Source organism: Streptomyces spongiicola (genome assembly GCF_003122365.1).
Taxonomy (GTDB): domain Bacteria; phylum Actinomycetota; class Actinomycetes; order Streptomycetales; family Streptomycetaceae; genus Streptomyces; species Streptomyces spongiicola.
The window spans coordinates 6,441,211-6,556,553 of the sequence record NZ_CP029254.1; the positions used below are offsets into that span (position 1 = coordinate 6,441,211).

Below are 115,343 nucleotides of genomic sequence, written 5' to 3' on the forward strand. Positions count from 1 at the left end.
CCACCCCTTCGGCGGGCGCGACCAGGCGGTACACCCCGTCCCCGAGGGGCATGGCGCCGAACCGCTTGTGGGTCCGGCGGACTTCGGCCACCACGGTGTTCAGCGTGTCCGGCGGCGCGGTCACCTCCACCTCGCCCAGCAGCGTCTCGACCCTGGAGGGCTCGCCGGGGAAGCCGACGCCGAGCAGCCCGCGCACGGTGCTGCGGCCGCCGTCGCACCCCACGAGGTAGCGCGAGCGCAGCCGCGTGCCGTCGGCGAGTTCGGCGGTCACCCCGTGTGCGTCCTGGCTCAGCCCGACGAGTTCGCAGCCGCGCCTGATCTCTGCACCGAGTTCGGTGGCGCGCTCGGCAAGCAGGCGATCGGTGGTGGTCTGCGGGATGCCCAGGGTGTACGGATGCGCGGTGTCCAGCCGCTCCGGCGCCGGCTTGTCGATGGCGGCGAAGAAACCACCGACCGGGTACCGGGTGCCAAGCGCGAGGAACCGCTCCAGCAGACCGCGCTGGTCCATCACCTCGACGCTGCGCGCGTGCAGGCCGAGCGAGCGGACGATCCTGGTCGGTTCCGCGTCCTTCTCCAGCACGAGCGTGTGCACGCCGTGCAGCCGCAACTCGCCGGCGAGCATCAGACCGGTCGGTCCGCCGCCGGCAACGATCACATCAATCATGGAACCCCTCTTCAGCAGGACTGCGTCGCGGCCGGCTCTTCTCGCGGTTCGGCGGCGCGCACACCCGGACTTCCGCTCCGCATGCCCGCAACCCTGCCGCGGGTCCCGCCGGTTTCACGTCCCGCGGAACCCACCGCCGACACAGGGGCACGTATGCCGCGAATCCCTGATCTCCCCATGTCCCGGCCTCGGCCGACGATTCTGCGCCACGACCCGGGCCTTGCCGCAAGGCCCCGTCTCCGCTATAAGTTGAGAGTGGCAAGGAGCGGGCAACCTCCTTGCCTTTGCTTTTTTGCCGTCCGCTGTGGAAGGACGGGACCTTCCCGCATCGGGCTCGTGACGCCGCGACGCACTCGTGACGCCGCGCCGTGCTCGTGTCGTCGCATCGGGCTCGTGTCGTCGCGACGCGAGGGCGGTGATCGCGGTCGTGGTGCCGGCGGCGGGTCGGCTGGTGGTTCGCCGGCGGCCGGAGGAGGAGCACCGCCCGCGCCGGGACCCGCGGACCCCGTGCGGGCGGTGCCCCGCGCAGTCAGGCTCCCGGCGGCACGTGTGCCGGGCGGCCGTCGCCGCGGGTGAGGCGGTAGCCCCAGATTCCGGCCAGCGCGGCGAGTACGGCTCCGCCCGCGGTCCAGAGGATTCGGGAGGACCACCAGCCCGATGCCCAGCCGCCGTCCGGCTCCACCTCCCGGCCGGAGGCGGGGACCAGCGGGGCGGCGAGCCGGCCGTCCACCGCCATGGCGCCGCCGGAGTCCGCAGTGGCGACCTCCAGCGTGGCACCGGCCGGCTCGCCCAGGTCCTCGGCGGGCGCGGCGGCGACGGTCAGCCGTACGTAGTAGGCCCCGGGCAGCGGGTCGTTGGCCCAGGGTTCGGACCATGCCCGGACCGTCCGCAGCGCGCAGCTCAGCTCGACCGACGACGCGCCCGCACGGACCGTACCGGTGTCGCTGCCGTAGCGGCAGGCCTGGCGGCGGCGCAGTCCGTCGTAGACGTCGAGCCGCCAAGTCTGGTTGCCGCGCCGCGCCTTGGAGCGGGGCAGTTCCACCGTGGCCCGTACGGTGGCCCGCTGTCCGGCGTCGGCCGGGAACTGCCAGTACAGGTAGTCACCGGTCGACGCCTGCGCGGTGGCCCGCTGGCCGGGGTGCACCACGGCGGCCGTGCGGAACGACGTGCCGGCCTCGGTCGGCGCGGCGGCCTCGTCACCCGTGCTCGCGACCGGCGACGGCGAGTCGGCGGCGGCGCCCGGGAACGGCAGTGCGAACAGCGCGGCCGCGGTGAGCAGACCAGCCGTGAGAACGCGTACGTTACGCATCAGTTGCTCCTCCAGACGGCGATGCGCCAGCGAGAGATCCAGCCCCACAGAGCCCCGGCGGCGAAGCCGGCGAGCGTCAGCAGCCCTAGCAGCCACCAGCCGTGCCCGAGACCGAGGAACGCGGCGTCCCCGGCGTCACGGGGACCGCCCGTGATGTCGATGGTCAGCTCCAGGGGCAGGCCGGGGGATGTGCTGACCGACGCGGGGGCGGAGAAGGAGTTGCTCACCCGCAGACAGACGGTCTCGGCGGCGGGTCTGCCGCTGCCGGCCCCCGAGACGCCGGAGTCGGTGTCGTCGGTGTCGCCGTCGGTGTCGGCCTTGGGGTAGCGAAGCCCCGTGGAGACGACGTCGGTGCGCCCGTCGCCCGCGGACTCCCCGCGCACGATCTCGCGGCCCGCCAGGGTCGAAGCGCGCAGCAGCACACCGTGGTCGCGGTTCACGGGGCGGTCGGCGGCGATGCTGACCGAGGCGCGCAGCTCCTGACCGGGCAGCAGATCCACCCGGTACCAGCGGTGCTGGCCGAAGGTCTCGCGGTCGGCGTACAGACCGGCCTTCAGCCGGGGTGCGTCCTCGCAGCGTTCGCCGCCCTCGGTGGCCACCGGGGTGACGACCGGCTCGGCGGCGCGGTCCACCAGCTGACCCACCCGCTCGGACAGCTCCTCCTTGTGCTGTACCGAGGAGTAGGTGCCGCCGGTGGCCTCGGCGATGCACATCAGCTGGGCGCGCATCTTGGCGTTGGGGACGAGGCCGAGGGTGTCGATGGTGATGCCGACGCCCTTGGCCGCGATCTCGCGTGCCACCTCGCACGGGTCGAGCGGGGCGCAGGTGTCCTCGCCGTCCGTGATGAGCACGATCCGCCGGGTCGCGTCGCCGCCCTCCAGATCGTCGGCGGCGCCGAGCAGGGCGGGGCCGATCGGCGTCCAGCCGGTGGGGACGAGCGTCGCCACCGCCGTCTTCGCCTCGGTCCGGTCCAACTCGCCCACGGGGTAGAGCTGCCGGGTGTCCTTGCAGCCCTCCTTGCGGTCCTTGCCGGGGTAGTCGGCGCCGAGGGTGCGGATGCCGAGCCGTACGTCCTCCGGCACCGCGTCCAGCACCTCGTTGAACGCCTGTTTGGCCGCGGACATGCGGGACTGCCCGTCGATGTCGCGGGCCCGCATGGAACCGCTGACGTCGAGGACGAGTTCGACCTTGGGAGGTTCCTTCGCGGCGGCCTGTCCGGCAGCGCCGCCGGAGACGGCGAAGGCGGTGGAGGGGAGGGTCCCGCCGGTGACGGTGACCAGCAGCGCGCCGCAGAGGGCGGCCGCCAATCGCTTTCGTATGCTCATCGGCGGATCATAGTGAGCGGGGCCGGTGCGGCCCAATTCGGCTCCGGGTCCGGGTCGACCAACTGCCCCGATGCGTACAGGGGTTGGCGGATGGCGCGGTTCCCGGTCCCGGTGCTCCCGTTCCGGTCGTTCCGTTCCGGGTGGTCCCGTTCCGGGGTCCCCGCTCTGACGGTCCCCGGACGTGGGGCCCCGACGTGCCGTGCTCGTCCGCGGCCCCGCCCTGCTGCGGCCCGGCCCGCTCAACGGCCCCGCTGCCGCCGGGTCGTCCCGGGATCACGGCCTTGGTACTGGTGGGCTCGCGTATTCAACTGTCGCCGGTTCTCGGTTCCGTCTTGGTGTTGGTGACGGTGTGTGGTCGTCATCGGCGGCTACTGGGTGCGGCCTCGACGCCGTGAGCGGTGTTGCTTAGGGTCATGAGCAGGGCATCGCGTGTCGGTCACCGGCTGGGTGAGGCATGGAGGTGCCCGTGAGATTGCCTTGTGGAGGCATCCCACACATGTCAGTCGAGTTGAATCACACCATCATCCATGCCCGGGACAACCGGGAGTCGGCCGAGTTCCTGGCACACATCCTGGGGCTTGAGGTCGGGACCGAGTCGGGTCCGTTCATTCCAGTGGCCACCAGCAACGGGGTCGCCTTGGACTTCGCCGCCATCCCGGCGGAATCGATCGTCATGCAGCACTACGCGTTCCTCGTCTCCGAGGAGGGGTTCGACGCGGCCTTCGCACGTATCCGGCAGGCCGGGATCACGTACTACGCCGATCCGCATCTGAAGCAGCCGGGAGAGATCAACCACCACTATGGTGGGCGCGGCCTGCACTTCATGGATCCGGCCGGGCACGGCATGGAGATCATCACGCGGCCCTATGAGAGCCACGAGCAGACGCCCACAACTTCGTGAGGCAGTGGTAGGCCGGGGAGTACACCGCGTCCATTGACACTGGCCTACCATTTCGTGACGCGGTTCAACTGCCTTGAGTTTCCTGGCAAGTCCAGCCAGCTGGGGACCGTTTGTGGTCTCCGGCGGCGTATCGGCTCCACGTTCCGCCGGTCTCGTTGAGCAGGCGGGCAGTGGTCTTGTCGTGGTAGCCGAGGGCGTCGGCGACGACGGTGATCCCGGGACGACCTGATCCCGGGACGACCCTGCGGGGGCGGGGAAGCCCCCACCCCTAGGATGTGCAGATGACAAGCGTGAGGCAATTGCAGGTCACCTTCGACTGCGCCGATCCCGAGCGCGTGGCCCGCTTCTGGTGCGAGGTGCTGGGGTATGTCGTGCCGCCACCCCCGAAGGGGTTCGCCGACTGGGCCGAGTTCGACAGCGCGCTGCCGCCCGAGTACCGGGGTTCACGGTTCGCATGCGTCGATCCCGCAGGAGTGGGCCCGCGACTGTTCTTCCAGCGCGTTCCGGAAGGCAAAGCCGTGAAGAACCGGCTGCACCTGGATGTGCGGGTCGGTACCGGGCTGGTGGGTGAGGAGCGGCTGGCCGCACTTGAGGCCGAATGTGCACGGCTGGTCCCACTCGGTGCGGTACGTGTGCGACTGCTGAGTGCCGATGGCGTCAACGAGTCGTGTCTGGTGATGCAGGACGTCGAGGGCAACGAGTTCTGCCTGGATTGAGCGATCGGGCGGTCGAGGGGGTGGAGTTCATGTGGGCGGCCCCTCCGCTCGGTCGCCGGTTGGCGGCCGGCGGTTCGGCGCGCCCGCGGGGCCGGACGCCGAAGCGCGGGCCGGTCCGGCGGGCGCGCCGTCACACAGGTTGCCGCCGCAGCGGCTCGTGCAGCCGGCCGCCACCGCGCCTGCGGAGGGCCCTCGCGGAGCGCTCGACTACGGCCCCGCACGGATCACGGGCTGACGACGCCTGAAGCCGACGTTGCAGCCGCCGGTGCCGCCGGTGCCGCCGGTGGAAGAGGTGCGAACGGGGTGCGAACGGGGTGAGCGGTCCGTGGGCCGTCCTCGGGGACGGCCCACGCGGTCGTCAGCGGGCGGTTCCGAACGCCTGCGTCCACCACGGCCCGCCGGAGGCGTCGTGGATGCCGACGCCCAGCTCCTTGAACGAGCAGTTGAGGATGTTGGCCCGGTGGCCCGGGCTGTTCATCCACGAGGTCATCACCGACGACGGGCTCTGCTGGCCCCGCGCGATGTTCTCCCCGTAGGTGCTCCACTGGTAGCCGGCGGCCGTGATGCGGTCGCCCGGGTCGGTACCGTCCGGGCTGGTGTGGTCGAAGTAGCCGCGGGCCGCCATGTCCTCGGAGTGCCGCCGTGCGGCGGTCTCGAGCAGGCTGTTGCTGCGTACCGGCCCGCATCCCGCCTTGGCGCGCTCGGTGTTGACCAGGGCGACGACCTGCTCGGCGTCGCCGCTCGGTAGCGGGGGCTGGGGGGCGGGCGCCTCGGGGGTGGGCGTCGGCCGGGGCTTCGCCGTGCTCGGCGCGGGCTTCGGCTTCGCCGTGGTGCCGGACTCGGCGCTCACGCTCGGGCTGGCCGAGGCCGAGGCCGAGGCGGAGGCGGAGGCGGAAGCGGAGGCAGAGGCGGAGGGTGACGGGGACGGTGAGGTGGTGGCGGAGGCGGACGGCGAGGGGGACGGCGAGGTGGCGGCCGGGGCGGCCACGGTGGAGGCCGGCTCTTCGGGCTCGTCGGGGCCGAACAGGAGCTGGGCCGTGCCGCCCGCGGTGACCAGAGCGGCGACCGCGGCGGCCACGGCGGCGGTGCGGCGCCGGCGCCGCGCGCGGTGCAGGCGGGCCTGGGTACGGGACGCCCCGGAGCCCGCCGCGTCGCCTGATCCGAGCGGGTCCCCCGACGGGCCGCCGGCCCCGGTGTCCCCCGAGCCGGGGGCGTGGGCGGCGTACGGGGCGTCGTGGGCGTCCTGGGCGTGACCACCGGCCCGGTCGCCGCCCGGGTGTGCGACGCTGCCGAACGACGCCGTGGCCGCCAGGTCCGGCGCCTGCGGGGCGAAGGCCGCCAGTGACGCGGCCACCGGCACCAGCGCGAGGCCCACGAGCAGCCCCTCGGCGGGCACCAGTCCCGACCAGTGCCCCGCACAGACCGTGCAGCCCCGGGCGTGACGGGCGATCCGCTTGCGCCACAGAGCGGAGGGCAGCCCGTCCCAGCTCGCGACGATCGGTTCCAGCAGTACGCACCGGGGCTCGGCCGACAGCGCGCGGACCACCACGCGGGCCGTCTCCAGCTGGGCCTTCATCCGCTGCACCCGCACCGCGGTGTGCTGCGGGGACAGCTCCAGCGCGGCGGTGACCTCCTCGCGGGACAGCTCCCCGGCGGCCTCCAGCCACCACAGCGAGAGCAGGGCGCGGTCGTCCTCGTCCAGCCAGCGCGTCGCCTCGGCGGTCTCCCTCCGCTGGCCGGAGAGGCCGAGGCGGGTGATGGTCAGGTCCACGAAGTCGGCGCCGGGGTCGACGACGTCGTACGCGTCCTCCAGTCCGCCGGCGCCGCGTATCGCGCCCGCGCTGCGCTCGCGCCAGTGGCCGCGGATCTGGTTCATGGCGATGGCGACCAGCCAGCTGCGGAAGCTCTCCGGGCTCCGCAACCCGTCCAGGCCGCCGAGGACGCGCAGCATGGTCTCCTGCACCACGTCGTCCACGTCCGTGTGGCCGTTCATGGCGCGACCGACGATGTTGTAGACGAGCGGAAGGTACTCGGCGACGAGCCGGTCCTGCGCGTGCTGGTCACCGGCCTGCGCCGCCATGATCACCGCGGCTTCGCGTTCGCTGCTCACGCTGTGTCCACTCTCTTCCTTGGCTGTTGCGTGTCTCCCCCGACGGTTGGGAGACGTGCTGCCTCCGCCCCGATAACGGAAATCGCATAGGAGTACGCAGAAACGGCCGGGAGTGTTAGATCCGCCCGCCACGCGCGCAGGACCGCGGCGGAGGGTTCGAACAGTTCGCCCGGAATGCGGGCCGGCTCGTGCCACTCCCAGCGCACGATCTTGTCCGGCTCGGTGACCTCGGGCTCGCCCTCCACATCCGTCACGAGTGCAGCGGCCGAGACCCGGGTCAGGCCGCGGGCGCCGTCCATGACCACGGCGACGACGGCCACGTCCTCCTCGCGGACCCGCAGCCCCGTCTCCTCGGCCAGCTCCCTGGCGCCCGCCTGCTCGAAGCTCTCGCCGGGGTCGACCTTGCCGCCGGGCAGCTCCCAGCGTCCGCAGCGGTCCAGGCCGAGCAGGACGCGTCCGCCGGGCTCGACGACGATCATGCCGACGCCGGTCAGGCCGTTGGGTGCGGGGAAGGCGCGCGCCGGCCGCTCGCCGGGGGCGGGGGAGTGGGTAACCATGCGGGGGATCGTACGAGATTTCGAATCCCGCTCGCGGTGGGCGCCGGCCCGGTGCGGTGTGCCGGGCTCGAGGAAGACCATGCGGCACCGGTCGGGCCGTGTGGTGCGGAGCGGTCCGGTCCGCGACGTCCGGTCCGCGACGTCCGGCGCGGTGCGGCCCGGTGCGCCCAGGGCCGCCCGGTGGGCCGAGGGCGGCCCGGCGGCCCGGTGGGCCGGGCCCGGTGCCGTGCGCCGTGCGCTCCGTGCGGGTGGTCAGGTGCAGGTGCGGCGCGGTGCGGCGTGCCCGCGCCGGGCCGTGCCCGGGTGCGGCCCGGCGGCGCCGGCACCGCTCCTCGGGAACGAGGGAACGAGGGAACGCGGGAACGGGCCGCGGCAGTGGGCCGCGGCGAGCGGTCGTGGGCGTGGTGCCCCCGTCGCAGCGCCCGGGTGCGTTCAGACGCCCTGGGCGCTCCTGGTCCCGACGCGTGCCCACGCGGGCGCCACGCCGGTGATCTGGCAGACCGTGAGGTACAGCGGGATGGGCGGTGTGTACGGGCTGGAGTCCTCGGGCCAGTGGATCAACCGGGCGCCCGCGGCCGGTACATACGCCCCGCGCGAGTAGTACGCGGGCAGCGGCCATTCCAGGTCCTGGTCGGAGCCCGCCGGGACGATCCACCACATCCACTCCGTGTCCGCGTAGACACAGCCCGTGTGGGGCAGGCGGGACAGCAGTCGCCGGCCGTGCCGCGCGGGCAGGCCGACGGCGTCGTGGCCGAGTACGGCCGGCAGCCCGGGCGGGACGTCGAGACGCTGCTGGCCGGGGGGCTCGTCGGGCACTCGCGAGAGCAGGTCGCCCATCGACCTCAGCACTGCGGCCCCAGCGCCAGTTCGGCCCAGACGACGCGGCCGGGACCGGGCCGTGCGTCGTGCGCTCCCCAGGCGCTGCTGACCGCGTCCACCAGCAGCAGCCCGCGTCCGCCCTCCTCGGCCGAGATCCGGCGCAGTCGCGGCTCGCCCGGCGGGCAGCCCTCGTCCTGCACCGCTATGCGCAACTGGCCCGGTACGTCGTGCAGTTCGCATAGAACGCGCTGGCTGGCGGTGTGCATCACGGCGTTGGTGAACAGTTCCGATGCGACGAGCGCCGCCGTGTCGAAGAGGCTCTCGTCGACGCCCCAGCGCGTCATGCGGTCCTGGATCAGGTGCCGGGCGCGCCCGACCGAGTCGGCCCGACCGGGGAGCTCGAACCCGAAGCGACGGATCGCCGGCGCCGGGGAATCCGGCCGGCACGGCACCGCGAGTGCGGGCCTGAGCGTGTTGCCAGGAGCCACGACCAATCCTTAACGGTGGGGAAGCAGTGCCGCACATGCCTCTTCCCGGGCACGGCGCAGCAGCCTCGTGAACTGGTTCACCGAGCCACTCTCCTCTTGAACACGACACTTGGCAAGGGGCACTCTGGAGATTGCAGAGTGTCGGGTTCTGGGAGACAGTGGCATGGCACACTCGGCGTGGCGCCGGACCACGGCGTCGAGCGGGCAGACACGGAAACAGGGCGCTGGGGAGGTCGGTAGTGAGCGAGCCGCGGTCCGCCCCCACGGTGGGGCAGGTCGTACTGGGCAGGCGACTGCAGGATCTGCGGGAGCGGGCCGGCCTACGGCGCGAGGAGGCCGCCAAGGTGCTTCACGTGGCACCCGCGACCGTCCGCCGGATGGAGACGGCGGAGGTCGCCCTCAAGATCCCCTACGTTCAGCTGCTCCTGAGGGCCTACGGCGTCCCCGAGGAGGAGGCGGCGGGCTTCGCCCGGCTCGCCGAGGACGCCAACAGGCCCGGCTGGTGGCAGCGCTTCCACGACGTCCTCCCCGGCTGGTTCAGCATGTACGTCAGCCTGGAGGGGGCGGCCGCCCTCATCCGCGCGTACGAACCGCACTTCGTGCCCGGCCTCCTCCAGACCGGCGACTACGCCCGCGCCGTCATGCACAGCGGGGCCCTCGGCGCCACCAGCGCCGAGGACATCGAGCGGCACGTGGCCCTGCGCATGGAACGCCAGGCGCTGCTCAGCCGGCCCGACGCACCCAGATTCTGGGTGATCATGGATGAGACGGTAATCCGCCGCCCGGTGGGCGGCACGAAGGTGATGCGGGCCCAGGTCGAGCGACTGCTCGAGGCCGCGGAACGGCCCAACATCACCCTCCAGGTGGCCGAGTTCGCGAACGGACCGCACGCCGGCACCTACGGCCCGTTCGTCCTCTTCCGCTTCGCCGTGCCCGAACTGCCGGACATGGTCTACAGCGAGTACCTCACCGGCGCGGTCTACCTCGACGACCGCCCCGAGGTCGCCTCGCATCTGGAGGTCATGGACCGCATGGCGGCCCATGCCGCCACCGCACAACGCACGAAGGACCTCCTCCGGAGCGTCCGCAAGGAGCTGTGAATGGACCGCATCTACAACGGCATGCCCGCCCGGGAGCTCGGCTCGGAGGGCTGGCACAAGCCGTGGAGCGGTGGCAACGGCGGCAACTGCATCGAGGCCATGAAGCTGGCCGACGGCAGGGTCGCCGTGCGCCAGTCCGCCGACCCCGACGGCCCCGCGCTCATCTACACGCACGGCGAGATCGCCGCCTTCATCCAGGGCGCCAAGGCCGGTCAGGCAGACTTCCTCCTGATGTGAACGACCGCCGGGCCCCGGGCCCGGCCCGAACGGGTCGGACCCCGGCCGGCGACCGTCGTACGACGTGCGGTTCCGCCGCACACCGCACACACCGCCCACCCCCGACCACAGGAGGCGCCAGATGACCGGGCAGGACCCCGCCGCCGTACGCATCGACACCGGCAAGCCGCACCCGGCCCGGATGTACGACTGGTTCCTCGGCGGCAAGGACAACTACCCGGTCGACGAGGAGATGGCCCGGCAACTCCTCGAACTCGACGCCCGCGGCCGCGACATGGCCCGGGTCAACCGGGCCTTCATGCACCGCGCCACCCGCTGGCTCGGCGGCAACGGCATCCGCCAGTACCTCGACGTCGGCACCGGCATCCCCACCGAGCCCAACCTCCACCAGATAGCCCAGCAGGTCGCGCCCGACTCCCGTGTCGTCTACTGCGACAACGACCCGATCGTCCTCGCCCACGCGGAAGCCCTGCTGCGCAGCACCCCCGAGGGCGCCACCCGGTACATCCAGGCCGACGCGCGCCGTCCCGGCGCCATCATCGAGGCGGCCGGCGAGGTCCTCGACTTCGACCGGCCCGTCGCCCTGTCGCTGCTCGCGCTGCTGCACTTCGTGGACGACGAGGACGGCGCCTACGAACTGGTGAACCGGCTCGTCGGGCGGCTCGCTCCCGGCAGCTACCTGGTGCTGTCCCACACCACCGGCGACTTCGACCCCGAGAAGGCCGCCGTGGCCCGGGCGATGTACAAGGAGCGGGGCCTCACCCTGCGCCCCCGGTCCCGGGACGAGTTCACCCGGTTCTTCGACGGCCTCGACCTCGTCGCGCCCGGGGTGTCGCTGACCGCCGAGTGGCACCCCGGGCTCGGTGAGGCCGTCGCCGTCACGGGTGACGAGCCGATCCCCGGCTACGCGGCCCTCGCGCGCGTCCGCTGAGGGAGTCCGGCCGGCCCCCGCGCGCGTCAGCGCCCGGCGTCGGGCACCGGGCTCCCCCCGGGCCCGGTGTCCGGGTCCTCGCCCACCGCATCCGCACGGCCGTCCCCACCCGCTCTGCCGCCCCCTCGACGCCCCGTCCGGCGCCGGGGTGGTCCCGGCCGCCGGTCTTCCCCGGTGCCCGCGCGCTCGAATCCGGTACCCGCGCGGTGGCGGGCCCAGTACCCGTGCGGTGGCGGGCCCAGCGGCTACCCGGGGCAAGCGGGGCCGGCACGTACCGCCGGCGCGGTGAGTGATCGCCGCGTTCCCGGCACGGCATCCCGGCCTGCCCGTACCGGCCGCTTGCGATCTCCGGTCGGCGGGCGTTACCTGGCAGTAGACCGGGCTGGAGGGTCCCTTGAGCCGGGGTCGCGCGGTCGCGTCCCGGCCGGTGCCCCGCCTGCGGGCCCTCGCTCGACACCACGCTGATCCGTACGGGGCGGACAGCGGCTCGGCGGGCCGCCACCCGGCGCCGGGCCCGCCGCCGGACCGGGGAAGACCCGGGGACGGGAGGTCGCAGGGTGCCTGGTTCCGCGGCCGGGGGCAGCGAGCCCACCGTGGCGTCTCACGGTGCCGGTGGGCGGGCGGTGCGTGATCGGCGCACCGACGAGGACCGGCGGGCCGACGAGCGCAGGGCCGCCGACGCCGGGCTGGACGCAGCGCAGGCCGCCGCACGGCGGCAGCGCTACGGGCCCAACGTCCTGGAAGAGGAGCGACGCAGCGTCCTGCTGGAGTTCCTGTCGCATTTCTGGGGCCCGATCCCGTGGATGATCGAGGCCGCCCTGGTGCTGACGGCGGTGACGCGGCGGTGGCTGGATTTCGCGATCATCCTGGCCCTGCTGCTTCTCAACGGGCTCGTGGGCTTCTGGGAGGAACACCAGGCGCGGGGCGCGATCGCCGCGCTCAGGAAGCGCCTGGCGAAAGTGGCGCAGGTCAAGCGGGACGGACAGTGGACGACGCTTCCGGCCTCCGAACTGGTTCCGGGAGACCTCGTCCGTGTCGTCCGAGGGCAGGTGGTGCCGGCGGACGGGACGGTGGTCGAGGGGGAGGGCGAGGTGGACGAGTCGGCGCTGACCGGGGAGTCCCTGCCGGTGGCCAAGAACCCCGGTGACGGCATGTACTCCGGATCGGCGGTGTCGCGCGGCGGGCCGGTGGTGCGCGTACTGGCCACGGGCGCGGACACGGAGTTCGGCCGTACCGCTCAGCTGACGGGGCGGGCGGCGCCGGTGAGCCACTTCCAGCGCGCGGTCGTCAACATCGGGAAGTACCTGAGTCTGCTCGCGCTCGCGCTGGTCGCCGTGATCGTCGTGCTCTCCCTGCTGCGTGGCAGCGGGGTGACCCGCACGATGGAGTTCGCACTGGTGGTGGTCATCGCCTCGATCCCGGTCGCGCTGCCGGCGGTGCTGTCGGTGACCATGGCCGTCGGAGCCCGGTACCTGGCCGGACGGGAGGCCGTCGTCAGCCATCTGCCGGCGGTGGAGGAGATGGCCGGGGTGGACGTGCTGTGTGCCGACAAGACCGGCACGATCACCCGCAACGAGCTGGCCGTCGCCGACGTCGTCGTACTCCGGGAGGGGACGGACGAGGGGCGGGTGCTGCTGCAGGCCGCCCTCACCGCGGAGCCGGGCGGCGGCGACCCGGTCGACGAGGCCGTCCTGGAGGCGTGCGGTGCCGAGCGGCTGGAGGGCTGGGAGGTCACCGACTTCACACCGTTCGACTCGGCCCGCAAGTTCGCCCGGGCCGAGGTGCGGGGCCCCGGAGCGGAACGCGCCGTGGCGAAGGGGGCGGTGCAGGCCGTCCTCGGCCTCGCCGAGGCCGACGCCTCGGTCGCGCAGCGCGTGGAGGAGGTGACACGGGGCTTCGCGGGCCGGGGTTTCCGCGCCATGGCCGTCGCCTGCGCCGACGGCGGCGAGTGGCGGGTGACCGGGATGCTGGGACTGCAGGACCCGCCCCGGGAGGACTCCCGTGCGACGCTGGAGGAAGCCGGGCGGCTGGGCGTGCAGGTCAGGATGGTCACCGGCGACCGGGTGGAGATCGCCCGGGAGATCTGCGGCCGGGTGGGCATGGGAACCGACGTGCTGGACGCCGGACGGATCGAGCACCTTCAGGGCGACGACCTCGCTCGCGCGGTCGAGCGGGCCGACGGGTTCGCGCAGGTGGTACCCGAGGACAAGTACCGCATCGTGAAGGCGCTCCAGGAACACGGCCACATCGTCGGCATGACCGGTGACGGAGTGAACGACGCCCCCGCCCTGCAGCGCGCGGACGCGGGGATCGCGGTCTTCGGCGCCACCGACGCGGCCCGCGCCGCCTCCGACATCGTCTTCCTGTCCCCGGGACTGTCGACGATCATCGAGGCCGTCCACCGGTCCCGTGAGGTGTTCCGGCGGATGAAGAACTACGCGATCTACCGGATCACCGAGACCATCCGGGTGGTGCTGTTCGTCACCGCCACCATCGTGGTGTTCGCGTTCTTCCCGGTCACACCGATCCAGGTGGTCCTCCTGGCCATCCTCAACGACGCGGCCATCCTGTCCATCGCCTACGACCGGGTACGGCCCTCCTCACGGCCGGAGCGCTGGGACCTGACCGAGGTGATGGCCGTCGCCGCCGTCCTTGGCCTGTTCGGCCTGGTCTCGACGTTCGTCCTGGTGTGGGTGACACATCTGCCGCTCGGACTCGCCGATGCCGACGTGCGGACCCTGATCTACCTCAAGCTGTCCGTCAGCGGGCACCTCACGGTCTTCCTGGCCCGCACCCGCGGCCCGTTCTGGTCCTACCGGCCGTCCTGGATTCTGCTCACGGCCGTGATCGGCACCCAGATCCTCGCCACCGCGATCGCCCTGACCGGATTCCTGATGCATCCCATCGGCTGGAGCCTGGTCGGACTGGTATGGGGTTGGGCCTTCGCCGAGTTCCTGCTGCTGGACCCGGTCAAGCTGATGGCCTACCGCGTCCTGGAGCGCCACGGCAAGGCGGCGAAAGCCGTCAGCTCCTGATACCCCTGCCTGATACCCCCGCTTGATCCCACTGCTTGGTCTCCCTGCCTGATCCCCTGCTTGGTCTCCCCGCCTGGTCCCCCTGCCGGGTCCTCTTGCCTGGTCCCCCCTGCCGGGTCCCCCCCGTCCGCGGCGCCTGGCCCGTGCCGGTTCCCGCGGCGACCTCGAAGCACATCAGGCGTCCCACGGGTTCGCCCCGGCGCCTCATCGTCTCCGTCCGGACCACCCGCTCCGGGGCCTCGCGGGCCGCCCGAACTGCGAGGCCCCACGCCGAACTCAGACGGCCATCGCCTCCTGGATCCAGCGCTTCACCCGGTACGGCAGCCACCAGGCCAGGTCGCCGACGCGCAGCACGAGATGCTCCTCGGTGAAGTCGGCCAGGGCGTCCGGTGCCACGTCCGCCGCCGGGGCGCCGGGGTCCAGCCGGGCGATGGCCTCGTGGTAGTGCGGCTCGTCGCAGGTGAAGCGGCGCAGGTCGCCCCAGCGGCGGTCGCGGATCTGGAGAAACCCCGGACCCTGCCGCCACAGGCACTTGCACAGGTAGTGGGTGCCGCGCCACGCGATCAGCTGCTCCTGGGCGCCCTTCGCACCCTCCAGCCGCTGCGGTGGCTGGAGATGGCTCAGCAGCTTCCATGTCTCGTCGTCGCCGGGGCCGACCCGCAGCCGCCATTCGACGAGCACGGCACGGGCGGTGAGGTCCCTGACCAGGCACAGTGACCGGACCGTGCGGCGGGCCGCGGCAGGGGCGGTGTTGGCGGCGGGCGTCAGGTCGACGGTGCGGGACAGCGTGACCCGCCGGGCGCCGAGGCCCCACAGCCGCTCGGTCTCCTCGCCCATCGGACCCGTCAGCCGGTGGCTGCCGAGCGCCATGCCCGGCAGGGCGCAGGCGTCCGGGTCGTAGTCGCGCCAGGCGGTGACCGTCAGCGGGATGCCGCCGGCGGCCGTGTTCGGGGGGTGGACTGCGCTGGTCATGGTGGTCTCCTGGAGGGTGCGGTTACCGGGGCTGCGGTGTCGGACCGTCACGGGGCCCGACGGTCACCGGTGTCGGACCGTCACGGGGCCTGACGGTCACGGGTGTCGGACCGTCACGGGTGTCAGACCGTCACGGGCGGCTGGGCGGGGCCGCGGTCCCGGTCCGCCGGGGTCCGGGCGGCGGCGCCGCTCCCGCCGCCGCCCGCCTCCCGCGGCGCTCCGGCACCGGCGGTGTGCAGATGCCGCATGAAGTCCAGCCGCAGCAGGTCCTCGTTCACCGCGGCCGGGGCGACGTGCACGTACTGTCCCCCGTCGGTGAAGACGATGCCCCGTGCCACCCACTCGTCGAGGACGCGCTCCACCTCCTCCCGGCCGCGCGGGTCGCCGGGTACGCGGGCCGCGGCCTTGCGGGCGAGCGCGGCCGGCGCGTGCGGCTGGTCCAGCAGCCGGAACAGCGCGATCTCGAACGGCTCGGTCAGCTCCATGGCACGCCACGGGAACGCGCGGCGCCGGCTGACGAGCACGATCCGGTCACCGAGGTCGGTGTGCGTCAGCCGGGCGTCGGCGTGGTGCCTCTTCCATCCGGCCAGCGCGTCGTTGAGGGCGGTCACGGTCGGTTCGCCGATGCCGCGCTCCGGGGCCTCGAAGACATAGGCGAGGTCGTACAGCTCCTCCTCGGGCAGGTCGTAGGTGAAGCGGTAGTGCGCCTCGGGCCGCAGCCCCGTGAAGCCCAGCTCGGGGCGGTTGAAGTACGGGCTGAACCGTTCGATGGCGATGCGGGCGGACAGGTCGACGGGCGGGTCGAGATGCTCCAGTGCCGGGATCTGCGCGATGACCGGCTCGTAGTCGTCCGCGGTCTCACCGGGGAAGCCGTGCAGGTAGTTCCAGGACACCGACAGGCCCGTCTCCGCCCCGTCGCGCAGCATCCGCACGTTCTGGCATCCGCTGACGCCCTTGTCCATCAGGTCCAGCACCCGGTTGTTGAGGCTCTCGATACCGGGCTGCACGTAGATGAGCCCCGCCTCGGACAGGGTGCGCAGCTGGGACCGCCGCATGTTCGCCTTGATCTCTATGTGCAGCCGCAGGTCGAAGCCGCTCTCGATGATCCTGGGCAGCACGGTGCCCAGGTAGCCCATGTCGAGGATGTTGTCGACGACGTACATGTCCAGGACCCGATGGCGCCGGGCCAGGTCCATGATCTCCTCGTAGAAGACTTCCGGGCTCTTGCTGCGGAACTGCATGAACGAACCGTTGAGGCCGCAGAACGTGCAGTGGTGCTTCTCCCCCCACCAGCAGCCGCGGGCCCCTTCGACGACGAGCTTCGGCTCCACCCAGTTGCGGGCCACCGACCCGGCCAGGCGCTCGAAGTAGCCGCTGTAGTCGGGCGGGAGGATGTGGGCGGGCGGCAGCGGCGCCGTGGCCATCGGGTTGACGGTGCTCGTGCCGTCCGGCGCCCGGTGGCACAGGCCCGGGACGGCGTCGAGACCGGTCCGCCCCCCGGCCAGGGCCCGTACCAGTTCCGGGAACGCGGTCTCCCCCTCGCCGCGCACCACGTAGTCCACGAACGGGAAGTTGCGGTGGACCGCCGCGCCCTGCTCGGCATCGCAGTTGGCCCCGCCCACGACCGTCGCGATGTGCGGCGCGAGCCGCTTGACGTGGCGGGCGGCCGCGAGCGCGGCGGTGTTCTGCTGGAAGGTGGAGGTGAAGCCGACGACGTCCGGGGCGAGCCCGACGATGCGCCGGGCGATCTCCTCCACGAACTGCGGCACCTCGCGGTGCAGTTCGCGCGTCATCCGCATCCGTGATCCGCGCAGCTTGCCCTTCATCACCGACGCGAACTCCTCCTCCCGCCAGGAGGGGTCGTCGTAGAGCGCGGAGGAGAACACCCAGTCGCCGCACCCCATGAAGTAGGAGGACAGGGAGTAGTACTGGTAGTCGTCCGCGGTGAACCCTCGGCGCGCCGTGATCCAGTCGGTGAACTCCAGGTTGGCATGCAGCACCTCGGCCGCGGCTCCCGGGACGCGCTCGTCGACACTGCGCTTGAGGATGCCGAGGGCGAGGGAGGGCAGGTCGATGGGGGACCAGGGCATGTTGACCAGCAGTACGCGCACATCGGCTCCTTGACGGTCCTCGAGCGGTGGGTCGGCGGGGCCCCGACGGGTCTCGCCGGCCCCGTGGGGGCTCTTCGCGGTGGTGTGTCGGGTGCGGTGGTGTGTCGGGTGCCGGGGGTGGGACGGCCGGCCGGGCGGACCCCTCGGGCCGGTCCGCCCGGTGGCGGCCGGCCGCGCCGGGCGCGCCGGGTGGGCGCCGGCAAGAGCCGACTCGTCCTCCGGCCCCTGCGCGCCGCGCCGGGGGCGCCGGGCGGGCGCCGGGCTCGGGGGTACCGGCCGGCCCGGGTGTGCGCCGGGCCGGCCGGGCCGGATCAGTCCTCCTCGGAGTCCTCGGCGTTGCGGAACGGGATCGTGATGGTGATCCCGATGCCCGGCTTGCGGTTCTCCTCGTCACCCGCCAGCGGGTCGTTGTTGACGACGTCCTTCTGCACGATGTCCTCCTCTCCGGTGTGCTGGGGTGGTGCCCGTCCCGGTGGCCGCGTCCGGCGGCGGTCCGGGATCCCGCTCCGGCCGGAGCGGGACGTCTGGGGTCGGCCGGCGCGCCGCCCGGGAGTCCGGGCGGCCGGAGCCGCACAGCTCGCGGCCCAGGAAACCGATGGCGCGCCGCAGCACGGCGACGTGGTGGCGGCCGTCGTAGCCGTCGTGCCCCGTGTCGAGCCACATGGCCTCGTGCCGGACGCCTGCCAGTGCGAGCGCCCGGAGGTAGTCGCGCACCTGCTCCGGCGGGCACTTGTCGTCGCGTTCGGCCGCGACGACCAGCAGCGGGGCCCTCACCCGGGGCACGTAGCGGACCGGGGAGCTGCGGGCGTACGCCTCGGGCACCGTGTCGGGCGTGCCGCCGAACAGCCGTTCGTCGAGGGCGCGCAGCGCCGGGGTGGCGGTGCGGTGCGCGGCCGCGCAGTCGGCCACCGGTTTCACGGCGACGGCGGCGTGCCAGAGGGCGGGGTCGACACCCGCGGCGAGCAGCGCCAGATAGCCGCCCCACGAGGTGCCCCACAGCGCGGTGGCGTCGGCCCGCACCAGACCGCGGCGGACCAGGTCGGCCCGTACGGCGGCGAGATCCTGCACCTGGGTCAGGCCGACGCCCGCGGGGTAGGCGCGGCGCCAGCGCGGCCCGTAGCCGGTGGAGCCCCGGTAGTTGGCGCGCACGACCGCGAAACCGGAGGCCACCAGGGAGTGCACGACACCGTCGTAGGCGTCGCGGTCGTGATCCGCGGGTCCGCCGTGCACCAGGAACACCGCCGGAGCCGGCGCCGCCCCCTCCGGCAGGGCGAGCAGGCTGTGCACCGGACCGTCCGGGCCCGGGGTCCATGTCTCGCGGTGGTCGCCGGGTACGGAGCCGTCGACGGTGCCGAGCGGCGGCAGCGGGGTGCCCGCGGTCGACAGCATCCGCGGCGGTTGCGAGGCCGACGTCCACAGGCAGTGCACGTCCCCGCCGGGGCGCGCGGCCGCGGCCAGCAGGGTGCCGGGCGGCGCCGGCACGGCGGAGACCGAGCGCGTGCGCGGGTCGGCGCGGTGGAGCAGGCTGCGGCCGTGGCGGTCCTGCCGGACCAGCACGGCGCCGCCGTCGGGGTACCAGGAGGCGGTGATCTCCGTGTCGAACGCGCACCACTCCCAGGTGACCGGTCCCGCTCCGGGGCGCCAGACGGCGAGGACATAGCGGTCCCGGTGCTGCCGGACGAGGAGCAGTTCGGTGCCGTCGCCGCCGTCCCCGGTGCCGTCGCCGGTCCGGGTGGCGTCGCCGTCCCCGGTGGCGTCGCCGGTCCGGGTGCCGTCGTCGCCGGTCGACGGCCGGAAGCCGAGAGCCCACAGTTCCCCGCCGTGCGGGCCGCCGCCCAGTACCGCGCGTACGGTGCCGTCGGGGGACAGCACGGTCACCGCGCGGTCGGAGCCCGCCGGTCCGCCGACGGCCAGATGCCGCCCGTCGGGTGAGATCCCCGCGAGCACGGCGTGACCCTCGACGCGGGTCACGGTCCTGGCCCGGCCGCCGCGCGGGCCGATGTGGACGGTGGTGCCGCCGTCGGCGGCCGTGGCGACGGCGACCGTGCCGTCGGGGGTCAGACCGAGGCCCCGGGGGGAGCCGTCCGCGACCCCCTCCAGGCCGCGCCGGTCCCCGCCGCCGCCGAAGGACCGGAACCGCCAGTGGCCGCGGCCGTCGGCGTCCTCGGCGAACCACCACACCCGGGCGCCGTGGTCGATCGCGCAGCGCAGCGTGCCGCCCGGACGGTCCGTCACCTGCTCGGCCCGGCCGGTCGTCGCGTCCCAGGTGAACACCTGGCAGCGTCCGTCGGCGTCGGCGGTGAACACCATCCGCGCCGGGTCGGCGGCGCAGACGTCCGGCAGTTCGGCGCGGTAGGTCCGGAAGCGGGGACCGGGGGCCTCGCCGCCGCCGCCGTCGGCGGCGGCCCGGGGGGCCGCGGACGCCGGGGCGCGGACGGGGCGGTGCGGGCCGTTCCCGGTGGGCGGGCGGGTCACGGCCGGCCTCCGGAGCGCAGACGGTCGGCCCGGAGGCCGGTGAACAGGGCGAGGACGGCGAGGGCCAGGGCGCAGACCGCCGGGGTCGCCGCGGGGCCGGCGTAGGTCGCGAGCATCCCGGCGACCACCGGCGAACCGGCCCCGGCCCCCACGACCGCCATGGCCATCAGCGCGCCGGTCCTCGCCTGGAGGTGGTGCGGGGTGTCGGCGACGACGGTGGACTGGACGACCACCGTGGCCGGTGCGAGCAGCAGGCAGAACGCCCCGAAGCAGGCCCCGAGGCCCCAGGGCGACCTTGCCACGGTGAGGCCGGCGGCGGGGAGCACCGTCAGCCAGGTCACGGCCACCAGCGTCCGGGCGCCGCCCACCCGCCGTACGACGGCGGGCGCGGCGAGGGCGCCGGCCAGCCCGGCGCCGCCGGACGCCGCCAGCACCAGCCCCATCGCGACCGGGCCGCCGCGGTCCTGGAGCGCGAAGATCGCGGCGAAGTAGAGGGCGGCGAGTGCCGCGTTGACCGTGGTGGTCCAGACCAGGATGAGACGCAGGCGGGGCGCGCAACGGAGCAGTACGAGGCCGGCGAGGGCATCGCGGGCGTGCGAGGCCGGCGCGCTCAGCGGAGTGGGCGTCCGCTCGGGGGGTCCGGCGTCCGGGACGTCCGCCGCACCGCCGGGCACGGGGGCGCCGGGCGTCGCGGGAGCGGGGGCCGGGGTGCCGGGCGGGTGCGGCGGTGCCGGCCGCCGCGGGGATTCGCCGGGCGGGCCCGCCGGATCCGGTGCGGGCAGGGGCGCGGCCCCCGGCGTGTCGTCCGGTGAGGGGGCGGCCGCGGCCGAGCCGGCCCGGAGGTCGGAGCGCATGGACCGGACGCACAGGGATGTCACCACGTACGACAGCGCGTCGGCCGCGAAGGGCAGGGGCCGGGCGAGCTGGTACAGCACCCCGCCGAGGAGCGGACCGGCCAGGAGCGCGGCGCGGTCGCCGGCCTCCAGCCCGGCCACGACGCGGGGCACCTCCCGGGGCGCGGCGACGAGCGCGACGGTGCCGCGGGCGGCGGCCTCGAAGCACGCGGTGGCCGTGCGTTCGACGAGCAGCGCACCGAGGAGCAGCGCGAGCGGGGGACGGCCGCCCGCCACCGACAGGGCCACCGCGCCCATGGCCGCCGCGGCCACGACGGCGGAGCCGGCCATCACGGGTTTGCGTAGTCCCCGGTCCGCCGCCACCGCCGCGACCGGCCCGCACACCAGGGTGACGAGCACGCCCGCGCCGGCGAGGAGCCCGACGGTCGCCGGCGGGTGGCCGAGTCCGAGGAGGAGCAGCGGGAAGGCGACGCCGGACATCTGGGTGCCGAGGGCGTCGGCGGTGTTGGCGCCCCACAGCAGTCCGATGTCACGCGGGGTCCCGCGGCGGCGGGCACCGCGGTCGGGGCCGTCGGGTGTGCCGTCCGGGGCCGGGCGGGGGTGTCCGCCCGGCGCGCCCCGTAAGCCGAGGCCGTCGGCGCCGCCGGAAGACGAAGCACGTGCCATGCCCTGCCTCCCCCGGGCCGCGGTGGCACCTCCCGCCGTCACGTCACCGGTACCTCCGTTCTCGCGGAGAGCACGCAGATGTGCGGGAAATGTGCGGGAAGTGAAATCGAGCGGAGCCTAGCCACGGCGATTCGGGCACCGCAAGCAGTCGGACGTCGACCGAATCTGACGCAAATCGATCGTCGGCCATCGCTGTACGAGGGCGGGCGGCATCATCGCGCCTTACCTGTCCGGTTCTGGCCCGCGACCGGCCGCGGAACGCACCGCGCCCCCCGGAACCGCGGCTTCCGCGCCTCCGCTTCGCATCGGCGCACCTCTCTTCCCCTCCTGCCCCTGAACGGGTGGAACCTGCCGCCTCCGGTGCACCTGTGCGCGTTCCGCTCCGTGCGCGGTGGGCCGGGGCCCAGTCGTCACGCTGGGGGTGTTTGTCCGCGCAAAGCGCTCCGGGCGTGCGCTCCGAACGGTGCTCCGCGTGGCCGGTGTGACGGATGAGTCACATCGGTCTCGGCTCGCGCGCCGCCGGGCGGCGCACCGGCCGCGCTCTCCGAATGGCGCGAAAGCGCCCCTCCCGTCGGCGCCGGGAGCCCGGCGCGGAACGCGTTCACCCCGTCCGGCGGGATACCGGCGTGCGGGCCGCACCCAGGGGGAAGCCGCGCACGAAACCGGTCGCCCCGCGCCGGTCGCCCCACGCCGGTCCGCCGCCGGCGGCCGGGTCCGTCCACGCCTCTGCGCCTCCCCGGTACCCTGCCGGCGTCTCCCCGGCATCTTGCCGGTGCCTTCGAAGTGCCCCGGTGCCTTCGCGGTGCCCCCGGTGCCTTGCCGGCGCTTTCCCGGTACCTCCCCGGTACCTCCCCGGTACCTTCGCGGACGAGCGGCGTCGGTCCGCCGGGAACTGCCCTCGGCCCGCTTCGGCCGCGCGCCGCTTCGGCCGCCGCCGCGCCGCCTCCGTGCCCGGCCGCGGCGTCAGCCGCCTCCCCGCCGCAGACGTACCGTCACGATCTGGAACGGCCGCAGGGCCAGCGGTACTCCGCCGTCCTCCATCACCGGAGGCGGACCCTTCAGGGGGCGTTCCAGCAGATCCGCCAGGACCGCGCCGGCCGCCGGGAAGCCGGGACGCAGCACCGTCGCCGCGCGCCCGCCGAGCGACTCGTAGAGCCGGACGACGACGTCGCCCGAACCGTCGTCGGCGAGCTTCACGGCCTCCACCACGGCAGCGGAGCCGTCCGTGGCCACCACCGGCGGCACCCCCGCGCCGCCCGGGCCGATCCGCAGCGGCAGGTTCAGCGCGTATCCCTCCGCGACGGCGTCCTCCACCGTCGCGCCGGGCAGCAGCGCGTAGGTGAGGCGGTGCGGGCCCTGGTCCGCCCGGGGGCCGGGGGCGCGGGGGCCGCCGGGGGCGCCGGGGGCGCGGACCAGGCTCAGCCGGACGGTCGTCGTCGTGCCGCCGTCCTCGCGCGTCGTACGGGCCACGTCGTACCAGCACGTCGAGTCGCCGAGGACCGCGACGCCGTAGCCGTTCTCGCCGATGTGCACCCAGCGGTGGCCGTGGACCTCGAAGCGGGCGGCCTCCCAGCCGGTGCCGGTCCGGGTGGGCCGGTGGACGTGGCCGAACGGGACCTCGGCGGTGGAGCGCTCGGCACGCACGTCGACCGGGAACGCGGCCTCGAGGGTCTTCTCCGCCTCGTGCCAGTCGATCTCGGTGGCGAAGTCGACGCGGCGGCTGCCGGACCGCACGGCGACGGTCTGCACGATCCGCGACCCCCTGCCGAAGGTCCGCTCCACCCGCAGCGCGCCGAGCAGCGGGTTGTCGTCGGCGATCCGGATGGTCGCACCCTCCAGCAGGTCGGTGTACCGGTGCGGACGGGGCCCGTCGAGGTCGCGGGCGTCGCCGTGGCTCGGCAGGCCGCCGTGCAGCCGCAGCAGATCGCCCCTGCCGCCGGGGGCCAGCACCTCGCGGCCGGCGACCAGGTCCCGTACCGAGCCGAGGGTGCCGTCGTCGGCCATTTCGACCCGCACGAGCCCGTTGTCCAGCGCACGGTTGGTCACCCTGACCGGGGGCCGGCCCGTGGCGTGCGGGACGACCCGCGCCGATCCGCAGGCCGGGACCTCCACGGCGACGGGGGCCGAGCCGTCGGAGAGCCTCGGCAGCCCCGGGTCGAGGACGTCGGCCAGCAGCGGCGGCACCCGCACCACCTCGGCCCGGTCCCGGGGTCCCGCGTTGTAGGCCCACGGTTCGACCCGGCCCGCACCGCTGACCGCCTCCAGGGCCTGCGCCGTCAGCGCCTCCAGTTCCTTCGCGGCCCGGGCGTACTCCGCCCCGGCCTCCCCGTGGGCCCGGCCGATCGGCGAACCCGGCAAGGTGTCGTGGAACCGTTGCGGCAGCACCGTCTTCCACAGCCGGTCCAGCCCCGAGTGCGGGTAGGCGTACCCGGGCACGTGCAGCGCCGCCGCCGTCGCCCACAACTCGGCCTCCCGCAGGGCGTGTTCGCCCCGCCGGTTGTCCTGCCCGGCGCGGGCCCGCCTTTCGTGGGCACGCGAGGTGCGGGCCCGCCTTTCGTGGGCACGCGAGGTGCGGGCGGCGCGGTGCGGCTCCGGGTACGGCTCGCCCGACCACACCGGGGCGTCCGCGCGGCCCGCGTACTCCTCCCGCACCGCCTCGGAGCAGGCGTCCGGGTGCTGGACGGCCACCTTCGCCGAGCCCTCCGGATCGGCCGGCCGGCGGGCCCGCTCCGGCATCCCCCGGGCGGGCCCGCCGCCGCCCCCGAGCAGCGCAGGCGACCGGGTGCCGAGCCCCTCGTCCGGATGGCAGCCGCGCACCGCGCGGGCCACCTCGCGCCCGGACAGGACGGCGCCGCGGGTGTGGCCGGGAGGGAAGCGGGTGAGGATCCGCGAACCGTCGACGCCCTCCCACCAGAACGTGCGGTGGGGCGGACTGCTGGTCCGGTTCCATGACGGCTTCCGGTTCCATGACGGCTTCCGGGCCAGGAGCCGGCTCGTCCCGGCGAGCCTGGCGATCTGCGGGTAGGCCGCCGTGCAACCGGAGGAGTCCGGAAGCCACACCCCGCGCGTCTCGACGCCGAACTCGTCGAGGAAGAAGCGCCTTCCGCGCACCGGTTGACGGGCCAGCGCCCCGCCGCCGGGGGGACCGCCGTCCACCTCCGCCCACACGGCCCCGACGGGAGCCCACTGCCCGCTCGCCACCGCCTCCGTGATCCCGGCCCACAGCCGCGGGCGGCTGTCCCGCACCCAGGCGTACGACCGGGCCGGCGAGCAGGCGAAGACGAACTCGGGGTACTCCCGGGCGAGCGAGAGCACACGGGCGAACGCCCGGGCCGCCTTGCGCTCGGCCTCCCGGATCGGCCACACCCGGACGGTGCCGAGACGGGCGTGCCCGACCGCGGACAGGGTGTGCGCCCCGGCGTGGGCCGGCCGGGCGAGGGCCTCGGCGAGGACACCCCGGGCACCGGCCGCCGTCCCGGCCACATCGCCGAGGTCGAGCATGTGCGGCGCCTGTTCCAGGGTGCGCGGGATCTCGTGCCGGCGCGGATCGTGCTCGCCGAGTTCCTCCGCCGGCTCGCGCAGCACCTCCAGGTCGAGCGACAGGTGCCAGACGTCCTCGTCGGGCACCGCGAGATCGGCCAACGCGAAGGTGCGGAGCGGTGCACCGCCCGCGGTTCGCCGGTCACCCGTCCGCGTCCGCGTCCGCGCCGGCGTCGGCGTCGGCGAGCGGAACCGGTCCGTGCGGACGTCGGGGGCGAAGGCGGCCTCGATCAGGAAGGCCATCCGCTCGCCGCCCGCCGCCCGCGAGGCGACCGGCACATACCGGTTCCGCGGGTCGGCGGCCGTCACGGGGGTGCCGTCGGGCAGATGGACGAGCGCCTCGGCCCGGTTCCCCGGCCGGCCGCCGGTGAACCCCGGGTCGAACCACGCCTCCACCCGCCTGCCCGCCCAGGCCGGGGGCACCTCGCCGGCCGCCCGGAACCAGGTGGTCCCCCCTGGCGGACCCCACGCGGTGCCCATGGCGAACGGCTCGTACACGGCCTCCCGCGCCTCCTCGAACGGAACCGGCTCGCCGGGCACCTGCCACGCCGCCACGGCCACCAGCGCCACGGCCACCAGCGGCACGGCCACCAGCGGCACGGCCACCAGCGGAATGGCCACCAGCGGCACGGACTCCGGGTGGATCGCGGGCCGCACGCGCTGCTCCAGCACCCGTGCGACGCGCTGTTCGATTTTGTGCCGTTCGTCGCGCATCCCACGGCACCTACTTCCGGTTGAGGTGGGCGAGACCGGGGTGTACGGCGGTGTAGCCGTCCAGCAGGCGGCGGGCCACGGTGACGGAGTCGACCAGCGGGTGCAGGGCGAAGGCCCGCACCGCGGCGGCGCGCGAGCCGCTCTCCGCGGCCGCCATGACCTCCCGTTCGACGGCCTTCACCGCGGTGACCAGACCGGTGGCGTGGCCCGGCAGCGGATCGACCGCGCAGGGGTGGGCGCCGCCCGCGTCCACCAGGCACGGCACCTCGACCACGGCGTCGGCGTCGAGCGGGGGGAGCGCCGTGCCGTTGCGGACGTTGAGGATCAGCGTGGTGCGCTCGTCGCGGGCGACGGCGCGCATCAGGGCCAGCGCCACCTTCTCGTACCCGCCCGACTCCAGGTCCGCGCCGGACCGTTCGCCCGCGCCGGACGCCTCCCGGCTGCCTGCCATGTAGGTGGCCTCGCGCTCCGCGAGCGCGGACCGCCAGCGCCGCAGGGAGGGCTGCGCGTAGAAGCCGGCCTGCTGGTCGCGGAGGAACGACCCGCGGGTGCGCTCCGCCCGCCGGTACGCCCGCACCGTCTCCCGGTGGAAGTAGTAGTAGTGCAGGTACTCGTTGGGGATCGCGCCGAGCGAGCGAAGCCAGTCCGCGCCGAAGAGCCTGCCCTCCTCCAGGGAGCCGAGCGCTTCCGGGTCGGCGAGGAGACGGGGCAGCTCGTCCCGGCCGGCCACCCGCACGCCCCGGAGCCAGCCCAGGTGGTTGAGGCCGGCGTAGTCCATCCACACCCGCGCGGGATCGGCGCCGAGTGCCCGCGCCACCCGCCGCCCGAGCCCGACCGGTGAGTCGCAGATCCCGATGACCCGGTCGCCGAGCACCCGGGACATGGCCTCGGTGACGAGCCCCGCGGGGTTGGTGAAGTTGACGACCCACGCGTCGGGCGCGAGCGCGGCGACCCTCCGGGCGATGTCCGTCGCGACCGGCACGGTCCGCAGGCCGTACGCGATACCGCCGGCGCCCACCGTCTCCTGGCCCAGCACGCCCTCGGCGAGCGCGACCCGCTCGTCGGCGGCACGCCCCTCCAGCCCCCCGACCCGGATCGCGGAGAACACGAAGTCGGCCCCGCGCAGAGCCTCGTCGAGATCGGTCGTGGCCTCGACGACGGGCGCGTCCGGCACCCCGGCGGCCTGCTCGGCGAGGACGGTGGCGACGGCGCGGAGCCGGGAGCCGTCGATGTCGTGGAGGGTGACCCGGGTGACCCGGCCCTCCCCGCGGTCGCCGAGGAGCGCGCCGTACACCAGGGGTACGCGGAAGCCTCCGCCGCCCAGAATCGCCAGCCTCATGCCGCACCCTCCTCGCCCGCCCTGTGCGTCTGCCAGCCAGCCAGCCTGCCCGGGCGCCTGCGCGGCGCCGTCGCCCCCCGGCGTCCCTCGGCGCCCGCCGTCACCCCCCGCCGTCGGCCCCCCCGGCGTCCCCCGCCGTCCGCCGTCGGCCTTCCCGGCGCGTCCCGCCTGGTTCCGTCCTGCCACAACGCTGTCACCTCGGCGGCGTTCGCGCGAGCACGACATGGTGTTCCGGCGGGAACCGGCCCCGATCCACCCTGTCGGATTCTGTGCGAAACCGTGGGTTTCTGTCGGGCGTTGGGTGTCGGGCGTTGGGTGTCGGGTGTCGGGTGGGTGCCTCGTGGAGAGCCCCGGGAGAGGGTCCCCCGTCGGTCGGTCGTGATCTCCGGATCGGGGCCCGGCCTGCCCGCGGCGGACTCCCCGAAGCGGTACCGGTGAGCAGGCCGGAGAACCGCCCGGCAGCGCGGAGGGACTCCGTCGTCCCGCCGGCCCGTTCGTCGTCCGCGGGTGCCCTCAACGGCGGGTGCGGCGGCGGACTGTCGTTCCCGGGGTGGCGTGGGCGTCGAATAATGCGTTGACGCATCCGGAAGGCATCCTGTTGGCTTCAAGGGTCGTTCTGATCGTTCTGGGCCCCTGTGCCCTGGAAAGGGTGTTCTATGTCCCGGTCCGCGCCGAGTGCGCCTCGCCGCACCGCGTAACCGTCCGCTGCTTTTCGCTGCCCGCTCGTCCGGGCGGCTGCCGGACGCGTCCTCCGGTGCTCTGCCCCGCCCGTCCGCCGCTCCGCGGTGTTCTCGGGCCTCTGACGAGGCCGCTCGGCCTGCTCTTGCTGTCATGACCGACTTCCAGCAAGGAGCACCCGGGTGTCCAGCCACACCAACAACACCGCCCACACCCTCAGCCTCGGCACCTTCACCTGCGCCCGGTGCGGGCTGACCGTGTCCGCGTACGGCGCCGACGGCGCGCCACGCAACCACTGCCCGTCCTGCCTGCACTCCCGGCATGTTCTCGACCACGTCGAGGGCGGTCCGAGCGACTGCGAGGGCCGGATGTCCCCGATCGCCATCGCCGTGCTCCGCACCGGCGAGTGGATGGTGATCCACCGGTGCGTGCGCTGCGACGAACTCACCTCGAGCCCGATCTGCGCCGACGACAACCAGCTCATCCTGATGCGCATGGCGGTCCGCCCGCTGGCCCAACCGCCCTTCCCGCTCGAAGCGTTCGGAACCCTCTGAGCGCCCGGCAGGGAAGGAGCATCGCCATGTCACGCAGCAACCGCAGCAACCGCGGCAACCGCGGCAACCGCACCAACCGCGGGCGGCGCCGTCCACAGCGGCACAAGGACGTCCTGCACACCCGGGGCGGGCACCGGGCGAACGACTTCCGGTGCGCGTCCTGCCGGCTCGACGTGTCCGTGGACGCACCCGGCACCGCGCACCGGAACCACTGCCCCCACTGCCTGGCCAGCCTGCACATCGACCGGAAGATCCCGGGCGACCGCGACGCTGACTGCCGCGGCCGGATGGAGGCACTGGGCATGTCCGTCCGCCCCGACGGCGAGTGGATGATCATCCACCAGTGCGCCTCCTGCGGCGAACTCAGCGCCAACCGCATCGCAGGCGACGACAACCCCTACGCCCTGGTCCGGCTCGCCCTCAGACCCCTCGCCGACCCCGGGTACGCCGGCCGCGCCCTGTTCGCCCTGTGACCCGGCCGCGGCGGACCCCGGCGGTCCGGGCCCGCAGCCGTCCCCGCCCGCGGCCCCCGCCCGCGATCCCCGACCACGAACGGCACCACCACGGAAGAGGAACACCCCGGCAGGGGAGATCAGAACCGAGGCCCCGCGCGGCACCGACCGTGTACGCGGGGTGATCACTCCGCCCTCGGTCCGCCGGGGCGGCGATCTCGCGGGTGCCCCGCGGGCTGACACAGACCGGAACCCCGAACTCGCCTTCGCCCTCGCCCTCGTGCTCGTAGTCGTCACGGGGGCGGGGGCGGGGGCGGGGGCGGGAGTGGGAGTGGGGAGGGGATCGCCATCGCGCACATCCCGTCCGCCGGCGCCTGCACCGGTGGCGCGCCCGCACCCTGGGCGAACACGCCGTCGCCGCTGCCGTCGCCGAGGCGGGCAAGGGGCGCGGAGGGGGCGGGACGCGGGGTGCGCCGGGCCGGCACCGGAGGGCTGCCCGGGGTGGGTGCGTCACGGGGAACGCCGCCGGGCGGCGGCAGGAGCAGTCTGAAGCCGGTCGCGCACCCCGGAGGTGCCGCGCGCACCGCGCCTGGTGCGGCACCCGGCGCGACACAATGGGCTCATGGCCCGACGCACCCCCCGCCCTCCCAGCCGTCCCCGCCCCTCCGTCACCGAGGGATCGCCATGTCCCTGCGGACTGCCCGCCGCCTACGGAGCATGCTGCGGCAGGTTCCACACCGGACAGTCCGCCGCACCCACGGCCGAACTGCTGATGCGGTCCCGCTACAGCGCCTTCGTCGTGCGCGACGAGGGCTATCTGCTGCGCACCTGGCACCCCGACCACCGGCCGAGCGGTGTGGACTTCGATCCCGCGATGCACTGGACTGGCCTGGAGATCCGGGACACGGCCGAGGGCACTGTGTTCCACAGCACCGGTACGGTCACCTTCGTCGCCCGCTACACCCTCGGCGGGGAGCCAGGACAGCTGCACGAGCGCAGCCACTTCGAGCGGCACGGCGGCGTCTGGGTGTACGTGAACGGCACTTTCACCGAATGACGGCCCCCGCCGGGTTGCCCCGCCGAGGTGTGCCGCCGGGACACGCGACGAGGGACGTCTTCAGGGTTCCCGGTCGCTGCCTGTGCCGTCGCCTGTGCCGTCGCCTGCGGCGTGGCCCGTGCCGTCGCCCGTGCCGCCGTCCGGACCCCGTTCGGCCGTGTCCGGCCGGTGGCCGGGCAGCGACGAGCCGGCGGTGGCCTCGTGGTGCAGACGCAGGAACTCGAAGTGCCTCTCGTACTGGTCGAGCACGTCGGCGATGAGCTGCTCCTCGGCGTACCCCATCACGTCGTAGCCCTGGTTGCCCTCGGCGAGCCGCACCTCGAACCTCAGATAGGTGTCGTGCGCCGAGACCGAGCGCGTCGCGAACTGGGGGGTCGGCGCCTCCACGGGCTCCAGCCCGTAGACGAACCGCTCCCCGTCGCCGATCCCGACCTCCAGCGCCAGGCGGGGGACACCCGTCGCCTCGTCGGTCTCCTCGGTGACGGATGTCCGCGCACCCTGGGCGCGGAGTTCCCCGGCCACCTTCCCCAGCGCCGGCCGGCACACCTCGTCCACGAACCGGCCGGCGGCCCGCGGGCTGGGGAACGCCATCGCCCTCGCGATCCGCCGCCGCCAGGTCCGCTCCGCGACCGGCCCGCGGACCGTGCGACCCGACAGCGACCCGGGCAGGGCGGCGATCAGCGCGTCCTCCCGCATCCGTTCCAGGCGGAGGGCCTTGTACAGGCCGGCGATGATGAGGAACATCACGAACGAGAACGGCAGCCCCATCACGATCGTCGCGCTGGTGAGCGCGTCCACGCCGCCGACGAGGAGCATGGCCAGGGTCAGCAGCCCCGTGGCGGCGGCCCAGAAGACCCGAAGCCAGGGAGCGGAGTCGCTGACGGGGGTCGGCAGGTGCGAGCAGAGGTTGCCCATCACCAGTGCCCCGGAGTCCGCCGAGGTGACATAGAGCAGCAGGCCGACGACCGTGGCGAGCCCGGCGCTGAACGCCGCCCCCGGGTACTGCGCGAGCAGCCCGTAGAAGCCCTGCTCGGGGAACTCCATGGCCGTCTCGCCGAACCGGATGTCGCCGCCGCGGATCACCTGAAGCGCGCTGTTGCCGAAGACGGAGAGGAAGATCAGTGTGAACACGAACGGGATGACGAGGGTCGCCAGGACGAACTGCCGGAGCGAGCGGCCGCGGGAGATCCTCGCCAGGAACAGCCCGACGAACGGTGCCCACGCCACCCACCAGGCCCAGAAGAACAGCGTCCAGGCGTTGAGCCAGTCCGCCGGCGGGGCGTAGCCGAAGGTGTTCAGCGTCATCGAGGGGAAGCGGCTGACGTAGTCGCCGATGTTGAGGATGAGCTGGTTGAGCAGCGCGACGGGGCCGCTGACGACCAGCATGTAGAGCAGCAGCACGAGGGCCAGTACGACGTTGAGTTCGGAGAGCCTGCGGATGCCGCGGTCGACACCGGCCGCCGCGGACACCGTGGCCATGAGCACCGCGACGACGATCAGACCGATCTGCGCGGCCACGCCCTCGGGTACGCCGAACAGGAAGCCGAGGCCGAAGTTGAGCTGTACCACACCGATACCGAGCGACACCGAGATACCGAACACCGTGCCGAGGATGGCCGCGAGGTCCACGGCGTCGCCGACCCGGCCGTGGATGCGGCGGCCGATGATGGGGTAGAGCGCCGAGCGGATGGCGAGGGGCAGGCGGTAGCGGAAGGCGAAGTAGCCGAGCGCCATGCCCATCAGCGCGTACATCGCCCATCCGGTGATGCCGTAGTGGAACAGTGTCCACACGACGGCCTGACGGGCCGCCTCCACCGTCTGCGCCGGGCCCTCGGGGGGCATGAGGTAGTGGCTGACGGGCCCTGAGACGGCGAAGAACATCAGGTCGATCCCGATGCCCGCGGCGAACAGCATCGCGCCCCAGGCGAACAGGCCGAAGTCGGGCGTGGAGTGCCTCGGTCCCAGCTTGAGGTTGCCGTAGCGGGAGGCGCCGATGAACACCACGAAGGCCAGGTACAGGGTGGCGGCGAGGAAGTAGTACCAGCCGAGACCGGTGGAGATCCAGCCGACCACCACACCGATGACGTCCTGGGCGCCGCTCGGGGTGATGATCGCCCAGATCGAGATCGCGAGGACCAGCCCGGCGGAGCCGAAGAAGACGAGCGGCTTGATCCGGATGTCCTCGGGCGCGACGGGCTGCCCCGTCCCGCCGTCCCCTTCGGTCTCGGCGCTGCCGCCGCCCTTTCCCTTGGCCGCCACGGTCCGGTCCTCCATGCTCTACCGGCCGACGGCTCCGCGGAGTCCGGCGGCTGTACGGATGCGACAGGTCAACCCTGAGGTCCAGGCTCCCGCTCCCGACCCCACGCGCCCGGCATCGACACGGCCTCCGAGGGGCGTCGGCTGCTCCGGTCCCGGGCTTCGGGCGCGGATCGCGTCCGCCCGGCGGTGGTGGTCGGTGGTCGGTGGTCGGCGGAGCGGCGGAGGAAGGGGACCGGGCGGGGGAGGGGCCGGGCGGCGGTTTGCCGGGTCCCCGAATTCGGGCGGGGTGGAGGTGCCCGCGGGCTCGGCCGGTGACTGACACCCCCGGGTCGTCTTCGGGAGGACGCACACCCCGTCCCGGGCGGTGGCCCCGCGGCGCCGGCAACGGGATCGGCGCCCTGGCCCCCGCCCCCGCGGGACCGGCTGGGGCGCCGGGGCGGGCACCGGGCCTGGTACCGGACCGGCTGGGGCGCGGGGGCCGGCACCGGGCTTGGCACCGGACCGGCTGGGGCGCCGGGGCCGGCACCGGGCTTCAGGGGCGGGTGCGCTTGGGAGGGGGCACATCGCCTACTCGCTGGTCCTCCGACGAGCGCTTGGCGAGGGACGGCCGGTGTTCGCCCTGGTGGACCTCGTAGTGGCCGCCGTTCAGGGAGAGGTCGATGACGAGAAGGCCGGCGGCGTCGGTCGCGCCGAGCGGAAGGAGCTCGTGGACCCGGCCGCCGGCCTGGTGGATCCTGATCACGACGTCGAGCGCGGAGGCCACCAGGCGCGGTGCGAGGTCACCCGCTCCCTCGTTCCAGTTTCCGCTCACGGCGAGGACGTTGACGACGTCGTCGAAGTCCTCGCCGTGCTCGTCGGCGTACTGCACGGCGGTTCCCAGGTTCTCCGGCGCCAGGGCCCAGCGGACCACGGAGGCGCGCAGTTCCAGGGCCGCTTCGCTCGACGGCGCGAGTCCCGACAGTGCCCGGTTGACCGCGTGGTAGAGGCAGTCGCCGTCAGCGGGGATCTCCTGACCGGAGGGTCCGCTCCCGGCGCGGGCGGCGAAGACGTCCCGGCCGCTCACGACCAGGCGTCCGTTCGCGCCGTCGTCCGGACCGTTCCCGCCCCCCGTCCCGAACAGCAGGTCCGCCAGGCGCCGGCCGGCCCGCAGAGTGGGAGTGGAAAGGGCCAACTCCTGTGCCGCATAGACCTTGTGCGCGTCCGACACGCCGGCCTTGAGCCCCGTGAAGGAGCCGGTCATCGGGGCCGAGATGGCATCCGCCATCACGTTCCTCTTCGCGTGGCCCAGATTGTCCCGGCTCTTCTTGGGCAGTTCCTTGCTCCCGGTCGGGACTCCGGGGATCTCCGCGCGCCGGGGCTCATGGCTCCAGTAGGTCGCCGAGTTGTGGAAGGCGTAGTTCGAACGGTGCTTGGCCAGGCTGATTCCCTTCTTGGCCCCCCTGGTGCTGCCGCCGTTGTCGTTGCTGAAGAACCGGTTGGTGACGGTGCCGAGGTCCGCATGCGACTGGAGCAGCTTCTTCCCCCCGGACTCCAGGAACTCGTACGCGATCCGCGAGAGATCGGTGACCACCGCGCCGGACTCGAAGTCCGTGACATAGGCCGGCCCGCGGAACGGCAGCCGGTTGTTCTCGGCGTCGGCCCGGACCCGTTCGAGCACTTCGTCCGCACCCATCGGCAGGGTCGTGTGCGTGTCCTCGGCCGTCTTCGAGGGGGGCACCTCGAAACTCCGCCCGTCCGGCTCGGCCAGTTCGGTTTCGTACCGCCTGGCCAGTTCCCATGCGTTGTACCGGTTCAGCTGCCGTGCCAGTCCGGTGAGTTCTGCACCCTTGTCGGAGAACCGGACGTCCGGCCGGTCGCCGCCGCCCTCCTCGGGACGCGGCAGGACGGCGGCGCCGTCCACGAACAGGTTGGGCTCCGGCGCGTACGGCAGCAGCGGGTGGATTGCGGCCTGCCAGCGCCGTTCCCGCATGTCGTCGGCGACGGCCCGCCGGAAACGTTCGAGGAAGGCACGCTGCTCCACGGGCTCGGTCAGCTCCGCGGGCACGGCGCCGTTCCTCTTCTCGTAGCGTCTGATCGTGTCCTCGACGAGCCGCTTCTGCTGCTCCGCCTCCTCGGGGCCGGGCACCCGGTAGCCACCGGTCATCAGCAGCGGCCTGCTCGGCGGGAGCGCTTCGTCGGGGTCGGACGACCTCAGCCCGGGCGGGTCGAGAAGCTGCTCGAAGTGTGTGAACACATGCCGGCCCGACGGCACCGTCCGAGAGCCGTCGTCGAAGTCCTGCACCGCGATGTAGGGGTGCAGGCCAAGGCCCATCAGCGACTGGACCGCCGCGATGTTCTCGGGGCTGTGCAAAACCGAGTTGCGCATCGCGCCGTAGGGGAACGGCCCGGTGAAGGTCGACGGGACGACGGCCACCGGCACGTCCAGCCTCGCGATCTGCCGCTCCACCGACGCGACGGCGGCGGCCAGGGCATCTCTCCCTCCCTCGTCGGCATTGACTCCGATCACGATCGCCAGGCGGCCGTCGTAGCCCTCCAGACCGGACAGCAGGCTCTCGATCACCTCTGTGGCGCGGTGCGCGTCTGTGTGACCGGTCATGGTGTTGACGACGAACGCCAGGGGGCGGGCCTGCTCCACACTCTCCCGGACGTAGTCGAGGTAGTCGCCGTCGCTCTGGTGCCCCGCGGTCCGGCGGACGTAGTACCGGTGGTCCTCGTCGGTCGCGAAGTCCGCCCGAGTACGCGACGTCAGGCGCCGGTAGGCGTCGTTGACGCGCCTGTCGTCGAGGGTGAGGTCGGCGAACCGCTGCCGCGTCGAACCGGGGACGTCCGCGTCCGTGGGCGTCTGGTGCGCGTCCTGGACGTCTTCCATCTCGACGTCCGAGGACATGCCGAACCGGGCCTCGGGGTGCTCGCCGTCGGGACGCAGCAGATAGGGGTCGTCCGTGCCGGCGCCGACGAGCCGGCCCTCGTCCCGGTCCGCGGCACTCGCCCAGATCCGGACGTGCGGTGGAAGCTGGGCCGGCGGGCGGCCCGGCTCGGCCGGGTGCACGGTCCCGCCGTGGACGTCGACCCAGAGCAACGCCCCGTCGCCGGTGTGCACCAGGGCCCAGTCGTGGCCCACCCTGCCGTGGTCGCCGGCCAGCACGGTCGCGAAGCTCCCCGGTCCGCCCCTGGTGACGAGTTCCAGCACGGCGTCGAACCCGGCAGGCCCCTGACCGTAACTCAGCGGCATGTCATGGCGCTTGTACACCGTCCAGGCGAAGCCCCGCTCGGGGCCCGTGCGGTCGGCCCCGGTGGCCAGGAAGCCGGCCGCCCGCGGGCGGCCGTACCAGGTGTCCCGGTACGCCTCCACCGTCTCACCGCAGTTGGGACCGGCGAAGCCGCGGGTGATGGCTGACAGCAGCGGCTGGTCCGGAGCCGCGAAGACGCCCAGCTCGGCCGCCCGCTCGCGTACCCGCTGGTGCTCCTCGGGACGCGGCGGGACGAGGCCGCGCTCGCGCAGTACCGCGTCGGTGTTCTCGTGGCGCGGGATGCGGGGGCGCTGGGCGGGCGCGTCGGGCCCGGCGGGCTCTTCGGCGCGCCGTTTGCGGGTGGGGGGTGGTGCCGCGGGGGTGTCGTTGGTTGCGGTGGGTGTGGGTGTGGGTGTGGGTGTGGGTGTGGGTGTGGGGTTGGGGTCGGGGTTGGGTGTGGGTTCGGGAGCGTTGTCGGGGGTTGCAGGGCCGGGGCCGGGGTTCGGGTCGGGGTGTGGGGGTGTGGTGGTGTCCGGGGTCGTGGGGCGGGCCTGGTCGCTCTTCCGGGGTTCGGTAGGGGTGGGCTCGGATGGAGTGGGTTCGGTAGGGGTGGGTTCGGTAGGGGTGGGTTCGGATGGTCGGGTCGTGTTGTGCTCGTCCTCTGCTTCGGTGGCGCGTGGTGTTGCGGGGGTGCCGTCGGTCGCCGTGGGCATGGGTGTGGGGGGCGGTGAGGGTGTGGGGGTCGGCGTGGTCGTGGAGGAGGCGGAAGAGGGGGTAGGGGTGGGTTCGGTAGGGGTGGGCTCGGATGGTCGGGTCGTGTTGTGCTCGTCCTCTGCTTCGTTGGCGCGTGGTGTTGCGGGGGTGCCGTCGGTCGCCGTGGGCATGGGTGTGGGGGTCGGCGTGGTCGTGGAGGAGGGGGAGGAGGGCGAGGAGGCGGAAGAGGGCGAGGAGACGGAGGAGGGGGAGGCGGAAGAGGGCGAGGAGGCGGAAGAGGGCGAGGAGACGGAGGAGGGGGAGGCGGAAGAGGGCGAGGAGGAACGTGCTTCGGAAGCCCCGTCGGTGGAGGTGGTCGTCCCGGCGGTCGCCTCGTCGGTGGTCCTGGCCACCCAGTAGTAGACGTGCCCGTCGGTCTCAGCCGTGTTCCCGTACGTGCCGTTCTCGTCGAAGTTCTGCGTGGTGAGCCGGACCGGCTGCCGCATCAGCACCTGAGCGCCCTTGAGCGTGGCCTTGCCGGGCTCGCCGGCCGACTTGCCGTGCGGCACGGTCGGCGGGGTGAGGGTCCGGGAGGGAACCCCGGGGGCGAGTGTCACGGGCTCCTTCCTCTCGAACGTCCTGCCGTACTCCACCTTCGCGATGTCGCTGAGGGAGGGGACAACCACGGTCGACCTGTTCTCGTCCGTCGTCCCTTCCGTGAGGAACACATGCCCCGTCAGGGGTTTCAGGGCTGCGGTCACACCGGTGGTGGACTTGGTGGACGACTCGGGTTCCGTCGAGACGCTGATCTCGTCGCTTCCCTCGGCGCGAGCGGACAGTTCCTGCGCCTCCCCGGTGGGGCGCAGGCGCAGCTCCAGCCCCGTACGGCCATCGCTGCCGAGCGGAATCGTGCGGTACCCGGTGACGGGGTCCTTGAGCTGGTGGAAGACCGAGGTCAGGGTCTGCTGAGAGAGCGCCTGACGCAGCGCGGCCTGCCGTTCCGGCGTCAAGCGCCGCTCACGCGGCGGAAGGTTCGTACCGCCCTCCGGATGGTGGCCCGAGGCGACGGACCGTACCGCTGAGTGAGCGGCCTCGGGCGTTATGCCCTCGGGCCAGTGGCGGGGCGAGGGGGCTTCCGCCCCCCGCCCGGTGTCGCCGCCCGGTCTGGGTGTGGCGACCAGCCGGTAGGCCTCCGGGTCGCCTTGCCCCCGGTCGGCCGTGGTCGTGTCTCCGCCCTGCCTGGGGGTGGCCATCGGACGGTAGCCGTCCGTGCCGGCCGCCCCCCGGCCGGGAGCGACCGTGGAGAGGCCCGTGGAGAGGCCCGTGGAGAGGTCCGTGGAGAAGGCCGAACTCACCCACCCGGACACGGCTCCCAGCAGGTTCCAGATGCCGCCGGTCCCCGGGCGGGGCGCGGTGAGCAGCCTCTGCGCGTCGCCGAGGAGCGCACCCTGGCTGTCGAAGCCCACGAGATCGTGCGCGGAGTCCAGCGACTGCTGCCAGCGGTCCCGGTCGGCCTGACCGGCGGTGACCGGCACGGTGCCGGCGGGGGCACCGGTGGTGCCCCCGCTTTCCAGGGCCCACGCCCGCCCGCGCTCCGTGAGCGACGTGGGTACATAGACGTGGACCGGCCACGTCGGCTCCACGAGCCTGGGCGCCACGAGATCGCCGGGGCGTTCACCGAGGAGGGGGTACACGGTTCCCCGGGTCACGGTGACCTCGAAGCGCATGCGGTTGGCGAACCTCACCATGTCGCCGAACTTCGACGTCTTGTGCTCCACCTTGGTGGTGACGCCCGCGTCCGCGCTGCGGGCCGGGCTGACCTCGGTACCGAGGGACGGCGCCCAGCCCGCGCTACGGAACACGGGCGAGGGGGTGTCCGCCGACGACCCGTCGTCCCCGGACTTCGCGATCGGCGCGTAGGACAGGCGGGCGTTGACGTCGAGGCCCCATGACCAGTTGTGCCCCGAACTGCCGGTCACGGTCTGCGAGAGGCCGACCTTGCGGGTGGTGTCCCCGGTGGAGTGGTCTCCCTCGTCGGTCCACTCGTGCCGCGGGACGCCGCGCACCAGGACCCGGGTGACCAGCCGGCCGGCGTGGGACTCGTGGACGCGGTACTCGAAGATGCCCTGGCCCACCAGCTCCTCGTAGTTGGCCGACAGGTTCTCCGGCGAGAAGGTCCCGGCGAACTCCAGAGCGGTCACCGGTACATCCGCCGCCTTCTCCAGCCCGCGGATCTGCCGGTCGATCTCGCCGAGGATCTCGTCCGACGACGGGATGTCGGCGATCGCGCCGCTCAGCAGCCCCTGTTCCAGCAGCGGAGCCCGGCGCGGCACGGCGGTGTCCGCGGGGGCGGTGCGAGCCGTCGCACCGGTGTCCGCGGGGGCGGTGCGAGCCGTCGCGGTGTCCGCGGTTCCCTCGGCGCCCAGCCGCCGCACGTCGTCGTCGGAGAGCAGCACCAGCACCCGGTGCCGGCTCGACTCCGGGTCGCCGACGGTGACGACGCCGTCCCAGGCCGTGACACGTCCCTGGACGGTGACGTCGGCGTCCGCCTCGTACAGGTGCCACGTCCCCTGGTGCGCGGTCTTCCGCGAAGTCGTCGTCTGCTGCTTGACGTTGTCGCCGTCACTCCAACCCTGTCCGCCCTTGATCCTGGGGCCGCCGCGCGCCTGGAACGACTCGGCGGAGTCCCCTTCCGACGGGTAGTGCGCGGTGTCGTAGCCGCCTCCCAGTTTGAGTGCGCGGGAGTTCTTGTCCGCCACGGCGGTCGAGGTGCTGGACCTGGTCTCGATCTCCAGCTTGCCTTCGCCGGGCATCGTGCCGCGGAACCGGAAGCCGCTCAGGCGGGTTCGTGCCGACAGTCCGACGGTGTCGCGGTTGCGTCCCGACCCGACCTGCTCGTCACCGCTGTTGGCCCACCCGCCGTGCGAGGCGGAGAGCAGGGACCGCAGGTGGCCGTCGTCGGCCATCCCGTCCAGGGCCTTTCGCAGGCCGCTCACCGTGGGTGGCGGCGCGCCCTCCCGGACGTCGTCGAACCCGGTCGCCCACCGAACCGCCCGTACCGCGCGCTGGAGGGCCGTGGCGGCAGTGGCCTCGACCGACCTCTTCTCGAAGGCGCCGGCCAGCGATTGCAGCGCCTTGTCGCGGAAGCCGTCCCCGTCCGTGACGTGGCGGATCGCGTGGCGCTGCGGCAGCATGTCCAGACCGGGGAGTCCGGCGGGCGGTGCCGTGCCGGTGGTCCCGCTCTCCCTTGCGACCTCGACCGTCAGGCGGCCACCCGGCCGCACCTGCCCGTGGTGCCGGGTGGGCGACGGGGGCTCCGCCGAGGACAGGCGCGCGGTGGGGTGCTCCGGGTCCTGGACGCCGATCAGCACCCGGTACGTGACCGGGTGGGCGTAGACATCGGCCTCCGACTCGAAGGAGAACGTCCGTGTCACCTCGGTCTCGAAGCCCGTGGTGACTCCGTGGGAGGGGTTGCCGGGGGTGAAGTCCAGCCCGGCGGCGGCGAATCCGCGCCGCGCATCCGACTCTGTCTGGGGATGGCGCAGATTCCCGGCGATGCTGACGGCGTGCTTGGAGCCGTGTGTGACGGACTTGTCCTCGCCGGTCGTACGGGTGCTGGCCGCCTTCGCCGTCGACTTCCGGGAACCCAGGTGGTCTCCCTCGGCCGGCTCGGCCCTGACGAGGATCTCGTAGGTCTGCTCGCCGAGCAGCGGCGTCCGGGGTGCGTCCAGGGTGATCCGGTAGCTGCCCTCGAGCAGCATCGCGCCCGCGCCCCGCAGTTGTGAGGGACTGAGCAGGCCGCGCAGCGAACGCAGGTTCTCCCAGGCCTGAAGGGCGACCCGGTGACGCTCTCCGGCGTCCCCGGCGGGTGCCGTCCCGGTGCCGGGCCGTATCGCCTCGGGGGGCGGCAGTACGCCGGGGAACCTCCGCGACATCTCGTGCACGATGTGGTCCTCCAGCTCCGGCGAACCCGGGACGTGCAGGAACGTCGTGAGCTGTGCCGCGACCGGGTCGGTGAGCCGGTCGGGACCGAGCTGCGGGCGGTCGCCCGCGCCGGGCGGGGCGGGCGCGTCGTGGGGGACGGCGTGCAGCACCTCACCGCGCTGCGGCGCGATGGTGATGGCCACATGGTCCGCGGGGTGCGGGGACTGCTGCCGCTCGGCGGGTGGGGTGTGGTCCCCGATCGGAGTGGTGTCGGTGCCGTGCAGCCCGTCGAGCCCGGGCCGCAGGGCACTGGACGTCAGCCAGACGCGTATTCGCACCCGGGTGGCGACCAGGTCGGCCCTGTCGGACCGCTCGTGACCGGACTCGGCGCCGACGACGTTCTTGCCCTTGACACCGTGGCCGACGGTGCGGGAGTGCGTGTAGCCGACGGTACCGGTCAGCCACAGGGGGCCGTCGTCCGACACGTTGACGCTCGCACCCCCGCCGAGCCCCACCGACCAGGAGCTGTTCTCCGTACGGCTCCGGCCGTGCTCGCTGGACCACTTGGACCCCAGGGTGGCCTTGTCGTCCACGGTGTGCAGGGCCAGTGAGTCGTCGGGTTCGACCGTCAGATGCAGATACGCGCGGCGGCCGTCGCTGAGGCCGAGCTGCCTCGACAGCAGCCCCCGGCCCGAGGCTTGCTCGAACCCGCCGATGACGTGGGACGGCTGGAAGAAGTCCTCGATGTCCTGGTGCGCGGCGCCGTCCGGTCGGGCCTCACGCGGAAGCGCCTCGTAGACCGCCCTCCGCGCGGTGTCCAGCCCGGTGATGGACACCGGGTGGCCCGGGGCGGGTTCCCGCCCCCGGTAGGCGGCTGCGAGGGCCTCACCCTGCTGGGGTGTACGGGTGTGCTCCCAGCCCCGCCAACTCCGCGGCCGCCCCTCGGCCAGGCTCTCCGGACGGGGGACGTCGGCGCGTACCGTACCGGTGACGGGGGTGCCGGCACCCTCGGCGGTGAGCCGGGCGCCCTGGTGGTCCGTGACCGCCACCCGGTAGCTGAAGCGCGAGGTGTAGCTGTCCGTCCTTCCGGTGAGGGCGAAGTCGTTCGCCGTCTGCGACGACCGGGTGACCGTGGTCTCGCGGTCGTAGGAGGTGCCTCCCCACGTCATGGAGGGGGTGAAGAGAAGGGACACCTGGTCGCCCAGCGGCCGGATGACGGTCCACGGCAGGTCCAGGTTCGGCCCGGCGGACGTCATCACCACCTTGCGCGGTGGGGAGCCGTACTCCGACCGCGACGGCACGCCGAAGCCCTCCCCGTCGTTGTCCTCGGCCGGGTCGGTCACCGCGTCCAGGATCCAGGGGTCGGCGGTCGCCCGCACCTCGATCTCGTGGGGCCTGCCGTCCACATGCACCGTGAAACGCCAGCCGCCGTTGAGCATCGGGTCGTGCTGCTTGCGGAAGTTGGCGGGGTCCAGGGCGGCGTCGAGGCGCTGGGCGACGGAGACGTCCCCGCCGTGGTCGCCGAGCAGCGCCTCGATCCGCTCACGCACGCCGTCGGGCCCCGGGTCCTCGGTGATCTTCTTGCCCGCCAGGGACGCGGTGTGGCGTCCGGCGAGGACCGGGTCGGGGGTGGGGGTGGGGGATTGTGCCGGTTCGTCGGCGTTGTCGGTGGTGGTGGTGTCGGCGGTGCCGGTGGTGTTGTCGGTGTCGGTGTCGGTGTCGGCGGCGTCGTCGGCGTTGTCGGTGGTGGTGCCGGTGGTGTCGTCGGCGTTGTCGGTGGTGGTGTCGGTGTTGTTGTCGGTGGTGGTTGGGGCCTGTGTCGGTTCGTCGGTGGGAGTGCCGTCGGTGGCGGGCAGGGCAGGGGTGCCGTCCGCCTCGACGGGAGTGCTGTTCGCTGCGGCAGGGGTGTCGCCGGCCGGGGCGGGTGCTTCCTCCGACTCGCCTTGAGTACCGTCCCCTGGAGCCCCCGAGGGCCTCTGCCGGTCCGAGGATTCGTCCGCGGGCCGTACCGGAGTCGGCGACTGCCGGTCCTGAGCGTCGGGCGTACCGCTCTCGGTGACCGGACGCGGCTGTGGTGCGGCCTCCTGTCCCGCGCGGGTGCCGTTGTCCGCCGTGGGTGGGAGGTTGCCAGCGGTGCCGGGGGCCTCTGGCCGATCCGTCATGGCGTCCGCGGTGTCTGTGGTGTCTGTGGTGACTGAGGTGTCCGCGGCGTCTGCGGCGTCTGTGCCTACCGTTTCTGCGGAGTCTGCCGTGCTCGCAAGGCCGGGGGGCCCGTCTTCGGTGGCGGGGATCATTGCGACCGGGAGGGCGGCTGCTTCCGGAACAGGCTGCGGAGCCAGGGCGTCATAGTGGTCGTAGCCGTTGTAGGCCAGATACAGCGAGGGCCGGTCACCGGGTTCACCGAGCGCGATGGGCGGCTGAGAGCCGGGAAGGACGAGCCGGAGGTCGAGGTCCAGCGCCCGTGCCAGCGCCTGCGGGAGATCGTCGGCGAAGGGGGAGGCCCACAGGGAGGTGCGTTCCGCCGCGGCGGCGACGAGCCCGTGGTAGGTCAGCTCGCGCGCCGCACCGGGGGTCGAGGCGACCGTGAGGAGATCCCGATAGGCGCTGTTTCGGAGGATGTTCCGCCATCCCTCGGCATCGTCGCGGTCCGCGACAGCCTTCCGGATGTCCTCCCACTCGTCGTCGATCCGGCGCCGCTCGTTCCCGTCCTTCGCGTTCCCCAGGGCACGCACCCGCAGATCGGCTATGACGGTGGTCACGGGGTCGATGCTTCCGGTGACCGGGTCCGGTCCGGCCGCGATGATCCTGTCGCGCAGCAACCGGCGCAGTTCGGGGACGCTCCGTCCGGTCCAGGGAGCACTGAGCCCCTGGCTTCGCGCGCCGTCGAGCAGCGACCGGAAGAGGCAGTCTCCGTCGCCCGGGGTGTTCAGCCGTCGGAAGACCATGTCGTGCGCGTGCACGAGGATGCCCGGGTCGGGCTGTGCTCCCGGTCCGGCCATCGCTTCGGCATCAGCATCGGCTTCGGCTTCGGCTTCGGTACGGGCCTCGGCACCGGTCTTGGGACCGGTCCTGGCACCCGCTTCGGCTTGGTCGCTTGGCGGAGGTGGGGCTGCCGTGTGCTCCTCCTGCTGTTCTGCGGCGAGCCGGGGCCCGGGCATGTGGGGGTGTTCGGGTTCGGCGGTGGTGCCTGGTTCGGTAGTGGTGTCGGTGGTGTCGGTGGTGTCGGTGGCGGGGGGCTGTGCCGGTTCGTCGGCGGGAGCATCGGTGGTGTCGGTGGTGTCGGCGGTGTCGGCGGGGTCGCTGTGCGGAGGCGGGGCGATGCCTGGGTCGGACCTGCGGCGAGCGCGTTCCGCGGTGGTGTCGCCGTCGGTGTCCGTGTGTGCGAGGACGCCAGGGTCGGACCTGCGGCGGACGAGTTCGGCGGTGTCGTCTTCGTTCAGCCCCAGCTCGGACAGCGGCAGCGGGTCGCCGGAGAGGGACCAGGTGATCCGCGCGGACTCCGTATAGGAGAGACCGCGGGCCTCGTCCGGCGAGACGAGGGTGGTGGGCGGAAGCGTGGGCGTGGGCGGGGGCAGCAGGGAGTTCAGCGTGGTGCCGGGTCCTGCGACGGCGCGCAGGTCGGCCGCGTCGCGCAGGAACGCGGTGTACTGCTCGACCGAGGGGGCGGCAGCCGTGCCCGTGCCCGTGCTGTCGATCACCGCACCGGGCCGGTCGGCGACCATCCGGCGTAGCAGATCCGGGGTCATTCCCGGGTCGCCGTAGCGTGCCGCCGTCTCCGAAGAGTGCCAGCGCAGGTCGTCCACGAAGGCCAGGGCGGCGAGCAGTTCCCGGTTCTCCGGACGCTGTTCGGCGTTCGGCCCGAGGGCCTCGCGCAGGGTACGGATCTGTTGGAGGGCACGAGCCCGGGCGAAGGCACCGGCCGGTTCCGTCCCCGTGTGCAGACCGGCTTCGCGCGCCAGCGCGTCCAACTCGGCGCCGGTGGGCTCGGGGGTGAACAGCCGCCACCGCCCCGGCCCCTCGGCGCCCTCGACGAGCACCGCGCGGACGTTGCCGTCCCGGTCCTCCGCCGTGCCCACGTCCGTGGTGGGCGCGTACACCGGCCGACCCGTCCGGTTCGCCACGTGCTGCGCCACCGGCAGTCCCGCTCGCTCCGGCTGCCGCCCCGTGCGGCAGGCGAAGAGGACCAGCGGACGGTCCTGGTCACTCTCCGCGGCCCAGGTCCTGAGTACCTCGCCGAACTGCACACCGCTGACGGTCACCGCGGGGTGCGCACGGTCGTCGCTGCCCAGGGTGACGGTACGGGGAGTGCCGTGGGCCGCGACGTAGTCGGCACCACGTTCGGTGCCCGCACCGGGCAGCGGGGCCGACCGGCCGGTGAACACGGTAGACCGGCCGGTGAGCACGGCAGAGTGGGTGGGCGGGGTGGTCCCGGTGCCCGCGGCCGGGGCAGCGGACGTCGTACGCACGCTCCGGAAACCGTCCTGGTCGAGCAGCGCGCGCCGGTTCGCCTCCGCCTCGTCCTCGGTCCGGCTCGGAGAGACGGTCAACGTCCGGACGGCGCGGCCCTGCCGAGGGCCCTCGGCCGTCTCCGGCACCCAGCGCCGCAACTGCTCCAGGGGCACACGCCGGCCGTCCACGCTGGTGACCACCTTCTCGGCGGCGTTCCGCGCGCCGCCCCGGCCGTCGGAGGGGCCGCCGTCCGCGGGCCGTACCACGATCCGGCCCGACGACGGCGGTGCGGTGGGAGGGGTGGCAGTCCGGGACGGCGGTGCGGTGGGAGGGGCGGCCGGCGGGTCGGTGACCGCGGCGGCGGAGGACGCGGCCGAGGGCGCCATCGGACCGTTCTCCGCCGAAACGGCGGAATGCGGGATCGCGGTGACGTCCGGCCCTGTCCCGAGTTCGCTGCTGGTGCTGGTGCTGGTGCTGGTGCTGGTGCTGGTGCTGGTGCCGGATGCCGCCCCACCGGTTTCGAGGCCGTGGCTGTCGGTGCCGCTCCACTCGCCGGACACGTCACCGGCGGTGCCGTTCAAGCGTGAGGACGGGCCCGCGGGCTCGGCAGCGGACGCGGTGAGAGGAGTAGGGCTCGGGGCGGGCCCGTCACCGTGCGCGGAAGCGGTCGGCCTCGCGGGCGGCACCGATGAGGCCGCGGGCGCGTCGGAGAGAAGGCCGTCGTCGGCCTGTCCGCTGCTCTCGGTGGCAGGGCGGGAACCGGGGTCCGGGCCGAGGGCATCGGCGAGGGGCAGCAGCACGTCTGCTCCGGGGAACCAGGTTTCCGCGCCGTTCACGGTCTCCGTGGCGTTCGCCGCGCCCATGGTGTCCGCAGCGTCCACGGCGCCGGTCCGGTCGCCGCCGGCACTGCCACCCGTACCACCCGTGCCGTTCGCTTTGTCTGCGGTATGCGCGGTATGCGAGGAATTCGCGATGTCTGTTCTGTTCGCGGCGTGGTGCGGTGTCGAGGGGGCCGCCACCGGGGTGGCGAGAAGCCGGCTCCGGACGGGGGCGCCCGGCGCCTCGCGGGTCAGCTCGACGGCGGTACGCACCGGGCGACTCGCTCCGTCCGGTGCGACCGGAGGGCCGAGTGCCACGGCCCGATCCGTTCCCGCCCGGTCGAGCAGTCGGGCCGCTGCCGGTGACCCCTCTCCCGGCGGTGGCGTCTCCGACACCACGATCGTCAACGGCGTGGCCCCAACGGAAGCGGGGGCGCCGGCCGTCACGGTGTCGGACGTGTCTCCGGGCATGCCGTCGGCGCTCTGCCCCCCGGTGCCGCCACCGTACGAGCCGGTGGTGTCCACCGGCTGCGGAGGGGCGGTGTCTGCGGCGCCTCTTCCGAGGACCGGGCCGGACGCGGGATGGAGCGGTCCCGGAGCGGTTGCGTTCTCGGGGGAGTCGGCCGCCACTGCGGAGGAGTCCGCCTCGGGGGGTGTGACGGGCGCTGCGGGGGTGCTGTCAGCGCGTTCGCCGGTGCCGGGAGTGCGGGTGTCCTGGGGAGCCGTAGGCGAGGAGGCCGACGGCATCGCGCCGGTGGCTTGAGTACCGGTGGCTTGAGCGCCGGTGGTGGAAGTGCCGGTGGTGGAAGTGCCGGTGGGAGTGCCGCCCGCGCGCCCGCCGGCCCCGGCCGCCTGGTTTGCGGCGGGTACGGGGGAGTTCGTGGAGGAGCCGGTGAGGGGGGCCTGCGGGAGCGAGGGCGAGGTGGCTCCGCTGCGGGAGCCGTCGAGGTCGGTGGTGGGCGCGCCGGTCGTGGGGGTGGGGTTGGTGGCGGGTGCCCCGGACGCAAGGGTGGCGTCGGGTGCGGGTGCGGGTGCGGGTGCGGGTGCGGGTGCGGGTGCGCCGGTCGTGATCGTGGAGCCGACCACGACCGGGACCCCGAGACCGTCGAGTGCGAGGCGGACCAAGTCGGCGTCCGTCCGTGCTGCGGCGCTGTCCACGGCGGGTATGACCCGGACCTCTGGCACCGAAGCCAGGTCGGTGAGGAGGCTGTCGCGGACACCGATCTCGGTGATGCCGGGCCGCGCCCCGCCGCGCAGGTCGCCGAGGTCGCGCAGCGCCTGCTCACGGACGTCGGCGGGGCCGTTGCGGACCTGCCGCCACAGTTCACTCTCCGCCGCGGCCGCAGATGTTGGGCTCGGGAGGTGCGCAGGCGCCTCCGGGTTCGTCTGCGTCGGGGGTCTGCGGGGAGCGGTGCCCACGTCACGGGCGCTCTCCGTGATCGGGGAGGCGTCTCTCCCGGCCTCCGGTCCGCCTGTCGCGGGCGAGTCCGCTGGGGCTTCCTTCTCGGCCTCCCCACTGCCCCCACTGCCTTCGCTGTCCCCGCCGTCCCCGCTGCCTTCGCTGTCCCCAGTGCCCCCGGAGACTGTGGGCGGCCGGTCGCGGAGCCTGTCGATGGCACTTCGCAGTTCGGTGCCGCTGTTCACGACGGTTCCGATGATCGCGGCCTCGACCTGGCTGCTGATGCCCGCTCCGACGAACGTGTACCAACTGGTCGACCAGTCCCCGTCGTAGGCGCCCTTGATCAGGATCTCCGCGAGGGCCTCCCCGGCGCCGGCGGCGACGAAGTCGGTCGTCCCCATGAGTCCGTAGTGGCCGGCCAGTGCGCCCTTGCGGTCGGCGTTGTCGTGCACGAGCCGCTCGTCCCACCAACGGCTCGAACCGTTGCGCACGCCCGGCGCCGCGCCGTCGACGAGGTCGGTGCCCGGGGTGTTGGGCCCGTGGGGCTTGCTCTTGAAGTCGAGGTCCGTTCCGTTCTTCAGGAAGTTGCGGTCGTAGCTCCGGACGATGTTCCTCGCCAGGTCGTCGAAGATCCCGGTCAGCAGGCCCGCTCCGGCACCGAACACCGCGGACTTGAGGATTTCCCCCCAGTCGAAGCTGTCGGGGCGGCGCCCCTCCGGCGCAAAGTTGATCATGGCCAGCCGCACCGCGAACGTGGCGAACGCCTCCTGGAAAGCCTCGGTGAGGGACGGCGTCAGGCGCAGACGCCGGAGCATATGGCTGAGCGTGGTGAGGATGACGAGTCGGCTGCGGAGTTTGGCCATCATGATCTGGCTGGATGTGACGCCGCCGGTGAAGACGGACATGGCCAGGTAGACGGCGATCTCGATGAGCAGCCGGATGACCTCGGCGATGATCTGCCACTTGGACTCCATGATGTTCATGGAGGTCTTGCGTCGCCCTTCGGCGATCTTGTCCAACTGGTCGGCGAAGTCGCGGAGGTGGTTCTTCCCCCCGTCACCGGTGAGCGTCCCCATCGCCTTCGCGTACGACGTGGCGAGGTCGTCCGGCATGGAGCGGCCGATGTCGTGGACGGACTTGTCGACCAGCGACGAGAGCCGGTTGACCTTCCGCCCCAGGCCGGCGTAGGGCTGGCGGCTCTGGTACGCGAGGTCCTCGTCGGCGTCGGTGAGTCTCTCCCCCGTGAGGATGAAGAGCATCGCGTTGACCTCGGGTGACGCCTGAATGCTCATCGACGGCCGTCCCGTGTGCCGTCCCGCGGGTCGTGCGGGCGGGCCGGGACCGCCGCTCCCGGCAGGGAGCGGCCGATGCCGGCGGTACGGGGGTCAGTGGCGGACATGCCCGCCCGTGACGCCGTCGCCGCCCGTGGCGGGGTCGCTGCCCAGGCCGTCGGTGTCGATTCGGCTCCCGCTGCGCTCGATCTCCTCGATGTTGTGGTCGCGGGTGCCCTGCATCAGCCTGACCTGGCTGACGGTGGCGTCCGTGATGGCCACGAGCGCGTCGCGGATGGCCAGCATGGTGTCCTTGGCGGCCTGTCGCTCCTTCTGCTCCTGCGGCCCGGCGCTCGCCGCGAACTCACCCTGGGTTCCGGGCCAGCGGACGGTGGGGGCCAGCTCGTCGACGAACTCCTCGGTGATGGCCTTGGCCATGGCGCCGATCTCCTCCAGCTGTCCCGCCAGGGACTCGATCCGCTGCGGATCGGCGTAGTAGCGCTCCGACACCGTCAGTCCTCCCCGTCCTCGCCGAGTGCGTCGCGCCAGGTGCCGGCGGTCCGGTCGGGGCGGGCCGGTTCGTCGTCGCCCTCGAGTACCCCGGGGCCGAAGATGCGCTCCCAGTCCAGCTCGAAGCCCTTGAGCTCCGGCACGTCGCTGCTCGGCTCGGTGAACGGGGCCATCGCCTTCATCACATGGCGATTCATCTTCAGGCGAGCCGCGTTCGCCGCCTCCAGGACACTGGCGGCGAGCTCCTGGGGGGACATGGCGCGGTACTTGTCCTCCAGGAAATCGATCCCCGTCAGCTCCCCCTGCGGGCCCACCGTGGCCCGGACCGCGCGGTCCGACGACAGTACGGCGAACGACGCCTGCCGCAGCTCCCGTTCGGTGCGTGCGACCGCCTCCTGGGCAGCCTGGAGTTCGGCCATCGCCCGCTCCAGGCGCTTTTCCAGAGGTTCCGTCACGCCCGTTCCGTCCTTCCGTGTTGCTCTCTCATGACGTGCGGCCACGATCCGCGCGTCCGATCCCCGCGGGGGCCTCGTCGGTGTCCGGCACGTCCCGAAACGGTAGGCGTCCGGCGGTAGTTGTAGAGCCGGACGACTTTCGGTGTCCGGCACGATCATGCCTCATCGCTGCGGTGGTCACCGACCGATCACGGCGGGAGTTCCGCCCTCTTCGGTGCCCCAGACGTCGGCGTCCTCCTCCAGATAGCCGGCGGAGCCGGTGGAGCGGGTGGTGCTGCCGCCCGGCTCCGTGTCCTCCTGGCGGGAGCCGCCGCTGGCGGTCGAAACCCGCGTTGCCGGGGCCAGGAAGGTGTCCTCGTCTGCTTTGCCGTTCCAGGGGCCGCGTCGCCGGCGGTTGCGGCGCTCGCTCTCCTCAAGCGAGTCCATCAGCACGGCGCGCACCCGTTCGCCGTTGCCCTTCTCACCGCCCTGGCCCATGCCTCCCATGGGCATTCCTCCCATCGGCATGCCCCCCATGGGCATACCCGACGTGCCGGTGCCGGTGCCGGTGCCGGTGCCGGTGGCGAGTGGGTCGACCATGGGCTGGGAGACGCCCGACAGCGGGGAGGCCTCGGTCGCATCGACGGTGTGGGAAGGAAGGGGCCCCACCCCGGACGGCAGAAGGGCTCCGGTCTCCGTGGGACTCATGCCTGTGCCGGGCCCCGGCACGGACAGCGGCACGTCCCCCACGGAGGAGGCGGCCCCGCCCATTGAACCCAGTTCCCGGGAGAGGAACGAACTGTCGCTCCAGCGGTCGCCGGTGGTCAGGTCTGGGATGAGGTCGGTGAGGGTGCCGAGGTTGGTTGTGGTGGTGGTTCCGTCGGGTTGGGTGGTGGTGGTCTGGCCGGTGGTGGGGTCGATGGTCTGGGTGGTTCCGTCGGGGTAGGTGGTGGTGAGGAGGCCGTTGTCGAGGGTGGTGGTGGAGCCGTCGGGGTTGGTGATGGTTGCGCCGTGGGTGAGGTCGGTGGTCTGGGTGGTTCCGTCGGGTTGGGTGGTGGTGAGGAGGCCGGTGTCCGGGTCGAAGGCGGTGTGGCTGCCGTCGGGGTAGGTGGTGGTGAAGTCGCCGTCGTCGACCGAGATGTGGCCGCCGGTGGGGGTGTTGAGGATGCCCGGGTCTCCGATGAGGTCGGTGAGGTTTCCGAGGTTGGCTGTGGTGGTGGTTCCGTCGGGTTGGGTGGTGGTGGTCTGGCCGGTGGTGGGGTCGATGGTCTGGGTGGTTCCGTCGGGGTAGGTGGTGGTGAGGAGGCCGTTGTCGAGGGTGGTGGTGGAGCCGTCGGGGTTGGTGATGGTTGCGCCGTGGGTGAGGTCGGTGGTCTGGGTGGTTCCGTCGGGTTGGGTGGTGGTGAGGAGGCCGGTGTCGGGGTCGAAGGCGGTGTGGCTGCCGTCGGGGTAGGTGGTGGTGAAGTCGCCGTCGTCGACCGAGATGTGGCCGCCGGTGGGGGTGTTCAGGCTGCCCGGGTCTCCGATGAGGTCGGTGAGGGTGCCGAGGTTGGTTGTGGTGGTGGTTCCGTCGGGTTGGGTGGTGGTGGTCTGGCCGGTGGTGGGGTCGATGGTCTGGGTGGTTCCGTCGGGGTAGGTGGTGGTGAGGAGGCCGTTGTCGAGGGTGGTGGTGGAGCCGTCGGGGTTGGTGATGGTTGCGCCGTGGGTGAGGTCGGTGGTCTGGGTGGTTCCGTCGGGTTGGGTGGTGGTGAGGAGGCCGGTGTCCGGGTCGAAGGCGGTGTGGCTGCCGTCCGGGAAGTCGACGGCGACCGTTCCGCCGTCCAGCCGGGTCGTACCCCCGGTCGGGTTTCGGACGGACCCGCCCGTCCCGGTACTGAGCATGCCCGGGCCGCCGAGGGCCTGGGGGAGCGGGGACAGGATGTCCGCGGACAGTTGCTCACCGCCGCTGTCGGGAGATGCGCCGTTCAGGTCGCCGAGGTCGCCGAGGTCGCCGAGCCCGCCGGGGGACTCGGTGACGACGTCGCCGGGGTTCGGTATCCCGTCGAGGCCGTCGAGAAGCTGCTCGCCGACCGCGTTCGGATCGCCGAGGCTGCCGAGGTTCTCCTCCACCGCCGCGCGGTCTTCCTCGAGTTGCTGTTCCTGCTGCCGGCGCAGCTCCTCCTGGTACGCACGGTCTTCCTGGAGCTGCTGCTCCTGTTCCTGGCGCAGCTCCTCCTGGTACGCCTGGTCTTCCTCACGTTGCTGCTCCTGTTCCTGGCGCAGCTCGTCCTGGTACCGGAGCTGTTCTTGGCGCTGCTCTTCCTGTTCCTGGCGGAGTTGATCCTGGTACTCACGCTGCTCCTGCTGCTGGCGCTCGTACTCCTCCTGCTGCTCCTCGAGCTGCTTCGCCTGGTACTCCTCCCCGACCCCGGTGGTGGATTTCGGCTGGGGCAGGTTGCCGGTGAAGTCCGGGCCCAGGTCGATGAAGCGGTTGTTCAGCTGCGCCTGGATCCGGGCGGCGGGCTTGCCCAGCCACTCGTCGACTCCCTGGGTCCAGATGCTGACGGCCTTGTCGCCGACCTTCGCCCAGTTCGCCCAGTCGGCGAGATCGCCGTACTCGGGGTGCACCTGGGAGAAGCCGGGCTGCGGCCTGGCGCCGATCCTGCTGTAACGGGGTACGTCGTAGTCTCTCTCCCCGTAGATGTCCGTCTTGGTGATGTTGTTCTCGTAGACCCACCGGCCGAGTTCGTCCAGTACGTAGCGCAGAACCTGGTGCGGGTCGTAGAACGGGGATTTCGCCCACGTGAACCAGGCGTCCAGTAGATCGTCGGCCGTGCCCTCCAGATACCGGCGGGCCAGGGACAGGGCCCGCGAGTACACCGTGCGTCCGGTACCGATGTCGTCGCCCGACCCGGGTGTGGAGTCGAAGGACTCGTTGTAGTTGTCGTAGTTCTCCCTGATCTTCCGCAGCAGGCTGCGGAAGATCTCCGCGGACTCGCCCTGCCAGCTCGCGTCGTCCCGTCCGAAGCGTTCCTCCCAGTCCGTGAGCACCTTCGCGGTGTCCCTGAAGAACTTGGCGGCGAAGTCGAAGGAGTCCGACGTGGTGTCGAAGGAGTCCAGGTTCACGGCGTCGGCGTCGGGCACGCCGAGGTTGCTGAAGCCGACTCCCTGCGTGCTGCCGTTGCGCAGGGCGATGAGCGCCGTCCGCGGCCCGTTCATATACCGGCTGAGCGGGATGGTGCTGAACTGGTCGCCGTGCGCGTCCTTGAACTCGTTGCCCTCGCGTACCTGCGCGCTCTCGACGTTGTCGGAGCCCGGGTCCGCGAAGAGGATGTCGCCGTTCTCCGTCTTGACACGGCCCTCGAAAACGATCCGCGCCTGCATGATCTTGAACGGCTCGCCGCTGTCCAGGAACCAGATGTCGTAGTCCTGGCCGGCGTCCCTCAGGAAGCCGGAGGGGTCTTCGACCAGATCCCTCAGCCCGCGTTCCTTGATGTCGCCCCGGAACAGCCTGCCGCCGTTGTCCGAGCGGAGGGTGTCGAAGACGGTGCTGCGGTCAGGGACCGGATACCCGGTGAGGTGGGTGACCAGACCGCCCCAGACGTCGGTCGAGGCGCCGCCTGCGCCGTCGTATCTGCCGACGTGGTCCGCGGAGTTGGGATCGTACCGATCGACCACCGGGGCGCCCTTTCTGGTCGTCTGTCTGCGGTGCCGGCGACCGTCATCCGATGCGGTGTCCGGCGGGTGTGTCCACGGTTGTCCGGGCCTCGGCCTGGGCCCGGGTCCGGAGACCGGCCCGCGCCCTGCGGCTCCCGCGGCTCAGGTTCGGGGGGTGTCGTCCGGTGCGCCGGTGAGGAGCGCGTCGACGTCCTCCAGCGTCTGGAGCAGCGTTTGCGCGTCGATCGCGTCCAGGTTGTTCTCCTTGGTCTCGGCGGCCTTCTCGATGGTCTCGGTGAGCGCCGCCATCAGCTCCTTGAAGAGGTCCACCTGGTCGCCCAGCAGCTTGTCGAGGGCTTCGGCCGCGGTGCGGACGTCCTCGATCAGCTTGGGGCCCGAGACGAGGTCCTCGATGACCATCCTGCCGATGTGCAGGATCTGCTGCTTCTGGTCCAGGTTCTCCGCGGTGATGTGGCCGTCCAGCAGATGGCCGAGTGGACGGATGCCCTCGACGCCCTCCGTGTGGTGCTTCTTCGCGGCGGCGTGCACCGGTTGCACCTCGCCGTCCCGGAAGCGCTCCATCTGCTTGAGGTCGAAATGCCTGACGTCGGCCTCTCCCTGGGCCATGGGACGTCCTCCTGCGGTCTGCTGCTCGGACAGGGGTACTTCGGGTGGGTCCCGGCACGGCGCCCCCGCGACCGTACGCGGCCGCCGCGGTGAGCCGGGCCGGTGTGTCCGGCGGGGCGCGGTCCGGCGCGGGGGACCGGCCGGTGACGCCGGACCGGGGCGCCGGGTGGTGTGCTCCGGTCAGGGCCAGTGCCGCGGCAGCCGGGTCGCGCCGCGGCGGAGCGGACGCCACCCGCCATGCGCTAACGCGGCCGCACACTGCCCCAGTTGTCGGCGCTCATGTGCTCGTCCCGGGCGTGGTTGTCGTGGATGCTCTGGACCAGCCGGCTGTTGTCGCCGAGGAGCGCGGCCATGGTCCTGGTGGCCTGGTTCCACTCGGCCTGCACCTGGCGGTACATCTCCTGGTCCGCGCCCTCCCAGGAGGCGATGAGCGGCTTCAGCTGGTCCTCGAGGCTGTTGAGCGTGGCGATGATCGTCTGGGTCTGGTCCTTCAACTCCTCGATGGCGTGGCGGACCTTGGCGTACTGGACATCGATGATGCCGTCGGCCATGGCATCTCCTCTCGGGAAGCCGGGCGTCCGGCCCGGCGGTCTGACACGGCCGCGGCCTCTGGAGGGGAGACCGGAGCCGTGGTGGTCAGCGCAGTGCTTCGAAGACGCCCTGGCTGGTCTTGCCGGTGAGGACCTCGGTGAGGTCCTGGTTCTCCTTGGCCAGGCGGTCGGCGGAGGTCATGTTGTCCTGGAGCGCGTCGACCATCTTGGAGATCTGGACGACGACCCGCTGCGCCTCGTTGTCCCAGCTGCGGAAGAGCCTCTGCAGGGCCTGGCCCTCGTCGCCGCCGACGCCCGAACGTGCGGCGGTCTCGGCGACGTTGTTCCGGGTCTTCTCGACCTGGCCCCGGGCCGTCTCCAGGGAGGAGACGCCCTCCAGGCCCTTGGCGTAGTCCGCTTTTCTCGAGCCAGTGTTCGCCATGTCGCATTCCCTTCGTTGCGGCGAGTCTTCTCGCGCCGCTGAGGCTAATGAGCTTCCTCGGTCAGGCGCAACGCCGTCAGGCACATTCACGGCATCACTGAGTATGCGTCAACCTGCTTGCGAAACAGGTTAGTTCGCCTTGCGTACGGGCCGTGCACCGGCGGTCTGCACAGTGTCACGGCGCTGGTGGCGCAGGGGTGCGCAGGGTCGCGGAAGCGAAATCCAGGTGGCCTTCATTCCGGCAATGCGGGCGAACCGTCCGGCTTTTCCGGTGACCCCGGGCGCTGCTATTTGAGCTTCCTCTGAGCTTTTGCTCGTGTCGTGCCGGGATGTTGCGGCCTTCTCCTTGCGGAACGGTGCCGAATTCGGCCTGAAGTCTCCCCCGGGTGGAAACCCCCGGTGCAGGGGGTGCGGCGTCGCCCGCGGCCCGGACCTTCGCCCGCGGCCCGGACCTTCGCCCGCGGCCCGGACCTTCGCCCGCGGCCCGGACCTTCGGGCGGGGTCAGTCCTGCGCGGTGTTGCGCGCCGCGCCCGACGCCCCCGACGCTCCCGACCCGGCCGTCCCGCCCACGGTCCCGCTCTTCTCCGGCGGCCCGGCGGCCCGGCAGTCGGGAGCGGTGACCCTGGGCTCAGCGGCGCCGGTCGCTGCGGCCCGGTCCAGGTCCGCGCCGGTCGGGAGGGCGGCCAGCAGCGGAGCCGGGACGGAGGCGATGTCCCCGGCTCCGTAGCCGAGGGCCTCCAGCGATTCCTTGGCGGAGACCCGGTACTTCACGCCGTTCTCCGCCACCAGGTAGGTGGTCGCGGCGTGCGCGGAGCCGCTCGCGTGCAGGGCGCGGACCAGGGCTCCGCGGCCGGGCCGCACCACCGTGGCGTCCACCGGCGCGCAGGCCGGCTCCATCGGCCCCGGGGTGCCCTCCGGCACCGCGAGCGGGGCGAGCCCGGTCAGCGGGGCCAGCACCGTGCCGATCGTCGCGCCGCCGTCGTCGCCGTCCACCTGCGCGCAGAGCGCGGTGCCGCGCGGCACGGACTGCGGTACCGGCGGTTCGTCCGGCAGTTCGGGGGACTTGGCGGCGCCAGTGTCCGCCACCCCGTGCTCGCGCAGCGCGTCCGCGCCGACCGCGCGGACCTCGGGTGACCGGCCCCGGTAGGCGTGCTTCTGGGTGGCGGGGTCGCCCAGCACCAGGGCTGCGCCGAGCCGGGTCAGCGGCACCAGGCCGTCCTCGCGCAGCAGGTGGTACGTGCTGTCGCCGCCGGGCACACGTACCTCGAACAGCTGGCCGATCCGGCTGGCTTGGCCGCCGAGCGCGGGGCCCCGCCCACCTCGCCCCGGGACCGGGGGAGGCTCCAGGGCGGGGCCGGGTGCCAGCGCGTCGAGGAAGGCCGCGGAGACCGCTATCGGCTGCCGGGAGCCGTAGCCCAGGGCGTTGCGGGCGTCGGAGTCCTCGTCCAGCGGCAGCCTGCTGCCCCGCCACACCAGGTACTCGGCACCGTTCGGGCCGCGCACCAGCACGGCCCGGTCGCCGCCGACGCCCCGGGACTCCAGTGGCGCCCCGGCCACCAGGGTGGTGGTTCCCGGCTCGTCCACTCCGGTGCCGGCCGCGGGGCCCGAGGTGTCGGGCAGCGCGCCCTCGGGGCCCGTGACGCACATGTGCCACGCCCCGCCGTCGAGTCGGCCCGGTTCGGGCAGGGCGTCCGGGGCGCCGGGGACGCCGATCGCGGAGCCCACCGGGACGTCCCGCAGCGAGGCGGTGCGGACGTCCTCGGTGGCCAGGTCGGAGCCGCCGACCAGCCGCGCCGAGACGTAGTTGCGCACCGGGTGGAGTACGCCGTCGGTGCCGGTCCACAGGTACCGGGCGCCGGTGTCGCGGTTGACCACCAGATGCTTCCCGTCCCGCCAGCCGTCGTTCCCGCCGGGGTTCAGCAGGCCGTAGACGGTGGCGCCCGCGCCGATCAGCAGGGTGGCCAGCACGCCGAAGACCGTGCCTCGGGTGGTGCGCCCGAGCGGGCTCTCCGGGGCGTCCGGGTCGGCCGTCAGCAGGCCCGAACTGAGCCTGCCCATCATGAATCCGTGGGCGTGCACCTGGTCGCGCTTGGACTGCACGGCCTCTCCTCACGTGGTACTCGAATTCTGGGTGTACGTGGCGTACGGGGTGTGCGGGGCGTACGTGGTGTGCGCGGTGTCTGTGGCGTGCGGTGCGGGGCGTACGGGGTGTCTGTGGCGTGCGGTGCGGGGCGTACAAGGCGTACGGCGTGCGGCTTGGGTGCTCAGCCGAAGAGGCCGCGCAGCCAGCCGAAGAGACCCGCCACCCACAGGGCGAGCGGCAGCAGCGCCACGGCGAAGCCGGTGTGCGCCAACTCCGCCGCACGGCCCCAGTACGGCAGCAGCCGCCGGCCGGGTACCGTCCAGGCGGCGATCACCAGCCCGGCCGCGGCGGCGAGCAGCACCGCGAACACCGCCACCCGCCCCTCTCCGTGGCCGTGCGCGGCCCAGGCGCGGGAGAGCAGCAGCAGCCCCCAGACGCCGGGTACGGCCAGCGACATCCGCTGCCCGATGTGCACCAGGCCGCGGCTGTGCAGGAGCAGCAGCAGACTCAGAGCGAGGGCGGTCAGCACCTCGGGAAGGTCCGGGTCCGCTGTGAGGACGACCAGGGCGGCCGCACCGACGGTGCCGGTGGCGGAGAACAGCGCGGTCACCCAGCGCCCCGCCAGCTCGGTGCGCTCGGCGACCTCCTCGCCCGCGTACGGCTCGATCCCCTCCTGGAGCTGGCCCGCCGAGGACGGCAGCGGAGGCATCCGCATCCCGGCCAGTTTGAAGGCGAGCGGTGCGACCGTGCCGGCGGTGAGCACGATCACCGTCGCCACCAGCGCGGACGCCGCCGGTGCGGCCAGGCCGCAGTAGCCGATCAGGGCCCCGGTGACCGCAGCCGCCGCCGAGACCACCGCGGTGGCCAGCAGGGCCGGGCCGCCGACCGCCGTGGCGGCCAGCGCGAGGACCGCGCCACCCGCCCCGGCCGCGCCCGCCGCGACCAGTCGGGCGCCCACCACCCGCGCCGCGTCCGGGCCGAGCGGGTCACCGCCCGGCAGCAGCCAGCCGGCCAGTGCCAGGCAGGGCGCCACCAGCAGACCGAGCGCCGTCGCGGAGAGGCGCTCGCCGACCGCCCTGCTGGCCGAGCCCGCGCCCGCCAGCAGCAGCAGCCCGGCCAGGGCCGCGCAGCCGGCCCGGAAGGAGCCGGAACCAGCCGCCCAGGGTCCGGCCACCAGCGCGACGGCGGTCACCGCGGCCGCGGCCGCGGTGCCCACCAGGAGCCCGCGGGATGCCCCGGGGCTCCAGGTACGCAGCCGGTTGCCCGCGGTTTCGGCTATCCCGTCCACCAGGTCGTCGAGCCGTGCCTCGGGCAGAGCCTCGGTGTGCGGCCGCAGATAGAGCACGGCGCCGTCGAAGAGCCCGGCACCGGTGAGGGTGGCCTCCTCGTCGAGCGGCGGGTCGCCCAGCCGTTGCAGCACCCAGCCGGCATGGTCGAGTCCGGACTCCTCGGCCTCCTCGCCGACGTAGCGCAGCAGCGTGGGCAGGAGATCGGCGACCGGTACGTCGGCGGGGACGGCCAGGTCGACCGACATGTTCGGCGCACGTACGGTCAGGCGGCACAGACCGGCCACCGCGCTGTCGGTCATCGGGTTCTCCTTCGTGGATGCCCTCGGCTTCAGCCGGGGGAGGGGAACGAAGCTGCTGCGGAGCAGGGCGGGGAAAGCCGGTTCGCCGCCGGGGTGGACCGGCGTCCACCTCCAACTGCTGTCAGTGCGTCACCAGCTGAACTCTCGTCTTCCGTGGGGACTTCGGCAGGTCGCAGGGCTTGCGGGGGCTTGTGGGGGCTCGTGGGTTCTTGTGAAGGCTGGTGAAGGCTTGGCGGGACCGCGGCGGGACCGCGGCGGGACTGCGGCGGGACTGCGGCGGGACCGCGCAGGTCCCCGGCAGGGTCTCGGCATGACTGGGGGCTGGGAGGGGCTCGGGGGGCTCGGGGGTTTTGGCGGAAGGGCGTCCCGGAAGGGGCGGTGCGAAGACCACGGGGGTGGTGCCGCTCCGAGCGGGAGGTCCGCGGACATCCGCCCCAACCGTCAACCAGCGGGCCCACATGGACAGTTCGCGTTCCGTGAATGCAGACTACTGCCTGCCCCGATCGGTTCGCGCCGCGGACCGGGCCTCCCCGTCCGCTGTCGGATCAGAGCCGGGGGAGTTCACCGTCCCCGGAAACCCCCGGGACCATCCACCGGGTGTCCACCGCACCGTGCGGCACCCGGAAGCAGCCGGATGCCGTAGGGCACCCGGAGAGCGGCGCCCGGTGCGGTGCGGCACCCGGAGAGCGGCGCGGTGGGTCCTGCTCCCACCGTCTGCGTGGGGATCCGGTGCAAGCAGGGAAACCAGTGATTCCGGAGGTTCTGTTCCTTGAGCGTGGTGCTGTTTCGCCGACCGGCCCGCAGGCGCGGACCGGAGATGCCCGAAGGGCAGTTGACCCTCCAGGAGCCACCCGTCCTCGCCGAGACGGTGCCCGACACCTCGGCGATCTGGACCTATCTGCCGATGGCGCTGATGTCGGTGTCGATGATGCTGATGTTCCTGCGCCCCGGCGGTGGGAACGGCGTCTTCATGTACCTGGCGATGGGCGTCATGGCGCTCTCCGCCGCGGCCATGCTGTTCGGGCAGCTGATGCGCCGTGCCAGCGAGCGCAAGCAGCGTCTGAAGGGCGAACGCCGCGACTACCTGCGCTATCTGGCGCAGACCCGCAAGCGGGTGCGCGCCACCATCGCGGAGCAGCAGCGGGCGCTCGCCTGGCGCCACCCGGAGCCCGCCTCGCTCCGCGCACTGGCCCGCACCTCGCGGCTGTGGGAACGCCGCCCCGACGACGAGGACTTCGGCGAGATCCGCCTCGCGGTCGGCGAGCAGCAGCTCGCGCTCACCCTGAACCCGGTCTCCACCCGCCCGGTGGAGGACCTCGAACCGCTCTGCGCACACGCGCTGCGCCGCTTCGTCCGCGCCTACTCCACGATTCCCGACCAGCCGCTCGGTCTCTATCTGCGGTCCTCGGCCCGGATCCTGCTGCGCGCCGAGGAGGCCCCGGGGGAGGAGCCCGACGGGCCTCCCGGGTCCTCCGGGTCCTCCGGGTCGTCCGGTACCTCCTCCGGGTCCTCCGGGTCGTCCGGTTCCTCCTCCGGGTCGTCCGGGTCGTCCGGGCACCCGGGGCCCGGCGCCCCGTCGTCCGCACGGGGCGGCGGCGGGGGTGCCGACCCGGCCGGCGAACCCGGCGCCGACCCGGTCCGCGCCCTGGTGCGGGCCGCCCTCGGCCAGCTCGCGGTGTTCCACGCGCCCGAGGAACTCTGGCTCGCGCTCTGCGTGAGCGACGAGCGGCGGCCCGACTGGGAGTGGGCCAAGTGGCTGCCGCACACGCTGCATCCGTACGAGGAGGACGGCGCGGGCCGGGTCCGCCGGATCACCGCCGACCCGACCGAGCTGGACGACCTGCTCGGCGCGGAGTTCGCCGAGCGCCCCGGCTTCGACCCGGACGCCCGCCCCGGCCGCGACGAGCCGTACACCGTCGTGGTCCTGGACGGGGTCAACGTCCCCGAGGGCCACCGCTGGGAGGGGCACGGCTACCGCAACGCCGTGGTCCTCGACGTCTCCGGCGCGCTGCGCTGGCGCCCCGGCCGCAACACGCTGCGGCTGTCCGTGGGGGAGGACCGGGTGAGCCTGGTGCGTACCGACCGCAGCCGCAAGGAGCGCTCGGTGCCGCTCGGCCGACCGGACCGGCTCGGCAGGCTCGGCGCCGAGTCACTGGCCCGGCTGCTCACACCGCGCCGGATGGGCCTGGGCACCGACATCGCGCAGCCGCTGGACTCCGATGTCGAACTGACCGCCCTGCTCGGCATCCCCGACCTGCACCGCCACGAACCGGCCGCACTCTTCGCCCGGCACACCGGGGCAGCCCGGCTGCGGGTTCCGATCGCGGTCGGCGCCGACGGCCGCCCGGTGGAACTCGACATCAAGGAGTCCGCACAGGGAGGCATGGGCCCGCACGGCATGCTCATCGGCGCCACCGGCTCCGGCAAGAGCGAACTCCTGCGCACCCTCGTCCTCGGCCTCGCCCTCACCAACTCCTCCGAGACCCTCAACTTCGTCCTGGTCGACTTCAAGGGCGGCGCCACCTTCCTCGGTCTGGAGGAGCTTCCGCACACCTCCGCCGTCATCACCAACCTCGCCGACGAGGCCGCCCTGGTGGAACGCATGCAGGACGCCCTGCACGGCGAACTCATACGGCGCCAGGAACTGCTGCGCGCCCGCGGGAACTACACCTCGGCCCAGGAATACGAGCGGGCCCGCGCCGCCGGCGCGGAACTCACCCCGCTGCCGAGCCTGTTCGTGGTCGTCGACGAGTTCAGTGAACTGCTGTCCGCGCACCGGGAGTTCATGGAGCTATTCGTGATGATCGGCCGCCTGGGACGCTCCCTCGGGGTCCATCTGCTGCTCGCCTCCCAGCGCCTCGACGAGGGCCGTATGCACCAGCTGGAGAGCCATCTGTCGTACCGCATCGGCCTGCGCACCTTCTCCGCCATGGAGAGCCGGGGAGTCCTCGGCGTACCGGACGCCTACGAGCTCCCGGCGCAGCCCGGCAGCGGCTATCTGAAGTCCGGTGTGGAGTCGCTGACCCGGTTCCGCGCCGCGTACTCCTCGGGCGCCTACCGGCGCCGCACCGGCGCCGTGGTGCAGGCCCGGGTGGCCGGCCAGGTGGTGCCGTTCTCCAGCGGCTGGGTGGTGCCGCGCGCGCTCGACCCCTCACCGGAGCCGGAGTCGGAGGGCGAGGAGAACGGTGACGAGGAGACCCTGCTCGAGGTGGCCCTGGAACGGTTGCGGGACTCCGGTCCCGCCGCCCACCAGGTGTGGCTGCCGCCGCTGGAAGAACCGTCCCCGCTGGACGCACTGCTGCCCGGCACGGCCCCCGACCCCGAGCGCGGCCTCACCGCCGCCGGCTGGCCCGGGAACGGCAGACTGCGGGTCCCCGTCGGCCTGGTGGACAAGCCCTTCGAGCAGCGCCGCGACCCGCTCGTCGTGGACCTCTCAGGCGCGGGCGGCCACATCGCCGTCGCCGGCGGGTCGCAGAGCGGCAAGTCCACCCTGACCCGGACACTGATCGCCGCCCTCGCCCTCACCCACACCCCCGAGGAGGTCCAGTTCTACTGCCTGGACTTCGGCGGCGGCGGCCTCTCCCAGCTGGCCGGGCTTCCCCATGTCGGCGGCGTCGCCGCGCGCCTCAACCCGGAGCGGGTGCACCGGGCCGTCGCCGAGGTGATGGGGCTCCTCGCCCGCCGCGAGCAGTTCTTCGTGGACCACACCCTCGACTCCATGCAGTCCTACCGTCGGCGCAGGGCGGCCGGGGAGTTCCCCGACGAGCCCTTCGGCGACGTGTTCATGGTGGTCGACGGCTGGTCCACGGTCCGCCAGGACTACGACGAGCTGGTTCCGAAGTTCAACGAACTCGCCGCCCGCGGCCTCAACTACGGGATCCATCTGCTCGTCACCACCACCCGCTGGGTGGAACTGTCCGCCCAGGTCCGCGACCAGTCCGCCACCCGCCTGGAGCTGCGGATGGGCGACCCGATGGACTCCGAGATCGACACCCGCAAGGCCCGCTCGGTGCCGCGCAGCGGCGGCCGGGGCATCACCGCCGACAGCAGGATGCACTTCCTCGCCGGCCTGCCCCGCCTGGACGGCAGCGGCTCTCTCGACGACCTCGGCGACGGAGTCGCCCATCTGGTCGCCGAGATCTCCCGGCACTGGTCCGGCCCGGCCGCCCCGCAGGTCCGGATGCTCCCGCACCGGCTCCCGCTCGCCGAACTCCCCGCACCCGAGCCGACCGAGGGCGGGGGCATGCGCTTCCCACTCGGTATCGACCAGGAAGCCCTGGAACCGGTCTGGCACGACTTCAGCCGCACCCCGCACCTGATCGTGGTCGGCGACGCGGAGAGCGGCAAGACCAACCTGCTGCGCCGCGTCACCCGGGCCGTCACCGACCGCTACACCCCGAACGAGGCGAAGATCATCGCGGTGGACTACCGCCGCACCCTGGTGGACGCCATTCCGGAGGAGTACCGCATCGGGCACGTCATCTCCCTCGACAAGCTCGGGGAGACCGTCGACGGAGCGGCGCGGGCGATGAAGGGCCGCGTCCCGGGCGCGGAGATCGCCCCCGCCCGCATGCGCCGGTGCGACTGGTGGACCGGCCCCCGTCTGTTCGTCCTGGTCGACGACTACGACATGGTCTCCGGCGGTTCCTTCCAGAGCCCGTTCGAGCCGCTCTTCGAGCATCTGACCCTCGGCTTCGAGGTGGGCCTGCACCTCGTCGTCGCGCGCACCGCGCTGGGCGCCGGCCGCGCCCTCGGCGACGCACTGATCCGCCGGCTCGACGAGGCCAACAACCCCGCCGTACTCCTCTCCTGCCCGCCCACCGAGGGCCGCCTCTTCGGCGACACCAAGCCCCTCAGCCTGCCCCCGGGCCGGGCACTCCACATCGCCCGCCGCCGGGCGCGGCTGTTCCAGACGGCGCTGGTGGAGGAGAACCAGGAGCAGGGGAGCTGAGCGGGCCCGGGGTGGGTCCGGCGGGGCGGAGCGGGCGGGGTGGAGCGGGCGGCGGCCGTGTTCGGCGCGCTGGAGGTCGTCCGTGCCGGCGCCGTTCTCGGCACTTCGCCGTCAGCCCGTTCCCGTTCCCTCCGCCGCCGGACGCCATCGACGTGCGCGTGCCCGGGGGAGGGCGAAGGCGGCCCAGAGGACGACGAGGACGGCGGCGGAGCCCAGGAGGACCAGGCGGGTGGCCCGGTCGGCGGTCCGGTCGGCGGCAGAGGTGTCGCGGACGGTCACGGGTTCCGCCGCGCGCCCGGTCCCGCCGGCCGCGCCGGAGGCGCCGGCAACCGTGGTCAGGGCCGCGTACGGGTCGAGTTGGGGGATGTCGGCGGGGTAGGCGGTGGCGGTCAGCCGGCGGGCGACGGCGTCGGCGGGGTCGTCGGGATGGGCGGAGCGCACCACCGCGGCTGCCCCCGCGGCGAAGGCGGTGGCCGCCGCGGCACCGCCGCCCAGGTAGTGCCCCTCGCCGCGCGCGCCACCGGAGACGACGGCGGCCCCCGGGGCGGCCAGGTCGACATTCGTCGTGGGCAGGGAGCCCTCCGGGCGGGCGCCGCTCGGAACCATGCCGGCGACCGAGAGGACGCCGGGCTCGCCGGCCGGCCAGTAGAGGCGGGACGGGGTCTTCGCGGTGTCACCGGCGGGCGGCTCCGGGGTGGCCGCGGCGAGCACCACGGCGCCCGCGCGGCGGGCCTCGGCGACCGCACGCGTCAGCGCCCGGTCACGGCGCGGCAGGGCCACCGCGACGGCGATCACTCCGGCCCGCGCCCCAGCGGCCTCGCGCAGTGCCTGCGCGACCAGCTCGGCGCTGGCCCGCCCGCGCGAGTCGGTGCCGCGCAGGCCCAGGATCCGGGCGTCCGGCGCGACACCGACGAGGCGCCGGCCGTCCCCGCCGCTCCCGCCGTCCCCGGCGATCAGCCCCGCCAGGAAGGTGCCGTATCCGACGCAGTCGTCTCCGGCCGGGCCCGCGGCGGTGACACGGCCGCCGAGCCCCGCGGCGTCGGGGGAGACGCCGGTGCCGATCAGGGCGACGGTGACGCCCGCACCGGTGCTGTGCCGGTGCACCTGATCCAGATCGAGGCGCTGGCGCGACCAGTCCCGCTTCTCCGCCTTCTCGCCCGAGGCGGGTGTGCAGGCGGCCGCTCCGGCCTCCGCATCGAGTGCGGCGGGCATACCGGGAAGGTGCTGCTCCGTCCTCTCCGTCCTCCCCTCGGCGGCGCCGCGCAGGTGGGACGGCTGCGCCGCCAGGACGGGACCGCCTGCGGACAGCAGCAGCGCGGACGCGAGGAGACCGGTGCCGAGGACCCCGGGGCGGAGAGGGCCGGTGTGGAGAGGGCCGGTGCGGAGAAGGCCGGTGCGGAGAGGGCGGAGGACCCCGGCGCCGAGGAGACCGGTGCCAAGGACCCCGGTGCCGATGACCCCGGTGCGTAGGAGACCGGTGACCGGACGGCCGCTGCCGGTCGGCGGGCGGCGTGCCCCGCGGTTCCCCGGCCTCACCGGGGAACCCCGGTCGAGCCCGCGGCCGCCACGTCCTCGGGGCGCAGGACGCGCAGGTCGTCCAGGGTGGGTGCGGCCAGTGAACTGATGCGTCCCGCCTGCCGGGTGACCATCGCCTCCACCACCTGGCGGGCCAGACGGGCGTTGCCGAAGGAGCGGTTCCGGGGGAGCGCGTCGAAGTGCTCCTTGAGCAGCGGACCGGTACCGGTCCCGCACTCGTAGCCCATGCTCGCCGCCTGCGCGCGCACGATGGTGACCAGTTCCTCGGAGGTGTAGTCGGCGAAGGCGATCCGGCGCGGGAAGCGGGAGGCGAGGCCCGGGTTGGAAGCCAGGAAGCGCTCCATCTCGGCGGTGTAGCCGGCGACGATGACGACCACCTCGTCGCGGTGGTCCTCCATCAGCTTCAGCAGGGTGTCCACCGCCTCCTGACCGAAGTCGGCGCCGCCGCCCTGGGGGGTGAGGGCATAGGCCTCGTCGACGAACAGCACGCCGCCGCGGGCCCGTTCGAAGACCTCGCGGGTGAGCTGGGCGGTGTGGCCGATGTAGCGGCCCACCAGGTCGGCACGGGACGCCTCGACCAGCTGGCCCCGCCCCAGGATGCCCAGTTGGCACAGGATCTGCCCGTAGAGGCGGGCCACGGTGGTCTTCCCCGTACCCGGCGGTCCGGTGAAGACCAGGTGATGGCTGAGCGAGGGAACCGGCAGACCGGCCGCGGCCCGGTGGCGGGCGGTGGTGATGAGGTTGACCAGGTCCGCCACGTCGTGCTTCACCTCGGCCAGACCGATCATGTCACCGAGGCGGGTGAGCGGGTCGTCCTCCGGGGCGGCCTCGGCTGCTCTGGCGGCGGCGGTCGCGGAGACGTCCTCCGGCAGCAGCAGCCGCAGGTCGCGCTCGCCGACCTGCGGCTGGGCCGCGAGCCGGACCGCCTGCCGGTCGACCATCTCCTCGAACACCCCGCGCGCGGCCCGACCGTTGCCGAATCCGCCGTCCCGCGGCATCGCGTCGAAGTGTGCCGCCAGCGCCGCCGCCGTGCCCTCGCCCAGTTCGTACTGGTGCCGGGCGCACATGCTCTCCATGATCGCGACCAGTTCGGGCACCGTGTAGTTCTCGAACTCCACGGTCCGTGAGAAGCGCGAGGCCAAACCCGGGTTGGAGCCGAGGAACGACTCCATCTCCCGGGAGTAGCCGGCCGCGACCACCACGACGTCGTCGCGGTGGTCCTCCATCAGCTTCAGCAGGGTGTCGACCGCCTCGCGGCCGAAGTCGGCGCCCCCGCCGCCGCCCTCCGCGGTGAGGGTGTAGGCCTCGTCGACGAACAGCACGCCGCCGAGGGCCCGCTGGAAGGTCTCGGTCGTCTTGATGGCCGTGCCGCCGACGACCTGGGCGACCAGGTCGGCGCGGGAGACCTCCACCAGGTGCCCGCTGCGCAGCGAGCCCAGTTCGGCCAGGATCGCCCCGTAGAGACGGGCGACCGTGGTCTTTCCGGTGCCGGGCGGACCGGCGAAGACCAGGTGCCGGCTCATCGGCGGGGCGGGCATGCCGAGCTGTTCGCGGCGCTGGGCGAGCTGGGTCAGGTTGACCAGGGTGCCCACCTGCTGCTTGACGTTGTCCAGTCCGATCAACGCGTTCAGCGCCCCGAGCGGTCCGTCCTCGCGGTCGGGTGCCGTTCCCTCGGAGGAGCCCGATCCGGCCGGGTCGGTGTTCTCCGCACTGCCGTTGCCCCAGGCGTCCCGCCTGCCGTTGCCGACGCTGTTCAGGCCCTCCACGGCGAGCCGATCACCGGGCGCGGTCTGCACCAGGCCGCCGCCCTCGTTCTCGCGGGCGAGGCAGTTCACCAGCGAGACCGGCGCGGTGGACTCCACCCGGAAGCCGTCCTGGGCACCCCCGGTGACCTCGCAGCCGCTGAGCGAGGCGAGCGCGCCCTCGCGGAGCAGAAAGCCGTGGCCCTGCGGCGCGTGCACCGCGGTCCGGTTGGCGGTCAGCTCCCCGCCGGCGGCGACCGCCACACCCTCCTCGCCGGAGATCTCGACGCGGAAGTCGCGGACGGTCACATTGCCGCCCTCCTCCACGACCAGGCCGCAGGCGGCGGTGTCGGAGACGCCGCCGCCGGCCAGGTACAGCGAGCTGCCGGAGGCCGCGCGTACGCCCGCGCCCTTCGGCCGGACGATCTCGCAGTCCTCGGCCCGGCCCCGGGCGTCCCCGGCGGCCACGATGCCGTCGCCGGCGGGTTCCACCAGCCGGGCCCGGCGCAGCAGAGGGTTGGCGCCCCCGCGCACCGCGACCGCGGGTGAACCGCCGATCACCTCCAGGCGGTCCAGCTCCGGCGCCGAGTCCTCCTCCAGGAGCACCCCGGCCTGCTCGCAGCCGCGGACCGTCAGACCGGTGAGCGCCGGCGAGGCGGCTCCCGCGACCCGGAGCCCCGCACCCTGGGAGCCGTCCACCCAGCAGTCCTCGAAGGTGCCGCGCGCCCGGTCGGTGACCAGCACGCCGTGCCCCCGGGTGCGCGAGACCCGGCAGCGCCGCAGCACCGGGTCGGTGCCCCCGGCCAGTGCGATCCCGTTGCCGGAGGCCCCGGTGATCCGTACGTCCTCCAGGGTGCTGCGGCCCGCGGTGCTCAGGTGCACTCCGGTGACGGTGTCGTGCACCACCGTGCGGACCACCGAGAGGGCGGAGTTGCCTTCCAGGGCGATGGACGGCTTGTCGGTGGAGGAGATGTCGCAGTCCTCGACGGTGCCGCGGGCCTCCTCGTTGGCGAGCAGCCCGTTGCCCCTGGCGTGCCGCACCGTGCAGTCGCGGATGCGCGCCTCGCCGTGCTCGGCGAGGACCAGCCCGCTCGTGCCCAGGTGTTCCAGGGTGCAGGACTCCACGGTGCTGGGCGTGGCCGAGGTGACCACGACGCCCGCACCCTGCGGATTGCTCACCCGGCAGTCCCGCAGCGCGAGGGAACCGGTGCCTCCGGCCAGCAGCGCCGTCCACGCGGCACCGACGATCTCGCAGCCGTCGAACGCTGCCTGCCCGCGCCGTACGTCCACGGCCGGCAGCTCGGGGTCGCCGCCGCGCAGGGTCAGTTCGGAGACCATCACGGCGTCCGCGCGCAGGGCGAGCACGCTTCCGGCGCGCGGCCGGATCTCCACGGTGCCCCGTCCCTCGGCGGCGGTGAGGGTGACCCGGGTGTGGATCACCAGGTTCTCCGCATACGTCCCGGGCCGGACGCTGATCAACGCGCCGGTACGGGCGGCCGAGAGGGCCTCACCGATCGTCCGATGGCTGTCCCGGGGTTCGGCACCGACCGTCAGTACCTGGCGAGACACGTACCAACCTCCCTGCTGATGCGACGTGTTGAACGGGCCGCCCGGCTCGCCGGGGCGCGAGCCGGCAAGCCCGGCGGTGCCATCATGCCCCGCCCTGGCGCGCGGGCGGGCGCCGGGTGCGGTGCTCCGGGCCGGGCGCGAACGGGCTGTGCGTGAACGGGCTTTGCGTGAACGGGCTTTGCGCGAGCGGTCGGGATGTGAACGGGCTTGGCGCGAGCGGGCTTGGCGTGAACGGTCAGGGTGTGAACGGTCAGGCGCTCCACTTCTGGTTGGCGCTGCCCGCACAGCTCCACAGTTGCAGCCAGGCGCCGTTGCCCGGGTTGTTGTCCCTGATGTCGACGCACTTGCCGACAACGGTGTTGACCAGGTCGTGGCTGGCGTTCAGGGTGAACTGCTGAGCGGCGTTGCCGTTGCACCGGGCGATCTGGATGGGGGTGCCGTCGCCGTAGTTCGCGTTGGCCACGTCCAGGCACAGGCCGCTGATGCGAACCGTGCCGTCGGAGGCGAACTGCCACCTCTGCGCGACGCTGTTGTTGCAGTCCCACACGAACAGCTTCTTCCCGTCCCCGAAGTCGGCGCCCGGAACGTCGATGCAGCGGCCCGAGAGATGGCTGCGCAGGGAGACGGGGGCGCTGAGTGTCAGTCCCGATCGAGCAGTCGAGGGCTTGTCCTCCCCGGTGCCGGTGGCCTTCTTGACGCTCTGCTGCTGCGGCTGCGCCCCCGCCCCGGCCGCGCCGTCCTGCTCGGCCTTGCCCTTCGCGGGGGACCCGGCCTCGGCGGGCGACTTGCCCCCGCCCCTCTCGGTGTCCTCGTCCCCCGCCCCGTTCTTCGCGGCGATGGGCGCGGAGCCCTCCCGCACCGGCTTGCCCGGCTCGGCGGAGCCGTTCACGCCGTCGCCCGGGGAGCCGCCGGGCGGGGTCAGCACGAAGTCCCCCGGGGCCTCCTGGGCGCTCCCGCCGAGCACGGTTCCGGCGGTCTCCGGCCCGTTGCCGTCCTTGTGGTCGCCGCCGCCGAGTACCAGGAACGGCACCGACACCAGCAGGGCCCCCGCGACCGCCGCCCCGGCCAGTGCCGCCCGGCCCGGGCGCCCCACCGGACCGGTCCGCTGCTGCGGCCGGTCGATGGCGGTGGCAGTCGCGGCCCGTACGAGGGCGGGCAGCCGGCTCTTGACCGCCGTGGCGGCACCGGGGTCGGCGCCGGCCTCCGCCCCGGCCGTCGCCCCCGCTTCCGCTTCGGCGTTCGCTTCCGCCTCGGACCGGGCCTCTGCCTCCGCCCCGGCCTTCGCCCCCGCACCAGCCCCCGCTTCCGCTTCGGCGTTCGCTTCCGCCTCGGACCGGGCCTCTGCCTCCGCCCCGGCCTTCGCTTCCGCTTCGGACCCGGCCTCTGCCTCCGTCCCGCTCCCGGGGCCGGTTCCGGCCGCGGACTCGCCCGCCCCGCTTCGGGCTGTTCCACTCTGTGCGGTCTCGCTCTGTGCGGTCCCGCTCTGTGCCGCGGTGGCCTTCCGCACGGTCCGGGTGGCCGTACCCGTCTCGGGCCCGCTCCCCGCTTTCGCCGTCGCTTTCGCCGTCGCGGGTTCGGCGCCGGACTCCGGCAGGGGCGCGGCGGCGGGCACGGAGGCCGCCGGTGCCTCGCCGTCCGGACCGGCCCCGGTCTTCGGGGAAGCGGGGGGCTGTGAACTCGAAGGCGTCATGGGCTCTTCCCTGTGGTGTGGGACCGGGGTTCATCGGAGGTGCTTCGCCGGCCGGCGGAGGAGGCCGCCATCGGAGGTCCGCCGGTACGGCCCTCCGCACCGGAAGTGCCACCGGGGCCCGTGCCGCCCGCACCGCCCGCCGGGGTCGCCGGGGGCTGGCCGTCGGCCGCTCCCCGCCCGCGGACGGGAAGACCGTCCGCCGGAACCAGCAGAGGCGCGGCGGCCCCGGGGTTGACCAGCAGCAGGGTGCCGGAACCGCGCAGCGACCGAGCCAACTCCCCCACTGAGACCGGTTCATGGAGGAGTTCCCCGGTCATCGTCCGGTGCCACGGCGAGGTGAACAGCGGGACCACGGGGGCCCCGTCCCGCCCGGCGGCGGTGAGCGGCCTGCCGTCCGGCGCGCGCAGCACCGTGACGTTCGCGTCCGCCAGCACCGCGAGCGCCTCCTGCACCGAGCCGTAGCCGGTGGCCGCCCGCTGTGCCGCCGCGTCCACGGGGTCGGTGGGCTCCGGCCAGCCGAGCACCCGGGCCGACGGCCGGTACGCCGGGTTGGGCCGGAAGTCCTCGAGGCCCCCGCTCGCGTCCGACCGCCATTCCCCCAGCACCGCCCAGTCCGGCGGCGGCCCCTCCTCGGTCCACTCGGGGTCCACCACCCCGATCCAGTGCCCTGGAGCCGCTCGGGCCGCGGCCCGGACGGCCTCGGGTATCTCGGGTGTCTCGGGTGTCTCGGGGGTCTCGCGCGCCGCGGTGGCCTCGGCGGGCTCCGCGGTGGATAACGCGGAGGCGGCGGCGCCGGGTTGGGAGCCGCCGGACGCCACTGGCAGCGCGGCGCGGCGCTCTTGCCGTTCTCCGGGCAGCATCTCTACCTGACGTCGGGTGTCCTGGCGAATGGTCCGAACACCGATCGGACTACCGTACGTGGTACCGATCGGTTCGGTCGGGCAACAGAATGCCACACAGGCCCCGTTGACGGGGTCCGAGGATGACCGAACCGGACGCCGCCCGATCGGCGAGGGCACCCGGCACCGCGGTTCCACCGCTTGGGAGACCGGGGTCCGGTGGAGCCGCTGGAGGGCGCCGACCGAGGCGTGCTCGTCCGCGCGGCCTCCGCGGGGTCCGGGAAGGGGAGACCGCATTCCCCCCTCCCGAATACCCGTCCCCTCCCACTTCCCTCCCACTCCCCGTCCCCCTTCGGCTGCCTCTCCCTTCGGCTCGGCCCGGTCTCTCGGCTTCCCGGTCTCTCGGCTTCCCGGTCTCCGGCTCTCCGGACGGTCCGCTCGTCGGTGCGGTGAGCCGCGCGGGTGGTCTCTCTCAGCCGAGCAGTCGCGCCAGTTCGCCGAGGTCCTGCGCGGCGAGCGTGGGCGCGGTCATGGTGCGCGGGTAGACGCCGGCGTCGGTACCGCGTCGCAGCCAGGCGCCGGCCAGTCCTGCGCGCCGGGCCCCGTCGATGTCCCAGGGATGCACGGCGACGAGCATGGCGTCCGCGGGGCGGACACCGGCCTTCCGGACCGCGTAGGCGTAGGAGCGGGGGTCCGGCTTCCAGCGGCGGGGGCCGCCGGCGTCCCACAGCGCCTCGAAGCAGTCCCGCACCCCGGCACGGGTCAGCAGGCCGTCGGTGAGGGCGGCGCTGCCGTTGGTCATCGTCGTCAGCCGGTACCCGGCGGCGCGCAGTGCCCGCACCCCGTCCGGGACATCGGGGTGGACGTTCAGCTCGGAGAACCCGGCCAGCACGTGGCCGGCCGGGTCGTCCGGGCCGGCCGGGTCGTCCGGCTGGTCGTCGTCCAGGCGGTCCAAGTGGTCCAGGTGGTCCAAGTGGTCCGGGCCGGTGTGCCCGGCAGCCGGGGCCGCCGACGCCAGCAGCCGGCGCAGGCCGTCGCGGGCCACGTCCGCGAAGTCCGCGTAGGCGCCGGCCGCGGTGAGGGCGAACCCGTCGCGGAGCACGCCGGCGAACCACAGCGGCATCAGGTCGGCGGAGGCCCCCACGTCCTCGAAACGCAGGCGCAGCGGCGTCAGGTCGCTGAGGGTCTCGTTGACGTCGAAGACGAGCACCTGCGGCCGGTTCCCGGGCATGGCCCTCCTCTCTCGCGGTTGCGGGTCGGTGCCGTCACTCTTCCCAGGCGCGGTGGGCCAGCATCTTGTCCAGGGGGGTGTGGAAGAGGTGGTTGGTGTAGTTGCTGATCGTCTTGGCGGCGACGGCGAGCAGGATGTGCAGGATGTGCGCCTCGTCGTACCCGGCCGCGAGGAAGGCGTCCATCTGGGCTGCGGTGGGCAGGCCGCGGGTCTCGACGAAGGCGGCCGTGAACACCGACAGCGCCTCCAGGCGGGCGTCGGGCAGCGGCTTGCCGTCGCGTATGGCGTCGGTGATCTCGGTGGGGACCTTGTTCATGTCGGCGACGGTGCTGTGTGCGGCGACGCAGTAGGTGCAGCCGTTGACGCGGCTGATGGTGAGCAGGACCGTCTCCTGCTCGGCCGGGGTGAAGCCGGAGTCCTCGCGGAATGCGCTGTAGCCGCTGAGGTACGTCTCCAGCAGGCCGGGGGCGTTGGCCATCCGGGCGTACATGTTGGGGATCATCCCGGTCTGGGCCCTGGCCGAGGCCAGCACGGCGGCGACGGCGGGGTCCGGGTCGGCCTCGGTGCGGGCGGGCAGGGACAGCGGGCGCTCGGTGTGAGCCATGGGCGGGTCTCCGTGTTTTATGGAGCATATACTCCCGAATGATTATTGGAGTATATGCTTCAGAAATGCAAGATGATCGGAAGCCGGGCCCGACCCCGCGCCGCGGACGGCCGCGTTCGTTCGACCTGGACGCCGCCACCGCCTCGGCGCTGAGCGCGCTGTGGACCCGGGGATACGAGGCGACGACGGTCGAGGACCTGGTGCGGGCCACCGGGCTCGCGCCGTCGAGCCTGTATGCCGCGTTCGGCAGCAAGCGCGGGGTGCTGGAGGCGGCACTCGCGCGCTACGACCGTGACCGCGAGGACCTGCTCGCCCCGCTGGAGCGCGGCGAGGCCGGCCTGGAGGACCTGCGGCTCTTCTTCGCGACCGTGCGTACCGGCCTGACCCGGCCCGGTGCACCGGGTTGCTTCATGGTGAACACCGCCACCGAGGTGGCCCCCCGCGACGAGCGGATCGCCGTGCACGCGAACCGCTATCGCGAGCGCGTCCGCGACGGAATCGCGGCGGCGCTCACACGGGCCGCCGCCCTCGGCGAGGTCGCGCCCGCCGGGGCCGAGGAACTGCTGGGGCGGGCGAGGGTCGTACAGGCCGCGCTGTTCGGAGTGCAGGTGGCCGCGCGCAGCGGCGCGGTACACGAGGCCCTTGCCACGCTCGGTGCGCTGGAGAGCCAGGTGAGCCGGTGGGCGCCGCTGTCGGCCGCGAGCCCCGGGGGCGACGGGAGGCCCTGACCCGCCGGGGGCCCGGTGAGTCCGTGGCCTGCGCGGGCCCGGTCCGGTCGGCGCCGGCACGGGGCCGTGATCTGGCCGAACCCGTCGCCGAGCCCCCGCCGCTGCTGCCGTCCTTTCGCTGCCGCGCATGCCGGTGCCGGCCCGGCATCATCCGCGGCTCCCTGCGGCTCTCTGCGGTGCCCCCCCCCACGACCGCCTCGCCCGGGACGGGAGGACGGGAACGCGGCGAGCCCCGGCCGGCGGCACGGGGCCGGGGTGTTCCGGGGAGGGCGTCCGCCCGAGGGCCGGCCTCAGCGCGCGAGGCCGGGACGCACCACCAGACCGGGGTTGTACGCGGCGAGGATCTTGTTCGCCCGGGCCAGTACGGCAAGGGCGTGCTCGCGGTCGGCGCGGTCCTCGGGGCAGAACGGCGCCCGGAACCGCATGGCCTCGCGTGCCGCGCACTCGGCGTCGATCTCCGCCTGGAGCACGCCGAGCGGCATGCAGGACCCGATCAGGGCGGCCACACCGTCGGGAATCGGGACGGGGACGAGGTTGGGCGCGGTCACATGGAGTCCTTCGCTGGTGCTGCTCCGGGGTCGCCGGGCACGGGCGGTGTTCTCCTCTATACGTACCTGATGCGCTTCACGGTTCGTCAGCCGGGCGGTCTCTGTACGGAAACCCTCCGGTCGCGACCGATCATTTCCCCTTACGCGGAGGTAAGTTGACCTTGCCCGGGCCCCTCGCCTCTGGGGCGAGCCCGCGACCGGTGCCCGAAGGCATGCGGCGGCCTCCGCCGACGGCTCGTCGCCGGCCGGCCGGCCGGACGAACCCCGGTGTGCCGCTCGGTGGCGCCGGCCTCGGCGCGGTTCCCTCACCGGCCTCCGCACCGCCGCCGGCGAGTTCACGTCTCACTCTGCCTGCAAGCCCGGCCCTTCAGGATCGGGTAGCCGACCGGGAGGGAGGGGCCTCCGGCGCCCTGGCGGTTCGGGCGCGTACTGCGGCGCCGGACGGGTCCGACAGCGGCGGGCGGGTTCGACAGCGCCGGGCGGGTACCGGGCGCGGACCGACCGGACCAAGGCATCCGCCGCTGATCCGGGGCACCTGTCTCCGGCCGGGGCCGGCCTGCGGTCAGCCCCGGCCTCCTGCCAGACCCGGCCCGCGGTCAACCCCGGCCTCCGGTCGGCCCCGGCCTCCTGCCAGACCCGGCCTCCGGTCGGCTCCGGTCTCCTGTCAACCCCTGCCTCCGGCCAGACCCGGCCCGCGGTCAACCCCGGCCTCCGGTCGGCTCCGGTCTCCTGTCAACCCCTGCCTCCGGTCGGCTCCGGCCCCGACGGCGAGGGCCTGCGGCGGGGGAGCCGCAGCGCCCCGGGTCACCCGGCCGGCGGCCCCGACAGCACCTCGGAGAGGTCGTAGCGCACCGGCTCCTCCAACTGGTCGTACGTGCAGCTCTCCGGGGTGCGGTCGGGGCGCCAGCGCCGGAACTGCGCCGTGTGCCGGAACCGGTCGCCCTCCATGTGGTCGTACCCGACCTCCAGCACCCGATCGGGCCGCAGCGCGACCCACGACAGGTCCTTCCTGCCCGACCAGCGGCTCGGCGCGCCGGGCAGCCGGGCCGACTCGTGCGCCCCCTCCTCGGCCCAGCGCGCCCAGGGATGCCGCGAGACGTCCGCCAGGCGCAGCGGCTCCAGCTCCGCCACCAGTTCCTCGCGGCGCCTCATGGAGAACGCGGCGCAGACGCCGACGTGTTGCAGCGCGCCCTCGCCGTCGTACAGGCCGAGCAGCAGCGAACCGACGACGGGTCCGCTCTTGTGGAGGCGGTAGCCGGCGACGACCACGTCCGCCGTACGCTCGTGCTTGACCTTGTACATCAGACGGGCGTCGGGCCGGTACGGGAGGTCCAGCGGCTTGGCGATCACCCCGTCCAGCCCTGCCCCCTCGTACCGTTCGAACCACTGCCGGGCCACGGCGGCGTCCGTCGTCGCCGGGGCGATGTGCACCGGCTCGCGCGCCCCCGCGAGTGCCTCGACGAGCATCGCGCGCCGCTGCACGAGCGGGGTTTCCAGAAGGGCCTCGTCGCCGAGGGCGAGGAGGTCGAACGCCACGAAACCGGCCGGTGTGCGTTCGGCGAGCGTCCGCACCCGGGAGTCCGCCGGATGGATGCGCTCGGTGAGCCGGTCGAAGTCCAGACGTCCCTCGTGGACGATCACGATCTCGCCGTCCACGACACAGCGTTCCGGCAGGCTGCCCCGCAGGGCCGTCACCAGCTCCGGGAAGTAGCGGGTCAGCGGTTTCCCGGTGCGGCTGCCGATCACCACCTCACCGCCGTCCCGGTGGACGATCGCACGGAAGCCGTCCCACTTGGCCTCGTACTGCATCCCGGGCGGGATCGTCGCCACGGACTTGGCGAGCATCGGTTTCACGGGCGGCATCACCGGCAGATCCATGAGTCGATTGTCCGGTATGCACGGAATCCCGGCACCGCCTACGCTGACGGGCATGACCGGAGCGGTGGAACTGGACGTGGGTGGGCGTACCGTCCGCGTGTCCAATCCGGACAAGATCTACTTTCCCGAACGCGGCTACACCAAGATGGACGTGGTCCGGTACTACGTCGTCGTCGGCGACGGCATCACCCGGGCGCTGCGGGACCGCCCCACCACCCTCGAGCGCTACCCCGACGGGGTGACGGGCGAGTCGTTCTTCCAGAAGCGCGCCCCCAGGTACCTGCCCGAGTGGATCCCCACCGCCCACATCACGTTCCCCAGCGGCCGCTCGGCCGACGAGTTGTGCCCGACCGAACCCGCGGCCGTGGCCTGGGCCGCCAACCTCGGCGCCGTCACCTTCCACCCGTGGCCGGTACGCCGGGGGGACACCGACCACCCCGACGAACTGCGCATCGACCTCGACCCGCAGCCCGGCACCGACTACGCCGACGCCGTCCGCGCCGCCCACGAACTCCGGGACGTCCTCGACGGGGCCGGACTGCGCGGCTGGCCCAAGACGTCCGGCGGACGCGGGCTCCATGTGTTCGTCCCCATCGAACCGCGCTGGACGTTCACCCAGGTCCGCCGCGCCGCCATCGCCTGCGGACGGCAGCTGGAACGCAGGATGCCGGACCACGTCACCGTCAGGTGGTGGAAGGAGGAGCGCGGCGCTCGGATCTTCGTCGACTACAACCAGACCGCCCGCGACCGGACCATCGCCTCCGCCTACTCCGTACGGCCCCGCCCCCACGCCCCGGTCTCCGCCCCGCTGCGCTGGGAGGAGATCGACGAAGCCGTGCCCGAGGACTTCGACATCGTCTCGATGCGGACGCGCTACGCCGAGGCCGGCGATGTGCACGCCGACATGGACGACCACCGCTTCAGCCTGGAAGGGCTGCTGGAACTCGCCCGCCGCGACGAGTCGGAACACGGGCTGGGCGATCTGCCCTACCCGCCGGAGTACCCGAAGATGCCCGGAGAACCGAAGCGCGTCCAGCCCAGCCGCGCGAAGAAGGACGCCCCGCCCAAGCGCGCCGAGAAGAAGACCGGGCCGGCGTCCGCGAACGGCCGCGGCGGGTCCGGCGAGGAGCGCCGTCAGCGGCCGTAGTTCGCGCGGCACATGGCGACCAGGGACGGGTTCGCCACGCCGTCCGAGAACCTGCACAGATCGCTCATGCCGTAGTCCGTCCGCGGCCGCGGCGACCGTACGGCGGGGTGCCTGCCGTCCTTGCGGGGCGGCACGGACCCGGCCGCCGGGGGAGGGTCGCGCCGCTCGCGTACCCGCTGCTGGGATGCGGCCGCCCGACCCTCGCGCATCCGCGGGGTTGCCCCCTGGGCGGGCCCGGGTGCCTCTCCCGCCCGGCCGGTACCCGCCTCATCTACGCCGGCGAGCCGGGGGCGCGCCGGCTTCTCCGTCCCGGTGGGGGCGAGTTCGCCGCGGGCCGGGGCCTGTTCGGCCCGGTGCTCCCGGTTGGCGGGCGACGGCGACGGGACATCGGCGGGCGCGACACCGGGGACGGGAGGCCGCGGCGCCGCCGGCACCGAGACGCAGCCGCTCGCGCTGAGACCGGTCGCGGTGAGCAGTACGGCGAGGGTGAGGGGACTGATCCGGGGGTGCATCCGTCCACCCTGCCGCAGCGCGCGGCCCTCGCGCGGCGGCACACGGCCGGACCACCGGCACGAGTGATCGCACGGGACCGAGGGCGACGCCGGGCGGGGAGGCAGCCCGGGGCCCGGCTCGCGAACGGCTGAGCCCCGGGCCCGCGCACCCCGAGCGGCCCGGCCGACGCGCCGCGGGCGGAGCCGGAACCACGGAGAGGTACCCGCCCCGGCCGGCGCCCGGGCTGGGGCCAGGGTCGGCGTCCGACTCGACACCCGAGTCGACACCCGAGTCGACACCCGAGCGGACTCCCTGACCGCGGCACGGGACCGCGGGCACGGGACCGGGTCCGGTCCCCCGCGGGCGCCGCCCCGTGACCCGCCGTCGTCGGTACCGACGCGACCGCCGCCGCGGCGGCGGAGCCGGGTGGTACGGTCCGGACCGGGCCGATCGGCCTCGAGGACGCCGGCCGCATCGCCGGACTCGCCGACCCCTGCGGAGCCCGCTGCGCGGTGATCGGGTCCTCGGTACGGAGCGCCGGCGGGGCGAAGGCGGCCTGAACGTGCCTTCCGGGCAGGGCGATCGGGTCCGCGGCCGGCCGGAACACGCATGTTGAGAATTTGTTGACATACCGTTTAGCGCTGCGGGGCACCCTGTGGACCATGCCCATGAACAGCACCGCTCAGACTCCCGATCGCGCACTCTCCTGGCAGGAGACCGCCCTGTGCGCCCAGGTCGGCCCCGAGTTCTTCTTCCCGGCCCCCGGCTCGTCCACCCGCGAGGCCAAGGAACTGTGCGGTGCCTGCGAGGGCCGCACGGCATGCCTGGAGTACGCGCTCGCCAACGACGAGCGCTTCGGCGTCTGGGGCGGCCTCTCGGAGCAGGAGCGCGGCATGCTCCGGCGCTCCGGCGTCCAGCGGTACGGGTGAGGCCGTCGCGGGCGCGTCCTGCGCGACCCGCGCCCGGCCCCGGGCCGCGGCCCCGGTTCCCGTGACCGCGCTGCGCGGATCGGCGCTGCCGGACCCCCCGCACACCCGCCGACGTCGCGGACGGTGCGGCCCGAGCGGACCGTTCGTACGGGCGGACGCGGACGCGGACGCGGCGGCGGGGTCGGGCCCGCCGCCGCGCGGTCCGGGTCGGGACCGCTGCGCTCGGCTCCGGACGGGGGTCCCACACGAGCAGGCCGGCCCGGCGGCTCCGGCCCGGTGGACCCGGCCCGGCGATCCCCGGTCGGTCGTCGGCGTGACGGGCCTTCAGGAGGCCGGGATGCGGAAGGCCTCCCCGTACATCCGCCACTGCAGCGGCGGCGTGAGCCTCGTGTTCCCGTTGCGCAGGAACACCCGCTGCGCCGTGTCGATACGCGAGGTGTCGCGCCGGGCGGGGCCCGTCCGGGCTCGCATGGCCGAACGGCTCTCGTCGAGGAAGGCGTTCAGGTACCTCTTCTCCGCACCGCCCTCCGCGGCCGTCCTGGCCTTCCTCATCGCCTCCTGGCGGATGCCGTAGAAGCCGTCGCGGGCGAGGCCCGGGCCGTGCAGCAGCATCGCGTCGTAGTAGATGAACTGGCCGAGTGTCCCGAGGCCGTCCATCTTGGCGAGCCGGACCGCGGGGTCGAAGTAGATGCGGTCGCGAGCGGCGTCCTGGGCGGCGCGGAAGGGCGGTTTGGCGGCCTCCGCCGCCCACGCGTCGGTGAAACCGGGGTCCAGCCCCTCATGCGAGTCGCTGCCGTCGACCTTCCTGAGCGCGGGGAGGTACCGGGCAAGTCCGTTGTCCGGGTGGTCGGCGGTGTACGCCTCGACGAGTTGCAGCATGTCGTTCGTCCCGGAGCAGAAGCCGATGATCCCGGCGGTGTAGCCCCTGCCGTCGCCGAGGTCCTCGATGGAGCCGTACCGGCCGCGCCAGTTCAGGGTGGAGTGCTCGGCGCTGGACACCAGTTGCGCGGCGATCTCCTTCTTGGCGGGGTCCGCGAGGCCCGCCGGCATCTTCGCGATCCTGGCCTCCAGCGCCTGCCGCTCGGACGCCGTCCCCGACGCCAGCGGGTTCTGCACGGGGGCGGCCGTCTTCCGGGCCTCACGCGGCCGGTCGGCGAGCGGGATCTCCTCCTCGCCGCCGATGCCGAGGATCGCTGACACGGCGATGGCCACCGGGGCGCCTATGAGGATGATGCGGGTCGCGGGTTTCACGCGGCCAAGATTACGGTGCCGTCCCGCCGGCCCGACGACCGTCCCGCTGATGTCCCGCTGAACACGGCATTCCGGGCGGGCGGAGGTATGTGACCGGTGCCTGCCTGCCCGCTCGGTCGCTGCTCGGTCGCCGACCGGTCTCGGGGTGCTCGGGGTGCTCGGGGTGCTCGGGGTGGCTGCCGGGTGTTCCGGATGAGCGATGAGCGTCGCCGTGCCTGCCTGCCGCCCTGCCTGCCGCCCTGCCTGCCTCCCGGCTCGCCTGCCTCCCGGCTCGTCGACCGGCCGACGCCCCGGACCCCGGGCCGGTCCTCGGCCGGCCCCGGCCCCGTGGCCACCGTCCTGCGAGCCGCCACCGTCCTGCGAGCCGCCACCTTCCGGGCCGCCACCCACGAGGCCGCCGAGCGGACGCGGCCTGGGCAGCCCGCCCGCCCGGCCCTTGTCGTGTCGGTGCGGCACACCAGTACGGCGACCGCCGCCGCACGAGGCGGCGGCGCGCTGGAGGGCCGCCCGGACCGCCGGGGGCCGGGCGGGACGTGCCGGGTCAGCCCTTGGCGCGGGCGGCCAGCCGGGCCCTGCGGGCCGCGAGCTTCTCGTCGAACCTGGCGGCCTCGTCGTCCAGTCCGCCCATGTACAGCCCCAGTTCCTCCTGGGCCTTCATGCCGTCGGGGCCGAGCCCGTCGATGTCCATCACCTTCAGGAAGCGCAGCACCGGCTGCAGCACGTCGTCGTGGTGGATCCGCAGGTTGTAGATCTCACCGATCGCCATCTGCGCCGCCGCCCGCTCGAATCCCGGTATCCCGTGCCCGGGCATCCGGAAGTTCACCACGACGTCCCGCACCGCCTGCATGGTCAGGTCCGGCGCGATCTCGAAGGCCGCGCCGAGCAGGTTGCGGTAGAAGACCATGTGCAGGTTCTCGTCGGTGGCGATCCGTGCGAGCATCCGGTCGCAGACGGGGTCGCCCGACTGGTGGCCCGTGTTGCGGTGCGAGATGCGGGTGGCGAGTTCCTGGAACGCGACGTACGCGACGGAGTGCAGCATCGAGTGGCGGTTGTCGGACTCGAAGCCCTCCGACATGTGCGCCATGCGGAACTGCTCCAGCTTGTCCGGGTCCACGGCTCGCGAGGTCAGCAGGTAGTCGCGCATCACGATGCCGTGCCGGCCCTCCTCCGCGGTCCAGCGGTGCACCCAGGTGCCCCAGGCGCCGTCGCGGCCGAAGAGCGTCGCGATCTCGTGGTGGTAGCTGGGCAGGTTGTCCTCGGTCAGCAGATTGACCACGAGGGCGGTCTTCCCGATGTCGGTGACCTTGGACTGGCCGGGCTCCCAGGCCTCGCCGTCCTCGAAGACGCCGGGGAAGTTCCGGCCGTCCGCCCACGGCACGTACTCGTGGGGCATCCAGTCCTTGGCGACCCTGAGGTGGCGGTTGAGCTCCTTCTCCACGACCTCCTCCAGCGCGTACAGCAGCCGGGCGTCGGTCCACGCTTCCGAACTGCCGAGGTGGGGAGAGGTGATCGTCACGGGGGCTCCTGGGGGACGGGACGGGGGAGGGACGTCAGCGAGGGGAACGCACGACCGGCGACGGCGAGGTGCCGGCCGGATCGACGTGTGCGTTCTACCTACGGCCTCGTAGGTTACGAAACCGTAGGTTAAAGGCGCGATAAGCCATCGTCCAAGCGCGCGGCCGTGATGTCCGTATGCGCTCTGTTATGTGTGCAGGTCCCGGAGCCGTACGGAGAGACATGTCACGCAGCCCTCGAGTTTCTCGAACTCGCCGATGTCCACCAGGACCGGCTCGTACCCCAGGTCGGTGAACAGCTCCGCCGTCTTGGGCGCGCTCGCCGCCATCAGCAGTCTCGCGCCACCGAGCAGCACCACGTGTGCCCCGGCCTCCTCGGGGACGGGGAGGAACCGCGGGAACAGCGAAGGCTGCTCGACCAGTGGCTCGTAGCCGATCACGGTTCCGTCGGGCAGGGCGGTCACGGCGGACTTCAGATGGAGCACCCGCGACACGGGTACGGCGACGACCCGGGCCCCCAGCGGCTCGAAGGCCGCTCTGAGCTGCCGCACCCCGGCCGCGTTGGTCCGTCCGCCGCGGCCCACGTAGACGGTGTCGCCGATCTTGAGCACATCGCCGCCGTCGAGCGTGCCGGGCTCCCACACCCAGTTCACCGAGCATCCGAGCCTCGCCACGGCCTCCTCCACCCCGGCCGTCTCCCGGCGGCGGGTCTCGGCGCCGGAGCGGGCGATGAGGGCGACGTTGCGGAACATCACCACGGTGTCCTCGATGAAGACCCCGTCCGGGCAGTCGTCGGCGGGCTCGGCCTCGACCGTCTCCCAGCCGTGCGCGCGGAGGGCCTCGCCGTACGCCCTCCACTGGGCGAGTGCCACCCTGGGGTCGACGGTACGGCGCTCCACATGGGTGACCAGGCCGTCCGCCACGCGCGGGCTGGGGCGTCGGATCAGGGCTCTTCTGCTCGGCACAGGCTCTCCAGGGACCGAATTAGGGGGCGGCAGCGCCATCATGAGCCCCACCTGCCCCCTTCCGTCCCGTTCCACACCGCGCGCCCGCCTGCGCTGCACCCGCGCGCCGCGCGGGCTGCCCGCCCGGCACCGGTCTGCCCGGCACCGGTCTGCCTGACACCGGTCTCCCGCCCGACGGGCCCGCCCCACGGCCGGGCACCGTACGCCGATCCCGTACACGGGCATCCGTGCACCGATCCCGTACACGGGCATCCGTGCACCGATCCCGTACACCGGCATCCGCACGCCGACCCCGCACACCCGACCCCGCACAGCGGTCTCCGTGTCTCGGTCTCCCCGCGCCGGTAGCGGTCGGCGGCCGCTCGTGACGCCGGAGGGACGGGTCCGTGTGCACCGGTGCTCACAGACCGGCTCCCGCCCCCGCCGGACTCACCCTGGGCGGGCCGGGCGGGCCGGGCGCGCCGGTTCACACGGCGCATCCCGGCCCAGAGCCCGCCGCTCCTGCCGCCCGTCCGTCACGGGCTCCTCGGTGCGTACGGGCTCAGGCCCCCGTCAAGTGCTCCCTGACCTCCTCTGCGGTCGTCGGCCGAAGTCCGTCGTCCAGCAGCAGCCAGCGGGTGATGCCCAGCGACTCCAGGAAGGCGATGTCGTGGCTCGCCACGATCAGCGCTCCCTCGTAGGCCTCCAGGGCCTCCGTGAGCCCCCGCGCGCTCGCCATGTCGAGGTTGTTCGTCGGCTCGTCCAGCATCAGCAACTGCGGGGCGGGCTCGGCGAGCAGCAGTGCCGCCAGCGCGGCCCGGAACCGCTCCCCTCCGGAGAGCGTGCCGGCCGGTCGATCGGCGCGCTCCCCGCGGAACAGGAAGCGGGCCAGCCGCGCCCGGATCATGTTGTCCGTCGCCTGCGGTGCGAACCGCGCGACGTTCCGCACGATACTGAGCTTCTCGTCGAGCACGTCCAGCCGCTGCGGGAGGAAGCGCAGCGGCACGTGCACCTCCACCTCGCCCGCCACCGGCCGCAGCTCCCCGGTGATGGTGCGCAGCAGGGTCGTCTTGCCGGCCCCGTTGCGCCCGACGAGCGCGATCCGCTCCGGTCCCCGCAGCTCGAACACGCCTCCCACCCGGGCCCCGTAGCGGAGTTCCACCTCGGCCAGCCGCAGTACGCCGCGGCCCGGATGGACCTTGGTGTGCGGCAGTTCGACGCGGATCGCGTCGTCGTCCCGTACCGCGTCCGCGGCCTCCGAGAGCCGCTCCCTCGCCTCGGTCAGCCTCTCCGTGTGCATGGTGCGGTGCTTGCCGGCCGAGACCTGCGCCTGGTCCCGGCGGGCACCCATCACGACCTTCGGCTCGCGTTTCTGCTCGAACATCTTCTGCCCGTACCGCTTGCGGCGGGCGAGTTTCACCTGCGCCTCGGCCAGCTCGCGCTTCTGCCGCCGCACGTCGGCCTCCGCGACCCGCACCATCCGCTCGGCGGCCTCCTGCTCGACTGCCAGCGCCTCCTCGTAGGCCGAGTACGCGCCGCCGTACCAGGTCACCGCGCCGTCGCGGAGGTCGGCGATCTGGTCCACCCGCTCCAGGAGTTCGCGGTCGTGGCTGACCACGATCATCACGCCGGACCAGGCCTCCACGGCCTCGTAGAGCCGCGAGCGGGCGAACAGATCCAGGTTGTTCGTCGGCTCGTCGAGCAGCAGGACGTCGGGCCGGGCCAGCAGCAGCGCCGCGAGTCTGAGCAGCACGCACTCCCCGCCCGACATCTCGCCGACGGTGCGGTCGAGGCCGATGTGCCCGAGCCCCAGCTGGGTGAGAGCGGCGACGGCCCGCTCCTCGACATCCCAGTCGTCGCCGACGGCCGTGAAGTGCTCCTCCCGTACGTCGCCGGCCTCGATCGCGTGCAGCGCGGTACGGGTGGCGGCGATACCGAGTGCCTCGTCGACGCGCAGCGCCGTGTCGAGCACGGCGTTCTGCGGCAGGTACCCGACCTCGCCCGCGGTCCGCACACCGCCCTCGGTGGGTGCGAGCTCGCCGGCGACCAGTCGCAGCAGCGTGGACTTGCCCGAGCCGTTCAGTCCGATCAGCCCGGTTCTCCCGGGGCCGACGGCAAGTTGGAAGTCCTGGAGCACGGAAGTGCCGTCGGGCCAGGAGAAGGACAGCCCGGAACAGGTCACATAGGTGGGGAAGGTAGACATACGGGTCTCCCTGTTGCGTCGGAAGAAGAAAGGGGCAACGGGTGAGACACCGGTCGGACGGCACAGGGGCCCTGGTCCGGGAACGGGACGGCTCGTACGCCGAGGTCGCACACGGGCACGCGGGCGGAAAGCCGCGTGACACGGTGTCTCAGGACCTCAGACGAGCAACGTCCTTCTCCGATCGACGACAACAGGGACGGGTATGAAGCTACGCCCGCCGGGGGCAGTCGGCAAACGATTTACGGGCCTGGGCCTGGGCCTGGGCCTGGCGCCGAGGGCGAGGCCGGGGATGGGGATGGGGATGAGGCCGGGGACGGGGACGGGGACAGGGCCGGGGACAGGGCCGGGGACGGGGGACTCGGCTCCCCTGGTCGCCCGGGCGGCCCCGGCCCGGCGCTCGACGTCGGGAGCTCAGTGGGCGTCGCGCATCAACTGGGCCAGGTCCGCGTCCAGATCGAGGTGCAGGTGCTCCCGGCCGGCCGGCACGAGCCGCTGGCTCCGATCGAGGAAACGGCGGACGTCGGAGGTGCGGACGTGCACCATCGCGGTCCCCTGCGGAGCGTGGAACTCCAGCACGGTCCTGTCGTATCCGTAGGGCCGTACACGGACGTCGCCCAGCCCGGCTGCATCGTCCAGGCCCTTCACGAGCAGATCGCGCGAGAACGCCCAGGACACGTCGGCTCCCTCCAGAGTGGCCGGTGCGGGGAAGGACATGCTCACGGCGAAGGGGTCGCGGCTGTCGTAGCGCAGGGTCGCCGGCACGGACTCCATACGCGGCGCGGAGGCGACCAGACGGGCCTGCACGGCCTGCTCGATGACGCTGGACAAGGCCCGCTCTCCCTCGGTTCGCTGCTGCCGACGCCGGTCGTGTGCCTCGGCCGAGGGCGACGTCGGTCCTCTGCCGAAGAGGAAGACGGGAGAAGGGCGGAATCCGTGCATCGGCGGCGGCGTGAGCTGCGTCACCGTACGGGAGGCAGCCGTGCGCGCGGCGCCGTGTGCGCACCGTCCCGCCGATCCCGATCCCGATCCCGATCCCGATCCCGGTCCCGGTGCCGGTCCCGATCCCGGTGCCGGTCCCGGTGCCGATCCCGATCCCGGCCGCGGGCCCACACCTGCGGGATCGACGCAGGCGAACCACGCATCCCGACGCTCCGGGTGGCTGCGAGCGCCGGAAGCCGTCAGCCCGAGGACCGCTCCCGGTACCGCTCCAGGGCGGGTGCCGTCTTCGTCGCGACGAACTCCGTGATCCGGTAGTCGCAGACCCCCGCCGTCGTGTAGGGGTCCGACGCCGCGATCCCCTCGGCCTGCTCGCGGTCGACGCCGGCGGCGATCAGCACACCGCCGTCCCGCGGGTCCTTCCGGCCGGAGGCGATCAGGACACCCTCCCCGTAGAGGGCCTCCAGCCAGGCCATATGGGCGGCCCGGTACTCCTCGACGCGCTCGACGGGCGCCGTGTAGGTCAATTCCAGTACGAACATGATCGGCAGGCTAGCGGCACTGGGCTGGGAGTCACCATGACGACCCTCATCCGGACACCTGCCGACGAGGCCGAGGCCCGAGCCGTGCAGGACGGACTCAGGGCCCGCGTCGTCCTGGACGAACCCGGGCCGCCGCCCGGCACGGGCCTCGTCACCGGGGTCGACGTGGCCTACGACGACGCGCGCGATGTCGTCGTCGCGGCCGCCGTCGTCCTCGACGCCGCCACGCTGGGCGTCGTCGGGGAGACCACCGCGGTCGGCCGGGTCGCCTTCCCCTATGTGCCGGGGCTGCTCGTGCCGGAGGCGTTCCCGCCCCGGGGCCGGCCCCGGTAGCCCGCCACTCGCCCGGAACCGCGGGACCGGGCCGTCCGTGCTCAGCGCGCGTCAGCGACGCGGAAGACGAGGCCCGCGGCCCGCAGTCGTGCCAGCAGGGCGTCGCCCATCGCGACGGCCGTGGTGACCTGGCCCGCGGTGGCGGGGAGTTCGTCCAGGGCGAGGCTGAGCACCGACTCCGCGAGCATCTTCGCCGTCTCGCCGTAGCCGGGGTCGCCGCCGGAGACCTCCGTGAAGACCCGGCGGCCGCCGCCCTCGCCGACGAAGCGGACCCGGAACCAGCTGCGCTCGCGCTGCTCGGCGCTGGGGCCGCGGCCCGGCTCGTAACGGTTCATCAGCCAGTCGCGGGCGGGCCCGATCCGGGCCAGCGCGGCGAGGGCGCCGAGCGCGACGGGGCCGCCGATCGCCATGGGCAGGGTCCGCACCGAGGCGTAGTGCCGGTAGCGGAAGTCGGGGCCGTACCGCTCCAGTCCCGCGGCCGAGCGGGCCACGATCCGGGGGTCGAGCGTCGGCAGCGGGAGAGCCCAGGCGCCGGTCTCCCGGCTGAAGCGGGGCGCCCCGAGCGGCGCCCTGGCGCGGCGGCCCATGAGCCGCGGCTCATGGAGCCTGCGTTCGCGCGCGGTGTGCGCTGCCTGCCGCTGCCGGCCCATCGCCGTGAGCGCGGAGGCGAACGTCCCGCCGGAGAAGATCCCGCCCGCGGTCACGAAGCCGTCGATGCGCAGCGGTACGTCCCGTGGCAGCTGCCGGACCGTGAAGTAGACGCCCAGATCGTGCGGCACCGAGTCGAAGCCGCAGGCGTGCACCAGCCGGGCGCCCGTCTCGCGGGCCCGTGCGTCGTGCCGTATGTAGACGGAGTCGACGAATTCCGGTTCGCCGGTGAGGTCGGCGTAGTCCGTACCGGCGTCCGCGCAGGCCGCGACGAGCGGTTCGCCGTACCAGACGTACGGGCCGACCGTCGTCGCCACTACGCGCGTCGACTCGGCTAGCGCGCGCAGCGAGTCGGGGTCGCCGGCGTCCGCGACGACCAGCGGCAGCCCGGCGCAGGCCGGGTTGATCGCGGTGAGCCGTTCACGCAGCTGCTCCAGCCGTGCCTTGCTGCGGCCCGCGACGGCCCAGCGGCAGCCCTCGGGGGCATGTGCGGCCAGGTACTCCGCGGTGAGGGTGCCGACGAATCCGGTCGCGCCGAAGAGCACGATGTCGTACGGCCGCTCCGGCCCGCTCTGCCTGTCCACTGGCCCTCCACCGTGTTGTGGGTCATGTCCCGCGCCGTATGTCGCCGGCCGAGGCTAGCGTGAGAGGCGGACGACGTGCTCCACCGGGAGGTCCCGCCCCGGCAGGCGCGGGGCAGCGGGCGGTGCCTGCTCCCGCCACCCGATCCCCGGCTCGGTCCGCGGTCCGGCCGCAGCCCGTCCTCACCGTGGATCCCCGGCCCGGCCCGCACCCCTTCCTCGCACCGGATCCCCGCCCCGGCCCTCGCTGCCCGCACGGGCGGCGCGGCGCCTCAGCGGTAGTCGTCCGGGTGGTCCTGCATCCAGGTGTTGATCCGGTCGCGCGTGCCGAGGAGTTCGTCCTGGTGGGCCCTGAGGTTCGGGTACGACAGGTCGGTGCCGATCGCCGTGCGGAGACCGGTGATCCACTCGATCGGCTCCGGGAAGTGGCCGGGGCCCTTGGGGTCGGCCTTCATCGCCCGGTCGAGCTCTTCCAGCTCGTCGTACACGCGGCCGAGGAAGTACGCGCACTGCCCCTCCGTCGTACAGCCGTCGCCGAGCGTGGCCTGGAGACCCGCGAAGGCGTCACGGACCCTCACGGGTGGCGGTGTGTCCATGGCTCCGGGGGTGGCGGCGTCCTCGGGTGCGGGTGTCGCGGAGGGCTGTTGCCGCGGTGCCGCCGTCGTGGCCTGCACGGCCCCGGCACCGGCCGCCGGGCTTCCCCCGGTCGCGGGCGGGCCCCCGGCGGTGGAGCAGGCGACCAGCAGTGCCGCCGGAAGTGCGAGGAGCGCCGCGGCACGTAGCGGGCGGGGTATACGCAAGGAGACTCCTGTTCCCGAACAGGACCGCGGACCCCGTCGCCGATCGGGGCCGACCAAGCGCTTGCTCGGCCAAGGGGCTTGTGCGGAGTGGAACGTGTTCTTAACATCACCGATGTTACATCAGTTGTGTCACAGAGCTGGGGGCTTCATGGCAGCGACAGGGCACGGCCCGCCCGGCGGTCCGCTGGCCGGTGTGCGGGTGGTCGAACTGGCGGGCATCGGGCCCGGACCCTTCGCCGCCATGCTGCTGGCGGACCTCGGCGCCGACGTCGTGCGCGTGGACCGGCCCGGCGGCGCCGGGCCGGCGATCGACCCCGCCCACGACCTGACGAACCGGAACAAGAGGTCCGTGCTGGTCGACCTCAAGGCCGAGGGAGGCGCCGGCCGCGTCCTGGACCTCGTGGAGCGCGCCGACGTACTCATCGAGGGCTACCGGCCCGGTGTGGCCGAGCGGCTCGGGGTCGGGCCCGAGGAGTGCCGTGCCCGCAACCCGCGGCTGGTCTACGGCCGGATGACCGGCTGGGGCCAGGAGGGGCCGCTCGCCGAGAGTGCCGGGCACGACATCTCGTACATCGCCGTCACCGGCACCCTCGGCATGATCGGGAAGGCGGAGGAGCCGCCCGCGGTCCCCGCGAACCTCCTCGGGGACTACGCGGGCGGCTCGCTGTACCTCGTCATCGGCGTGCTGGCCGCACTCCAGCACGCCCGAAGCCCCGGCGGCACCGGGCAGGTCGTGGACGCGGCGATCGTCGACGGCGCCGCGCACCTCGCCACGATGATCCACGGGATGATGGCCGCGGGCGGCTGGCAGGACCGCCGGGGCGCCAACCTCCTCGACGGCGGCTGCCCCTTCTACGGCAGCTACGAGACCGCCGACGGCCGGTACATGGCGGTCGGCGCGCTCGAGCAGCGGTTCTACGACGAGTTCATCCGGCTGCTCGGGATCGAGGGCCAGGTGCCCGCCCGCAAGGACTTCACCCGCTGGGGGCAGCTGCGCGCCGCCGTCGCCGAGCGTTTCCGGAGCCGGACGCGTGACGAGTGGACCGCGGTGTTCGAAGGGTCGGACGCGTGTGTGGCGCCGGTGCTCTCGCTGAGCGAGGCGCCGGGGCATCCGCACCTCCTGGCCCGGGGCACCTTCACCCGCCACGGCGGGATCACCCAGCCGGCCCCGGCGCCCCGCTTCTCAGCCACCCCCGGCGCCGTCCGGCGCCCACCCGCACAACCCGGCGCCGACACCGAGGAGATCGCACGGGACTGGGATGTTCCCGGCATCCTCGACGCCCGCGCCAACCGACCGGACCCGACCGCAGCCGGCCCGAAGGGGCTTCAGAGATGAGACGACAGATCTTCGACGCCGAACACGAGGCGTTCCGCGCGACCGTCCGCACCTTCCTCGGCAAGGAGGTGCTGCCCCACTACGAGCGGTGGGAGAAGGCCGGAGTCGTCTCCCGCGACGTCTGGCTGGCGGCCGGCCGCCAGGGCCTGCTGGGGCCGGCCGTGCCCGAGGAGTACGGCGGCGGCGGGAACACCGACTACCGCTACAGCGCCGTCCTCACCGAGGAGTTCGCCCGCGCCGGCGCCTCCGGCCTCGCGATCGGGCTGCACAACGACGTCATCGGCCCGTACCTCACCTCCCTCGCCACCGAGGAGCAGAAGCGGCGCTGGCTGCCCGGCTTCTGCAGCGGCGAGACCGTCACGGCCATCGCGATGACCGAGCCGGGCGCCGGCTCGGACCTCCAGGGCATCCGCACCACCGCCGAGGAACAGGGCGACCACTGGCTGCTCAACGGGTCCAAGACGTTCATCTCCAACGGCATCCTCGCCGACCTGGTGATCGTCGTCGCCCGGACCGCCCCCGAGGGGGGTGCCAAGGGGCTGTCGCTGCTGGTCGTGGAGCGCGGCATGGCGGGCTTCGAACGCGGCCGCAACCTCGACAAGATCGGCCAGAAGGCGCAGGACACGGCCGAGCTGTTCTTCCAGGACGTGCGGGTCCCCAAGGAGAACCTCCTCGGGCGGCTCGACGGCGCGTTCGTCCACCTGATGACCAACCTGGCCCAGGAGCGGCTGAGTATCGCCGTCGCAGCCGTCGCCGTCGCCGAGCATCTGCTGGAGATCACGACGCGGTACGTGAAGGAGCGCGAGGCGTTCGGCCGGCCGCTGGCGAAGCTCCAGCACATCCGCTTCGAGATAGCCGAGATGGCCACCGAGTGCGCCGTGACCCGGACGTTCCTCGACCGCTGCATCGTCGACCACGGCGAGGGGCGGCTGGACGCGGTGCACGCCTCGATGGCCAAATGGTGGGCGACGGAACTGCAGAAGCGGGTCGCCGACCGCTGCCTGCAACTGCACGGCGGCTACGGCTACATGGCGGAGTACCGGGTCGCCAGGGCCTTCACGGACGGCCGCATCCAGACGATCTACGGGGGCACCACCGAGATCATGAAGGAGATCATCGGCCGCTCGCTGCTCTCCTGACCGGGCCGCGTCCCCCGGCCCGCCGCTTCCCCCGGCCCGCTGCTTCCCCCGAACGCAGCTTCCCCGAACTGCCCGTCCCTCAGACTTGCCCGTCCTCAGACCTGCTCGTCCCTCAGACCTGCCCGTCCCTCCCGACCCGCCGGTTCGCCCGGCCGGCCCGCGGAGAGCGGCCGAGCCGGCCGCACACCGTCCTCCCGAACCTCCCGCTGCCTCACCCTCACCCGTGAAGCGAAAGGCTCTGTTGTGAGTACCGAAGCGTATGTGTACGACGCGATCCGCACCCCGCGCGGCCGCGGCAAGGCCAACGGCGCCCTGCACGGCACCAAGCCCATCGACCTCGTCGTCGGCCTGATCCACGAGATCCGCTCCCGCTTCCCCGGCCTCGACCCCGCCGCGATCGACGACATCGTGCTCGGAGTCGTGGGCCCGGTCGGCGACCAGGGCTCGGACATCGCCCGGATCGCCGCCATCGCCGCGGGACTCCCCGACACCGTCGCGGGCGTCCAGGAGAACCGCTTCTGCGCCTCGGGCCTTGAGGCCGTCAACATGGCGGCGATGAAGGTCCGCTCCGGCTGGGAGGACCTGGTGCTCGCCGGAGGCGTGGAATCGATGTCCCGCGTGCCGATGGCGTCCGACGGCGGGGCCTGGTTCGCCGACCCGATGACCAACTTCGACACCCACTTCGTGCCGCAGGGCATCGGCGCCGACCTGATCGCCACCATCGAGGGCTTCTCCCGGCGGGACGTGGACGAGTACGCGGCGCTGTCCCAGGAGCGGGCGGCCGCCGCCTGGAAGGACGGCCGCTTCGGCCGCTCCGTCGTCCCCGTCAGGGACCGCAGCGGCCTCGTCGTCCTCGACCACGACGAGCACCTGCGCCCCGGCACCACCGCGGACTCGCTGGCCGCCCTCAAGCCGTCGTTCGCGGGCATCGGGGACATGGGCGGCTTCGACGCCGTCGCGCTCCAGACCTACCACTGGGTGGAGAGGATCGACCACGTCCACCACGCGGGCAACTCCTCGGGCATCGTCGACGGCGCCTCGCTCGTGGCCGTCGGCTCCGAGGAGGTCGGCCGGCGGTACGGTCTCACGCCCCGGGCGCGGATCGTCTCCGCGGCGGTCTCCGGATCCGAGCCGACCATCATGCTCACCGGGCCGGCGCCCGCCACCCGCAAGGCGCTCGCCCGGGCCGGACTGACGATCGACGACATCGACCTCGTCGAGATCAACGAGGCGTTCGCCGCCGTCGTCCTGCGCTTCGTCAAGGACATGGGACTCTCCCTCGACAAGGTCAACGTCAACGGCGGGGCCATCGCGCTCGGCCACCCGCTCGGCGCCACCGGGGCCATGATCCTCGGCACCCTCGTCGACGAACTGGAGCGCCGGGACAAGCGGTACGGCCTCGCCACCCTCTGCGTCGGCGGCGGCATGGGCATCGCCACGATCGTCGAACGCGTCTGACCCCTCGTCCCTCCCGCCCCTTCCCCCGTACGGAGAAGCAGCAATGACCGCAACGCCGACGAGCACCACCATCCGCTGGGAGCAGGACGAGACCGGCATCGTCACCCTCGTCCTGGACGACCCCGGCCAGTCCGCCAACACCATGAACCGGGCCTTCCGCGGCTCGATCGAGGCGATCGCCGACCGCGCCGAGGCGGAGCAGGACTCCATCCGCGGCATCGTCTTCACCTCCGCCAAGAAGACCTTCTTCGCGGGCGGCGACCTCAAGGACATGATCAGGGTCGGCCCCGAAGACGCCGGGGCGGCCTTCGAGATGGGCATGGGCATCAAGCGGGCGCTCCGCCGCATCGAGACCCTGGGCAAGCCCGTCGTCGCCGCCCTCAACGGCGCGGCGCTCGGCGGCGGTTACGAGATCGCCCTCGCCTGCCACCACCGCATCGCGCTCGACGCGCCCGGCTCCAGGATCGGTCTGCCCGAGGTCACCCTCGGACTGCTGCCCGCCGGCGGCGGTGTCACCCGCACCGTGCGCCTCATGGGCATCGCCGACGCGCTGCTGAAGGTGCTGCTGCAGGGCACCCAGTACTCCCCCCGGCGCGCCCTGGAGAACGGGCTCGTCCACGAAGTCGCCGCGACGCCCGAGGAGATGCTGGCCAAGGCGCGCGCCTTCATCGATGCGCACCCCGAGTCGCAGCAGCCCTGGGACGTCAAGGGCTACCGGATCCCCGGCGGCACGCCGTCGAACCCCAAGTTCGCCGCGAACCTGCCCGCCTTCCCGGCCAACCTCAAGAAGCAGCTGAACGGCGCCCCCTTCCCGGCGCCGCGCAACATCCTCGCCGCCGCCGTCGAGGGCTCCCAGGTGGACTTCGAGACGGCCCAGGTCATCGAGGCGCGGTACTTCACCGAGCTGCTCACCGGCCAGACCGCCAAGAACATGATCCAGGCCTTCTTCTTCGACCTCCAGGCGGTCAACTCCGGCGCCAACCGCCCCAAGGACGTCGAGCCCCGCGAGGTCCGCAGGGTCGCCGTCCTCGGTGCCGGGATGATGGGCGCGGGCATCGCGTACTCCTGCGCCCGGGCGGGCATCGAGGTGGTCCTCAAGGACGTCAGCGCCGACGCGGCCGAGCGGGGCAAGGCGTACTCGCGGCAGCTGCTGGACAAGGCGCTGAGCCGGGGCCGGACGACGGAGGCCAAGCGAGCCGAACTGCTCGCCCGGATCACACCGACGGCCGATCCCGCCGACCTCGCGGGCTGCGACGCGGTCGTCGAGGCGGTCTTCGAGGACCCGGCGCTCAAGCACAAGGTGTTCCAGGAGATCCAGCACGTCGTCGAGCCGGACGCGCTGCTGTGCTCCAACACCTCGACGCTGCCGATCACCGTGCTCGCCGAGGGAGTGGAGCGGCCCGCCGACTTCATCGGCCTGCACTTCTTCTCGCCGGTGGACAGGATGCCGCTGGTGGAGATCATCAAGGGGGAGCGCACCGGTGACGAGGCGCTCGCGCGAGCCTTCGACCTGGTCCGCCAGATCGGCAAGACCCCGATCGTGGTGAACGACTCCCGAGGCTTCTTCACCTCGCGGGTGATCGGGCAGTTCATCAACGAGGGCGTGGCGATGGTCGGCGAGGGCGTCGAGCCCGCGTCGGTGGAGCAGGCCGCGGCCCAGGCGGGGTACCCGGCGAAGGTCCTGTCGCTGATGGACGAACTCACCCTCACCCTCCCGCGCAGAATCCGGGGCGAGTCGCGGCGGGCCGTGGAGGAGTCGGGCGGCACCTGGACCCCGCACCCCGCCGACGAGGTCGTCGACCGGATGGTCGACGAGTTCGGGCGCACGGGCCGCAGCGGCGGCGCGGGCTTCTACGACTACGTGGACGGCCGGCGCTCCGGGCTCTGGCCGGGTCTGCGCGAGCACTTCGCCAAGCCCGGCGTGCATGTGCCGTTCGAGGACATGAAGGAGCGGATGCTCTTCGCCGAGGCGCTGGACGCCGTCCGGTGCCTGGAGGAGGGCGTGCTGACGTCGGTCGCCGACGCCAACATCGGCTCCATCATGGGCATCGGCTTCCCGGCGTGGACGGGCGGTGTCCTCCAGTACGTCAACGGGTACCGCGGCCGGGACGGCATCGGCGACGGCCTGCCCGGCTTCGTCGCGCGGGCGCGCCGGCTGGCGGAGGCGTACGGCGAGCGCTTCGAGCCCCCGGCGCTCCTGGTGGAGAAGGCCGAGCGGGGCGAGGTCTTCACCGACGAGTGACCCGGCGCCCCGGCCGGTCCGGACGCCCGACCCGGACCGGCCCGGGACATGACCGGCCCGGGACATGACAGGCCTGGGACATGACCGGTCCGGCGCATGAACTGGCCGGGGCATGAACTGGCCGGGGCGCCACCTGTACGGGCCCGCCACCGGCGCGGGCCGTACAGGTGGCTCCCGCAGGTGCGCCGTTCGGGTCGCTGCGGATGGGTCGCACCGTGCTGGTCGCCGCGGACGGGGCGCGGCCGCCGTCCGGGGCCCCCGTCCGGCGCCTCGGTCCGAGGCCTCCGGGCGGCGGGGCGCAGACGTCCCCCGGCGTGGGTCACCGGGTGGGGCGGCCGGGTTGCGGCACGCCGACGGAGTTCCGGCACCGGCACGTGTGCCGCCGGTGCGCCGTCGAGCCGAGGAGTTCCGGTTGCGGCCGGGAAGCTCCCGGCGCCCGGCCGAGCCGCGGCGTCCCCCGCGGGGACCCGTCCGCCGGCACTATCCGGGCCGGGCTCCCGGCGCTTCCCCACCGGTCCCGAACGCCGCACGCAGCTCCGTGCGCAGGGACCGCTGGAAGGCCGTGACCAGGGCCTGCACGACCATGGGCTGCATATGGGCCGAGAGGGACTTCATCGCGGCGACATGGTCCGCCCCGGACTCGCGCTCGCGGTAGGGGCCCCACACCTCGTCGCGGAACAGCCTGGTCAGCTCCTGGGCGGCCGAACGGGCGTGCTCCAGCAGGACGGTGCGGGAGGCGAGGATGGTCTCGTGTGCGATGGGGACGTCGAGCAGTTCGACGCCGAGCCGCAGCAGTCCGCCGTCGAGCCGGAACACGTCCGGTGTGGCCGTGCGGTCCAGTACGCCCATGGCGGCGAGCCGGTCGATGTCCCGGTCCGACAGGGGCCGCCCGGCCCGGCGCTCCAGCTCCCGCAGACCGGTCTCCTCCGCCGACTCGGGCGCCCAGGAGGCCACCAGCGCCCGATGGATCGCCAGGTCCTGCGCGCTCAGCCCGGGGGGCAGCTGTTCCAGATAGCGTTCGATGGCCGCGAGCGTCATGCCCTGGTGCTGGAGTTCCTCGATCAGGGCCAGCCGGGAGAGGTGCTCCGCGCCGTAGCGGCCGACGCGGCGCGGGCCGATCTGCGGGGGCGGCAGCAGACCGCGGGTGCTGTAGAACCGGATGGTGCGGACCGTGACGCCCGCGCGGGCGGCGAGTTCGTCGACGGTCAGTGTCGGCCCCTCGGTCTCGGTCGCCATCGTCCTCCTTGCTCCATGTGTGCACCCCTCCGGTGGAACAGTATTGCTGTCTCACCGGGGTTGTGAAACCCGGGGAGCGGCCGGGCCGCCGCTTCGGGGGTCTGCACACCCGGGGCGCCCGCGTACGGGGCCTGCACACCTGGGGGCATTCCCGGAGGAAACGGGTGAACCGGGTTAACCGGGTGAGCCGGGCGGGTGCTGTCGCGCCGGAGGTACGGGCGCCGAGCCGGGGGCGTCTGCTCGCGGCGCCCCGGGCTGCCGGGCGAGGGCTCCGCGGTGGGGGTGGCGGTGGCGGTGGGGCGAGGGCTCCGCGGTGGGGTGGCGGTGGCGGTGGGGCGAGGGCTCTGCGGTGGGGGTGGCGGTCGCGGAGTCGTCCCGCCACGAGCGGGGCCGGCCGCTGACGGCGGACGGCCCCGGAGCGCGGCCCGCGCGCGGCCGGTCGCGCGGTTGACGCTAGAGTGCGGTGCCTGTTCGAGCGGCACACGGGGGACGGGGAGAGCATGAGCGCGCAACTGAGGGAGACTGCCGTGGAGTTGGCGGATGTCCTGTGGCGTGAACACACCGTGTACCGGGACCGCGCGGGAGGCGTCGTCATCCGCGGTGAGCATGTACGGCGCTGGATCAGCCTCGCACCGAGCGGCGGTCGGGACGAACTCCTGCTGCGTGCCGGCCGCATACTCGACGGCGGTACGACGGCCCCCGCGCGCTCGGAGGCGGTGGTGAGCGGCGGGGCGGCCACGGCCGAACTGGCCGCGGTCTGCCGCCGGCTGCTCGCCGAGGCCGCTGCGGACCCCCTGCCGTGCACGGTGCCCTCCGCCGGCGCTCCCTCCGCCCGGCCCGGTCGCTTCTCGCTGCGTTCCGGAGGCGCCGGCCCGCGCACGGCCCGCACGGCCCGCACGGCCCGCCCGGCCCGGCCCGCGCGCGGCGGTCGTCCCGCACGGGCCTCGCGTTCCGGTCGACACACCGGCCTCGGCTCCTGGGCGGTCATCGTCTGCGTGGCCGCGACCGTCGCGCTGTACGCCTGGAGCGCCGCCGCCTGGTACCGGTAGACCCGGGACCGGTGAAGTGGTACCCGGTCCGGCGGGTGGGGGCGAGGGACGCGGTCGACCGGCAGGCCGTCCCTGTTGAGCCGTAATCGTTGAGCCGTTCCCGCCTGCCCGGGCTCCCGTACCCCGGCCTCCCGTACCCCGGTCCAACGGTCCACGGGTCCGGCGGTCCACGGGCTCGCCGGCCTGCGGCCCCGTGGGCAGCGGTCAGGGGGCCGTGGTCAGGGGGCGAAGTGGTGGTCGAGAGGGGCGTGCGGATCCCGGCCGGCCGTGCCCGCGTGGTCGATGTGCACGGTCGCGCCCGCCAGCCGGGGCACCGCGTGGAGCAGGGCGTGCTCGGCGGCGACCGCCACGGCGTGCGCCTCCACGACGGTGAGGCCGGGGTCGACCTCGACCGAGGTCTCGGCGCGCAGTGTGTGCCCCAGCCACCGCAGCCGCACGGAACCCACCCTCCGCACTCCCTCGGCACGGGAGAGTGCCTGCTCGGCCGCGTCCACCAGGGCCGGATCAACGGCGTCCATCAGCCGGTGCCAGATCTCGCGCGCCGCGCCGCGCAGCACGAGGAGGATCAACCCGGTGATGACGAGGCCGATGAGCGGGTCCGCGTACCGCCACCCCAGTGCCGCGCCGCCGGCGCCGAGCAGCACGGCGAGGGAGGTGAACCCGTCGGTGCGGGCGTGCAGTCCGTCCGCCACCAGCGCGGCGGACCCGATGCGGCGCCCCGTGCGGATCCGGGCCCTGGCCACCCACTCGTTGCCCGCGAACCCCACGAGTCCGGCCGCGGCCACCGCCGGGATGTGGGTGATGTCCTGCGGGTCCAGCAGCCGCCGGACCGCCTCGTACCCGGCGAAGGCGGCGGAGGCGGCGATCACCAGGACGACGAAGACCCCGGCGAGGTCCTCGGCGCGGCCGAAGCCGTAGGTGTAGCGGCGGGTCGCGGCCCGGCGGCCCAGCACGAACGCCAGGGCGAGCGGCAGCGCGGTGAGCGCGTCGGTGGCGTTGTGGACCGTGTCGCCGAGCAGCGCCACCGACCCCGACAGGGCCGCGATGACCGCCTGCACGGCGGTCGTCGCGGCCAGGACGGCGAAGGAGAACCAGAGCGTCCGCAGCCCCTCGGCCGAGCCTTCGAGCGCGGTGTCCATGCGTTCGCCATGGTGGTGATGGTGATGGCGGTGGTGCCCGCGCACGGAAACCCGGCCGGCCCCACCTCCTTGCGCCTGGCCCCCGGAGCGCTCCTCCGAGTGCCCCTGTCCGTGCCCGTGGCCGTGGCCGTGCCCGTGGCCGTGGTCGTGGTCGTGGCCGTGGTCGTGGCCGTGGTCGTGGTCGTGGCCGTGGTCGTGGCCGTGGCCCCGCCCCTGCCCATGCTCGTGTCCATGGCTCGTCATGGACACCACCATGGCAGCCGGACAGGGTTGCAGCCACTGTCGAGAAGCGGCCCCTGACCAGCTGCGAAGGCCTCGCGACTGCCTCCTCCCGGCTACTGCCCGAAGGCGGCGACCGGGTAGTGGTCCGAGAGATTGGTGTAGGTGTAGTCGGTGCCCCAACTGGTCACCGTCCAGGGCTCGCTCTGTTCCTTGACCACGTCGTTCCGCCAGCCGGCCGGGCGGGCGTGCCCCGCGCGGTGCAGGACGTGGTCGAGGTCCTCGCGCGGCTCGCCCGGATAGCGGTCGGCCGCGATCGAGTTGTCCCGGGTGTCGAACGAGTACGTGTGACCCGTCCGGCCGTCCGCGTCGGTGAGCCCGCCGTCGGCGAGCATGGTCGCGTACTCCGCGGTGTGTGTATCGACGTTGAAGTCGCCCGCCACCAGTACCTGTTCGGAAGCCGGGATCCTCTTGGCGTCGAGGAACGCGTCGAGCGCCCTGAACTGGCGGCTGCGCATCCGCGCCGCCTCGCCCGCCGCGCAGCCCGGGTCGGTCGACTGGGCATGGGTTCCCACCACGTGCACCCGGCTGCCGTTCACGTCCAGGACGGTGTACACGAAGCCCTTGTTGGACCACCAGTCGGCACCGCAGGCGTCCTTGTAGACGTACTGCTCCTTGCGCACGATGGGCCACTTGCTGAGGACGGTGACCCCGCCGTCCTCCGGCACCACCGCCGAGTAGGCGCCGCCCGTCGCGTCCCAGCCGCTCTTGCTGCGGCCCATCACCGGGGTCTGATGGGGGTACTGGGCACGGGCGTTGCGTTGCAGTGCCTCGGAGGAGGAGTTGTCGAACGCCTCCTGGAGCACGACGACGTCGTTGCCCTGGAAGTACGGGGCCCTCGGGATCTCGGCGGCCCGGTGGTCCTGGCCCCAGTTGGGGTACAGGGTCTTGCTGAACAGGAAGACGTTGTACGTCAGGACCTTCAGCGAGGGCGTCGCCGCGCCGGCCTGCCCGGGGGCGGCGGATGCCGGTGGCGCGGCAAGCGCCAGGGTCGTGGCGGCGAGCGCGGTGGAGAGGACTGCTCCGGACGCGCGGCGGAGCGCGGAGTGCGGCACTTTGACTCCCGTTTCTGGTGGGGGGTGGTTCGGCGCGCACATCAAAGCAGCGGTGGTTACCTGGGGGTAACCGTCAGGTGCGGGGTTTCTTGCCGGAGTTCCGCGCTCTATGGAACGTGTACGGATATGTCCCCCTGTCCGGGAGGTGTGGAGGCGCTTTCCGGTGGTTCGCCCACCCCTACCGCCTGCTTCCAGCCCCCTCCCGCTTCCAGCCCGCTCCCGCTTCCAGCCCGCTCCCGCTTCCGCTCGGCCCGCTTCCGCCCCGGTCCGCCTCCTTCCCCCACCAGCTCCCGCCCACCGGCTCGAGATCGCATACTGGAACGTGGGACCGGGCGCTCCGCGCCCATCAGCCACCGGGAGCACACCCATGACCAGGCCGCAGGAGCCGCTGACGCGGAGGTCGCACGGGAGGGCCGGGCCGGGCCCCCTGCCCCCGCCGCCCGGCGGCGTCCTGTGGACCCTCGTCGGCGACGTCCGCGGGCTGCTGATGCTCCCCGCCGCGCTGACCCTGCAGGTCGCGCATCCCGCCGTCGGCGCCGGCGTCGACGAGCACTCGGTCTTCCGCGTCGACCCCTGGGGGCGCGGCGAGCGCTCACTGCGCTCGCTCCAACTGTGGGTGTACGGCGGGGAAGCCGCGGCCGAGGAGGGCCGCCGGCTGCGGCGGCTGCACCGGGGAATCAAGGGCACCGACGGCCGGGGCCGCAGCTACCATGCGCTCACCCCCGAGTACTACGCGTGGGTCCATGCCACCGGCTTCCCCGTCTACCGCCACGCGCTTCGCTATCTGTACCGGCCGTTCACCGAGGACGAGGAGCGCCGGCTCTACCAGGAGTGGCTGATGGTCGGCCGGGTGCTCGGCATCAGGGACCGGGACATGCCGGGGACCGTCGAGGAGTTCTGGCCGTACTACCGACGGGTCCTGGCCGGCGAACTGGAGGCGAACGCGGTCGTGCGGGACCTCGTAGCCACCGACCGCCGGCTGCCGCCACCCGTCTTCGGGCCCCCGCCGCTGCGGCTGCTGCTGCGCCTGTGCTGGCCGCTGGTGCTGCCCGGGTTCCTCCGGCTGAGGCGATTTCTCACCATCGGGCTGATGCCGCCGGACGCCCGAGCGGCGATCGGACTGCCCTGGACCGGCGAGCAGGAGCGGCGGCTGCGCCGCTTCGGCCGGGTGGTCCGGACCGTGGTGCCCCTGCTTCCGGAGCGGATGCGCTATCTGCCGCAGGCCAGGGAGGCCCGCCGCCGGGCCCGGGCCGGGGGACTGCTGCCGCCGGGCGGGCGGTCCGCCGGTCCGCCCGCCCGGCGGGCCGGGTGATGCCGGGAGCGCACCCGGCGGGGCCGGGGGACTGCTGTCGGCCGCCGTCCGGTGGCGCCGGGTGATGCCGGTGCGCGCCATGAGGCGTCCGGAGACGTTCGGTGGCCTCCGGTGGCCTCCGGAGACGTCCGGACCGGGTCGCGCACCCGGGGGTCCCGGGCGTGATTCACGCCGAGGCGCGCCGTACCAGTGTGGTGGGCGTGATCACCGAGGCCGGGGGAGCGGCATCCGTGTCGCCCCCGTACAGCAGCTCCATCAGCAGCCGTACCATCAGCCTGCCGTTCCCCTCGATGTCCTGACGGACCGTCGTCAGCGGCGGATCGGTGGCCTCGGCGACCGGCGCCATGTCGTCGAAGCCGACCAGCGCGACATCGTGCGGCACCCGCAGCCCGCGCTCGCGCAGCAGCCTCAGTGCCCCCGCGGCCATCAGGTCGTTCGAGGCGAACACCGCGTCCGGCGCGGCGGTTTCCCCGTCGAGCAGCCCCGCCATCGCCAGCTCCCCGCCGCGCGCGGTGAAGTCGCCCTGGACGGTCAGTGCCGGCTCGGCGTCCGGTAGCACGTCCCGGTAGCCGTGGAGCCGGTCCAGGGCCGACGTCTGGTCCCGGGGCCCCGCGATATGGGCGATCCGGTCGCGGCCGAGCCCCACGAGATGGCGCACCGCGGTCCGGGCCCCGCCCCGGTTGTCGCAGTCGACGTAGGGTACGGCATGCTCGGAGCCCGCGCCGGGCCCGCCGGGGCGGCCGCCGAACACCGCGGGTACTCCCGACGCCAGCACCACCGAGGGGAGTTCGTCGCTCTCGTGGAGGGAGAAGGCGAGTGCGCCGTCGACGTGCCCGCCGCCGAGATAGCGGGCTATCCGATCGTGGTCGTCGGGGCCCTCGGCCCACAGCAGTACCAGTTGCGAGTCGTGGACGACCAACTCCCGGCTGATGCCGCGCACCTGGCGTTCGAAGAACGGGTCGGAGAAGACCCGGAACTCCGGCTCCGCGATGATCACGGCGACCGCACCGCTGCGCCGGGTGACCAGGCTGCGGGCCGCCTGGTTGGGTATGTAGCCGAGTTCCACGACCGCCTTCCGCACCCGCTCGGCCAGCGGCGCACGCACCCCCGCCCCGCCGTTGACGACGCGGGACACCGTCGCCCGGGAGACCCCGGCCCGCGCGGCGACGGCCTCCAGGGTGGGCCGGGGCCCACTGCTCCGATCGGGCACGGGACGCTCCTCACCGGCGGTGTCCGTACGGGCGGCACGGGTCGTCAGGGGGCCAGGGTATCCGCAGGCGCCGCCGCGCGCGGGCACGGGCGGCAGCGCCTGCGGATACCGCCGGTCGGCGATCCGGGCTGAGGTCCGGTCAGCGATCCGGGCTGAGGTCCTGGCTGAGGTTTTGGACCTGGTCCCGGTGGCGGCCGTTGTCGCGGCCCTGAGCGCGGCCCTGAGCGCGGCCCTGAGCGCGGCCCTGAGAGAGGAGGCCCGGAGCGAGGCCTGGAGCGCGATCCTGAGTGCGGCCGTGACCGCGACCGCGAGCGTGGTCGCGGCCGTGGTCGTGCACCGTGTCGGTGGCGGCGATCCTGCGGTACGACCTCGGCTCGGCCGGCCGCGCCCAGGACCGTGCGCCGCGGAGTGCAGGCGCGGCTCCGGCCGCCGCTCCCGGTGACAGGGCCGGCTTCGACGGCTGGTACAGCCAGGTGTCGAACAGGGCCGCGAGCTGCCGGCCGGAGATCCTCTCGGCGTACGCCACGAAGTCGCCGACGCTCGCGTTGCCGTCCGCGTACTCGGCCGGCCAGCCCCTGAGCACCGTGAAGAAGTCCTCGTCACCGATCTTGTTGCGCAGCACCTGAAGGGCGAGAGCGCCGCGGTCGTACACGGCGAGGTCGAACTGCCTGTCCGGTCCGGGGTCGCCCGGTTTCACCGTCCAGAACGGATCGTCCGCCGGACGCAGGGCGTAGACGTGGTCGGCCAGTTCCTGTGCCGTGCCCTCGCCCTCCTTCTCCGACCAGAGCCACTGGCTGTAGCGGGCGAAGCCCTCGTTGATCCAGATGTCCCTCCATCCCTTCACCGAGACGCTGTCCCCGTACCACTGGTGGGCCATCTCGTGGACGACCACCGAGACGTTTGCGCCGGCCGCGAACTGCCGGGGGCTGTAGAAGGGCCGGGTCTGCGTCTCCAGGGCGTACCCGCTGGGCACGTTCGGGACATAGCCGCCGAGCGCGTTGAACGGGTACGGGCCGAAGACGCCCTCCAGCCACTCCACGACCTCGGCGGTCCGCTCGACGCTGGCCCGTGCCGCGCCCGCGTTGTCCCCGAGGTCCCTGCTGTAGGCGTTGAGTACCGGCAGGCCGTTCGCGGTCGTGTCCGTGGTGATGTCGAACCTCCCGACCGCCAGCGTGGCGAGATACGTGGCCTGCGGTCTGTCGGACCGCCAGTTCCAGCGGGTCCAGCCGAGCCGTGACGACCGTGACCGCAGCACGCCGTTGCTGATGGCCTGGGTTCCGTCCGGGACCGCGACGGAGATGTCGAAGGTGGCCTTGTCGAGCGGGTGGTCGTTGGACGGGAACCACCACACGGCCGAGGCCGGCTCCTGCGCGGCGACACCGCCGTCCGGGGTGCGGTGCCAGGCGGTCCACCCGCCGATCTTCAGCTCGGAGGGCTTTCCCGCGTACCGGACGACCACCGGGACCGTGCGGTTCTTCCGCAGCGGGGTGACGGGCGTGACCTCCAGCTCGTGGTCACCGCTGCGGGTGAACGCGGCCTCCCGGCCGTTCACCCGCACCTCACTGACCGTCAGGCCGAAGTCCAGGTTGAACCGGGTCAGGTCCTCCAGGGCGGTCGCGATGATCGTCGCCGTACCCTCCAGGAGATCCGTCGCGGGCCGGTACCTCAGCCGCAGGTCGTAGTGCGAGACGTCGTAGCCGCCGTTTCCGCTGGCCGGGTAGTAGGGGTCGCCGATGCCCGGGGCCCCGGGCGCGGCGCCGTCGCCAGGGGACCTTCCCGGGCCTCCCGCGGCTGCGGACGCCGGGACCAGCAGCAGCAGCGATGCGGAAAGCGCCCCGGTGACGAGGAGTCGGCGGTGCGTGGACGCTCCCGGCGCCTGGGGCGGACGGACCCGCCGGAACCCGTTCACCCGCCCGACGCTCCCTCATGCCCACGGCGCCCGCCGTGCCGCGATCGCCGACGGGTCGGCATACCGGGTGTCTCCATGTGTCGCTCCTGTCCTCGTACGGTTCGCTGTCTCCCCCTGCCGCGCGGCAGTCGACGGGAGTACCGTCCGCTCCCACGCCGATACGTGCACATCGCACGGGGCGCGGCGGCGTTCCCCCGCCGCGCCGGCCGCAGCCTCCCCGGCGTCGGCACCGTCGGCACCGTCGGCCGCGTCCGACCCGGGAAGCGCCGGCGCGACATGGCCGGAAAGTACCCGCCGTCACGGACCCCGCCCCGTATTGCTCCTGCTGCGGGCGCGGCACCGCGAGCCCTGAGTGGTACGGCGGTGCCGGCGGCGATCCCCCGGCATCCGACGGGACCGTCCGGGACCCGCCCTGCGGCCGCCGGCCCACGGCCGCCCGGTGCACCGGGGCCGCGGAGGAACCCGCCCTGCGCGGTGTCATCCCCCGGCCCGAAGGCCGGACGGTCCGGTCGCGCCGTGCGGCGGTCACCGAGGGCACCCGGAGCCCCTGCTGCCCGACGAACGTGCCGCGTACCGCCTCACGACCGGGAGTCCGATCACCCGCTGCCGATTCCGTATGAATCTCGCCTCACGTGGTAGGAGGGCCCTCAGGAGAGCGAACCCCGGCTCCGTTCACCCGCGAAAGGGACCCTCAGTGCCGCACGACGACCCATCTGACGCACAACGGCCGGCGGACCCGGCGAGTCCTCGGGTGACGGACATCCCCGGGCCGCCGGAGCCGACGAGGCGCGGGACGGCCACGGACCGGGTGGTCTTCGGGGTCACCGCCGTCCTCACGGTCGCGTTCGTGCTCTGGGGAGCCGTCGCCACGGACACCCTCGGGCGGGTGTCCGGCGCCATGCTCGCGGGACTCATCCACAACGGCGGCTGGGCGTTCGTCCTGGCCGCATCCGGTTTCGTGATCTTCGCGCTCTGGCTCGCCATGAGCCGCTACGGGCGGATCCCGCTCGGACGGGAGGACGAGGGCCCCGAGTTCCGCACCGTCTCCTGGATCGCGATGATGTTCAGCGCGGGTATGGGCATCGGCCTGATGTTCTACGGAGTCAGCGAGCCCCTCGCGCACTTCACCGACCCGCCGCCGGGCACCGATCCCGCGGACGCGGCGCAGGCCATGGAGACGGCGATGGCCACGACCCTGTTCCACTGGACACTGCACCCGTGGGCCATCTACGCCGTCGTCGGGCTCGCCATCGCCTACAGCACCTTCCGGCGCCGCCGCCGCCAGACGGTGAGCGCGGTCTTCGAGCCGCTGATCGGCAGGAAGCACGCCCGAGGCTGGGGCGGCCGGCTCATCGACATCCTCGCCATCTTCGCCACACTGTTCGGCTCGGCCGCCTCCCTCGGACTCGGCGCCCTCCAGATCGGCAGCGGAGTCAGCGAACTGGGCTGGATGACCAGGGTGAGCACGGCGCTGCTCGTCGTCATCATCGCCGTGCTGACGCTCGCCTTCATCCTCTCCGCCGTGTCCGGCATCGAGAAGGGCATCCAGTGGCTGTCCAACACCAACATGGTGCTGGCCCTGCTGCTCGCCGTGTTCCTCTTCGTCGCCGGGCCGACCATCATCGTGCTCGACCTGCTGCCCACCTCGATCGCCGCCTACTTCGGCGAACTGCCGCAGCTGATCGGCCGCACCGAGGCGTCCAGCGGCGCCGGGGTCGCCGACTGGCTCGGCAGCTGGACGGTCTTCTACTGGGCCTGGTGGATCTCGTGGACGCCTTTCGTGGGCATGTTCATCGCCCGCATCAGCCGGGGCCGGACCATCCGCCAGTTCGTAGGCGGTGTGATCCTGGTGCCCAGCACCGTCAGCCTCTGCTGGTTCGCGATCTTCGGTGGTACGGCGATGACGCTCCAGGAGCGCGGCCGCCTCGGCGGCGAGACCACGCCCGAGGGCCAGTTGTTCGCCGTGCTGCAGCAGTACCCGGCGGCCACGGTGACGAGCCTGCTCGTGATGGTCCTCGTCGCCATCTTCTTCGTCTCCGGCGCCGACGCGGCGTCCCTGGTGATGGGGACGCTCTCGCAGAAGGGCGCCCTCGAACCAAGCCGCTTCGTCGTGGTGTTCTGGGGCAGCGTCACCGGCGCCGTGGCGGCCGTGATGCTGCTGATCGGCGGCGGGAAGGGGGACGCCCTAGCGGGACTCCAGAACCTCACCATCCTCGTCGCGGCGCCGTTCCTGGTGGTGATGACCGCGATGTGCTTCGCGCTGATGCGCGATCTGCGCCATGACCCGATCATCCTGCGCGGCCGGCGCGGGGAGGAGGCCGTCGACCTCGCGGTCATCGCGGGACACGAGAGGTACGACGGCGACTTCGAACTCCGCATCGGGCCGACGCCGCCGGAGAAGTGACCCGCGGCCCTCGGGGACGGCCCCGCCCGGCCGGAGCGCTCTCCGCGCGCCGCTCGGGGCTTTCGGCGCGGCCTGCCCGCCGTCCGGGGCTTTCGGTATGGTCCGGTCGCCGTCCGGGGCTTTCGGCGCGGCCTGCCCGCCGTCCGGAGCCTTCGGCGTGGTCCGGTCGCCGTCCGGGTCGGAGCCACCTTCCGGCACGCCCTAGACTCGGCCCCCTGATGACCGCGAACCTCGTCGCCAAGGACCTCGCCGCCGGACACGGCGACCGCACGCTCTTCGCCGGGCTCGACCTCGTCGTCGCGCCCGGTGACGTGATCGGCCTCGTCGGCGCCAACGGCGCCGGGAAGTCCACTCTGCTCCGGCTGCTCGCCGGCCTCGACGCCCCGGAAGACGGTGAGGTGCGGCTGTCCCCGCCGACCGCCGCGGTGGGCCACCTCCCGCAGGAGCCGGAGCGGCGAGAGGGGGAGACCGTACGGGGGTTCCTCGCCCGCCGTACCGGGGTCGCCGCCGCCCAGAAGGCGATGGACGAGGCCGCCCGGGGCCTCGCCGACGGTACGCCGGGTGCCGACGACGCCTACGCGGCGAGCCTCGAGCGCTGGCTGGCGCTCGGCGGCGCCGACCTCGACGAGCGCGCCGAGGAGATCGCCGGTTCGCTCGGTCTCCACGCCGGTCTCCACGCCGGCCTCCACGCCGGTCTCGACCGGCCGATGACCGCGCTCTCCGGTGGCCAGGCGGCCCGGGCCCAGCTCGCCTCCCTGCTGCTGTCCCGGTACGACGTCTTCCTCCTCGACGAGCCGACCAACGACCTCGACCTGGACGGGCTGGAGCGGCTGGAGCGATTCGTCACCGGTCTGCGCGCGGGCACCGTGGTCGTCAGCCACGACCGGGAGTTCCTCTCCCGTACCGTCACCAAGGTCCTCGAACTCGACCTCGCCCAGCAGCAGATCACGCTCTACGGCGGCGGCTACGCCGCGTATCTGGAGGAACGCGGGACCGCGCGGCGGCACGCCCGCGAGGACTACGAGGAGTACGCCGACAAGAGGGCCGCCCTCGAAGGCCGGGCCCGGATGCAGCGCTCCTGGATGGACAAGGGCGTCAGGAACGCGCGGCGCAAGGCAGGCGACAACGACAAGATCGGCCGCAAGTTCCGCAGCGAGGCGAGCGAGAAGCAGGCCGCGAAGGCGCGCCAGACCCAGCGCATGATCGAACGCCTTGAGGTGGTCGAGGAACCCCGCAAGGAGTGGGAGCTGCGCATGGAGATCGCGGCCGCTCCCCGCTCGGGGTCGGTCGTCGCCACCCTCCGCGACGCCGAGGTGCGGCGGGGCGACTTCCGCCTCGGCCCCGTGTCGCTGCGGATCGACTTCGCCGACCGGGTCGCCGTCACCGGTGCCAACGGCGCGGGCAAGTCGACGCTGCTCGCCGCACTCCTCGGCAGGCTCACGCTGGACGCCGGGCACTCGGCCGTCGGTTCCGGTGTCGTCGTCGGTGAGGTCGACCAGGCCCGTAGGCTGTTCCACGGCACGGAGTCGCTGCTGGACGCGTTCTGCGCGGCGGTCCCCGGCACCGAGCCCGCCGACGTGCGCACCCTGCTCGCCAAGTTCGGCCTCAGGGCGGCCCACGTACTGCGCCCGGCAGTCGGCCTGTCCCCGGGTGAGCGAACCCGGGCGGCCCTGGCCCTGCTCCAGGGCCGGGGCGTCAATCTGCTCGTGCTCGACGAGCCCACGAACCACCTCGACCTGCCCGCCATCGAGCAGCTGGAGTCCGCGCTCGCCTCCTATCCGGGCACGCTGCTGCTGGTCACCCACGACCGCCGGATGCTGGACGCCGTCCGCACCACCAGGCGCCTCGAGGTGGCGCACGGCAAGGTCACCGAGCGCTGAAGGGGCGTTTCGGCAGGGCCCCGCTCGGGGCTCCGGGGACCGGCACGGCGAGAAGGCGGCCGAGGACGTCGGCGCCGGTGCGGCGCCCGCCATCCGCGGTTTTCCGGCCGGCCCGCGGCAGGACGCCACAGCGCCTGCCGCACGCCGTCCTTCTTGCCGGGCCGCGCGGTGGCCCCCGCGGGCCGTCTCCCATCGCGCGAAGCCGTGTGGCTGGCACCACCCCCGGGGTGAGCCGATCCGAACCGGCGCAGAGGACGAGGACGGCGTCCAAGATCCGGACGCCCACTCGGACGCCCACTCGGACGCCCACTCGGACGCACACGCGGAGCCCGCCGCGGACCGCCCCGGGTGCCGCCGCCGATCCGGCCCGCGGAGACGGCGCACGGTACCGAACGGCCCGCGGAGACGGCGCACGGTACCGAACGGCCCGCGGCGACGGCACCCGGGCCGACCGGCCGCGCGGACAACGGCCGCGCGGCCGTGGCGTGGTCAGCGCCCGCCGCCTCCCCTGCCGTCCAGCAGACCGGCCCGGCGCAGGGCGTCCGCCATCGCGCTGTTGGCGGGGGGCGCCGCGCGACGACCCGAACCCGAGCCCGAACCCGAGCCGGAGCCGGAGCCGGAGCCGGAGCCGGAACCCGAACCCGAGCCCGAACCGGCGGCCGGGCGGCGGTCACGGCCGCCCTGGCGCTGCTGCGGCGGCCGGCCGCCGCCCTGGTCGCGGCGCCGGCCGCCACCGCCGCCCGGCTGCGCCGCCGCCTCGTCGTCCAGCCGCAGCGTCAGCGAGATCCGCTTGCGCGGGATGTCGACGTCCAGGACCTTCACCCTGACCACGTCGCCCGGCTTCACCACGTCCCGCGGGTCCTTGACGAACGTGCGCGACATCGCCGAGACGTGCACCAGGCCGTCCTGGTGGACGCCGACGTCCACGAACGCCCCGAACGCCGCCACGTTGGTCACGACGCCTTCCAGCACCATCCCGGACGCCAGGTCGGAGATCTTCTCGACCCCGTCCTTGAAGGTCGCCGTCCGGAACGCCGGACGGGGGTCGCGCCCCGGCTTCTCCAGCTCCCGCAGGATGTCCGTCACCGTCGGAAGGCCGAAGGACTCGTCCACGAAGTCGTCCGGGCGCAGTGAGCGCAGCACCCCCGTGTTGCCGATGAGCGACGCGATCTCGCTGCCGGTCGTCTTCACCATGCGCCGCACCACCGGGTAGGCCTCGGGGTGCACACTGGACGCGTCCAGCGGGTCGTCACCGCCGCGGATCCGGAGGAAGCCCGCGCACTGCTCGTACGCCTTCGGGCCGAGCCGCGCCACGTTCCTGAGCTGCCTGCGGGAGCGGAAGGGGCCGTTCTGGTCGCGGTGGGCCACGATGTTCCCGGCGAGCCCCGCACCGATGCCCGAGACCCGGGACAGCAGCGGTGCCGAGGCGGTGTTCACATCGACACCGACGCCGTTCACACAGTCCTCGACGACCGCGTCCAGCGAGCGCGAGAGCTTCACCTCGGAGAGGTCGTGCTGGTACTGGCCCACGCCGATCGACTTGGGGTCGATCTTCACCAGCTCGGCGAGGGGGTCCTGGAGCCGGCGGGCGATGGACACCGCGCCGCGCAGCGAGACGTCCAGGCCCGGCAGTTCCTGCGAGGCGAACGCGGACGCCGAGTACACCGACGCGCCCGCCTCCGACACCATCACCTTGGTGAGCTTCAGCTCGGGGTGCTTCGCGATGAGGTCCGCGGCCAGCCTGTCCGTCTCGCGGGACGCCGTGCCGTTGCCGATGGCGACCAGCTCGACGGCGTGCTCCTCGGCCAGCCGGGCCAGCTTCGCCAGCGACTCGTCCCACTTGTTCGCCGGCACGTGCGGGTAGACCGTGTCGGTGGCGACGACCTTGCCGGTCGCGTCCACCACCGCCACCTTCACTCCCGTACGGAAGCCGGGATCGAGGCCCAGCGTCGCACGGGTCCCGGCGGGGGCGGCGAGCAGCAGGTCCCGCAGGTTCGCGGCGAAGACCCGTACCGCCTCGTCCTCGGCGGCCGTCCGCAGCCTCAGCCGCAGATCGATGCCCAGGTGTACGAGGATCCGGGTCCGCCAGGCCCAGCGCACCGCGTCCAGCAGCCACTTGTCCGCCGGCCGGCCCCGGTCGGCCACGTCGAAGCGGCGGGCGACCATGCCCTCGTACGTCGAAGGACCGTCCGCGGGCTCCTCCGGCTCCGGCTCCAGCTCCAGGCTGAGGACGTCCTCCTTCTCGCCGCGGAGCATCGCGAGCACGCGGTGCGAGGGGAGTTCGGTGAACGGCTCGGCGAAGTCGAAGTAGTCGGCGAACTTCGCGCCGGCCTCCTCCCTGCCGTCGCGGACCTTCGCCGCCAGCCTGCCCCGGGTCCACATCCGCTCCCGCAGCTCGCCGATGAGGTCGGCGTCCTCGGAGAAGCGCTCGGCGAGGATGGCGCGGGCGCCCTCCAGCGCGGCCGCGGAGTCGGCGACGCCCTTGCCCGCGTCGACGAACGCGGCGGCGGCCGCGAGGGGTTCGACCGTCGGATCGCCGAGCAGTCCGTCGGCGAGCGGCTCCAGCCCGGCTTCGCGGGCGATCTGCGCCTTGGTCCTCCGCTTGGGCTTGAAGGGGAGGTAGACGTCCTCCAGACGGGCCTTGGTGTCGGCGGACCGGATCTGCGCCTCGAGCTCGTCGGTGAGCTTGCCCTGCTCGCGTACGGAGTCCAGGACGGCGGTCCGCCGCTCCTCCAGCTCCCGCAGATAGCGCAGCCGCTCCTCGAGCGTGCGCAGCTGCGTGTCGTCGAGCATCTCGGTCGCTTCCTTGCGGTAGCGCGCGATGAACGGGACGGTGGACCCGCCGTCGAGCAGCTCGACGGCCGCCTTCACCTGCCGCTCCCGTACGCCGAGTTCCTCGGCGATCCTGCCTTCGATGGACGTCGTCACGGTTCCCGACTCGCCTTCCGATACCGGCTGTACTTTGCGAGGCCGCGCGGACGTGCGCCCGCGCGATCTCCTCGGCTGCATTCTGCCGGGTGGGCCGGGGCCGTGTCGCGCGTCCCCCTGCGCCCGGCGCGTGCCGTCGCCCCCGGCCGGCCGGCCGCGCCGCCGGAGAGGCGGGACGGCCGGCCGGAACGGGGCGGCGACGAAGGCGGGCGAGGACGGGCGAGGACGGGCGAGGACGGTGGCGATGCCGGCGACGGTCGGCGACGGTCGGTCCTTGGTCAGTCCTTCCCGGTGAGGCCGTCGGGGAAGGCGCCGGCCGCGGCGGCGGCCAGGAGGAATCCGCGGCCCAGCTCGGTCAGGCGTGCCACGCCGTCCGCCCCCAGATGCTCGTACGGAGCGAGGTCGAGCCGGTCGGTGTGCTCCTCCAGTTCCGCTCGGAGCGCCGTGCCCGCCTCGGTCAGCTCGCCGTCGCCGTCGAGCAGTCCCCGCTCGCGCAGCCGGTCGGAGGCCGCCTCCCAGTCGCTGCGCCGCCAGCCCCGGCTGGCGAGGATCCAGCGGGGTGACATTCCCTTGCCGGTCGCGGTGTGGCTGACCAGCGCCTCCAGCGGGTCGAGCCCGGCGGACAGCAGTGCGGCGAGATGGCCGTCGCCGCGGTGCTCGCGCAGCAGGGTCGCCGCATGCCAGAGAGCGAGGTGCGGTTCCTCGGGCACCGGCAGGTCGGCGTGTGCGGCGTACAGCGGGCGGGCGTGCCGGGTGCAGGCCTCGGTGGCGCGCAGCGCCAGGCGGGCGGCCTCCGCCATCTCCGGTGAGGAGGCGGTGTCGTCGCCGAGCAGCCGGCGCAGTGTCGCGTCGACCGCCCGGCTACGGGCGTCCAGCACCTCGGCAGGGGAGGCGGTGTCCCAGACCGCGGGGAGGTGCCGGGCGATCAGCTCGTGGCTGAAGTTGTAGAACGAGGCCGTGACCGTGCCCGGCCCGACGGCGCCCAGGGCGGCAGCGCGGCCCGCGAAGTAGGCGGCGCCGCCGTCCTCGACGCCGATCAGCGCGAGTTCCCTCGCGTAGTCGGGCGAGAAGTACACGGTGGAGTGGAGCGGGTTGACGGCGTTGTGGCAGCGGCGTCCCGCACGCGGGTGGAGAGAACTCATACCCGAACGTTACCGACCGGTCAGTACGACGTGAAGGGGTGAGGGCCGCCCGCGCCGGTCGATGGCGGGAAGGGTGGGCTGCTCGTCCCTGCTGTCTTGGGCGGCTGCCTTGGGCGGCTGCCTTGGGCCGGCGGTCGGGAGCATGGGTGTAGGTGGCGGCGATCCTTGCTCGTGGTGCCCTTCGGTGGAGTGCGGGGCCTCGGCGTGGCCCGCCCGGCCGGGGACTTCACCGGCGCCGCGCCGGCCGTGTGCCGTACGCCCCGTTCCGCTGCGGCGTGCACATCGGCGCCCCCGTCGCCGGGCCCGTGCGCGCCTCCGAAGGCCCTCCGGTCTCCCGGACGGCGCTCCCGGCGGCAGCGGCACACCGCGTACGCCGGCCGTGCCGGACGGACCGGTCGTGCCGGAGGGACCGGTCCGTCAGCCCCGCGAGCCCCGCGAGCCCCGCGCGATCCGGTCACCCGGTCGCCCTGCCGCCCGGTCGCCCGGCCGTCCTGCCCGACGGCTGTCCTGCCCGGCCCGGGTGGCGCGCCACCAGGTCCCGGCCTCACCCGTTCCAGGTGAACCGCGGCGGCCTGCGCTCCAGGAAGGCGGCGACGCCTTCCGCCGTGTCGCCGCTGCCGCGCGCCTGCTCCGCCCAGTGGGCCTCGCGGTCGGCCCGCCCGGCCGCGAACTCCTTCGCGGCGGCCTGTGTCAGCTGCGAGCGGGCCGCCAGTACGCGGGCGAACCCGGCCACCCTCCTGCCCAGTTCGCCCGCCGGCAGCACCTCGTCGACCAGACCGGTGCGCAGCGCCCGCTCCGTACCGATCAACTCGCCGGAGAACAAGAGGTACTTCGCGGTGGCCGGACCCACGAGCGAGACCAGGCGCCGGGTGGAGGAGGCGGGGTAGACGATGCCGAGCTTCGCCGGGGTGATCCCGAAGGCGGCGCCCTCCTCGGCGAACCGCAGGTCGCATGCGGCCGCGAGCTGGCAGCCGCCGCCCACGCAGTAGCCGCGGACCGCCGCCAGCGACGGTCTGGGGAACGCCGCGAGTGCCTCCTCGGCCCGTACGGCCAGCTCCTGCGGCGACTCCCCCGGGACCGCCGGGCCCAGCGAGGTGATGTCGGCGCCCGCGCAGAAGGTGCCGCCGTCGCCGGTCAGCACCAGCACCCGGACGGCGGGGTCGCGGCTCAGTCCGTCCAGCAGTCCGGGCAGCTCGCGCCACATCGCGGCCGTCATCGCGTTGCGTCTGGCCGGATGGCTGATGACGACGGTCGCCACCCCGTCCGCCACCGAGTGCCGGACCCCCGGCTCCGCCCCGTACGCCTCGTCCGTCCGGTTCCTCGCCTCGTTCGTCCGGTCCATGCGCCGGATGCTATCCGCCGGGCCGCTGCCTACGATCGTGGAGGGGGTGCCGGAGCGGGCCGCACCGCTGACGACCGCGAAGGCGGCGGTGTCCGTCGGCGGCGGCCACCCCGGCGACCGGGGAGGGCACGACGAGGAGGCAGCGATGACCGGTCCCGCCCGGGAGGGCAGAAAGCTCCGCCGAAGCTTCGGCTGGCTGGCGGTCCTCGGCGTGGTCCTGGTGATCGCCGGGATCGTCGGCCTCGTCTATGTCGGGCTGGCCACCCTCACCTCGATGCTCCTGTTCGGCTGGCTGCTGCTCGTCGGCGGGGTCGTCGGACTGCTCCACGCGATCGAGTCGCGGGGCAGCAGCTTCTTCTGGCTCGCCGTCGTCGTCGCCGCCCTGAACATCGCCGCCGGTGTGGTCGTCATCCGCCATCCGGAGGGCAGCGCGGAGGCGCTGACGATGTTCGCCGCGCTGCTGTTCCTCACCGGCGGGCTGTTCCGGCTCGTGGGCAGCCTGGTGGTGCGGGGCCCGCAGTTCGGCTGGACCCTGCTCCAGGGCGCCTTCGGTCTGCTGCTGGGCATCCTGGTGCTCGTGAACTGGCCGGAGAGCAGCCGCTACGTCCTCGGCGCGTTCTTCTCGCTCGCCCTGCTGTTCGACGGGCTGGGGCTGATCGCGATCGGCGTGTCCGGCCGGCAGATCCTCGGGATGGTCGCGGACGGCGGGCGGACCGGGCAGACCGGGCAGACGGGGCATACGGAGCAGACCGGGGGGACCGGGCAGGCCGGGGGGACCGGCGGCCGGGCGGCTGCCGGCGTATCCGAGACGTCGTCGGAAGACGATCCTGATCGGTCGAAGAACTAACCGAACCGCCATGTACCGCTTGGGAACCATCGATAGGAGCTGACTTCTGGTCAGCAGCCCGGTATGGACCAGTGCACTCCCGACACTCGGGTACGCAGCAGTTCCCAGCGACGTATCACGAGGGTGGGTGCGGGTCTATGGAGAGCTCCGGGAGCGTCCCGGCCCGGCCACTGCCGTACGAAGGGGTCTGGCGGTTCACCGCACCCGCGCTCGACGTGTCCGTACCGCAGGCCCGGCACGCCGTCCGCGACCTGGTCGGCCGCCAGGGCGTCCCGGTGCGCGACGAGGTGCTGCAGGGACTGCTGCTGATCGTGTCCGAACTGGTCACCAACGCCGTGCGGCACGCGGCTCTGCTGTCGCCCGAGGTGGCCGTCGAGGTCGCGGTCGGCCCGGAGTGGATCCGGGTGGCCGTCGAGGACGACCACCCCTACCGGCCCAAGGCCCTGGAGCGCGACGCAGCCCGGACCGGCGGCCGGGGACTGCTGCTGGTGAAGGAGATCACCCGTGAGGCGGGCGGGGAGTGCGACGTGGAGCACACACCGCGCGGCGGAAAGGTCGTCTGGGCGGCGCTGCCCCTGGTCCCCATGAGCGGGGCGGCGCCCCGGTAGGGCGCCGCCCCGCCGGACCCGCGGGCGGGACCCCCGGTTCACCAGCCCCCGGACGGGCCGGTGAGTTCCCTGATCGCCGGACGAGCCCCGTCCAGCACCGTCATGAACCAGGCGGAGAACGTGTCCCGCGCATGCCGCTCCGACAGCTCCGCCGCCGTGACGAACGCCGTCTCGCCGACCTCCTCCCGGTCCGGCCGCAGCGGTGACTGCACCAGGCCCACGAACAGGTGGTTGAACTCCTGCTCCACCAGGCCCGAGGCAGGGTCCGGATGGTTGTAGCGGACGGTGCCCGCCTCGGCCAGGAGCGACGGGGAGACGCCCAGCTCCTCGTGCGTACGCCGGGCAGCGGCCGTGAACGGCGCCTCGCCCGGATAGGGATGCCCGCAGCAGGTGTTCGACCAGACACCGGGGGAGTGGTACTTGCCGGGCGCCCGCCGTTGCAGCAGCAGCCTCCCCTGCTCGTCGAAGAGGAAGACGGAGAACGCGCGGTGCAGCTGTCCCGGCGCCTGATGGGCGGAGAGCTTCTCCGCGGTGCCGACGGTTCGGCCGCTCTCGTCGACCAGTTCCAGCAAGATCGGTTGCGCGGTGCCGTTCGACGAGCTGTTCGGCGCGGTGGCGGGTGTGATCGGCATAGCCATCCTTCGCTTCGGTCCTCGGCCCTGGGGGCGCACCCAGTCTGCCGTACAAAAGCGGCTTGTCCGCACTTCACCGCCCGGGCATGTCCGTACCCGCCGTGCGGGGAGCGGCACGCGCGCGGGCGGCCGCCCACCCCCCGGACGCCTCCGGGCAGTGGGTCATGCCCCGGCGTGTCCGCGGAACCACCCAGCATACGGCCGTCGTCGCCTCGCCGGGCACCCGCGCGGGCACGACCTCGAAGGCCAGGCCGGACGTCCACGGGGACGGGTGCCGCGCGGGCCGCGACGGCCGGGACCGCCGTCTCCGCCAGGGTCGCCCCTCCGACTCGCGCGCGGGCACGCCCGCGGCTCGGGCCCGTACCCCGCGTGGCCGAGCGCCCCTCCCATCTCGCGCGCGGGCAGGCCGGGCCGGTCGGGCGGCCCTCAGTGGCAGTAGCCCGCCTCGTGCTCCGCGTGACCGCCCGGTTCCAGCTGGAACGTGCAGTGCTCCACCGCGAAGTGCGAGCCCAGGCAGCTCTGCAGGTCGTGCAGCATCCTCTCGTGTCCCACCGCGTCCAGGAAGTCGGGCGCCACCACCACGTGCGCGGAGAGCACCGGCATCCCGGAGGTGATCGTCCAGGCGTGCAGGTCGTGGACGTCCAGCACACCCGGGAGGGCCTCGATGTGCCGCCTCACCTCGGCCATGTCGACGCCCTTCGGCGCCGCCTCCAGCAGCACGTCCAACGTCTCCCGCAGCAGCTTCACCGTCCGCGGCACGATCAGCAGGCCGATCGCCAGCGAGGCGATCGGGTCGGCCACCTGCCAGCCCGTCGCCAGGATGACGGCCGAGGAGATCAGCACCGCCACCGAGCCGAGCGCGTCCGCGAGGACCTCCAGATACGCGCCGCGCACGTTGAGGCTCTCCTTCTGCCCCCGCATCAGCAGGGACAGCGACACCACGTTGGCCGCCAGACCGACGAGGGCGAAGACGATGGCGACGCCTCCTCTGGTCTCGACCGGTGTGATGAACCGCTGGATCGCCTCGTAGAGCAGGTAGCCGCCGACCCCGAGCAGCAGCAG

At 73.5% G+C, this 115,343-nt stretch carries 75 protein-coding genes and 1 pseudogene (2 of these 76 only partly in view); 26 read left to right on the top strand and 50 right to left on the bottom strand.

Annotated elements, in window-relative coordinates; genetic code table 11:
• The 3 genes from rox to DDQ41_RS28075 form a co-directional block, all read right to left on the bottom strand.
• Positions 1 to 664, bottom strand: the beginning of a protein-coding gene (gene rox, locus DDQ41_RS28065) for a rifampin monooxygenase (RefSeq protein ID WP_109296968.1). It extends 764 nt beyond the left edge of the window; the window shows 664 of its 1,428 coding nt (coding positions 1-664); the start codon lies at positions 662 to 664; the stop codon falls past the left edge of the window.
• Positions 665 to 1,193: 529 nt separating this feature from the next.
• A complete protein-coding gene (locus DDQ41_RS28070; RefSeq protein WP_109296969.1) occupies positions 1,194 to 1,973 on the bottom strand; it encodes a hypothetical protein in 780 nt (259 codons plus the stop codon).
• A complete protein-coding gene (locus DDQ41_RS28075) occupies positions 1,973 to 3,298 on the bottom strand; it encodes a VWA domain-containing protein (protein ID WP_109296970.1) in 1,326 nt (441 codons plus the stop codon). The genes DDQ41_RS28070 and DDQ41_RS28075 overlap by 1 nt, the downstream gene beginning before the upstream one ends.
• A 496-nt stretch (positions 3,299 to 3,794) precedes the next feature.
• On the opposite strand from DDQ41_RS28075, the gene DDQ41_RS28080 reads away from it, so the two are divergent.
• Positions 3,795 to 4,199, top strand: coding sequence for a VOC family protein (locus DDQ41_RS28080; RefSeq protein WP_109296971.1), 405 nt, complete (start codon positions 3,795 to 3,797; stop codon positions 4,197 to 4,199).
• Between the two features lie 281 nt (positions 4,200 to 4,480).
• Positions 4,481 to 4,915, top strand: a complete 435-nt coding sequence (locus tag DDQ41_RS28085) for a VOC family protein (RefSeq protein ID WP_109296972.1) — start codon at positions 4,481 to 4,483, stop codon at positions 4,913 to 4,915.
• A 358-nt stretch (positions 4,916 to 5,273) separates the two neighbouring features.
• Here DDQ41_RS28085 and DDQ41_RS28090 read toward each other — a convergent pair whose 3' ends face one another.
• The 4 genes from DDQ41_RS28090 to DDQ41_RS28105 all read right to left on the bottom strand — a co-directional run bounded on the left by DDQ41_RS28090 (position 5,274) and on the right by DDQ41_RS28105 (position 8,889).
• The gene (locus DDQ41_RS28090; protein ID WP_109296973.1) at positions 5,274 to 7,025 is read right to left on the bottom strand and encodes a sigma-70 family RNA polymerase sigma factor; all 1,752 of its coding nucleotides are present in this window, start codon (positions 7,023 to 7,025) and stop codon (positions 5,274 to 5,276) included.
• On the bottom strand, positions 7,022 to 7,582 hold the full coding sequence (locus DDQ41_RS28095; RefSeq protein ID WP_109296974.1) for a nucleotide triphosphate diphosphatase NUDT15: 561 nt from the start codon (positions 7,580 to 7,582) through the stop codon (positions 7,022 to 7,024). Before DDQ41_RS28095 ends, DDQ41_RS28090 begins: the two co-directional genes overlap by 4 nt.
• A 432-nt stretch (positions 7,583 to 8,014) precedes the next feature.
• A complete protein-coding gene (locus DDQ41_RS28100; protein WP_109296975.1) occupies positions 8,015 to 8,419 on the bottom strand; it encodes a hypothetical protein in 405 nt (134 codons plus the stop codon).
• A 5-nt stretch (positions 8,420 to 8,424) separates the two neighbouring features.
• On the bottom strand, positions 8,425 to 8,889 hold the full coding sequence (locus DDQ41_RS28105) for an ATP-binding protein (protein ID WP_245991416.1): 465 nt from the start codon (positions 8,887 to 8,889) through the stop codon (positions 8,425 to 8,427).
• A gap of 239 nt (positions 8,890 to 9,128) precedes the next feature.
• On the opposite strand from DDQ41_RS28105, the gene DDQ41_RS28110 reads away from it, so the two are divergent.
• The 4 genes from DDQ41_RS28110 to DDQ41_RS28125 all read left to right on the top strand — a co-directional run bounded on the left by DDQ41_RS28110 (position 9,129) and on the right by DDQ41_RS28125 (position 14,192).
• Complete coding sequence (locus DDQ41_RS28110) at positions 9,129 to 9,989, top strand: helix-turn-helix domain-containing protein (RefSeq protein ID WP_109296976.1); 861 nt, start codon at positions 9,129 to 9,131, stop codon at positions 9,987 to 9,989.
• The gene (locus tag DDQ41_RS28115; RefSeq protein WP_109296977.1) at positions 9,990 to 10,226 is read left to right on the top strand and encodes a DUF397 domain-containing protein; all 237 of its coding nucleotides are present in this window, start codon (positions 9,990 to 9,992) and stop codon (positions 10,224 to 10,226) included. It abuts the gene before it with no gap.
• Positions 10,227 to 10,347: 121 nt separating this feature from the next.
• Entirely contained in the window at positions 10,348 to 11,157 is an 810-nt protein-coding gene (locus tag DDQ41_RS28120; RefSeq protein ID WP_109296978.1) for an SAM-dependent methyltransferase, read from the top strand.
• Between the two features lie 623 nt (positions 11,158 to 11,780).
• Positions 11,781 to 14,192: a plasma-membrane proton-efflux P-type ATPase gene (locus DDQ41_RS28125; RefSeq protein ID WP_262508600.1), complete on the top strand. Its 2,412-nt coding sequence runs from the start codon at positions 11,781 to 11,783 to the stop codon at positions 14,190 to 14,192.
• 276 nt (positions 14,193 to 14,468) lie between these two features.
• Here DDQ41_RS28125 and DDQ41_RS28130 read toward each other — a convergent pair whose 3' ends face one another.
• The 6 genes from DDQ41_RS28130 to DDQ41_RS28155 all read right to left on the bottom strand — a co-directional run bounded on the left by DDQ41_RS28130 (position 14,469) and on the right by DDQ41_RS28155 (position 26,863).
• Complete coding sequence (locus DDQ41_RS28130; RefSeq protein WP_109296980.1) at positions 14,469 to 15,164, bottom strand: DUF5825 family protein; 696 nt, start codon at positions 15,162 to 15,164, stop codon at positions 14,469 to 14,471.
• Positions 15,165 to 15,286: 122 nt separating this feature from the next.
• Entirely contained in the window at positions 15,287 to 17,275 is a 1,989-nt protein-coding gene (locus DDQ41_RS28135; protein ID WP_109296981.1) for a RiPP maturation radical SAM C-methyltransferase, read from the bottom strand.
• A 390-nt stretch (positions 17,276 to 17,665) separates the two neighbouring features.
• Entirely contained in the window at positions 17,666 to 19,750 is a 2,085-nt protein-coding gene (locus DDQ41_RS28140) for a S9 family peptidase (protein ID WP_262508601.1), read from the bottom strand.
• Positions 19,747 to 21,270: an MFS transporter gene (locus DDQ41_RS28145; RefSeq protein ID WP_109296982.1), complete on the bottom strand. Its 1,524-nt coding sequence runs from the start codon at positions 21,268 to 21,270 to the stop codon at positions 19,747 to 19,749. Before DDQ41_RS28145 ends, DDQ41_RS28140 begins: the two co-directional genes overlap by 4 nt.
• Positions 21,271 to 22,233: 963 nt before the next feature.
• The gene (locus DDQ41_RS28150) at positions 22,234 to 25,524 is read right to left on the bottom strand and encodes an alpha-mannosidase (RefSeq protein WP_109296983.1); all 3,291 of its coding nucleotides are present in this window, start codon (positions 25,522 to 25,524) and stop codon (positions 22,234 to 22,236) included.
• A 10-nt stretch (positions 25,525 to 25,534) separates the two neighbouring features.
• Entirely contained in the window at positions 25,535 to 26,863 is a 1,329-nt protein-coding gene (locus tag DDQ41_RS28155; protein ID WP_109296984.1) for a 6-phospho-beta-glucosidase, read from the bottom strand.
• A gap of 860 nt (positions 26,864 to 27,723) precedes the next feature.
• On the opposite strand from DDQ41_RS28155, the gene DDQ41_RS28160 reads away from it, so the two are divergent.
• From DDQ41_RS28160 to DDQ41_RS28170, 3 genes are all read left to right on the top strand, one after another.
• Positions 27,724 to 28,095 (top strand): RNHCP domain-containing protein, encoded by a 372-nt coding sequence (locus DDQ41_RS28160; RefSeq protein WP_109296985.1) that lies wholly within the window; start codon positions 27,724 to 27,726, stop codon positions 28,093 to 28,095.
• Between the two features lie 26 nt (positions 28,096 to 28,121).
• Positions 28,122 to 28,568 carry an RNHCP domain-containing protein gene (locus DDQ41_RS28165; RefSeq protein WP_109296986.1) on the top strand — a complete coding sequence of 149 codons (447 nt, stop codon included), beginning with the start codon at positions 28,122 to 28,124 and terminating at the stop codon, positions 28,566 to 28,568.
• 601 nt (positions 28,569 to 29,169) lie between these two features.
• Complete coding sequence (locus DDQ41_RS28170) at positions 29,170 to 29,604, top strand: YchJ family protein (RefSeq protein WP_109296987.1); 435 nt, start codon at positions 29,170 to 29,172, stop codon at positions 29,602 to 29,604.
• Between the two features lie 60 nt (positions 29,605 to 29,664).
• Here the strand turns inward: DDQ41_RS28170 and betT are convergent, their stop codons facing one another.
• The 10 genes from betT to eccD form a co-directional block, all read right to left on the bottom strand.
• Positions 29,665 to 31,863: a choline BCCT transporter BetT gene (gene betT, locus DDQ41_RS28175; protein WP_316683921.1), complete on the bottom strand. Its 2,199-nt coding sequence runs from the start codon at positions 31,861 to 31,863 to the stop codon at positions 29,665 to 29,667.
• Between the two features lie 532 nt (positions 31,864 to 32,395).
• Entirely contained in the window at positions 32,396 to 47,668 is a 15,273-nt protein-coding gene (locus tag DDQ41_RS28180) for a toxin glutamine deamidase domain-containing protein (protein WP_109296988.1), read from the bottom strand.
• Between the two features lie 93 nt (positions 47,669 to 47,761).
• Positions 47,762 to 48,157 carry a hypothetical protein gene (locus DDQ41_RS28185; protein WP_109296989.1) on the bottom strand — a complete coding sequence of 132 codons (396 nt, stop codon included), beginning with the start codon at positions 48,155 to 48,157 and terminating at the stop codon, positions 47,762 to 47,764.
• Between the two features lie 2 nt (positions 48,158 to 48,159).
• Positions 48,160 to 48,612, bottom strand: a complete 453-nt coding sequence (locus DDQ41_RS28190; RefSeq protein WP_109296990.1) for a YbaB/EbfC family nucleoid-associated protein — start codon at positions 48,610 to 48,612, stop codon at positions 48,160 to 48,162.
• A 177-nt stretch (positions 48,613 to 48,789) separates the two neighbouring features.
• Complete coding sequence (locus DDQ41_RS28195; protein WP_109296991.1) at positions 48,790 to 52,248, bottom strand: AAWKG family protein; 3,459 nt, start codon at positions 52,246 to 52,248, stop codon at positions 48,790 to 48,792.
• A gap of 141 nt (positions 52,249 to 52,389) precedes the next feature.
• Complete coding sequence (locus tag DDQ41_RS28200) at positions 52,390 to 52,854, bottom strand: type VII secretion system-associated protein (RefSeq protein WP_109296992.1); 465 nt, start codon at positions 52,852 to 52,854, stop codon at positions 52,390 to 52,392.
• 242 nt (positions 52,855 to 53,096) lie between these two features.
• A complete protein-coding gene (locus DDQ41_RS28205) occupies positions 53,097 to 53,405 on the bottom strand; it encodes a WXG100 family type VII secretion target (protein WP_109296993.1) in 309 nt (102 codons plus the stop codon).
• Positions 53,406 to 53,490: 85 nt separating this feature from the next.
• Complete coding sequence (locus DDQ41_RS28210; RefSeq protein ID WP_109296994.1) at positions 53,491 to 53,826, bottom strand: hypothetical protein; 336 nt, start codon at positions 53,824 to 53,826, stop codon at positions 53,491 to 53,493.
• 502 nt (positions 53,827 to 54,328) lie between these two features.
• A complete protein-coding gene (gene eccB, locus DDQ41_RS28215) occupies positions 54,329 to 55,927 on the bottom strand; it encodes a type VII secretion protein EccB (RefSeq protein WP_109296995.1) in 1,599 nt (532 codons plus the stop codon).
• Positions 55,928 to 56,091: 164 nt separating this feature from the next.
• Entirely contained in the window at positions 56,092 to 57,498 is a 1,407-nt protein-coding gene (gene eccD, locus DDQ41_RS28220) for a type VII secretion integral membrane protein EccD (RefSeq protein WP_109296996.1), read from the bottom strand.
• A 769-nt stretch (positions 57,499 to 58,267) separates the two neighbouring features.
• Here eccD and eccCa point away from each other — a divergent pair.
• On the top strand, positions 58,268 to 62,449 hold the full coding sequence (gene eccCa, locus DDQ41_RS28235; protein ID WP_262508602.1) for a type VII secretion protein EccCa: 4,182 nt from the start codon (positions 58,268 to 58,270) through the stop codon (positions 62,447 to 62,449).
• 111 nt (positions 62,450 to 62,560) lie between these two features.
• On the opposite strand, the gene DDQ41_RS28240 is transcribed toward eccCa, so the two are convergent.
• Positions 62,561 to 63,736 (bottom strand): S8 family serine peptidase, encoded by a 1,176-nt coding sequence (locus DDQ41_RS28240; protein ID WP_245991383.1) that lies wholly within the window; start codon positions 63,734 to 63,736, stop codon positions 62,561 to 62,563.
• Between DDQ41_RS28240 and DDQ41_RS31495 the strand changes: the two genes are divergently transcribed.
• Positions 63,671 to 63,919, top strand: a complete 249-nt coding sequence (locus DDQ41_RS31495; protein ID WP_116428093.1) for a hypothetical protein — start codon at positions 63,671 to 63,673, stop codon at positions 63,917 to 63,919. The genes DDQ41_RS28240 and DDQ41_RS31495 overlap by 66 nt on opposite strands.
• 62 nt (positions 63,920 to 63,981) lie before the next feature.
• On the opposite strand, the gene DDQ41_RS28245 is transcribed toward DDQ41_RS31495, so the two are convergent.
• The 5 genes from DDQ41_RS28245 to DDQ41_RS28265 all read right to left on the bottom strand — a co-directional run bounded on the left by DDQ41_RS28245 (position 63,982) and on the right by DDQ41_RS28265 (position 71,660).
• Positions 63,982 to 67,296, bottom strand: coding sequence for a right-handed parallel beta-helix repeat-containing protein (locus DDQ41_RS28245; protein ID WP_109296997.1), 3,315 nt, complete (start codon positions 67,294 to 67,296; stop codon positions 63,982 to 63,984).
• A gap of 250 nt (positions 67,297 to 67,546) precedes the next feature.
• Positions 67,547 to 68,986, bottom strand: coding sequence for a ricin-type beta-trefoil lectin domain protein (locus tag DDQ41_RS28250; protein WP_162602752.1), 1,440 nt, complete (start codon positions 68,984 to 68,986; stop codon positions 67,547 to 67,549).
• The gene (locus tag DDQ41_RS28255; RefSeq protein ID WP_109296998.1) at positions 68,983 to 69,846 is read right to left on the bottom strand and encodes a type VII secretion system-associated protein; all 864 of its coding nucleotides are present in this window, start codon (positions 69,844 to 69,846) and stop codon (positions 68,983 to 68,985) included. The genes DDQ41_RS28250 and DDQ41_RS28255 overlap by 4 nt, the downstream gene beginning before the upstream one ends.
• A 451-nt stretch (positions 69,847 to 70,297) precedes the next feature.
• Positions 70,298 to 71,056, bottom strand: a complete 759-nt coding sequence (locus tag DDQ41_RS28260; protein ID WP_109296999.1) for an HAD family hydrolase — start codon at positions 71,054 to 71,056, stop codon at positions 70,298 to 70,300.
• A 34-nt stretch (positions 71,057 to 71,090) separates the two neighbouring features.
• On the bottom strand, positions 71,091 to 71,660 hold the full coding sequence (locus tag DDQ41_RS28265) for a carboxymuconolactone decarboxylase family protein (protein ID WP_109297000.1): 570 nt from the start codon (positions 71,658 to 71,660) through the stop codon (positions 71,091 to 71,093).
• Between the two features lie 65 nt (positions 71,661 to 71,725).
• Between DDQ41_RS28265 and DDQ41_RS28270 the strand changes: the two genes are divergently transcribed.
• Positions 71,726 to 72,388, top strand: a complete 663-nt coding sequence (locus DDQ41_RS28270; RefSeq protein ID WP_109297001.1) for a TetR/AcrR family transcriptional regulator — start codon at positions 71,726 to 71,728, stop codon at positions 72,386 to 72,388.
• A gap of 290 nt (positions 72,389 to 72,678) precedes the next feature.
• Here the strand turns inward: DDQ41_RS28270 and DDQ41_RS28275 are convergent, their stop codons facing one another.
• Positions 72,679 to 72,936 carry a hypothetical protein gene (locus tag DDQ41_RS28275; RefSeq protein WP_109297002.1) on the bottom strand — a complete coding sequence of 86 codons (258 nt, stop codon included), beginning with the start codon at positions 72,934 to 72,936 and terminating at the stop codon, positions 72,679 to 72,681.
• An 804-nt stretch (positions 72,937 to 73,740) separates the two neighbouring features.
• Entirely contained in the window at positions 73,741 to 74,814 is a 1,074-nt protein-coding gene (locus DDQ41_RS28280; protein ID WP_109297003.1) for an ATP-dependent DNA ligase, read from the bottom strand.
• A 52-nt stretch (positions 74,815 to 74,866) separates the two neighbouring features.
• Here DDQ41_RS28280 and ligD point away from each other — a divergent pair, with 52 nt between their 5' ends.
• Positions 74,867 to 75,961 (top strand): non-homologous end-joining DNA ligase, encoded by a 1,095-nt coding sequence (gene ligD / locus DDQ41_RS28285; RefSeq protein WP_109297004.1) that lies wholly within the window; start codon positions 74,867 to 74,869, stop codon positions 75,959 to 75,961.
• Here ligD and DDQ41_RS28290 read toward each other — a convergent pair.
• Positions 75,949 to 76,473: a hypothetical protein gene (locus DDQ41_RS28290; RefSeq protein ID WP_109297005.1), complete on the bottom strand. Its 525-nt coding sequence runs from the start codon at positions 76,471 to 76,473 to the stop codon at positions 75,949 to 75,951. The genes ligD and DDQ41_RS28290 overlap by 13 nt on opposite strands.
• Positions 76,474 to 77,115: 642 nt before the next feature.
• Between DDQ41_RS28290 and DDQ41_RS28300 the strand changes: the two genes are divergently transcribed.
• On the top strand, positions 77,116 to 77,382 hold the full coding sequence (locus DDQ41_RS28300; RefSeq protein ID WP_109297006.1) for a WhiB family transcriptional regulator: 267 nt from the start codon (positions 77,116 to 77,118) through the stop codon (positions 77,380 to 77,382).
• A gap of 324 nt (positions 77,383 to 77,706) precedes the next feature.
• Here DDQ41_RS28300 and DDQ41_RS28305 read toward each other — a convergent pair whose 3' ends face one another.
• The 6 genes from DDQ41_RS28305 to DDQ41_RS28340 form a co-directional block, all read right to left on the bottom strand.
• Positions 77,707 to 78,633 carry a chitosanase gene (locus DDQ41_RS28305; RefSeq protein WP_109297007.1) on the bottom strand — a complete coding sequence of 309 codons (927 nt, stop codon included), beginning with the start codon at positions 78,631 to 78,633 and terminating at the stop codon, positions 77,707 to 77,709.
• 541 nt (positions 78,634 to 79,174) lie between these two features.
• On the bottom strand, positions 79,175 to 80,149 hold the full coding sequence (locus tag DDQ41_RS28310) for an acyl-ACP desaturase (RefSeq protein WP_109297008.1): 975 nt from the start codon (positions 80,147 to 80,149) through the stop codon (positions 79,175 to 79,177).
• 186 nt (positions 80,150 to 80,335) lie between these two features.
• Complete coding sequence (gene ddaH, locus DDQ41_RS28315; RefSeq protein WP_109297009.1) at positions 80,336 to 81,112, bottom strand: dimethylargininase; 777 nt, start codon at positions 81,110 to 81,112, stop codon at positions 80,336 to 80,338.
• 541 nt (positions 81,113 to 81,653) lie between these two features.
• Complete coding sequence (locus DDQ41_RS28320; RefSeq protein ID WP_162602753.1) at positions 81,654 to 83,294, bottom strand: ABC-F family ATP-binding cassette domain-containing protein; 1,641 nt, start codon at positions 83,292 to 83,294, stop codon at positions 81,654 to 81,656.
• A 411-nt stretch (positions 83,295 to 83,705) separates the two neighbouring features.
• Positions 83,706 to 84,122: a spore wall synthesis regulator SsgD gene (locus DDQ41_RS28330; RefSeq protein ID WP_109297010.1), complete on the bottom strand. Its 417-nt coding sequence runs from the start codon at positions 84,120 to 84,122 to the stop codon at positions 83,706 to 83,708.
• A gap of 350 nt (positions 84,123 to 84,472) precedes the next feature.
• Entirely contained in the window at positions 84,473 to 84,772 is a 300-nt protein-coding gene (locus DDQ41_RS28340) for a YciI family protein (protein ID WP_109297012.1), read from the bottom strand.
• Between the two features lie 36 nt (positions 84,773 to 84,808).
• Between DDQ41_RS28340 and DDQ41_RS28345 the strand changes: the two are divergent.
• Positions 84,809 to 85,084: pseudogene (locus DDQ41_RS28345) on the top strand (endonuclease V); the annotation flags it as partial.
• 62 nt (positions 85,085 to 85,146) lie between these two features.
• On the opposite strand, the gene DDQ41_RS28350 reads toward DDQ41_RS28345, so the two are convergent.
• Positions 85,147 to 86,337 carry a saccharopine dehydrogenase family protein gene (locus tag DDQ41_RS28350; RefSeq protein ID WP_109297013.1) on the bottom strand — a complete coding sequence of 397 codons (1,191 nt, stop codon included), beginning with the start codon at positions 86,335 to 86,337 and terminating at the stop codon, positions 85,147 to 85,149.
• A 269-nt stretch (positions 86,338 to 86,606) separates the two neighbouring features.
• A complete protein-coding gene (locus DDQ41_RS28355; protein WP_109297014.1) occupies positions 86,607 to 87,134 on the bottom strand; it encodes a hypothetical protein in 528 nt (175 codons plus the stop codon).
• A 148-nt stretch (positions 87,135 to 87,282) separates the two neighbouring features.
• Here DDQ41_RS28355 and DDQ41_RS28360 point away from each other — a divergent pair, with 148 nt between their 5' ends.
• From DDQ41_RS28360 to DDQ41_RS28375, 4 genes are all read left to right on the top strand, one after another.
• Positions 87,283 to 88,470, top strand: coding sequence for a CaiB/BaiF CoA transferase family protein (locus tag DDQ41_RS28360; RefSeq protein ID WP_174720332.1), 1,188 nt, complete (start codon positions 87,283 to 87,285; stop codon positions 88,468 to 88,470).
• Positions 88,467 to 89,609, top strand: coding sequence for an acyl-CoA dehydrogenase family protein (locus tag DDQ41_RS28365; protein ID WP_109297016.1), 1,143 nt, complete (start codon positions 88,467 to 88,469; stop codon positions 89,607 to 89,609). The genes DDQ41_RS28360 and DDQ41_RS28365 overlap by 4 nt, the downstream gene beginning before the upstream one ends.
• A 243-nt stretch (positions 89,610 to 89,852) precedes the next feature.
• Positions 89,853 to 91,067 (top strand): acetyl-CoA C-acetyltransferase, encoded by a 1,215-nt coding sequence (locus DDQ41_RS28370; RefSeq protein ID WP_109297017.1) that lies wholly within the window; start codon positions 89,853 to 89,855, stop codon positions 91,065 to 91,067.
• Positions 91,068 to 91,110: 43 nt separating this feature from the next.
• Positions 91,111 to 93,309 carry a 3-hydroxyacyl-CoA dehydrogenase NAD-binding domain-containing protein gene (locus DDQ41_RS28375; RefSeq protein ID WP_109297018.1) on the top strand — a complete coding sequence of 733 codons (2,199 nt, stop codon included), beginning with the start codon at positions 91,111 to 91,113 and terminating at the stop codon, positions 93,307 to 93,309.
• Positions 93,310 to 93,789: 480 nt separating this feature from the next.
• Here DDQ41_RS28375 and DDQ41_RS28380 read toward each other — a convergent pair whose 3' ends face one another.
• Positions 93,790 to 94,545 carry a MerR family transcriptional regulator gene (locus tag DDQ41_RS28380; protein ID WP_109297019.1) on the bottom strand — a complete coding sequence of 252 codons (756 nt, stop codon included), beginning with the start codon at positions 94,543 to 94,545 and terminating at the stop codon, positions 93,790 to 93,792.
• A gap of 500 nt (positions 94,546 to 95,045) precedes the next feature.
• On the opposite strand from DDQ41_RS28380, the gene DDQ41_RS28385 reads away from it, so the two are divergent.
• Positions 95,046 to 95,594 carry a hypothetical protein gene (locus DDQ41_RS28385; protein ID WP_109297020.1) on the top strand — a complete coding sequence of 183 codons (549 nt, stop codon included), beginning with the start codon at positions 95,046 to 95,048 and terminating at the stop codon, positions 95,592 to 95,594.
• A gap of 218 nt (positions 95,595 to 95,812) precedes the next feature.
• On the opposite strand, the gene DDQ41_RS28390 is transcribed toward DDQ41_RS28385, so the two are convergent.
• Positions 95,813 to 96,778, bottom strand: a complete 966-nt coding sequence (locus tag DDQ41_RS28390) for a cation diffusion facilitator family transporter (RefSeq protein ID WP_394342197.1) — start codon at positions 96,776 to 96,778, stop codon at positions 95,813 to 95,815.
• On the opposite strand from DDQ41_RS28390, the gene DDQ41_RS33155 reads away from it, so the two are divergent.
• Positions 96,743 to 97,033, top strand: coding sequence for a hypothetical protein (locus tag DDQ41_RS33155; protein ID WP_394342201.1), 291 nt, complete (start codon positions 96,743 to 96,745; stop codon positions 97,031 to 97,033). The two genes, DDQ41_RS28390 and DDQ41_RS33155, sit on opposite strands and share 36 nt — an antisense overlap.
• 35 nt (positions 97,034 to 97,068) lie before the next feature.
• Here DDQ41_RS33155 and sph read toward each other — a convergent pair whose 3' ends face one another.
• Positions 97,069 to 98,067, bottom strand: a complete 999-nt coding sequence (gene sph, locus DDQ41_RS28395; protein ID WP_109297022.1) for a sphingomyelin phosphodiesterase — start codon at positions 98,065 to 98,067, stop codon at positions 97,069 to 97,071.
• Positions 98,068 to 98,434: 367 nt separating this feature from the next.
• On the opposite strand from sph, the gene DDQ41_RS28400 reads away from it, so the two are divergent.
• Entirely contained in the window at positions 98,435 to 99,379 is a 945-nt protein-coding gene (locus DDQ41_RS28400) for an oxygenase MpaB family protein (RefSeq protein ID WP_174720333.1), read from the top strand.
• Positions 99,380 to 99,545: 166 nt separating this feature from the next.
• Here the strand turns inward: DDQ41_RS28400 and DDQ41_RS28405 are convergent, their stop codons facing one another.
• Both DDQ41_RS28405 and DDQ41_RS28410 read right to left on the bottom strand, forming a co-directional pair.
• Entirely contained in the window at positions 99,546 to 100,589 is a 1,044-nt protein-coding gene (locus DDQ41_RS28405; RefSeq protein ID WP_109297023.1) for a LacI family DNA-binding transcriptional regulator, read from the bottom strand.
• Positions 100,590 to 100,728: 139 nt separating this feature from the next.
• Entirely contained in the window at positions 100,729 to 102,498 is a 1,770-nt protein-coding gene (locus DDQ41_RS28410; RefSeq protein WP_109297024.1) for a M1 family metallopeptidase, read from the bottom strand.
• Positions 102,499 to 103,249: 751 nt separating this feature from the next.
• On the opposite strand from DDQ41_RS28410, the gene DDQ41_RS28415 reads away from it, so the two are divergent.
• Positions 103,250 to 104,902, top strand: coding sequence for a BCCT family transporter (locus DDQ41_RS28415; RefSeq protein ID WP_109297025.1), 1,653 nt, complete (start codon positions 103,250 to 103,252; stop codon positions 104,900 to 104,902).
• Between the two features lie 218 nt (positions 104,903 to 105,120).
• Positions 105,121 to 106,782, top strand: a complete 1,662-nt coding sequence (locus DDQ41_RS28420) for an ABC-F family ATP-binding cassette domain-containing protein (RefSeq protein ID WP_109297026.1) — start codon at positions 105,121 to 105,123, stop codon at positions 106,780 to 106,782.
• Between the two features lie 489 nt (positions 106,783 to 107,271).
• Here the strand turns inward: DDQ41_RS28420 and DDQ41_RS28425 are convergent, their stop codons facing one another.
• The 3 genes from DDQ41_RS28425 to DDQ41_RS28435 form a co-directional block, all read right to left on the bottom strand.
• Positions 107,272 to 109,710: a Tex family protein gene (locus tag DDQ41_RS28425; protein WP_109297027.1), complete on the bottom strand. Its 2,439-nt coding sequence runs from the start codon at positions 109,708 to 109,710 to the stop codon at positions 107,272 to 107,274.
• Positions 109,711 to 109,988: 278 nt separating this feature from the next.
• Positions 109,989 to 110,852, bottom strand: coding sequence for an SCO6745 family protein (locus DDQ41_RS28430; RefSeq protein WP_109297028.1), 864 nt, complete (start codon positions 110,850 to 110,852; stop codon positions 109,989 to 109,991).
• A gap of 544 nt (positions 110,853 to 111,396) precedes the next feature.
• On the bottom strand, positions 111,397 to 112,194 hold the full coding sequence (locus DDQ41_RS28435) for an enoyl-CoA hydratase/isomerase family protein (RefSeq protein ID WP_109297029.1): 798 nt from the start codon (positions 112,192 to 112,194) through the stop codon (positions 111,397 to 111,399).
• Between the two features lie 145 nt (positions 112,195 to 112,339).
• Here DDQ41_RS28435 and DDQ41_RS28440 point away from each other — a divergent pair, with 145 nt between their 5' ends.
• Both DDQ41_RS28440 and DDQ41_RS28445 read left to right on the top strand, forming a co-directional pair.
• Positions 112,340 to 113,041 (top strand): HdeD family acid-resistance protein, encoded by a 702-nt coding sequence (locus DDQ41_RS28440; RefSeq protein ID WP_109297991.1) that lies wholly within the window; start codon positions 112,340 to 112,342, stop codon positions 113,039 to 113,041.
• Positions 113,042 to 113,178: 137 nt separating this feature from the next.
• Positions 113,179 to 113,649, top strand: coding sequence for an ATP-binding protein (locus DDQ41_RS28445; protein ID WP_109297030.1), 471 nt, complete (start codon positions 113,179 to 113,181; stop codon positions 113,647 to 113,649).
• A gap of 38 nt (positions 113,650 to 113,687) precedes the next feature.
• Here DDQ41_RS28445 and idi read toward each other — a convergent pair whose 3' ends face one another.
• Both idi and DDQ41_RS28455 read right to left on the bottom strand, forming a co-directional pair.
• Positions 113,688 to 114,281 carry an isopentenyl-diphosphate Delta-isomerase gene (gene idi / locus DDQ41_RS28450; protein WP_109297031.1) on the bottom strand — a complete coding sequence of 198 codons (594 nt, stop codon included), beginning with the start codon at positions 114,279 to 114,281 and terminating at the stop codon, positions 113,688 to 113,690.
• Between the two features lie 426 nt (positions 114,282 to 114,707).
• A protein-coding gene (locus DDQ41_RS28455) for a cation diffusion facilitator family transporter (protein WP_109297032.1) crosses the window boundary here: on the bottom strand, positions 114,708 to 115,343 show its 3' portion. Its footprint extends 300 nt past the window's final position; the window shows 636 of its 936 coding nt (coding positions 301-936); the start codon falls outside the window, past its right edge — the gene reads right to left on this strand; it ends in the stop codon at positions 114,708 to 114,710.

Coding starts and splice junctions, on each gene's coding strand:
- DDQ41_RS28100 (WP_109296975.1), bottom strand. CDS start 8,419: ATGGGCGACCTGCTCTCGCGAGTGCCCGACGAGCCCCCCGGCCAGCAG.
- DDQ41_RS28430 (WP_109297028.1), bottom strand. CDS start 110,852: ATGAGTTCTCTCCACCCGCGTGCGGGACGCCGCTGCCACAACGCCGTC.
- DDQ41_RS28265 (WP_109297000.1), bottom strand. CDS start 71,660: ATGGCTCACACCGAGCGCCCGCTGTCCCTGCCCGCCCGCACCGAGGCC.
- DDQ41_RS28170 (WP_109296987.1), top strand. CDS start 29,170: ATGGCCCGACGCACCCCCCGCCCTCCCAGCCGTCCCCGCCCCTCCGTC.
- DDQ41_RS28075 (WP_109296970.1), bottom strand. CDS start 3,298: ATGAGCATACGAAAGCGATTGGCGGCCGCCCTCTGCGGCGCGCTGCTG.
- DDQ41_RS28250 (WP_162602752.1), bottom strand. CDS start 68,986: ATGACGCCTTCGAGTTCACAGCCCCCCGCTTCCCCGAAGACCGGGGCC.
- DDQ41_RS28420 (WP_109297026.1), top strand. CDS start 105,121: ATGACCGCGAACCTCGTCGCCAAGGACCTCGCCGCCGGACACGGCGAC.
- DDQ41_RS28380 (WP_109297019.1), bottom strand. CDS start 94,545: ATGGCGACCGAGACCGAGGGGCCGACACTGACCGTCGACGAACTCGCC.
- DDQ41_RS28130 (WP_109296980.1), bottom strand. CDS start 15,164: ATGACCAGCGCAGTCCACCCCCCGAACACGGCCGCCGGCGGCATCCCG.
- DDQ41_RS28290 (WP_109297005.1), bottom strand. CDS start 76,473: ATGCACCCCCGGATCAGTCCCCTCACCCTCGCCGTACTGCTCACCGCG.
- DDQ41_RS28340 (WP_109297012.1), bottom strand. CDS start 84,772: ATGTTCGTACTGGAATTGACCTACACGGCGCCCGTCGAGCGCGTCGAG.
- DDQ41_RS28070 (WP_109296969.1), bottom strand. CDS start 1,973: ATGCGTAACGTACGCGTTCTCACGGCTGGTCTGCTCACCGCGGCCGCG.
- DDQ41_RS28205 (WP_109296993.1), bottom strand. CDS start 53,405: ATGGCCGACGGCATCATCGATGTCCAGTACGCCAAGGTCCGCCACGCC.
- DDQ41_RS28145 (WP_109296982.1), bottom strand. CDS start 21,270: ATGGCACGTGCTTCGTCTTCCGGCGGCGCCGACGGCCTCGGCTTACGG.
- idi (WP_109297031.1), bottom strand. CDS start 114,281: ATGCCGATCACACCCGCCACCGCGCCGAACAGCTCGTCGAACGGCACC.
- DDQ41_RS28255 (WP_109296998.1), bottom strand. CDS start 69,846: ATGCTGCCCGGAGAACGGCAAGAGCGCCGCGCCGCGCTGCCAGTGGCG.
- DDQ41_RS28375 (WP_109297018.1), top strand. CDS start 91,111: ATGACCGCAACGCCGACGAGCACCACCATCCGCTGGGAGCAGGACGAG.
- DDQ41_RS28095 (WP_109296974.1), bottom strand. CDS start 7,582: ATGGTTACCCACTCCCCCGCCCCCGGCGAGCGGCCGGCGCGCGCCTTC.
- DDQ41_RS28115 (WP_109296977.1), top strand. CDS start 9,990: ATGGACCGCATCTACAACGGCATGCCCGCCCGGGAGCTCGGCTCGGAG.
- DDQ41_RS28260 (WP_109296999.1), bottom strand. CDS start 71,056: ATGCCCGGGAACCGGCCGCAGGTGCTCGTCTTCGACGTCAACGAGACC.
- DDQ41_RS28400 (WP_174720333.1), top strand. CDS start 98,435: ATGACCAGGCCGCAGGAGCCGCTGACGCGGAGGTCGCACGGGAGGGCC.
- DDQ41_RS28280 (WP_109297003.1), bottom strand. CDS start 74,814: ATGGATCTGCCGGTGATGCCGCCCGTGAAACCGATGCTCGCCAAGTCC.
- DDQ41_RS28155 (WP_109296984.1), bottom strand. CDS start 26,863: ATGAGGCTGGCGATTCTGGGCGGCGGAGGCTTCCGCGTACCCCTGGTG.
- DDQ41_RS28080 (WP_109296971.1), top strand. CDS start 3,795: ATGTCAGTCGAGTTGAATCACACCATCATCCATGCCCGGGACAACCGG.
- eccD (WP_109296996.1), bottom strand. CDS start 57,498: ATGACCGACAGCGCGGTGGCCGGTCTGTGCCGCCTGACCGTACGTGCG.
- DDQ41_RS28270 (WP_109297001.1), top strand. CDS start 71,726: ATGCAAGATGATCGGAAGCCGGGCCCGACCCCGCGCCGCGGACGGCCG.
- DDQ41_RS28320 (WP_162602753.1), bottom strand. CDS start 83,294: ATGTCTACCTTCCCCACCTATGTGACCTGTTCCGGGCTGTCCTTCTCC.
- DDQ41_RS28180 (WP_109296988.1), bottom strand. CDS start 47,668: ATGAGCATTCAGGCGTCACCCGAGGTCAACGCGATGCTCTTCATCCTC.
- DDQ41_RS28435 (WP_109297029.1), bottom strand. CDS start 112,194: ATGGACCGGACGAACGAGGCGAGGAACCGGACGGACGAGGCGTACGGG.
- DDQ41_RS28210 (WP_109296994.1), bottom strand. CDS start 53,826: ATGGCGAACACTGGCTCGAGAAAAGCGGACTACGCCAAGGGCCTGGAG.
- DDQ41_RS28365 (WP_109297016.1), top strand. CDS start 88,467: ATGAGACGACAGATCTTCGACGCCGAACACGAGGCGTTCCGCGCGACC.
- DDQ41_RS28445 (WP_109297030.1), top strand. CDS start 113,179: ATGGAGAGCTCCGGGAGCGTCCCGGCCCGGCCACTGCCGTACGAAGGG.
- DDQ41_RS28150 (WP_109296983.1), bottom strand. CDS start 25,524: ATGCGCGACGAACGGCACAAAATCGAACAGCGCGTCGCACGGGTGCTG.
- DDQ41_RS28200 (WP_109296992.1), bottom strand. CDS start 52,854: ATGGCCCAGGGAGAGGCCGACGTCAGGCATTTCGACCTCAAGCAGATG.
- DDQ41_RS28440 (WP_109297991.1), top strand. CDS start 112,340: ATGACCGGTCCCGCCCGGGAGGGCAGAAAGCTCCGCCGAAGCTTCGGC.
- ligD (WP_109297004.1), top strand. CDS start 74,867: ATGACCGGAGCGGTGGAACTGGACGTGGGTGGGCGTACCGTCCGCGTG.
- DDQ41_RS28360 (WP_174720332.1), top strand. CDS start 87,283: ATGGCAGCGACAGGGCACGGCCCGCCCGGCGGTCCGCTGGCCGGTGTG.
- DDQ41_RS28300 (WP_109297006.1), top strand. CDS start 77,116: ATGCCCATGAACAGCACCGCTCAGACTCCCGATCGCGCACTCTCCTGG.
- DDQ41_RS28120 (WP_109296978.1), top strand. CDS start 10,348: ATGACCGGGCAGGACCCCGCCGCCGTACGCATCGACACCGGCAAGCCG.
- DDQ41_RS28165 (WP_109296986.1), top strand. CDS start 28,122: ATGTCACGCAGCAACCGCAGCAACCGCGGCAACCGCGGCAACCGCACC.
- DDQ41_RS28085 (WP_109296972.1), top strand. CDS start 4,481: ATGACAAGCGTGAGGCAATTGCAGGTCACCTTCGACTGCGCCGATCCC.
- DDQ41_RS28385 (WP_109297020.1), top strand. CDS start 95,046: ATGAGCGCGCAACTGAGGGAGACTGCCGTGGAGTTGGCGGATGTCCTG.
- DDQ41_RS33155 (WP_394342201.1), top strand. CDS start 96,743: ATGGTGGTGATGGTGATGGCGGTGGTGCCCGCGCACGGAAACCCGGCC.